This is a genomic window from Stenotrophomonas sp. C9D9, from assembly GCF_056491205.1.
In genome coordinates this window covers 2,000,682-2,114,713 of sequence record NZ_JBSZIF010000004.1, presented here as the reverse complement: position 1 = coordinate 2,114,713, position 114,032 = coordinate 2,000,682, and the positions used below count along the sequence as shown (strand labels likewise).

Genomic DNA, 114,032 nt, shown 5'->3' with positions numbered 1-114,032 from the left:
GGTTGCTGGTCAGCGCGCCCTGCGCGAACTCGATGCCGATCCCCATCAACACCAGGCCCACGCCCACCCACAGCAGCGGACGTGCGCGCCGGGACCAGCTGCACCGCGCTGCCGGCGAGGATGAAATAGGCGAGGAAGTGCTCGCCCTTGTCGCTGTTTTCCGGCAGCGGAATCGGCGGCGGCGGGATCAGGCAGACCACGATCACCAGCAGCACCACCATCACCCACAGTGCGGCCCACAACCGCGGCCGCCGCAGCGGCTTGATCACCGGCAACGCGTGGCTCACAGGCGCCAGCTCAGGTCACCCAGCTCGAAGGCCGGTTCGAAATCGACGCCACGCTGCAGGCCGATCGCCTGGAAGCGCTCGCCCATCTCGGTCGGCAGGGTCAGCTTCTTCACCTGGTCGCGCAGCTGGATGCGGCCGACCTCGTCGGTGCGTTCCTCGGCCAGCAGCAGCACCTGGTCCAGGCCGTTGCCGAGCAGGAAACTGGCCTGGCTGCAGTAGCCGGCCAGTTCAAAACCTCCGTGCGCGCCGGCCTCGGCCATCGCGGTGAAATCCACCGACGCGGTGATGTCCTGCAGGCCCGGCCAACGATGCACGTCGTTATGCACGTGATGGCGGTAGAACGCGCGCACGGTGCCATCGTCGCGGTCGTGCTGGTAGAACTCGCCGCGGTTGTAGCCGTAATCGACGAACAGCATCGCGCCGCGCTGCAGGCCGCCAGCCACCGCCTGCAGCCAGTACGGCAGCTGCGGCAGCACCTCGGAACGGTAGCCCTCGGCGAAGGGCTTTTCCAGGTAACGCTCGATATGGCGCACCGCACCGTTGAGCAGGATGTCGGCCGGCTGCGCACCCCGGATGAAGTTGCCCTCGGCGTCCAGCTCGACGGTTTCCTCGTAGACCTCGCCGTCCCGGATCAGGAAGCGCGGGGTCGGCAGCGCGTCGATCACCTCGTTGGCGAACACCACGCTTCCAGTCCTCTTCGAACGGGCGGTCGACCCAGTCCACCCGCGCGGCCAACTCCGCCGGCAGGTTCTGCTGCAGGCGCTGCTGCTGGCGCTCGCGCAGGTCGGCGCTGGGTTCCAGGATCGCGTAGCGCGACGGCAGCGCGTCCAGCTCGGCCAGGCGCAGCAGTACCGCCTCGGCGAAGGCGCCGGTACCGCCGCCCAGTTCCAGCATGCGCGCCTGCGCACCCAGCTGGGCGAACACGGCGCCAGCGCGTTGGCCACACTGCCGGCGAACAGGCTGCCGAGCTCGGGCGCGGTGGTGAAGTCACCACTGCCACCAAACTTGCTGGCGCCGGCGCTGTAATAGCCCCAGCCGGGGGTGTACAGGCACAGCTCCATGAAGCGCGAGAACGGCATTGCCCCGCCCTGCGCAAGGATTTCGGCGCGCAGGGCGGCCGCCAGCTGGTCGCTGTGGGCCAGGGCATCGGCTTCGGGCAGGGGGAAGGTGGGCTGCATGGCGTCTTCGAATGCGGTGACAATGGTGCACAGGATAGCCGAGCCTTGGAGGACCCTCGATGAGCGACACCCACCCCGTGGTCCTGATCACCGGCAGCGCGCGCCGGATCGGTGCGGCCATCGCCCGCCAGTTCCACGCTTGCGGCTGGTCGGTGGTGCTGCATGCCAACACCTCCAGCGCCGAGCTGCAGCAGGCCGCGTTCGATTTCGACAACGTACGCCCGGGCAGCGTGCTGGCCCTGCAGGCCGACCTGCGTGACGCCGATGCTCTGGCCGACCTGGTGGAACAGGCCGTCACCCACTTCGGCCGGCTGGATGCGCTGGTCAACAACGCCTCCAACTTCTTCCCCACCCCGCTCGGCCAGGTCACCGCCGAGGCGATGGACGAGCTGTATGCGGTCAATGCACGCGCGCCGCTGCTGCTGTCCCAGGCGGCGGCGCCCTACCTGCGCCGCCAGCAGGGCTGCATCGTCAACCTGACCGACCTGCACGGCACCGACCCGATGCGCGACCACATCGCCTACACCATGGCCAAGGCCGCGCTGGAGATGGCCACCCGCTCGCTGGCGCTGGAGCTGGCGCCGAAGGTGCGGGTCAATGCGGTGGCGCCCGGTGCGATCCTGTGGCCGGAACAGGGCAAGGACGATTTCGCCCGCGAGGCGCTGCTGGCGCGCACGCCTTTGGCGCGGATCGGTACTGTCGAGGAGATTGCCGAAGCGGTTTACTGGCTGGTGGCCGAAGCCAGCTTCGTCACTGGCCATACCCTGTGGTGGATGGCGGGCGTACAGTCAGTTGAAATGTTGCCGGGATCCACAATGGGGTCAGATCCCTTTTCCCGCCGGGAAAAGGGATCTGACCCCGTCACCCACCATCATTCCAGGTCCACCACCTCGAACGCCTCGCCAAACTGTCTGTGCGCACGCCACAGCGTGGCCAGGTCCTGCCCGCTGACCGGGTCGATGAAGCCCGGCGCGATGTCGGCCAGCGGCTTCAGCACGAAGGCATGCTTCAGCTCCGGGCGCGGAATGCGCAGGTGGCCGGGGCCTTCCACCACCAGGTCGCCGTAGAACACCACGTCGATGTCCAGGGTCCGGTCGGAGAAGCGCGGCCCGCTACGATCGCGGCCGTGTGCATCTTCCAGCGCATGCAGCCAGTCGTCCAGTTCCTGCAGCGGCAGGTCGGTTTCGATCGCCACCGCATTGTTGAGGAAGGCAGGGCCGTCGAAGCCGACCGCGGCGGTACGGTAGCCGGCGATACCTGCAGCGCGCCGAAGCGCTCGCGCAGGGCCGCCACCGCGGCGTGGAGGTAGCGGCGGGGCTGGACATTGCTGCCCAGGCTCAGGAGCACGGTCGTCATGCGGTTCAGGTGGCAGCGATGGGGGCGTGGACATGCCGTCGTCACGGCGGCCTGCCTACAATCCGGGACGCACATGATAGGGCACCGACATGACCTATTGCGTTGGAATCGAGGTGGACGAGGGCCTGGTCTTCGCTGCCGACACCCGGACCAATGCCTCGCTGGACGATGTGCGCGTGCACCGCAAGCTGCACGTGTTCGAGTATCCCGGCCAGGCAGCCTACGTGCTGATGGCGGCTGGCAACCTGGCCACCACCCAGCTGCTGGTGTCGCGCCTGGGGCGCGATGCCGACGAACGGCGCACGCCAAACCTGCGCGACATGACCCACCTGTTCGAAGCCGCCGAGTACGTCGGCCAGCTGCTGGTGGACAGCCAGGTACACAGCAACCACAGCGAACATGGCCACGATGGGGTCAATACCCAGGCCACGCTGATCTTCGGCGGCCAGATCGCCGGCGAGCGGCCCGGGCTGTACATGATCTACCCGCTCGGCAACGCCATCGCCGCCTCGCCGGAGACGCCGTACCTGCAGATCGGTGAGTCCAAGTACGGCAAGCCGATCCTCGACCGCATCCTCAGCCCGGCCACGCACCTGGAAGATGCGGCGCGCACCGCCATCGTCTCGTTGGACTCCACCATCCGTTCCAACCTGTCGGTGGGCCTGCCGATCGACCTCGCGCTGCTGCGCGACGGTGAACTGCGCATTGGCCAGCAGCTGCGGCTGGGCGCGGATTAGCGCCGTATGCGGACATCCACCAGAACTGGTCACGGCGGCTGGAACAGGCGGTGGACGCCCTGCCGCGCTTTCCGTGGGAAACCGCCGAACGGTAGTGCCGGCCGCTGGCCGGCAACCGCAGTGATCCCACCGCACGGGATGCCGGCCAGCGGCCGGCACTACCGCGGCATCAGCCCAGCGCTTCGGCCACTGCGCGAAACACCTGCTGCATCTGCAGCGGCTTGCGCAGCACATGCACCTCAACACCGGCAGGGAACGCGTCGGCGGGCCCGCTATCGCCGCATCCTCCAGCACCAGCGCCGGACCGCGATAGCCCAGCGTGGCCATCTCGCCCAGCAGCTGGCTGGCCGGCAGCAACTTCGAGCCGGCGTCGGCAATCACCAGCGCCGGCATCGCCTCCTGCTGCATCCAGCGCAGCGCCGCCGGGCCATCGGAGGCCAGCTGCAGCTGATATCCCTGGCTGGACAGTGCGTTGCCAAGCAGCGACAGGCGCGTGGCCTCGCCGTCGACCACCAGGATCGACTGGCCACTGCCCAGGGCCACCAGCTGCTCGACAGGCTCGCTGCCATCAATGGCCTCATGCATCGGCAGTCGCAGTTCGAAGCAGGTGCCCTGCCCCGGCTGGCTGCTGACATGGATGCTGCCGCCGGCACCTTCGACGATGCGCTTGCAGGAAATCAGGCCCAGGCCGGTGCCATCGGCCTTGGTGGTGAAGAACGGATCGAACAGGTGCGACAGCGTGTCCGCATCCATGCCGATGCCTTCATCGGCCACGCAGATCTGCATCCAGTCCACCGCCATCGCGCTCGCCGGCATGGCTGGCGGTCAGGCTCAGTCGGCCGCCGTTGGGCATCGCCTGGATCGCGTTGAGCGCCAGGTTCAACATCACTTGCTGCAACTCGGTGTAGTTGGCATCGACCACCAGGCCTTCGTCCTGCACCTGCAGTTCCAGGCGCACGGCATCGGGCACGTTGCTGCGCAACAGCAGTGCCACCGCATCGAACAGGCCATCGATCTCGATGCGCTCGCTCGGCTTGCGCGAACCGCACAGAGCAGCAACATCGATTCGGCGGATCGCGTGGCCACGGCGGCCACACTCGGCGATGACGTCGGCCAGGTGGTGCAGCTGCGGATCGTCGGTGCGCGCCTTCAGCAGGTCCGGCATGATCAGCAACGGCTGCAGGATGTTGCGCAGGTCGTGGCTGAGGCCGGCGGCAAGCAGCGACAGGCTTTCCAGGCGCTGCGCGCGCATCAGTTGACGTTTCCACCCGTGCACGCTCCACCGCGCTGCGTGCATCGCGGATCGCACGCGCCACCGCCGACGGCAGGCGCGCCGGCAGATGCTTGATGATGTAGTCGTTGGCGCCCTTCTGAGCACCGCCACCGCGTCTCCTCACCCATGGTGCCGGAGACGAAGATGAAGGGCACTTCCGGCGATGTCTCGCGCACGATGCGCAGCGCGTCATCACCGGAGAACCCCGGCATGCTCAGGTCGGACAGCACGATGTCCGGCTGGAACGCAGCCAGTGCCTGGCGCAGTTCCGCCCTCGCTCTCGACACGCTCGAAGCGGGCTTCCAGGCCCGCGTCGAGCATCTGTTCGGACATCAGTCGGCATCTTCCGGTGAGTCTTCCACCAGCAGGATGCGCAGCGCCCCCAGGGCGGAACCGGTCAGGGAGTATGGCTCCACTCCGAGTTCCGGTGCCTGGTTGATCAACGCCCAGAACTTGCCCAGGGTCTGCACCGCGCCGAAGAACTGGTCCACGTCCACCGGCTTGACCACGTAGGCGTTCACGCCCATGTCCCAGCTGCGGGCCAGATCGCTTTCCTCGCGCGAGGACGACAGGATCACCACCGGCAGGCGCTTGAGTTCTTCGTGCTCACGGATCTGCCGCAGCACTTCCAGGCCATCCATGCGCGGCATCTTGATGTCCAGCAGCAGCACTGCCGGCAGGCCTTCCTCGCGATTGGCGAAGGCACCGCGGCGCAGCAGGTAGTCCATCACTTCCACGCCGTCTTCGACGTGCACGATGGATCGGCCAGACGCGCCTCTTCCAGGGCGTCGATCGCCATTTCGGCATCAGCCGGGCTGTCTTCGGCGAGAAGAATGGTGCGCAGAGTGGTCATGCAGAAGGCCCTTGTTTGTCCGCGTCGATCGCGGGAGGACAGTAGAAGTGGAAGGTGGCGCCGACGTCCGGTTCAGCCTCGGCCCAGATACGGCCGCCATGACGGGTCAGCACGCGACGCACGCTGGCCAAGCCGATGCCGGTACCCGGGTAGTCACTGGCCTTGTGCAGGCGTTGGAACGCACCAAACAGCTTGCCGGCGTAGGCCATGTCAAAGCCTGCACCATTGTCGCTGACCGTGAACTGATGGCCGCCATCGGGCTGCGGCTGGTAATCCACGCGGATCTTCGCCGGCTCGCGGTTGCCCGAGTACTTCACCGCGTTGCCGAGCAGGTTCAGCCAGACTTGGCGGATCATGTTCTCATCGCCCACCACGATCGGCAGCGGCGCGATGCTCCACTCCACGTGGTGCGCATGGCCGCTGTTCTCTGCTTCGGCCTGCAGGTTGGAATCGAGCATGGCGCGGGTATCGGCCACCAGCGACTGCATGTCCACCGCCTGCTGGCGCATCGCCGCGCGGCCCAGCCGCGAGTAGACCAGCAGGTCGTCGATCAGCGCCGCCATGCGCCGGGCCGAACTGGAGATCACTTCCAGGTAATGGCGGCTCTTGTCATCGGCGGCCTCGCCGAGGTGGCGCGACAGCTTGTCGGAGAATCCGGCCACGTGGCGAAGCGGCGCACGCAGGTCATGCGAAACCGAGTAGCTGAAGGCCTCCAGCTCGCGGTTGACCTCGGATACCTGCGCAACCTTGCCTTCCAGCTGGCGGTTCAGCTCTTCCACGCGCAGCTGCACTGCGCGCTGCATGGTGACGTCGCTGATGGTCAGCAGCACCACTTCGTCGTCGGTGTCGGGCAACGGCATGCGCCGCGCGTTGAGCAGCATGTAGCGCACCATGCCGTCGGCGGTGCGCTGCTCGTGCTCGAAGTCCCAGAGTTCGCGACCGCGCGACAGCACGTCGGACAGGCGCTGCCGCACCACCGGATCCTGCCAGGCGTTGGCGCCGACCGTCTCCAGCAGCAGGCCATCGGCGCGCTCGTCCTGCAGGCCGTACAGTTCGGCGAATGCCGGGTTGTGCAGCTGCACGCGCAGGTCGCGGTCGAGCAGCACGATCGGTTCGCGCACGGTCTGCAGCACCGAGGCCGCGCGTGCGGCCGAGACGCAGCGATTGCCGCTCCGCATGCAGGCGGCGGCCGATCTGCCGCTGCAGCAGCCACAGCACCAGGCCGAGCAGCGCCAGCTGGATCACCAGCGAACTCCACGACACCAGTTCGGTCTGCTTGCGCTGGCGCGCGGCCTGCTCGGCACGCAGCGCCAGCAGCTTCTGCTCGCTGGCCTGCAGCTTTTCACCAGGCCCCGGATCGGATAGCGCGTGCTCAGGTCCTGCACCAGCTCACGCTGGTCGCTGTTCGGTTCGGACCTGGCCAACTCGCGGGCCACCGCCAGGCGGCCGTACCAGATCCATTCGATGCGGCCGATGCGGATCAGCTGATCCGGATCGTCGCGGGTCATCCGGCCCAGTTCGGCCAGGCGCCCGGGAATCTCGTGGCCCTGGCCATGCGCTCGCGCAGGCCGGGGGCATCCACACCCTTGGACAGGGTCAATGCCGCCGATCGACATCGCGCACGTCGGCCTGCAGCTGCTGCAGCGCCACGCCAACGGCCTGGGTATGGTTGACACCACGCCATCGCCTGTTCGCTGTCCTGCTGCAGTTTGCGCAGGGTCAACCACGGCACCACGATGATCGCGGCAGCGGCCAGCGCCAGGGCCGGCAACCGCCAGCGGTCCCAGATGTCGTCACTGAAAACCAGCGCCATAGTTCCTCGTCAGCACAGCCGCGAAGCGTGATCCGGGCAAGCCCGGCTGCGGCGGAACCGGCAATATAGCGCAGGCGGTCACAACTCTGGAGTTTCCAGCGGCGTTGCCTGAACGGGTTCGGAATCCGATGCTGTAGCGCCGAGCCCACGCTCGGCGCTACACAGCAGCAGGGGGCGCCCCATGCCGGGGCGCCCACCGGGGTCAGCGCTTGGCAGCGGCGCTGACCTTCAATGCGGCGGCATCGACGCGGGTCACGCCCTTGATGCCCTTGGCGGTGGTGACCGCCTTGTCCCTCGGCCTGGGTGGCCCGACGGCACCACTCAGGCTGACCACGCCATTCACGGTTTCCACCTTGATTCCAGTGCCCGGAACGTTGCTGCTGGCCAGCAGATCGGCCTTCACCTTGGTGGTGATCCAGGTATCGGTCACCGGCTCGTTGGGAGTCATGGCGATCGGCATGGGTCGTCGGATGGGTGCTGGCCGGCGGGCTCTTCGCGGCCGGATCCTTGGCGAATGCAGCCGAGGAGGACAGCGCCAGGCCCAGGGTCAGGGCGGAAGCAATCAGCGTGCGGGTGGTATTGCTCATCGTGTCGTATCCTCGGGATCCGTGCTCCAGTCTGGACAAGCCGCCGTAGAGCAGGCGTGGCGTTGCGGTAATGCCGCCGTGAATCGAAACGTTTCCAACGGCAACGGTTCAGTTTTGGACGGCCAGCACCCGTCGTTTACCCTGCCCTTCCACTGCCGGAGCCCTGCCATGCGCCCCGACCTGCAACTGGCCCTGATCGGCTACGGCCTCGCCGGCCGTGTCTTCCATGCGCCACTGATCCAGCACACGCCCGGGCTGGTGCTGCACAGCATCGTCAGTTCGCAACGCGACACCCTGCTGCGCGCGTTCAGCGACGTGCACGTGCGCGCACGCCGCAGGAGGTGTTCGACGACCCGGCAGTGGATGCGGTGGTGATCGCCACACCGAACGAACAGCACGCGCCGCTGGCGATCGCCGCGCTGGCGGCGGGCAAGCACGTGCTGGTCGACAAGCCGTTCGCGCTGGGATGTGGCCGAAGCGGAAACGGTGCTGGCTGCGGCGCGCGATGCCGGACGCATCGCGGTTACCGTGTTCCAGAACCGGCGCTTCGATGCCGACTTCCTCACGCTGCAGGCGCTGCTGGGCGAAGGCACACTCGGTGACGTGGCCGAGTGCCATGCACACTTCGACCGTTACCGCCCGCAGGTGCGCGACCGCTGGCGCGAGCAGGACGGGCCGGGTAGTGGCCTGTGGTACGACCTCGGCCCGCACCTGCTCGACCAGATGCTGGTGCTGTTCGGCTGGCCCGAGGCGATCGATGCCGATCTGGCCGTGCAGCGCGAAGGCGGCAGCGGCATCGATTACTTCCACGCGGTACTGCACTACCCGCGGCATCGCGCGATCGTGCATGCCGGTTCGCTGGTAGCGGCGCCCACGCCGCACTTCGCAGTGCATGGCCGCGATGGCAGCTGGATCAAGCACGGACTGGATGTGCAGGAAGCGCAGCTGCGCCGTGGCGTGGCACCGGGCGCGCCGGGCTGGGGCATTGATCCGCGGCATGGCGAGCTGCTGCGCTGCGACGCCGAGGACAACGTGCAGCGCACGACGGTCGACAACCTGCCGGGCGACTACCGGCGGTTGTACGCAGTTCGCGGCGGCGATGCACGGCGATGGCGAAGCCACGGTCAGCCCGGTGCAGGCGCTGCAGCTGATGCGGTTGCTGCAGGCCGGCATGGGCAGCGCGCGCGAAGGGCGGCGGGTGCAGTTGGGATGACCGGCAGGGCTGCGCCCTGCACCCGCAGAAGCGGTAGTGCCGGCCGCTGGCCGGCAACCTCAACAGCAACAGCAACAGCAAAAGCCGGCCATCCGTGAGATGGCGGGGTGGGTCCGGTTGCGGGGGACGCCGTAAATACGTCCCTGTAGGCTCGGTCGCGCCTTGCTCGTGTGCGCTGTCCTGCGCACACGGCAAGACCGGGGTTGGGCGTCCTGCCCAACCCGCCCGAGGCATGCCTCGGGCCCATGGCGCTCACGTCCCCGCAACCGGACCCACCCCGCCTTCGACAGATTCCCGCGCCCGACGGTAGGTGTCGACCTTGGTCGACACATCCACGCCATGCACGGATGACGTGGCAACGATCGGAGAAGGCTTTTGTAGAGTCGAGCCATGCTCGACTGGCTGCATGGGGTCAGAGCCCTTTCCTGCGGAAAGGGATCCGACCCCGGCTTAGTGCTTACGACTTCTTGATGGCGTGGCCGCCGAATTCATTGCGCATCGCCGACAGCAGGCGATCGGTGAACGAATTCGATTCACGCGAACGCAGGCGTTCGAGCAGCGACAGCGTGATCACCGGCGCCGGCACGTCCAGCGCGATGGCTTCGGCGACGGTCCAGCGGCCTTCACCGGAGTCTTCCACGTACGGTGCGATGCCATCCAGCGAGGGATTGCGCTTGAGGGCTTCGGTGCTCAGGTCCAGCAGCCAGGAACGCACCACGCTGCCGTGGCGCCACACCTCGGCCACCTGCGCCAGGTCCAGCTCCATTTCCTGCTTGCGCTCCATCAGCGCGAAACCTTCGGCATAGGCCTGCATCATTCCGTACTCGATGCCGTTGTGGACCATCTTGGTGAAATGGCCGGCGCCGGAGGGGCCGACGCGCGCCCAGCCGCGGTCTTCAGCCGGGGCCAGCGTGCGCAGCAGCGGTGCGATCTGCTCCACCACCGACGCTTCGCCACCGACCATCAGGCTGTAGCCTTCCTGCAGGCCCCACACACCACCGCTGGTGCCGCAGTCGACGTAGCCCAGGTCGTCCTCGGCCAGTGCCTTGGCGCGGCGGATCGAGCCCTGGTAGTTGGAGTTGCCGCCGTCGATGACGATGTCACCCTCGGCCAGGTGCGGAGTCAGCTCGCCCAGCGTCTGGTCGACGGTTTCGCCGGCCGGCACCGATCAGCCACACCACGCGCGGTACCGGCAGCGCGGCCACGGCGGCGGCCAGCGAATCGAGCCGTCCAGGCCGGCCTCGGCGGCGCGCTGGCGGGCGCCTTCGCCCGGGTCGTAGCCGACCACGCGGTGGCCGCCGCAATGCAGGCGCTGGGCCATGTTGGCGCCCATGCGGCCGAGGCCGATCATTGCAATGTCCATTGTTTCACCTTCAGTTGGGGTCTAGGGTCGGGCTGCCTGGCCTGCCGGTAGCCGCGCAGTGGCGCAGCTGCGCCTCGCGCCAACGCAGCGTGGCGTTATACGGTGCACCGCCAGGTCGATCGAAAACGGCGTGCGCGGATTACGATCGAGCAGGCGGGCGATGTGGTAGCCGATGGGACGTATACCGCGCGGATGCGCATAAGAATCACGAACTGCTGGTAGAACGGATCGTCCAGCAGCTGGTCCATGCGTGCCAGCGTGTCGTGGTAGCGCGGCGCCAGCCGTGCGCGCAGGTGTGGATCGCGGTCGAACAGCAGGCGCTCGAAGTAGCGCTGGCCGATGCGCGGATGGCTCCGCCAGTTTCCACAGCTCGGCATTGCGCTGGTCGTACAGAGCAAGGCCGCCGTGCCACTGCAACGCCTGCGCAGCACCCTCGCCCACCTCGACCACCACGAAAACTTATCGCCTGGTTCTCCGCGTCATGCAGCATGCCCTTGTCGTACACATGTTCGATGAAACCGGGCACGCCGACGAACGCCTGCCCGCCATCGCCGACGTGCGCACCGCCTTGCCATCGGCGAAGAAATCGCCAGCATGCGCGCCGAGCAGGATGCTGTCGGTATCGTGCAGCGCGAGGAAGGTGCCGATCGACAGTTCATCCGCTGCGAACTCCGTATCGAACGCGGTATCGCCATACAGCTCGCGCTGGGTGGCCAGCTGCGCGACCTGGCGGCCGACACCGCATTCGGCACGCACGCTACCGCTGTAGAACGCCTGCAGCGCATGGCTGTTGCCCGCACTGGGCACGAAGCCGCGACCAAAACTGCGCGTGCGCTTGCCAGCCTTGTGCCGGCGCGCCACCCAGACCAAAGCCGATCCAGCCCAGCTGCGGGCCGGAGAAACGGAACGTGGCATTGCCCTGCAATGCCGAGGTCGCGCGCCGCGTGGCCGCCCCCAGCTCGAAGGCATAGGCACAAGACCGTGGCAGGGTCTTCCAGCAGCTGCTGCAGCAGTGCCTGTCGTTCGCCCGCAGGCAATCCGTCGGCCAGCGTACGCGCAGATCACCCGCTGCCTGCGCCGCGGCGAGCGAGGCACGCGTACACACCGGCCCCTTGAGTACCTGCGGCGCACGGAGATCCGCGTCTTCGAAGCGCCACCCCAGCCGCTGCAGCAGGCCCTGCGCACAGTGCAGGGATGACGCCGTGGCGCCCCACGCTGGCACCAGCAGCAGGGCCATACCCAGCCACTTGCCGCGCACGCTCAGCCCTGGTCCGTGACCGCCGGTGCAGGCTACGGCGCGCTTGCCGGCGATGGCGATGGCGATGGCGCAGATTTGCCCGCCGCAGCCGGCAGGTACTGCTCCAGGCGCTGGAAGAAGCGACGATAGAACTCGGCGTCGGTGACCGTGCTGCTGGCCACCTTCACCAGCGGGCTGTCGTCGTTGCTGCCGAACGGCAGCGACACCGAGCCCAGGCGCCGCACACCGACACTGGCCGAAGTCGGGCTCTTTTCAGCGCGTAGCGATCCTGCACTGCGCTGACGAACACCAGCGTCTGGCTGCCACGCGGGGCGCAGGAGATCCGTAGCACCAGCTGCTCATGGTCATCCTCGCGCGGCTGGAAATTCTTGTTCCCTCCACCTGTGCCTCATCGGAACGTGCGATGGCATAGCCCTGGCTGAGCAGGGTGCAGCACGCCTGCCTCGCAGGCGTCGCCCGGGCGCCCATCGACCGTGCGCGAGAAGGTATCGCCGGAATCGAAGGATTCGCGCAGCACGGTGCTGTCGGCGGCACGGCCCCCACAGGCCGAGAGGATCAGGGCGCTGGTAAGCGCCACGGCAGCGCTGGAAAGACGGGAGGCCCGCATGGGTACTCCTGCGAGAACGGAAGCACCAAGGGTAGTCCCGCCCCCCCGTGTCCGGCAGGTCGACATTGCCCCCCCACACGTTGCTCCCGGTTCATGCACGAAAAAGGGGACGGAGGGGATTAAGTCGTTTGTGGCAGTTCGCTCGCCGGGCATGGCCCGGCGCTACCGTGAACGAGGTCCCCAAACAGAAAGGGGCCGGCAATGCCGGCCCCTCGGGTATCACATGCCGTCTCCGGCTCAGTCCGCCCAACGCCCCGCGCCGGTGGACTGCGGCAGCACCTGTGCGGACAGCGGGCGGTCGTTGGCCAGCAGGTTCACCGCGTCGGCGAGGATCGAGGCCGACTCGCGCAGCAGCGGGTCCGGGCGCTTTTCCGCCGCCTTCTCGCGCGCGGCATCCTTCACGATGTCACGCTCGTTGCCGGTCAGGCCATCGTCGCTGCTGTCGTCGGCCAGCGGGTCCGAGGGCGCAGGCCCAGTTCCTTGCGCTGCACCTGGCGCTCCTTGCGCTGGGCGTCCTGGCGCTCGCGCTCGGCGCGACGGGTCGCTTCGTTCAACGAGATGTACTTCTTCGCCGCTTCAGTGCGGAACTGCTGCACGTCCTCGTTCCACCACTGGAATTCCTTGTCAGTGGCGATACGCGCGTCGTGACGGGTCTCCAGCTTCGGCAGCAGCGGCGCGAAGTTGCCGTACTGGGTGTGCGGCACGGCGGCGATGCGGGTCCACGGCAGCGCGTTGTCGTAGGTGCTTTCGCCGAATTCGGTGGCATCGACGCTGGCCGGGAAGGCCAGGTCCGGCACTACCCCCTTGTGCTGGGTGCTGCTGCCGCTGATGCGGAAGAACTGGGCGATGGTCAGCTTGACCTGGCCGAAGCGCTGGGTCTCGCCGCTCGGCCAACGGTCGAGGTCGACGATGTTCTGCACCGTGCCCTTGCCGAAGCTGGTTTCACCGATCACCAGGCCACGACCGTAGTCCTGGATGGCACCGGCGAAGATCTCCGAGGCCGAGGCCGAACCACGGTTGATCAGCACCGCCAGCGGGCCGTCCCACGCCACACCCTGGTTGCGGTCGCTGTTGACGGTGACGCGGCCACCGGACTCGCGCACCTGCACCACCGGGCCCTGCTCGATGAACAGGCCGGTCAGTTCGATCGCTTCATCCAGCGAACCACCGCCGTTGTTGCGCAGGTCCAGCACCACGCCGTCCAGCTTGTCGTTCTTGAAACCGGCCAGCAGCTTGGCCACGTCGCGGGTGGCCGAGGCATAGTCGGCGGCATTGCGGCGGCGGCCTTCGAAGTCCTGGTAGAAGGTCGGCAGCTTGATCACGCCGATCTTCCGTGCCGGCTCGCCGTTGGCGGCCGGAATGGTCATGGTCTCGCCCTTGGCGGCCTGTTCGGCCAGGCGCACCTTCTGCCGGGTCAGCACCAGGGTGTGGTGCTTGCCGTCGGCACCTTCGGCAGCTGGAATGAATTCCAGCTTGACCTGGGTGTCCTTGGCGCCGCGGATCTTGGCCACGACATCGTCGATGCGCCAGCCGATCACATCCTCGACCAGGCCGGACTTGCCCTGGCCAACGCCGACGATGCGGTCACCCGGCTTCAGCGTGCCGTCCACTGCGGCCGGACCGCCGGCGATGATCTCGCGGATCACCACCACATCGTCCTGGCGCTGCAGCTGCGCACCGATACCTTCCAGCGACAGCGACATCGCCTGGTTGAAGTTCTCGGCGGTGCGCGGGGTGAAGTAATCGGTGTGCGGATCAACCGCGCTGGTGTACGAGTTCATGAAGAACTGGAAGACGTCTTCGCCCTTCAGTTCGTTGACCGACTTCTCCAGCGTCGCGTAGCGCTTGTCCAGCGTCTTGCGGATGTCGTCCGGCTTCTTGCCGGCCAGCTTCAGGCGCAGCCAGTCGTTCTTCACCGACTTGCGCCACAGCTCATCCAGCTCGGCGCTGCTGGCCGCCCACGGCACCTTCTTGCGGTCGTATTCGAAGCGCTCGTCGGTGGTGAAGTCCGGTTCCTGCTTGAGCAGCTTGCGCGCATAGGCCACGCGCTCGCCGACGCGCTGCTTGTAGACCGCGAATACCTGGAACGCCGGCTCCAGCTCGCCGCCACGGATGGCCGAGGAGATATTGGCTTCGAACGGCGCGAAGCGCGCCACGTCGGCCTGGGTGAAGTACTGCTTGCCGCCGTCCAGGGTCTCCAGATAGCGCTTGAACACGTCCTTGGAGGTGGCCTCGTCCAGCGCACGCGGGCGGTAGGCGTAACGGCTGTCGGACAACAGGCCGTACACCAGCTTGGAGGTGGTCACCTGATCGGCGGTGGCCGCCGCGGGCAATGCGGGCGAGTCGGCCTTGGCCGCCAGCGCCAGCGGCGCGACCAGCGCCAGGGCCATCAGGAATGCGGGGGCTTTGAATTTCATTGACGTGCTCGAAGGCGCCTTGCCAAGGGGGAGACTGCAGGGTGTTCAGACACCACGACAGTGCCGAAAGTTGCCGGGCTTGTCACCCGGCCGCGCTCGGTGGAAAACCAGCCTAGCGGGGCCGGTGTAGCAAATTGTGAATGCAGGCAAAGGCGTGCGGACCAACGGTCCGCACCCACCATGCTGGTGGTGGCACCCATTGGCAGCGCCGGGCCGTGGCCCGGCGGCAACCGCTTACCGGACGCCCGCGCCCTTGGCTTGCACGTCGGCGTGGTACGACGAGCGCACCATCGGGCCGGAGGCCACGTGGCTGAAGCCCAGCTCGTAGCCGTAGTCTTCCAGCGCCTTGTAGTCCTCGGGGGTCCAGTACTTCAGTACCGGGTGGTGGTGCGCGGTCGGCTGCAGGTACTGGCCGATGGTGATCATGTCCACGTCATGCGCGCGCAGGTCGCGCATGGTGGCCTTGATCTGTTCGAACTCTTCGCCCAGGCCCAGCATGATGCCGCTCTTGGTCGGCACGTCCGGGTGCTGCGCCTTGAAGTTCTTCAGCAGGTTCAGCGACCACTGGTAGTCCGCACCCGGGCGCACGTTGCGGTACAGGTCCGGCACGGTCTCGATGTTGTGGTTGAACACGTCCGGCGGGTTCTGCGCCAGGATCTCCAGCGCGCGCTCCATGCGGCCCTTGCCACGGAAGTCCGGGGTCAGCACTTCGATGCGGGTACCCGGCGACTTCGCGCGGATGGCGGTGATGCAGTCGACGAAGTGCTGGGCACCGCCATCGCGCAGGTCATCGCGGTCGACGCTGGTCACCACCACGTACTTCAGGCCCATGTCGGCCACGGTCTGGCCGAGGCTGGCCGGCTCGTTGGCATCCGGCGGCTTCGGGCGGCCGTGGGCCACGTCGCAGAACGAGCAGCGGCGGGTGCAGACCTCGCCGAGGATCATGAAGGTGGCGGTGCCATGGCCGAAGCACTCGTGGATGTTCGGGCAGCTGGCTTCCTCGCACACCGTCACGAGGCGGTTCTCGCGCAGCTTGGCCTTCAGGTTCTGCACGGCATTGCCCGAGGGAATGCGCACGCGGATCCAGGACGGCTTGCGCAGCACCGGCGCGTCGGCGAACTGCACCGGCGAACGGTTGATCTTGTCACCGCCCAGCTGCTTGACCCCGGCCTGCAACGGCGCGGCGGACGGAGAGTCGCCCTGCACGATCTGCAGGGGAATGGAACGGGCGGTGGTTTCAGTCATGGCAGTTCCGGGGGGCGGTCAGGCGGCCGCAGAAAGATCGGGCAGTTCCGGCGTGTGCTGCAGCAGCAGGCCGAACTGGCGGGCCAGGTGGTCCAGCAGCACCGGCTTGACGGCATCCATCCCGGAGGGGCCGCCCAAGTCTACCACCGAGGTCACCTGCAACCCTTGATAGCCACAGGGGTTGATGCGGTGGAAGGGTTCCAGGTCCATGGCCACGTTGAAGGCCAGGCCATGGAAGGTGCAGCCGCGGCGCACGCGGATGCCGAGCGCGGCGATCTTAGCGCCACCGACGTAGACGCCCGGGGCGCCCTCGCGGCGTTCGGCGCCGATGTTCCACTCGGCCAGGGTATCGATGAGCGCCTGCTCGATGCGGCACACGTAGTCGCGCACGCCGATGCCCAGCCGCGGCAGGCGCAGCAATGGATAGACCACGATCTGGCCGGGGCCGTGATAGGTCACCTGGCCGCCACGGTCCACGTGCAGCACGGGGATATCGCCCGGCGCCAGCACATGCTCATCCTTGCCGGCCTGGCCCAGGGTGAACACCGGATCGTGCTCGACTACCCACAGCTCGTCGGCGTCGGCGTCGCTGCGCTGGTCGGTGAAGCGCTGCATGGCGCGCCACACCGGTTCATAGGCCTGGCGGCCGAGGTCACGGACCACCGCCGGACGCGGCGCGCGGTCTTCCGGGGCGGCTTCGGCCGGGCAGCTGTCGGCTACAGCGTCCACTTCACTTCCGGGTGGTCGCGCAGTGCCTGGTGCGCCAGGTCGTACTGCTCGCGGCTCTCGGCCTTGAACACGATACGGACGGACACGTACTTGCCGTTGGACGAATGCTTCCAGCTGATGCGTTCGTTCACCACATCGATGCCGGCAGCCAGCAGCAGACGGGGAAGCTCATGCTCCAGGCCGCGGTTGGCCGGGCCCATGGCGCTGAGCTCGAACTGGCCGGGGAACTGGAAGCCGTGGTCGGGGTTGTCGGACTTGATTTCCATGGCCCCATTATCGGGCCGCAGGGCGACAAACCCAAGAGTATTCATCAACGTCAAAGACGGCACGGGCGGCCTGCTGCGTTGCAGACGGCCCCGGCGCCCGGGCCGAAGGCCCAACCGCAGCTGACTGCAATCCCCCGCTGCGGCCGGGCCACAGCACCCCCAGGGCGAGCTGCGGCGCCTGCGTGGAACGGTACCGGCGCCTGATCGGGTAACAAATTGTGTCCGTCGGACAATGTTGTTTTCGGAACAGACAAGTGATCCCAACGCGCTCGTTCCGACGCGCGGGCGCGAGTACCGTGGCGTTGCAGAAAACGACAGAAAACCGCCCCCTTCCCCATGAGCATTCCATCATCCATGCGTAGTGTCGCAGCCCTCGGGCTGGCCGGCCTGCTGGCCGCTACCCTTCCCCTTGCCGCCCAGGCGGCCGAACAGTGTGGCCCGGACGCCATGCGCGACCACCCGCCGCAGATCAATTTCCGCGTCGACAACGACCTGTTCGGTGGCCGCCACCAGGACCAGGGCTACACCAACGGCGCGCAGCTGACCCTGGTCTCGCCGAACCTGGTCGACTACACCGACGACCCCTGCCTGCCGCGCATGGCGCGCTGGGTGAACCAGTACCTGGAAGGGCTGCACCCCGGCAGGTTCGAACAGCAGAACATGATCTTCAGCATCGGCCAGGGCATCTTCACCCCGACCGACCCGGCCCGCCGCGATCTGATCAAGGATGACCGCCCGTATGCCGGCGTGCTGATCGCCAGCTTCGGCTTCAACGCGCGCAGCGGCGACCGCCTGCAGACCACCCAGCTGACGCTGGGCGTGGTCGGTCCGTGGGCTCAGGGCAAGCAGGTGCAGGACGCGGTGCACAACCTCCTGGGCGACAAGAAGTTCGAGGGCTGGGACAACCAGCTGCACAACGAACCGGTGTTCATGCTGACCCACGAGCGCATGCGCCGCTGGCCGGCCGATGCCAGCGTCAATGCCGGCGGCTGGGGCTGGGATGCGATCAGCCACTACGGTGGTGCGATCGGCAACCTGGAAACCAAGGCCAATGCCGGTGGCGAAGTGCGTTTCGGCTGGAAGCTGCCCGATGATTTCGGCAGCACACCGTTGCGTCCGGCCGGCGAGAACACGGCACCGACCCGTGGTGGTCGTCCCAACGGCTGGTCATGGCACCTGTTCGTGACCACCGACGCGGCGTGGATGATCCGCGACATCACCCTGGACGGCAACACGTTCCGCAGCAGCCACAGTGTGGACAAGCGCCACGTGGTGGCCCAGGGCGGCTACGGCATCGCGGTGATGCGTGGGCGCTGGAAATTCGCAGTCGCGCGTTACCACAGCACCCGCGAATTCGATGGCCAGCGCCAGTCGCCGGTGTTCGGCAGCTTCACCATCAGCCGCTCGCTGTAAGCGAGGGGCTGAGGTAGTGCCGGCCGCTGGCCGGCTGTTGGCACATCCGGATGGGTTCATGGGGTGCCGGCCAGCGGCCGGCACTACCCACATCCGGATGGGTTCATGAGGAGCCGGCCAGCGGCCGGCACTACCCACATCCGGCAGGATTCATGCGCAAGCGGCATCCCAGAACAGAAAAGGCCGGCTTTCGCCGGCCTTTTCGTTCACCACGCCGGGGCGTGGATCATTCCGATTCCCACCACATCCAGAAGCTGTCCCACAGGCGCTTGAAGAAGCCGGCCTGCTCGACGGCGGCCACGGCCACCAGCGGTGCCTCGGCGATGACCTTGCCATCCAGGGTGACCTTCACGGTGCCGATCTGCTGGCCGGCGGTGAATGGTGCTTCCAGGGTCTTGGGCACGTCGATGCTCGGCTTCAGGTCGTTGTAGCGGCCGCGCGGCACGCTCACCAGCATCGGCTGGGCCACGCCCAGCTGCACCTTGTCGGTGGTGCCCTTCCAGACCTTGTGCTCGGCCACGGCCTTGCCCGGCTCGTACAGGCGGTGGGTCTCGAAGAAGCGGAAGCCCCAGTTCAGCAGGGCCAGGCTGTCGTCGGCACGCTGCTTCTCCGACGAACCACCCAGCACCACGGCGATCAGGCGCTGGTCACCACGCTGGGCCGAGCTCATCAGGCAGTAGCCGGCTTCGGAAGTGTGGCCGGTCTTGATGCCGTCCACGCTGCCATCGCGCCACAACAGCAGGTTGCGGTTCGGCTGCTTGATGTTGCCGACCTGGAATTCCTTGATCTTGTTGTACGCGTAGGTTTCCGGGTAATCACGCACCATTGCGCGGCCCAGCAGCGCCAGGTCGTAGGCGGTGCTGTGGTGGCCCTGTGCGGTCAGGCCATGGGCGTTGACGAAGTGCGAGTCCTTCATGCCGATCTTGGCGGCGTAGCTGTTCATCAGCGACGCAAAGGCTTCTTCGCTGCCGGCCACGTGCTCGGCCAGGGCGATCGCGGCGTCATTGCCGGACTGGATCGCCATGCCCTTTTCCATGTCTTCCAGGCGTGCGGTCTGGTTGACCGGGAAGCCGCTGTAGCTGCCATCGGTGCCGGCGCCACCCTCGCGCCAGGCGCGCTCGCTCATCATCACCTGGTCATCCGCACGGACCTTGCCGTTCTTGACCTCGGCGGCGATCACGTAGGACGTCATCACCTTGGTGATGCTGGCCGGGGCCAGCTGCTCGTGGATGTTCTCGCCAGCCAGCACCTGGCCGGTGGCGTAATCCATCAGGACCCAGGCCTTGGACACGCTCGGCGCCGGGGCCGGCGGAGTGGCGACGGTGGCCGGGGCAGCAGCGGCGGCAGGCGCCGGCGTGGCCGGGGTCGGCAGCGGCGTCTGGGCGGAAGCCAGGCCCACCACCAGGGTGGCGGCCAGGGCGGTGGCGGCGGAACGGAAATTCATTGGACAGCAGGCTCCAGGGGACGGCCGGGAATGGAGGGTGGAACGTAACGGCCATTGTAAGGCCGGGGGAGCATGGGCCGGCAGCACCGGCCCGGGCGGATCAATCCTTGACGATCTGCGGCGAACCCAGGCCCAGACCGGCGATGCGGCCGACAAGTTCCGCCGCACTGGCATGGTCGTTGGCGGGAACGCGCAGGCGGAACAGCGTGCGGCCACCGGCGGCGATGTCGCTGATGGTCGCACCGACGATGCCGGCGGCATTGAGCTGGCCCATCGCGCGGTTGGCGTTGTCTCGGCTGGAGAAGCTGGCGACCTGCACCATCACCGCGCCCACCACCTGCTGCGACAGGCTGGGTGCCGCCGGCGTAGCGGCGACGGTGCGCACCGGTGCCGGCGCGACGGCGCGCGGCGCAGCGCTGGCGACTGCAACCGGTGCCGGTGCAGTGCTGCGCACCAGCGGCGCACTCGGCGGCAGGCTGCTGACCGCCACATCTGGCACAGTGCTGGCCACACCCTGGGTGGTGGCCGGCTGGCCACGCGCCGGCATGCCATCGGCCGGCAGACCCTTGACCAGGCGATCGATATCGCTGTCGGCGGTTGCGCGCGCGGTCGGTGCCGGGCGCGCACTTGCCACCGCGGCTGCCGCTTCGGCGGCACGACGCTCGCGGCGCGACGGCTTCTGCGCCAGCAGGTTGCTCTCGCCCGGCTGCAGCGCGCGCACTTCGACGTTGCCGGTGCCGCGCTGGGTGATGCCCAGGCGCACCGCGGCGGCATAACTGAGATCGACCACGCGGCCATCGTGGAACGGGCCGCGATCGTTGACGCGCACGATCACCGACTCGCCGTTGTCGAGGTTGGTCACGCGGGCGAAGCTGGGCAGCGGCAGCGTCTTGTGCGCGGCGGTGAACTGGTACATGTCGTAGACCTCGCGGTTGGAGGTCAGGCGACCATGGAACTTGGCGCCGTAGTACGACGCGGTGCCGCGCTCGACATAGTCATGGGTATCGTCGAGCACCTTGTACGACTTGCCCAGCACCACGTACGGCGACTTGTTGCCGATCGCCGAGCGCTCCTCGGCGGTCACTTCCGGCTCGGGAATGCAGGCCACGTTGGGAATGTAATCCGGCGTGCTGTCGCGCACGCCCGGCTTGTACAGGCCACCGGCGGTGTAGTTGCCGCGGGTACTCAGGTCTTCCTTGGCCGCCGCGTACGGCGACCCTTCCGGACAGTGTGCCGGGCGCGAGCCGCGCCCCTGCACCAGGGTGCCACCCGACTTGCCACCATGGCCGGCCGTGGCCGGCTTCTTCGGCGCGCTGCTGCAGGCAGCCAACGCGAGGACGATCAAGCCTGGGACCAGCCATCTGATGTTCATGCCGGGGGCAGCTCCTGTCCGGCGATGGCCTGGGACAACTGGAACACGGCCATCGCGTACATCTTCGAGAGGTTGTAGCGGGTGATCGCGTAGTAGTTCTGGAAGCCCAGCCAGTACTGCTTGCCGGTGCTGCCTTCAAGCGTGATCGGGGTGGCGGTGGCGCCCGGCTGCACCGACGCGCTCGGCTGGTAGCCGCGCTGCGCCAGGTCGGCCATCGACCAGGTCGGCATCCATTCGGTCGGATTGAACTCCTCGCGTCCCGGCGCCAGCGTGGCCGGCACGGCCACCTGTCCGCCACGCACCCAGCCGCCCTTCTTCACGAAGTAGTTGGCGATGGACGAGAACACGTCGTCGTAGCTGGTGAACAGGTCGCGGCGGCCATCACCGTTTCCGTCCACGGCGTAATCCAGATAGCTGGACGGCATGAACTGGCCCATGCCCATCGCGCCGGCATAGCTGCCCTTGAGCGTGGTGATGTCCAGGTTCTCTTCGCGGCCCAGCTCGAACAGCTTGGCCAGCTCATCGCGGAAGAACAGCTCGCGGCGCACTTCGCGTTCCAGCTTGGCCGGGTCGCCGCTGCGCGGGTAATAGAACGCCAGCGTGTACAGCGCATCGAGCACGCGATGGCTGCCAGCATTCTTGCCGTAGCTGGTTTCCACGCCGATGATCGCCACGATCACTTCGGCCGGCACGCCGGTGCGCTGCTGCACGCGATCCAGTTCGGCACGGTGCTGGGCCAGGAACGCGCGGCCGCCATCGATGCGCGCCTTGCTGATGAACATCGGCCGGTATTCGTTCCACGGCTTCACCCGCTCGGCCGGGCGCGACATCGCGGCGATGATCGGCTGGCGCACCTGCGCCTGGTCGAGCACGCTGCTGATCTGCTCCGGCTTCAGGCCATAGCGCTTGGCGGTATCGGCAATGAAGCGGGCCCGCGCGACCTCGAACGGCACCGGAGTCAGATCGACCGGCGGCGCGGTGGCAGCGGTGGCTTCGGGCGCAGCCTCGGCCGGGCCATGGGCCTTGGCGGCGGGTTGGCGCGGCGTACTGCTGGCCTGGGGCGAAGACGGTGGGGACTTCGGCTGGGTCGCACAGGCGACCAGGCCGAGGGTGAGCATGCAGGCCAGAGTGCGTCGAATCATCGTCGCAGGTTAGCAGGTCATGGATGAATTAAAACCCCTAACACCATGAATCACAACGATTTGCCCGTGTTCAGCGGGAAATGTGAAGACGTCGTGATCACCCTGCCCCATTCAGATAGAGGTTGCCGGTTGCGTCCCCATCCCCGCAGACGCAACCGGCGACCGGATCCGGTCGGTACCTGCGCGGCTGCCGCTCCCCAGTGGCAGTACCCCGCGCTCCCTGTACCCGTTGGATCAGTACTGCTTCCCGCCCGACGCCCCCTCGCGCTGCATCGATTGACGGCGCGCCGTGCCGAACGGGCCGCCATTGTGCAGGCCGATTACGACAAGTCCATTGATCAAGATCAACGCGCTGTAAAAGTGTGAACCAGCTAACATTTTTTCTGGAAATTGGTCAGAGCGCGTGCTGCTGTGCGTCGTTGTGAGAACGATTCCACAACGGGCATTGCGCAGAGCCAGGAAGTTTCCAGCCAACGGCGCAGCCCCTCGTGGGTGGAATTGGTCGCTGAAAGCCGGATTGCTGAGGGCTGGCCGGGTGGGTGGGCACTGCGGGGACGCCGTGAACCCATCCATGGGGGCTTGGCCGCGGCATCCATGCCGCGGACACCCCGCACTGCCCACCCACCCGGCCGCTGGCAGATTCCGTGTTCGTCCACCCACGGAAAAGAAAAAGAAGATCAAAAGCAAAACCAGCTTGGCCGCCCGCTTCATTGCTTCCTGTAGAGCCGAAGGCAGCGGCAGGAGCCGCTGCCAACGTCGCCCATGGCGACGGCCCGAAGGGTGCCGGTCAGGACGACCGGCATAGCCATGCTCGGCTCACGAGCAAGCGCAGCGCCGCGACCCGCTTTTGATCTTCTCTTTCTTCTCCGTGGGTAGACGCGCACGGAACCTGTCCGTGGCCGGGTAGATGGGCTGCGCAGGGGCGTGAGCCGCATGGATGCGGCGACCGAGCTTACATGGACGTACTTGCAGCGTCCCCTGCGCAGCCCATCTACCCGGCCCCACCCATGAACTGCTTTGCACGACCACCCACGAGGGGCTGCGCCGTTGGCTGGAAACCCTATGCCCCGTGCACGGGCCGGTGCCCGCGTACCGCCATCACCAACCCGATGCCGGCCAACAGCGAAACCGCCGAGGTCCCGCCGTAGCTGATCAGCGGCATCGGAATGCCCACCACCGGCAGCAGGCCGGAGATCATTCCACCGTTCACCAGCACGTAGACGAAGAACGCCAGCCCCAGACTGCCGGCCAGCAACCGCGCATGCGTATCGCGCGCGTGCACTGCAATCCACAGGCAACGCCCGACCACGAACAGGTACAGCGCAAACAGCGTCGCCACGCCGATCCAGCCGAACTCCTCGGCCAGCACCGAAAACGCGAAGTCGGTGGTGTACTCGGGCAGGAAATCCAGCGTGGCCTGGGTGCCCTGCCCCCAGCCACGCCCCTCCCAGCCACCGGAACCGATCGCGATGCGCGACTGCAGGATGTTCCAGCCGGTGCCGAGCGGGTCTGCCGCCGGGTCGAGGAAAGTCAGCACGCGATCCTTCTGGTACTGCCGCAACAGGCCGAACCAGGCCAGGGGTGCAGCCACCGCCAGCCCTGCCGCACCCGTCGCCACCCAGCCCCAGTGCAGTCCAGCCAGCAACAACGCAAACACGCCGCTGGCGGTGACCAAGGTGGCGGTGCCGAGATTGGGCTGCATCAGGATCAATACCGCCGGCACGCCGATCAGCACTGCGGCGGTCAGTACCGTGCGCGGCGACGGCGGCAGCGGTTGCCGGTGCAGGTACCACGCCATCATCAACGGCAGGCTCAGCTTGAGCAGCTCGGACGGCTGCAGGTAGAACACGCCCAGGTTGAGCCAGCGCTGCCCGTACTTGCCGGTGCCGATCACGTACACCGCCATCAGCGGCAACATCGACAGCGCATACAACGCCGGTGTCCATGCACGCAGGCGCAGCAGCGACACGCGCGACAGCAGCCACATGGCCAGCAGCCCACCGGCAAAGCGCGCTGCCTGGCCACCCACCGGCCCGGACACGCTGTGCAGCACCGCCAGGCCCGCGCCCATCAGGATCAACAAGGCAGCCAGCAACGGCAGATCGATGGTGCGCACCACCTCACGGCAGCCGCCAAGCAGTCGTTTCCATTCCACGCTGGCCACGGTAGCAACGGGCGCTTGCGTGAAGCTGTCAGGACGCCCCTGCTCTCCGTAGCCGAGCTCTGGGGTCAGATCCCTTTTCCTGTGGGAAAAGGGATCTGACCCCGACGCCGGACTCAACCGTAGCCGCCATGCACCGGATTGTGGCTGCGCACCGCCATCACCAGGCCGAAACCGGCCAGCAGCGAGACCGCCGAGGTACCACCGTAGCTGATCAGCGGCATCGGCACGCCGACCACCGGCAGCAGCCCGGAAATCATCCCGCCATTCACCAGCACATAGACGAAGAACGCCAGGCCGGTGGCGCCGGCCAGCAGGCGTGAATAGGAATCGCGCGACTGGCTGGCGATCCACAGGCAGCGCCCGATCACCACCAGGTACAGCGCCAGCACGGTGGCCACGCCGATCCAGCCGAACTCCTCGCTCAGCACCGAGAACGCGAAGTCGGTGGTCTGTTCGGGAATGAAGTTCAGGTGCGACTGCGAGCCCTCGCCCCAGCCCTTGCCATCGAAGCCGCCGGAACCGATCGCGATCTTCGACTGGATGATGTTCCAGCCGGCACCCAGTGCATCCATCTCCGGGTCGAGGAACATCATGATGCGGTCCTTCTGGTACGGCCGCAGCAACCAGAACCAGGCCACCGGCGCGACCGCGGCCACGCCACCCACGCCCAGGCCGACCCACCACCACGGCAGGCCCGCCAGCAGCAGTACGAACACGCCGCTGGCGGCAATCAGCACGCCGGTACCGAAGTCCGGCTGCAGCATCACCAGGCCGGTGGGCACGCCGATGATGACCAGCGCGGTCAGCACGGTGCTGAAGCGCGGCGGCAGCGGCATCTTGTGCAGGTACCACGCCACCATCATCGGCAGGCTGACCTTCAGCAGTTCGGCCGGCTGCAGGTAGAAGAACTTCAGGTCCAGCCACTGCCGGCCATATTTACCGGTGCCCAGCACGAACACCGCCAGCAACGGGATCATCGAGATCGCGTAGATCATCGGCGTGGCCGAGCGGATGCGCAGGATCGGCACCCGCGAGATGCCCCACAGTGCGGCCATGCCCACCGCGAAACGCGCGCCCTGCGCCATCACCAGGCTGTCGCCACCGGCACTCTTCAAGGTCGCCAGGCCGATCACCATCAGCGCACCCAGGGCCAGGCACAGCACCCAGTCCAGCGTGCTGAAGAAGCGGCGCAGCATGTCGCCGGCCCAGCGCAGGAACACTCTCATCGTGCTGGCTCCGCAGGGGTCGGGCGCGGCGTGGCAGGCAGCGCGGCGGCGGCCGGCGTACCCGGCTGCGGTGCGGGTGCAGGTTCCGGCGCAGGCACGCCGACCAGCACCGGATGTTCTCCCAGCTGCGCCGCGGCGAGGTCGCCAGCCTGGCGCGCGCCGGCGTCTTCGTTGTCGAACGCGGTGGCGCCGATGGCGGTGGTGCCGCGCTCGCTGTCCAGCGGCTGCATGCCTTCGGGCATCTTGCCCAGCAGGTAGGCGTCGAACACCTTGCGGGCGATCGGCGCGGCCGCCGAACCACCGTAGCCACCGCCTTCCACGGCCACCGCGATCGCGATGACCGGATTGTCCGCCGGCGCGAAGCCGACGAACAGCGCGCGGTGGCGCAGGTGCATCGGCAAGCTCTTCGGATTCACGGCGGCGGTGCCCTTGCGGCTGATGACCTGCGCGGTACCGGTCTTGCCGGCCATCACGTACGGCGCACCCACCGCCACGCGCCAGCCACTGCCGCCGGGCCGCATGGTCGCCATCATGCCCTCGCGCACGGCCTGCACGTTGTTGGGGTTGGGGCTGACCGGCTTGCTCTCGCCAGCCGGCATCGCCGACCAGTCGCTGTCGAAACCGTCGCGCTGCTGGATCACCAGGTGCGGGGTGCGCAGCTGGCCGTCAGCCAGTGCGCTGACGCCGCGCGCCAGCTGCAGCGGGGTGACCTTCCAGTCGCCCTGGCCGATGCTGATGTTGACCGTATCGCCGGGGTACCAGGCTTCCTTGCGGCTCTTCCGCTTGTAGGCCGGCGACGGCAGGATGCCGCCGATCTCGCCGGTGAGGTCGATGCCGGTCGGCTGGCCGAAGCCGTAGTACTCCATGTAATGGTCGAAGCGCTCGATGCCCAGATCCAGCGCCAGCTTGTAGTAATAGGTGTTGACCGATTCGGCGATGGACTTGCGCAGGTCTGTCCAGCCGTGGCCGCCACGGTGGGCGTCACCCCAGCCGCGCGAGGTGCCCGGCAGGTAGAACATGCCGGTGGACAGCACCTTGTCTTCCGGGCGGCGCACGCCCGAATCGAGGCCGGCCAGGCCGATCAGCGGCTTCAGCGTGGAACCGGGGGCGACGCCACCGAGCACCAGGCGGTTGAACTGCGGCCGCGACGGGTTTTCGTTCAGCGCCTTGAAGTCGGCATGCGAGATGCCGTTGACGAACAGGTTGGGGTCGTAGGACGGCAGGCTGACCATCGCCAGCACTTCGCCGGTGCGCGGGTCCATCGCCACCGCCGAGCCTTCCTGGTCACCGAAGGCTGCGACCATCGCACGCTGCAGGTCGGCGTCGATCGACAGCCGCAGGTCGGCGCCGGACTGCGCGGCGACGCGGCCGATGGTGCGGATCGCACGCCCCTGCACGTTGGTCTCGACCTGCTCGTAGCCGACCTTGCCGCGCAGCTGCTGCTCGTAATAGCGCTCCAGGCCGGACTTGCCGATGTGGGTCAGCGCAGCGTTGCCTTCGCCGAGGATCTCCAGGTCCTTGTCATCGACGCGGCCGACGTAGCCGATGATGTGCGCGAACAGATCGCCGTAGGGATAGCGGCGGGTCAGGTAGGGCTCCAGCTCGACGCCGGGGAAGCGCCAGCGGTCGACCGCGAAGCGCGCCATCTCCTCGTCGCTCATGCGCAGCTTCAGCGTGACCGGCAGGAACTTGCGGCGCGCCTTGCGCGACTTGTTGAACGCTTCCAGCTCTTCCGGGCTGATGTTGATGATCTTCGCCAACCCTTCCAGGGTGGCGTCCATGTCCTTGACCTTGTCCGGCGTCACGTCCAGGCGGAACGCCGGCACGTTCTCGGCCAGCAGGCGGCCGTTGCGGTCGTAGATCATGCCGCGCCCGGGCACCACTGGCCGCGGCTTGATGCGGTTGGCTTCCGAGCGCGTGGCGTAGACGTCGTGGTCCAGCACCTGCAGCTTGAAGTACCAGCCCCCCAGGCCCAGCAGGCAGACCAGCACGCCCAGGAAGCCCAGCGCCGCACGGCGGCGGAACTGTTCGGCTTCGGCGTGCGGGTTCTTGACCTGGCGGCGCGGGATCATGGCTCAGCGCCCGCGCTTGCCGAAGCGCACCGCGTCCAGCAGCACGAACACCAGCGGCCACAGGCCCATGCCCAGCAGCGGTGCCCACCAGTACGACCACGGCAGGGTCGGCTCATCCACCACGATGTGGACCAGCGCGCTGACGATGCGGTCGTTGAACAGCAGGCCGCCGATGGCCAGCATCTGCTGCGACATCGGGAAGAAGCGGATGCGGGCGCGGAAGCGCTGCAGGATGAAGGCCAGCATCACCAGCCGCAGCGCCTGTTCGCCCAGCACGCCGCCGTACAGCAGGTCGGCGACCACGCCGCTGGCGAAGGCGATGCCCAGGCCGACACGCTCGGGCGCCTCGATGACCCAGTACGCCAGCACCAGCGCCAGCCAGTACGGGCGTAGCGGCTGCAGCAGCGCCGGCAACGGCAGCAGGCCCAGCAGCAGCGCCACCACCAGGCTGGCCGGCAGCACCCACGGGTTGTCTCGCAGACGGCTCATCGCTGGGCCTCCGGCGTGGTCGGTTGCCGGCCAGCGGCCGGCACTACCGTGGAGCTGGCCGGGGGAGAGCCCCCCTCTTGTTGAGGGGGGCGCGCCGACGGCGCGGGGGTAAGGGAGGATGCGGGGACAACCGGCTTCGTCGAAGACGGAGCCGGTTGCCGGCCAGCGGCCGGCACTACCCGGGCCGACCCAGCATCGGGTGGAGAGCCCCCTTGTTGTTCAAGGGGGCGCGCCGAAGGCGGGGGGGCAAGGGAGGATGCGGGGGCAGCATTCCTCGTCACAGACGAGGATTGCTGCCGGCCAGCGGCCGGCACTACCGGAGCAGCAGGATCAAGCGAGGAGGCCGGGGCCACCGTCGGCGTCGCAGACGGAGCCGGTGACCGGCCCACGGCCGGTGCAGGCGTTGCCGGGACGGGTGCCGGCGCGGTGGCGGCCGGTGTGGTTGCCGCAGGCACGGCTCCCGCCGGCGCGGCAGCGGCGCTGGCCGGGCCGCCCGGCGCGGTGGCTTCCAGTTGCAGGCGCAGTTCCGGCGGAATCCGGATCGCCGCGCCCGGGCGCAGCAACAGCACGTCGCGGCCGCGGTCGAGCTGGGCCGCCGGCTTCAGTTCGCCGACCAGGAAGGCATGGGTATCGTCCGGGCGCAGGCCGGTGATGGTGCCGACCGGGAAGCCGGCCGGGAAGCGCCCGCCGAGGCCGGAGGTGACGATCTCATCGCCCACTTCCACGCCGGCGCTGAGCGGAATGTCGCGCAGCTCCAGCTTGTCGCCGCGGCCGTAGACGATCAGGCGCACGCCGTTGCGGGCCACGGTGACCGGCACCGCGTGGTCGGGGTCGGTCAGCAGCAGCACGGTGGAGGTGCCGCCGGTGACGCTGATCACCTGCCCCATCAAGCCGCCGGCGTCGATCACCGCCTGGCCGACATGCACGCCCTCGCGGGTGCCGGCATCAAGCACCAGCCGCTGCTTCACCGGGTCCAGGTCGATGTCCAGGATCGGCGCCAGCTGCACGTCCAGGCCACTGCGCTCGGCCACGTTCAGCAGTTCGCGCAGCTGGGCGTTGTCCAGCGCGGCGGTCTGCAGGCGGGTCAGGCGCGCGTTGGCCAGCAGCAGCTGGTTGCGCAGTTCGCGGTTCTCGGTCACCAGCTGGGTGTGGCTGGCGGCGGAATCCTTGACCTGGTTGCCGAGCTTGCCGGGCAGGCCAGCCAGCGCCCATACCGGTTGCACCAGGCTGTTGGCCTGCTCGCGCAGGCGCGCCAGCCAGCCGGCCTGGTCGTCGAGCACGATCAGGGTGATGGCCAATGCGAGGTAAGCCAGCAACCTCAGGGGGCTGGCGGCATCACCGGATCGGGAGGCAACGGGAGGACCGGCGTAGGGCGGCACGGCAACGATTCAACTGGCAGAAGGCGGAAGGGAAACACGCGGGCGCCCCGCCGGTGCCGGCCCGCCATCGCGGCGGGCCGCACCCCGGAAGGGCGCGGCGGGCAGGAACGGCCGGGACGGCTTATTCCGGCGCAAAGAACTCGTTGCCGTGCATGTCCACCAGCTCCAGCGCACGGCCGCCACCGCGGGCCACGCAGGTCAGCGGATCGTCGGCCACCTGCACGTGCAGGCCGGTTTCCTCGGAGATCAGGCGGTCCAGGTCGCGCAGCAGAGCGCCACCACCGGTCAGCACGATGCCGCGCTCGGCGACGTCGGCGCACAGTTCCGGCGGGGTCTGCTCCAGCGCCAGCTTGACCGCGCTGACGATGCCCGACAGCGGCTCGTGCAGGGCTTCAAGCACCTCGTTGGAGCTGATCTTGATCATCTTCGGCACGCCCTCGGCGAGGTTGCGGCCGGAGATTTCCATCTCGATCACTTCCGCCTGCGGGTAGGCGCAGCCCAGCTCGACCTTGATGCGCTCGGCGGTGGCTTCACCGATCAGCATGCCGTGGTTGCGGCGCACGTAGTTGGTGATCGACTCGTCGAAGCGGTCGCCGCCGATGCGGACCGAGGCCGAATAGACGATGCCGTTGAGCGAGATCACCGCCACTTCGGTGGTGCCGCCGCCGATGTCGATGACCATCGAGCCACGGGCTTCGGTGACCGGCATGCCGGCGCCGATCGCGGCGGCCATCGGCTCTTCGATCAGGAACACGTCACGGGCACCGGCTTCCTCGGCCGATTCCTTGATCGCGCGGCGCTCGACCTGGGTCGAGCCGGCCGGCACGCAGACCAGCACGCGCGGGCTCGGGCGCAGCACGCGCGACTTGTGCACCTTCTTGATGAAGTGCTTGAGCATCGCCTCGGTGTAGGTGAAGTCGGCGATGACGCCGTCCTTCATCGGGCGGATGGTGGTGATGTGGCCCGGGGTACGGCCCAGCATCTGCTTGGCTTCGGCGCCCACGGCTGCCACCGAGCGGGTGCCACCGATGGCACGGTCCTGGCGCACGGCCACGACCGACGGCTCGTTCAGCACGATCCCCTGCCCGCGCACGTAGATGAGGGTGTTGGCCGTGCCCAGGTCGATGGACAGGTCGTTGGAGAACATGCCACGGAGTTTCTTGAACATCTGAGGAAGGAGTCCTGAGGGGTGTCGTGCCCGCCGCGGGATGGCGAAAAAATGGGCAGAATTCGAGGCCGACAAGCCTAGCAACCCGCCTGCCGCCGAGCAAGGAAAAAACTAGCTGAACCCGCGTCTTCACAGGCTTTCGGCCTGATCGGGTCTCACCCGGTTCTGGCCCTGAGCGGCACCAGCGGGTAACCTTTGCGCCGTCGGGCGCCCAAGGGCGCCGTTTGCTTGCCCGCTGAACCGGGCCGGCCCACCCCAAAATTCACCGCATAGGCTTACATCGATGTCCGCTCTGATCTGTGGTTCTCTTGCCTTCGACACCATCATGGTGTTCCCGGACCAGTTCAAGAATCACATCCTGCCGGACAAGGTGCACATCCTGAACGTGTCCTTCCTGGTGCCGCGCATGCGCCGCGAGTTCGGCGGCTGCGCCGGCAACATCGCCTACAACCTGCACCTGCTGGGCGGCCAGCCGATCCCGATGGGCACCGTGGGTTCGGACTTCGGCCCGTACCGCGAATACTTCGAAGGCCTGGGCATCGACCTGACGCGCGTGCGCGTGATCGATGAGCTGTTCACCCCGCAGGCGTTCATCACCACCGACCACGACAACAACCAGATCACCGCCTTCCACCCGGGCGCGATGATGCGTTCCTACGAGAACCACGTGCGTGGCGTGCCGGGCGTGACCCTGGGCCTGGTCGGCCCGGATGGCCGCGAAGGCATGATCCAGAACGCGCAGGAATTCCACGAAGACGGCATTCCGTTCATCTTCGACCCGGGCCAGGCCATGCCGCTGTTCAACGGACCGGAGCTGCGCGCCTTCATCGAGCAGGCCGACTACGTGGTGGTCAACGACTACGAGTCGAACCTGCTGCAGGAACGCACCGGCTGGGACGAGAAGGAGATCGTCAGCCGGGTCAAGGCCTACATCACCACTCGCGGCCCGAAGGGCGCGGTCATCCACACCCCGGAAAAGAGCTACGACATCCCGCCGGCACACGAGCGCCGCGTGGTCGACCCGACCGGCTGTGGCGACGCCTTCCGCGCCGGCCTGATCTACGGCATCCAGAAGGGCTACGACTGGCTGACCATCGGCCGCATGGGCAACCTGATGGGCGCGCTGAAGGTCGAGCACCCGGGCACGCAGAACCAGCGCTTCACCTTTGATGAGTTCAACGAGCAGTTCAAACAGCAATTTGGCTACGCGCTTAGCGCGTAACCAGATTGCTCGCGCATTCCACCTTATCCCCGCGCCTTCGGCGCGCCCCCTTGAACAACAAGGGGGCTTTCCACCCGATGCGCTATCGGGAATGCTGTTGGTAGGTGTCGACCCTGGTCGACACTGTCGGCCAGCGGCCGGCACTACCCCTTCTGCTGCCAAGCGGCCAACAGGTCGCGGCAATCGGCGAAATGCCAGTCGGCACGGCCCGGCCACGGATTTTCCGGCAGGTTGACCAGCACGGTGTGCGTGCCCGCGGCGCGGCCACACTCGAGGTCGTAGGCGTGGTCACCGACCATCACCGCCTCCGACGCTGCGATGCCCCAATGCCGCAGGTGCTGCTGCAGCCCATCCGGTGAGGGCTTGGGCACGGCTTCATCGCGGCCGATGATGTCGGCATCGTCGAACAGTTCCCCAACCCCGATCGCGTCCAGCGTCAGCTTCGCCAGCGCATGATCGTTGCGGGTCAGGATGCCCAGCCGGCAACCGTCGGCTGCCAGCGCACGCAGCAGCTTCACCGCACCCGGCGCCGGCAGTGCGTCCTCGGCCAGCGCGCGTTCGTGATCCAGCAGCCACTCACGCTTGGCCTGGGCCGGTGCATCCGGCAGCGCTGCGATATGGTCGAGGATGTCTTCCTCCGCGGCAATCTGCAGCGCGCGGCGGATCGCGGCGAAATCATGCACGGCCACCGTCAGCGTGCCGTCCATGTCGAACACCCAGTGCCGGATCGCGGACAACGCGTGCACTGCGCTGCCCGTCGCGATCATCACTGCCACCACTGCGGCATGCGGCTGGCGTCGACACCGCCGGTTTCGAACACGGCCGTGCGCGTGCCGCCAGCCTTGACCGGGAACTCGATGCTGATCGACTTGCCCTTGCGCGCCAGCTTCCACAGCGCCTTCTGGTCGGTGATGAACAGGGCAATGGCTTCATCGGTCTTCGGCCGCCACGCCGCCATGGAAATCGGCTTGCCGTCGTCCACGGTCACCTTCACCGTGCACTGCGGGCAGCGGAAATCGCCGGCCTGCAGCACCAGGTAGGCATGCCGCTTCCACTCCGGATGATCGCGGAACACCAGCTGCACCGGCTTGGCGCCGCTGCCATCCACGTCCACTCGTTCCTTGCTGTAGATCTGCGCCGAAACCTGGTTGCCCTTGCTGCCTACCGGGATCTGGTTGTACTGCCACAGCGCCTGCATGCGGCGCAGGTCGCGCGCGGCATCGCCCTTGGCCTTGACCTCGTCGAAGCCTGCGGCGATGCGCTCGGCGGCGGCGGTGTCCTTGTACTGGTCCAGCAGCGAGGCGCCATGCAGGCGCGCGCGTTCCCAGTCCTGCGCGGCCACGGCCATGTCGTACTGCTTGGCCACGTCTTCGGCCTTGGCCTCCTTCTGCGCCTGCACGGCGGCCGCGGCGGCTTCCTGCGCCTTGCGCTCTTCCTCGGGGTTGCTGCAGGCGGCCAGGGCCAGGGCACAGGCGGTGAGCAGGATCAGTCGTTTCATGGCGGAGGTCCTTGGTGTTTTCGCATTCTTGTAGAGTCGAGCCATGCTCGACTGCTGTTGAAGAGCCAGTCGAGCATGGCTCGACTCTACAAAGAAAAGCGCCGGGGGATACCCGGCGCGTCTTCTTACTTGGCTTCGGCCTTGGCCAGCATGTCCTGGACCGAGGCGGTGGTGATCGGGTGGTAGCCCGGCTTGGCCTTTTCGAAGGCCTGCTTGGCCAGCTCCAGACCCTTCGGCGTCTTCACCAGTTCGGCGTAGATCGGCATGATCAGCTTGCGACGACCGACGCGCTCGATGAACGCGGCTGCACCTTCATTGGCCTGCTCGTAACCGCTGCGGATCGCCAGCGGGTACCAGCGCATGGCGATCTCGCCATTCGGGGTGCCGGTGAAGTGGAACGCCTTGTCCAGCGTGGCCAGCTTGTCCAGCGGCTGGGTCGCGCCCAGGCCGTCGATGAAGCGCACCCATTCCTGCGTGCTCCAGTCGGCGATGACCTGGCTGCTCGGCACGGTGCCGGCGCTGGCAAAGGCAATGCGCGCGGTATCGACACTGCTGAAGTTGCGCGACTGCGCCTTGGCCGCGAACGCCGGAATGCCCGGCTCGTCCAGCCATGCCTTCAGTTCGGCCTCGGTCACTGCCGACGGATTCTTCGGCAGCAGGTTCTTCTTCATGTACTCGACGAACTGGTCGGTGTTCGCGCTCTGGAATGCGTGGTCATCGAACCAACCGCGCAGGAACGGATCGAAGGTCTCGCGGCCGAAGCGCTGTTCCAGGAATTCCAGGAACCACGAGCCCTTGACATAGGCCACCTGGCTGAGGGCTTCGTCGGGGTCACGCTCGTTCAGCGGCGGCAGCGCCAGCGCCTGGTCGGCCGGGCTCATGTCCTTCACTTCGGCCAGCAGGTCGGTCTGGTCGATCTGCTTCTCCATCTCGGCCATCTCCTTGCCGTACAGGGCTTCGGTGATGCGGCCCTGGACGTAGGTGGTGAAGCCTTCATTGAGCCAGATGTCCTTCCAGCTGGCGTTGGTCACCAGGTTGCCCGACCAGCTGTGCGCCAGTTCGTGTGCGACCAGCGAGACCAGCGACTTGTCACCGACGATCACGGTCGGGGTGGCGAAGGTCAGGCGCGGGTTCTCCATGCCGCCGAACGGGAACGACGGCGGCAGCACCAGCATGTCGTAGCGGCCCCAGCGGTATTCGCCATACAGCTTCTCGGCGGCACCGATCATCTTCTCGGTGTCTTCGAATTCCTTGGCGGCCTTGTTGACCATGGTCGGCTCGGCCCAGACGCCGGAGCGGCCGGAGATCGGCTCGAACACCAGGTCACCGGCGGCGATGGCCAGCAGGTACGACGGAATCGGCTGCGGCATCTTGAAGGTGTAGTCACCGTCACGCGCGGCCTTCGGATCGTTGTCGGCGCTCATCAGCACCATCACGTCCGGGCGCGAGACCACGTGCGCGCTGTAGGTGAAGCGCACGCTCGGGGTGTCCTGCAGCGGCACCCAGGAACGGGCGTGGATCGCCTGCGACTGGCTGAACATGAAGGGCAGCTTCTTGCCCTCGGTCATCGACGGCGCCAGCCACTGCAGGCCCGAAGCGGTCGGTGCGGTGTGGTAGGTCACTTCCACCTTGGCCGGCTGTTCCGGGGCCTCGATGGTCAGCTTGCTGCCGAACACCTTGTCGACCGGGGCCAGCTCGAACTTCAGCGCGCTGCGCGCGCCATCGGCGGCGACGGCCTCGACCTTGGACACGGTCAGCTCGCGGGTGTCGAGCACCAGCTGCTTGGCATCCTTCTGCTTCCATTCCAGGGTGTAGGTGGCGGTGCCGCCGATCTGCTTCTGGTCGAAGTCCAGCTTCAGATCCAGCGCGATGTCCTTGATGACGACCTTGTCCGGCTCGGCGTACGAGCTTTCGTCGTGGCTGCGGTTCTCGGCGTTCACGGGGGCGGCGGGAGCCTTTGCGGCAGTCGGGGCGGCGGCGGGCGCGGCCGCCTCCTGGGAGCAGCCGGCGGCCAGGGCCACGGCCAGCGGAAGGAGCATCAGCGGATTACGCATGAATCGGGACCGTTACGGGGATCAGACCCCCAATGGTACCTCCCTGCGGCCCCGCAGGCGTTGCGCGGTGCGGGGTAATGGCGGGCGGGGCTGATCCTGCGCCTCCCGCACATGCCAACCAAGGTCGGCATCCACAGGTAGGTGCCAACCTTGGTTGGCACGGATGTGTCAGCGCCCGGTGCAAGCGTGTGCCAACCAAGGTTGGCACCTACCAGAACAGGTAGCGCCGGGCCATGCCCGGCGGCCCCACACGCTTTACAGCTTGTAGCCGGAGTGGATCGAAACGATGCCGCCGGTCAGGTTCTTGTAGTGGCAGCGCTCGAAACCGGCCTGCCCCATCATCGCCTTCAGTTCATCCTGCGGTGGGTGCTTGCGGATGCTCTCGGCCAGGTACTGGTAGCTGTCCGAATCGTTGGCGAACAGCTTGCCCAGCTTGGGCAGGATCCTGAACGAGTGGAAGTCGTAGATCGGCTTGAACCAGTCCGCGGTGACTTCGGAGAACTCCAGCACGCGGGCCTGGCCGCCCACCTTCAGCACGCGGTACATCTCGCGCAGGCCAGCGTCCTTGTCGGTCACGTTGCGCAGGCCAAAGGCAATCGTGACCAGGTCGAAGCTGTTGTCCGGGAACGGCAGGGCTTCGGCGTTGCACTGCACGTAGTCCAGGCCGAGCACCAGGCCGCGGTTGGTCAGGCGGTCACGGCCGACCGACAGCATGCCGGCGTTGATGTCGCCCAGCACCACCGAGCCCTCGGCGCCGACGCGCTCCTTCAGCAGGGCGGCGATGTCGCCGGTGCCGCCGGCCAGGTCGAGCACGCGGTCGCCCGGCTTCACCTGCGCGGTCGCCACGTAGTAGCGCTTCCACGCCCGGTGCACGCCCAGGCTCATCAGGTCGTTCATCAGGTCGTAGTTACGCGCGACCGAGGTGAACACCTGGCCGACCAGCTTCTGCTTGTCCTTGGCGGCGACGTCGCGGAACCCGAAATGGGTGGTACCGGCTTTGTAGGGGGATTCGCTCATGGCCCCGATTATCGCACCGCCGGGGGCCAGCGGCACCCCCTGCCCGTATCATGGCGGGCCACGACTTACCGGAGCCCCCGCATGATCACCACGCCCGACTACCAGGCCCTGCTGCAGACCGCCATCGCCGAAGCCCGCCAGGGCCTGGCCGAAGGCGGCGTACCGATCGGCGCGGCGCTGTACCACAACGATGGCCGCCTGCTCGGCTGTGGCCACAACCGCCGCGTGCAGGAAGGCGACCCCTCCGTGCATGGCGAGACCGACGCCTTCCGCAAGGCCGGCCGCCAGCGCCGCTATCAGGACACCATCATGGTCACCACCCTGGCCCCGTGCTGGTACTGCTCGGGCCTGGTCCGCCAGTTCAACATCGGCACCGTGGTGGTGGGCGAATCGCGCACCTTCCAGGGCGGCATCGACTGGCTGCGCGAGAACGGCGTCAACGTGATCGACCTCGACAACCAGGAATGCGTCGACCTGCTCGGCGACTTCATCAGCCGCCATCCGGACATCTGGAACGAAGACATCGGTGAATGAGCACCACGCAGCGTACTGTTGAACCCGCTTAATGAACGCTTCAGTGCCGGCACACCCTTGTCCCGGCAGCGTTTGCGGCCATTGCCGTGAACCCGTGCACAGTCAGCTGCCAGGCCTGCATACACAGCGGTAACACCCCACCCGGGCAACGCGCCTAGGGTGGGGTTACCGGGGCCTTCTCCCCCCGGCGGAGCCAGCCATGTGCGCGCACGCCGTTCGCCCTACGCCCGACCCGGTTCTCGATGCCATCCGCGAACGCCTGCAGCAGCAGTACGCGCTGCACCAGCGCGGCGCGCTGTTCTGGACCGCCTACCAGGGCCTGCAGCTGGAACTGGTGCGTGGCCATCCGCTCGACCATGAGCGCCTGTGCAACGCGATGGCCGACATCGCCGAAGACCTCGGTGCGGTCGAGCACGCGCAATTGATAGGCAATCGCAACGCCGGCTCCACGCCGCGCTGACACGGCTTGCACCGGCGCATACGCCACACTGCGATGAACCCCCACTCCCATCCACTTCAACCGATTGGATCGACATGCACGCCGAAGTCCCCACCATTCCCCCGGTCATCAACGTTGACGCCGAACTTGACCACTGGCGCCGCCAGCATGCCGACGGCGCACTGCCGCACAACTCGTTCGGCTCGTACGTGCCATGGATCAAGTTTGCCTGCGATTCGCTGATCACCCAGCCGCGCGCCAGCAATGCGCAGCGCGACGAGATGTTCCAGACCCAGTACGCACTGCAGATCATGCCGCGCCTGAGCGAAGCCCAGGCCCGCGAATTCGTCGACCGTTGCTGGCAGCACGTCTACCAGACCAGCCCGGTGCGCCTGCAGGACGCGCCGCGCCTGCGCGCCTGAGCTGCCTCGCGACGGCTGCACGGCCCCTGCACGAGCCACTGCCGATCATCCTCGTCACCTGAGTGGGACGACGACGATGAAAGCACGCAATCTGTTCAATACGATCGCCAAGAAGGCCGCGGCCGCCACCGGTTCGCCGTGGACCTTCCTGGCTGCGGCAGCGATCGTGGTGATCTGGGGCATCAGCGGTCCGGTGTTCGGTTTCAACGACACCTGGCAGCTGGTGATCAACACCGGTACCACCATCATCACCTTCCTGATGGTGTTCCTGATCCAGCACACGCAGAACGCGGATACCGCCGCGATGCAGATCAAGCTCGACGAGCTGATCCGTGCCACCGCAGAGGCCAACAACGAACTGTTGGATCTGGAAGAACTGGACGAAGAGCGGCTGGAAGAGATCCGCCGCGAGTACGAGCAGATGGCCCGCGAAGCCGGCGACGCGCTGGCGCGGGTGCGCGCCTGCCATGTGGCGCGGCGCGACGATGAGGCGGTGTAGCTGGCCCTGGAATGACACTGCCGGCCAGCGGCCGGCACTACCATCGATCATCCGGGTAGAGCCGGCCGCTGGCCGGCTTCTCTCAGCTGCGCTCGTGCCAGCCGCCACCCAGCACCTTGTACAGAGTGATGCGGTTGGCCTGCTGCGCCAGCTGCGCCTGCAGCTGGGTCTGCTGCGCGTTGTAGGCGGTACGCCGCGCATCAAGCAGGGTCACGAAGCTGTCCAGGCCAGCGTCGTAGCGTGCCTGCGACAGGCGGTTGGCCTGTTCGGCCGCTTCCACCAGGCGCTGCTGTGAACTCACCTGCTCATCCAGGCTGACATTCAATGCCAGCGCATCGGCCGTTTCGCGGAAGCCCACCTGGATCGACTTCTCGTACTGCGCCAGCGCGATGTCACGGTCCGCATTGGCGATGGCCAGGTTGGCGCGCAGCTTGCCACCCTGGAAGATCGGCAGGGTGATCTTCGGCAGGAAGCTCCACACGCGGGTGCCGCTGTCGAACAGGTTGGACAGTTCGCTCGAGCCGCTGCCGATGCTGCCGGTCAGCGAGATGCTCGGGAAGAACGCCGCACGTGCCGCGCCGATGTTGGCATTGGCGGCCAGCAGCTGGTGTTCGGCAGCCATGATGTCCGGGCGCTGCAGCAGCACGTCGCTGGGCAGGCCGGCCGGCGGCGGTGCCAGCGCCAGCAGCTGCGGTTCGATGCTGTCCGGCAGCAGCGTCGGATCCAGCTGGCCACCGGCCAGCAGCGCCAGTGCGTTGCGGTCCTGCGCCAGCTGCCCGCGCAGGCGCGCGGCATCGGTGCGCGCGGTCTCGACCAGGGTACGGGTCTGGGTCAGTTCCAGCGCCGAACTGCCACCACGCTCGTGGCGGGCTTCGGCCAGGCGCAGCGAGTCCTCGTAGGTCTTCAGCGTGGCGTCGGCGATCTTCAGCCGCTGCGCATCGGCGCCATAGGTCAGCCACGCCGTCGCGGTCTCGGCCACCAGGCTCAGCTGCGCGTTGCGGCGGTTGGCGGCCACGGCGAAGTACTGCTGCAGCGCCGCTTCACTGAGATTGCGCACGCGGCCGAACAGGTCCAGCTCGAACTCGGCCACGCCGACACCGGCGGTGAACTGCTCGGTGACACCGGCGTCGGTGCCCTGGCGCTGCATCTGGCCGGTGACGGCCACGCCGGGCACGCGGTCGGCGCGCTGCACGCGGTACTGGCCGCGCGCGCGTTCAACATTGAGCACGGCCACGCGCAGGTCGCGGTTGTTCTGCAGCGACTGGTCGATCACCTGCTGCAGGCGCGCATCGGTGAAGAAGTCGCGCCAGCCAACGGCGGCAACATCGGCCACCTGGCCCTGCGTGGCCTCGGCCGGCCACTGCGCCGGAATGGCCGGAGCGACGGCGGTGTCCTTCGGTGCCAGGGTGGAGCAGCCGCCCAGCGCGAGCGCGGCGGCAATGGAAAGGAACAGGGATGCACTTTTCATGGGAATGACTTCCATCGGTACTGCCGGATGGCAGGAGGTCGTGCCGGCCAGCGGCCGGCACGACCGTTTCGCTTACGTCGAGGATTTGCGCTTGAACAGGCGCTGCACCACCACGAAGAACAGCGGTACGAAGAACACGCCGAGCACGGTGCCGACGATCATGCCGCCGAGCACGCCGGTGCCGATCGCCTGCTTGGCGCCGGAGCCGGCACCGGTGGAGATCGCCAGCGGTACCACGCCCATGCCGAAGGCCAGCGAGGTCATCACGATCGGGCGCAGGCGGTCACGCACGGCGTGCATGATCGACTCGATCAGGCTGGCGCCCTTCTCCAGGTTTTCCTTGGCGAACTCGACGATCAGGATCGCGTTCTTGCTGGTCAGGCCCACCGTGGTCAGCATCGCCACCTGGAAGTAGATGTCGCGCTCCAGGCCCTTGAAGGTGTTGGCCAGCACCGCGCCGAGGATACCCAGCGGAGCCGCCAGCAGCACCGCGGTCGGCACGCTCCAGCTTTCGTACATCGCGGCCAGGCACAGGAACACGATCATCAGCGACAGCGTGTACAGCAGCGGCGTCTGCGAGCCGGCCTGACGTTCCTGGTAGGACATCGCCGTCCACTCGATGCCGAAGCCCTGCGGCAGCTGCTTGGCCAGCTGTTCGATCTCGGCCATGGCATCACCGGAGGCCACACCCGGGGCCGGTTCACCCTGGATTTCCATCGCCGACACGCCGTTGTAGCGCTCCAGGCGCGGCGAGCCGTAGTCCCAGTGCTTGGTGGCGAAGGCACTGAACGGCACCATCTCGCCCTTGTCGTTCTTCACGGACCAGAGATCGAAGTCCTCCGGCACCATGCGGAACGCCTGGTCGGCCTGCACGAACACACGCTTGACGCGGCCGCGATCGACGAAGTCATCGATGTACGAGCTGCCCCACGCCGCGGCCAGCGTGCCGTTGATCTGGTCGATCGACAGCCCCAGCGAGGTCGCCTTGGCCGCGTCGATGTCGATGCGGAACTGCGGCGTGTCTTCCTGGCCGTTCGGGCGCACGTTGGCCAGCTTCTTGCTGCCGGCGGCGAGGCCGAGCAGCTGGTTGCGCGCGGCCACCAGTGCCTCGTGGCCCTGGCCGCTGTTGTCCTTCAGGAAGAAGGTGTAGCCCGAAGCGGTACCCAGTTCCGGAATGGCCGGCGGCGGGAAGGCGAAGATGAAGGCATCCTTGATCTGGCCCAGTGCCGCCATGGCACGACCGGTGATCGGCATCACGCCATTGTTGGCGTCACGCTCGCTCCAGTCCTTCAGCTTGACGAATGCCATGCCGGCGTTCTGGCCCATGCCGGCGAAGCTGAAGCCCTGCACCGAGAACACCGAGTCCACCGCATCCTTCTCGTTCTGCAGGAAGTGGTTTTCCAGTGCCGCGATCGATTCCAGCGTACGTTCCTGGGTGGCGCCGACCGGGGCCTGCACCAGCGCCATCAGCACACCCTGGTCTTCGTTGGGCAGGAACGAGCTGGGCAGGCGCACGAACAGCACGCCCATCAGCACGAACAGCGCCGCCACGATGCCCATGAAGCGCCACGGACGGTGGATGATGCCGCGCACGCCGCGCTGGTAGCTTTCGCTGGTGCGGTCGAAGCCGCGGTTGAAGCCGTTGAAGAAACGACCGGCCAGGCCGCGGTGGGCGACGTGGTGCTCACCCTTCTTCAGCGGCTTGAGCATGGTCGCGCACAGCGCAGGCGTCAGCACGATCGCCACCAGCACCGACAACGCCATCGCAGAGACAATCGTGGCCGAGAACTGGCGATAGATCACACCGGTGGAGCCGCTCATGAAAGCCATCGGCACGAACACCGCCGACAGCACCAGGCCGATACCCACCAGTGCGCCGGTGATCTGGCCCATCGACTTGCGGGTCGCTTCGAGCGGCGACAGCCCTTCCTCGGACATGATGCGCTCGACGTTCTCCACCACCACGATGGCATCGTCCACCAGCAGGCCGATCGCCAGCACCATCGCGAACATGGTCAGCATGTTCACCGAGAAGCCCAGCATCGCCAGCACGCCGAAGGTACCCAGCAGCACCACCGGCACGGCGATGGTCGGGATCAGGGTGGCGCGGAAGTTCTGCAGGAACAGGTACATCACCACGAACACCAGCACGATCGCTTCGATCAGGGTCTGCACCACGCCCTTGATCGACACGCGCACGAACGGGGTGGTGTCGTACGGGATCTCGGCCTTCAGGCCGGCCGGGAAGAAGCTCTTCATGTCCTGCAGCGCGGCATCCACGCCGGCTGCGGTATCAAGCGCGTTGGCGCCGGTGGCCAGGGTGACCGCCAGGCCGCTGGCCGGCTGGCCGTTGTAGCGGGTGACGAAGTCGTAGGACTCGGCACCCAGCTCGACGCGGGCGACATCGCCCAGGCGCAGTTCGGCACCATCCTGCGCGCCGCGCACGATGATGTTGCGGAACTGTTCCGGGGTCTGCAGGCGCGACTGCGCGTTGATCGTGGCGTTGAGCTGCTGGCCCTTCACCGACGGCGCACCGCCGAGCTGGCCGATCGCCACCTGGGCGTTCTGCGCCTTGATCGCGGCGGTCACTTCCGGCACCGACAGGCCATAGGTGTGCAGCTTGTTCGGGTCCAGCCAGATGCGCATGGCGTACTTGCCACCGAACACCTGGATGTTGCCCACGCCCGGCACGCGGCTGAGACGGTCGACGACATTGGAACCGACGTAGTCGGCGATGTCGTTGGCGTCCATGCTGCCGTTCTCGGACACGAACGCGATGACGTTCAGGAAGCCCGAGCTGGACTTGGCCACGTTGATGCCCTGCCGCTGCACTTCCTGCGGCAGCAGCGGCATGGCCAGCTGCAGCTTGTTCTGCACCTGCACCTGGGCGATGTCCGGGTTGGTGCCGCTCTCGAAGGTCAGGGTGATGGTGGCCTGGCCGTTGGACGAGCTGTTGGAGGAGAAGTAGATCAGGCCATCAAGGCCCTTCATGTTCTGCTCGATGATCTGCGTCACCGAGTCCTCGACCACCTTGGCCGATGCACCCGGATAGGTGGCGCTGATTTCCACCGCCGGCGGTGCGACGTTGGGATACATCGAGACCGGCAGCTTGAACAGGGCCAGGCCGCCGGCGAGCATGATGATGATGGCGATCACCCACGCGAAGATGGGTCGATCGATGAAAAAGCGTGCCATGGGGTTCTCCGCTTACTTCGCGTCGCCGGCCGGGGCGGCAGGCTGGGCGGCCGCTGCCGGCTTGGCCGGAGCAGCGCCCTTCTCGGTGGCCTTGACCGGCATGCCGGGGCCGATCTTCTGCAGGCCTTCGACGATGACCTTGTCACCAGCCTTCAGACCGTCCTCGACCAGCCATTTGTCGCCGACCGTGCGGCTGACCTTGACCGGGCGCACTTCGACCTTGTTGTCCTTGTCGACCACCATCGCCGTGGTGTCGCCCTTCGGATCGCGGGCGATGCCCTGCATCGGCACCAGCACCGCGTCGCTGCGCACGCCGCCGCCGATCACCGCACGCACGTACATGCCCGGCATCAGCAGGCCGTCCGGGTTGTCCACCTTCACGCGCAGGCCGAAGCTGCCGGTGGTCGGATCGACGCTGACTTCGGAGAACTCCAGCGTGCCCTTGTGCTCGAAGGTGCTGCCGTCTTCCATCAGGATGCTGACCGGCAGGGTCTGGTTGTCCTGCAGGCGGCCGGCGGCCAGTTCGCGGCGCAGCTGCAGCAGCTCGGCCGAGGACTGGGTCAGGTCGACATAGATCGGGTCCAGCTGCTGCACGGTGGCCAGTGCGTTGGCCTGGCCGGCGCTGACCAGCGCACCCTGGGTGACGCTGGACTTGCCGATGCGGCCGCTGATCGGCGCGGTGATGCGGGCGTAGCCCAGGGTGACGTTGGCCGCATCCAGCGAAGCCTTGGCGGCCCCGACGTCAGCCTCGGCCTGCTTCTGCGCGGCCACGGCGTTTTCCAGGTCCTGCTGGCTGACCGCATCGACCTTGGCCAGCTCGGTGATGCGCTTGGCACTCAGGCGGGCGGCATTGGCGGTGGCTTCGGCGCGGGCCAGCTGGGCGCGGGCGTTGTTGGCCTGGGCCCGGTAGCTGGCGTCGTCGAGCTGGTACAGCGCCTCGCCGGCCTTGACCATGCCGCCCTCGGTGAACAGGCGCTTGGCGACGATGCCGTTGACCTGCGGGCGCACTTCGGCGACCAGGAAGGCATTGGTACGGCCCGGCAGCTCGCGGGTCAGGCCCACGGTCTCGGACTTCAGCGTGACCACGGTGACGTCACCCGGGCCCTGTTCGGGGGCCTGGGGTTGGCCGCCGCAGGCAGCCACGGTCGCGGCGATTGCCAGCGACAGTGCAAAGGGTCGGATTCGGCTCAGCAACATGACGGAAAGGCTCTTGGAGGAAGGAATCTCAGAGGAGGCTGATACCGCTGGACTTCCCCTTGTTCCGGTGAAAGCCCCGCAGATCGCGCCCACCCGGGTGGAGTGGGAGCCGGACCGGCCTGCCACGCACACGACGGGAATGATGGGTGCGAAATATACATACATGCTTGTTTGTTTGTAAACCGGTACAATTCAGCCACGTTTCACCCGCACTCGTACCCACACCCATGGCCCGCAAGACCAAAGAGGACACCCAGGCAACCCGGGAAGGCATCCTTGACGCCGCCGAAGCCTGCTTCCATGAACACGGCGTGGCCCGTACCACGCTGGAGATGATCGGTGCCCGCGCCGGCTACACCCGTGGCGCGGTCTACTGGCACTTCAAGAACAAGAGCGAGGTGCTGGCCGCGATCGTCGAGCGCGTGCACCTGCCCTTCATGCAGGAACTGGAGCGCACCTCCACCGACCAGCGCGACACCCCGGTGCACGACCTGCGCGCGGTAATGATCCACTCGTTCATCGAGCTGTCCGAGGACGAGCGCCTGCGCAAGACCATGGAAATCATGCTGCGCAGCGATGCGTCGGCTGACACCAAGGTGCTGACCGAGATGCAGCAGGCCGGATTCCGCGATGCGCTGGACCGGATGGAGCGCGCCCTGCGCCGCGCCCGCGATCTGGGCCAGCTGCGCGAAGGCGCCGACCCCAAGATCGCCGCACGCATGCTGCACGCCACCGTGCTGGGCGTGCTGCACGGGGCAATGGTCGAACCGGAACTGATGGACCTCAAGCGCGACGGCATGCTCGCACTGGACATGACCCTGGCCGCCTACGTGAAGGACGGTGTGTTCGTTCCCGGAACGGTGCCCGAGCCGTTGCCGGAAGCATGAGCGGCGTTGCTGCCGCCATCGCGGCACTGCACGATCTCTACCTGCCCGCAGGGCTGCAGTTGACCGGACCGATCGTGGCGGAAGCGGAAAGCGCAGAGTACGGTGCCTGCCGCTTTGCCCTTGAGGGTCACAGCATCGTGTTCCGCGTCGCGAAGATCACCCCCACCAAGACCGGCCAGTTCGTAACCCTGTGGAAGCGCCCCGCCCCCGGTTCTGATATCGCTCCATTGGATGCAGCCGATGCTGTGCACTTCGTGGTGATCGCGATCTTCGACGGAACACAGCGCGGGCAGTTCATCTTCAGTCGTGACCTGCTGATCGAGCGCGGCGTGATGTCGCGCGATGGCGAGGGCGGAAAGCGCGCCCTCCGTGTCTATCCGCCGTGGAGCACGCCGACCGCAAAGGACGCGATCCGGACCCGGCAGTGGCAGCTTCGTTGCTTCCTGCCCACCGGTGCTGATGTCTCCGCCTCCGCCGGTGATCGATTACGCTCACTGTTGGGTTGAACCCGGCGGACCTTCCCTTTTCTGGACGCATCGTGATGATCCTGGACAACGTGGTATGGGGCTTCATCGGCTGCGGCAGCGTCACCGAGAAGAAGAGCGGCCCCGCCCTGGCCAGCATACCCGGCTCGCGGGTGGCAGCGGTCATGCGCCGCAATGCCGCATTGGCCGAGGATTATGCGCGGCGCCATGCGATTCCCCGCTGGTACGCGGACGCCGATGCACTCATCGCCGATCCGGAGGTGAACGCGGTGTACGTCGCAACACCGCCCTCCACGCACATGCAGTACGCATTGCAGGCGATTGCCGCGAGCAAGCCGGTCTATATCGAAAAGCCGATGGCCATGGACCACGGCGAGTGCCAGCGCATCGTTGAAGCCAGCGCCCGCAGCGGCGTACCGGTATTCGTGGCCTACTACCGCCGCGCCCTGCCCCGCTTCGCACAGGTGAAGCAGTTGCTGGACAGCGGCGCGATCGGCACGCCGCGCAGCGTGCGCGCGACCCTGCATCGGCCGCATTCGGCGAATGCCGCATCGCCTGACTTCTGGCGGACCAATCCGGCGATCGCCGGCGGCGGCCTGTTCGTCGACCTGGGCTCGCACACCCTGGACCTGCTGGATCATCTGCTGGGGCCGCTGAGCGATGTGCGTGGCCTGGCCAGTTCGTTGACCGGCGCCTACGCCGCCGAGGACAGCGTCTCGATGTGCTTCCGCACCGGGACGGGTGCTCACGGCATCGCGCAATGGAGCTTCTGCGCGTTCCGCCGCCAGGATGAGATCGAGATCACCGGCGACCGTGGGCAGCTGCGCTTTGCCACCTTCGAGGACGTTCCGATGGAGCTGGAAACCGAAGCCGGCGTGCAGACGTTCGACATCCCCAACCCGCCGTCGATCCAGCAACCGTTGATTGCCTCCCTCGTGGACGAACTGCGCGGCAACGGGCGCTCGCCCTCGAACGGCATCAGCGCCGCCCGCACCAGTGCGGTGATCGACCAGGTGCTGCAGGCCTACCGCGCGCGGCAATCACGCTGACCGCACAGGAAAAAGGCCGCCTTGCGGCGGCCTTTTCTGTTGCAGCGAGCGGGTCAGAGCCCTCGCCACGGCGAGGGATCCGACCCCATCGGGCGTTACAGGATGTAGCGGCTCAGGTCCGGGTCCTGCACCAGCTCACCCAGGTGGGCATCGACGTAGGCGCTGTCGATGGCCAGGGTTTCGCCGTCGCGGTCCGGCGCTTCGTAGCTGAGTGAATCCAGCAGGCGCTCCAGCACCGTATGCAGGCGACGCGCACCGATGTTTTCCTGGCGCTCATTCACCTGGAAGGCGATCTCGGCCAGGCGATCGATGGCGTCGGCGGTGAAGCTGACCTTGACGCCTTCGGTGGCCAGCAGTGCTTCGTACTGCTTGGTCAGCGCGGCCTTCGGCTCGGTCAGGATGCGCACGAAATCACCCTTGCTCAGCGCTCCCAGTTCAACGCGGATCGGGAAGCGGCCCTGCAGCTCCGGAATCAGATCGCTGGGCTTGGCCAGGTGGAACGCGCCCGACGCAATGAACAGGATGTGGTCGGTCTTGATCGTGCCGTACTTGGTCGACACGTTGGAGCCTTCCACCAGCGGCAGCAGGTCGCGCTGCACGCCTTCGCGGGACACGTCGCCACCGCCCACGTTGTCACCACGCTTGGCGACCTTGTCGATCTCGTCGATGAAGACGATGCCGTGCTGCTCGCAGGCCTCGATCGCGGCAGTGCGGATGTCGTCCTCGTTGACCAGCTTGCCGGCTTCTTCCTCGATCAGCAGCGGACGTGCAGCCTTGATGGTCAGCGTGCGCTTGTGCGCCTTGGCGCCGCCGCCAAGGTTGGCGAACATCGACTTCAGCTGCTGGCCCATTTCCTCCATGCCCGGCGGGGTCATGATGTCCATGCTGACGTTGGCAGCCAGGTCGAGTTCGATCTCGCGTTCGTCCAGCTCACCATTGCGCAGCATCTTGCGGAACTTGATGCGGGTCTCGTTGTCCTGCGCCGACGGTTCGTTGCGGGCGACTTCCGGATCAAAACCGATGCCACCGCTGCGGCGCGGCAGCAGCGCATCGAGGATACGGTCTTCGGCACGCTCTTCGGCCTGGGTACGCACGCGCACCTTGGCCTGTTCGCGGTACAGCTTGACCGCGGTATCGGCCAGGTCGCGGATGATCTGCTCGACGTCCTTGCCGACGTAGCCGACTTCGGTGAAGCGGGTCGCTTCGACCTTCACGAACGGCGCGTTGGCCAGGGTGGCCAGGCGACGTGCGATCTCGGTCTTGCCGACGCCGGTCGGGCCGATCATCAGGATGTTCTTCGGCATCACTTCATTGCGCAGCTCAGGCACCAGCTGCATGCGGCGCCAGCGGTTGCGCAGGGCGATCGCCACGGCGCGCTTGGCGTCGTGCTGGCCGACGATGTGCCGGTCCAGTTCCTGCACGATCTCGCGCGGGGTCATGGTGGCGGAGGAAACTTCGATCTTCGACATGGATGTGCTCACGAATGCGTTGTCGGTCGTGCCGGCCGCTGGCCGGCAACCAGGCACGTGTGTCCGGGCTCATGAGGTTGCCGGCCATCGGCCGGCACAACCCTCACAGCTCCTCGACCACCACGTTGCGGTTGGTGTAGATGCAGATGTCGCCGGCGATGCCGATCGCTTCGCTGGCGATGGTGCGCGCATCCAGTTCGGTGTGCGCCATCAGTGCGCGCGCGGCCGAGAGTGCGTAGGAACCACCGGAACCGATGGCGATGATGCCGTCCTCCGGCTCGATCACATCACCGGTGCCGCTGATGATCAGCGAGGTTTCCTTGTCGGCCACCGCCAGCAGGGCCTCAAGCTTGCCGAGGCGGCGCTCGGTGCGCCAATCCTTGGCCAGCTCGACCGCAGCGCGCTGCAGCTGGCCATGCTTTTCCAGCTTGGCCTCGAACAGTTCGAACAGGGTGAAGGCATCGGCGGCGGCACCGGCGAAGCCGGCCAGCACCTGGCCGTCACGACCGAGGCGGCGCACCTTGCGCGCATTGCCCTTCATCACGGTGTGGCCCAGCGTGACCTGGCCGTCGCCGGCAATGGCCACGTGCTCGCCGCGACGGACGCAGACGATGGTGGTGGCGTGGAAAACGTTGGGGTTCTGACTGGGGTCCATGCGGCCTCCGATAGCTGTTCACGGGAGATGGGGACAGCGCCGGGTGCGATCAAGCCTGCGCGGATGGCTGCCGTTCAGCGCTTGGTGGCGCCCCATGGGAAGAGGGCGCCCTTTTAACGAGCGCATCGGAATGCGCGCGGACCCCGCCGCCCGAACGTGGAACGCCTGCCGTTCAGCGCTTGGCCTGCGAAGGCCGGTCCGGATTCGGCTCGATGCCCCAGGCGAGGTACCAGTCTTCACCCTGCGTCTCGATCGGATGCTGGGTGCGGCCGGAGCCATTGCCGCAGGCCAGCGCTTCAGCGGCGCAGTAACGGTCGCAGCCCCAGCAGATGCGCTCGGGGTGTCTGGGATGCAACGGTATGGGCTTCGCCATGGCGGCGGTGTCCTCGTGGCCTGCGGCCACGGTGCGCCGGTTGCATCCGACCTGCCCTGATCCAGATCAAGGGCAGGCTATTCAGCCTTGTCGTCCCTGCTGCGGCGCTTGGCGCGCGGATGCGCGGCGTCGTAGACCTTGGCCAGGTGCTGGAAATCGAGGTGGGTGTAGATCTGCGTCGTGGCGATGTCGGCGTGGCCGAGCAGCTCCTGCACACCGCGCAGGTCGCCGGACGATTCCAGGATGTGGCTGGCGAAACTGTGCCGCAGCATGTGCGGGTGCACGTGCTTGAACAGGCCCTGGCGCTGCGCCAGCTGGCGGATGCGGATCTGCACCGCGCGTTGGCTGATCGGCCCGTTGCGGCCGGGGAACACCGGCGAGGCCGGACCGCCGCCACTTTCCGCACGCCATGCCTGCAACGCCTCGCGTGCGGGCCAGCCGAACGGCACCCGGCGCTGGCGGTTGCCCTTGCCCAGCACGTTGACCAGGCCGCTGTCGAAATCCAGGTCACGCCAGGTCAGCGCGCAGACTTCGCTCAGGCGCAGGCCGGAGGAATAGAACAGTTCCAGCAGCGCGCGGTCACGGCGGCCGAGTTCACCTTCCGGCTCCAGCTCGACCAGCTGCACGGCTTCGTCGGCATCAAGCACCTGGGGCAAGCGGCGCGGCGCGCGCGGCGCCTTCAGCGTCGCTGCCGGACTGACCTCGATGCGCCCGTGCTTGAGCAGCCAGGCGTAGAAACTGCGGCAGGCCGACAAGCGGCGTTGCAGGCTCTTGGCCGACAGGCCACGCCGGTGCTCGTCGGCGACGAACTGGCGCACCGCGTCGGCATCCAGTGCCTCCACTGCCATGCCACGCGGCGCGGCCCAGGCCGACAGCGCGTCCAGGTCGCGGCGGTAGGCGTCGAGCGTATGGGCCGACATCCGCCGCTCCACCTGCAGGTGCTGCAGGAAGGCCTGTACCGCGCTCATCGTCGACGTGCCCTGCTCAGCCGGGGAAGCGCTTCAGGCCGGTGACCAGCGCGTCGCCCATCATGCGCAGGAACAACGTCCCCATGCCCGGGTAGAAGCGATTCGGATCGTGGCTGCCGACCGCGATCAGGCCGACGCCCGGCAGCGGCAGCAGCGCGGTGGTCTGCACTTCCTCGCTGCGCACGCCGTACAGCACGGCATTCTTTTCCGGCTGCAGGCGGCCACAGATCGGCTCGCCGTCGTTCAGGCAATCGCGGAACGGGCCCAGCTGCGGATCGTCAGCGGCAATCACCTGCAGCCAGTCGGCCTGTTCCAGCCCGGCCACCGGCGCATGCACCACCAGCCGCACCAGGTCACCGGCGAAGTCTTCCTGCAGCGATGCGGCCATCGCACGCAGGGTGTCGGCGGCGTTGTCCTGCTTCATCAGCGCCAGGGTCAGCTGGTGCGTGCGCACCGCCAGGCGTTCATTGACCTGGGCGGTCGCGCCCAGATCGGCCAACCGTCGTGCCAGCTCGCGGTTCTTCTCGCGCAGCACTTCCAGCTGGTAGCTGGCCAGCGACGCGGTCGGGCCGTCGTCGCGCGGCACCACCAGGGTCAGGGCCAGGTCCGGGAACTGCTTGAGGAAGCCGGGATGACGCCGCAACCAGGCAGCGACTTCATGGGCCCCGAGCTTGTCGACGGTTTCGGTCATGCGATCCACTCCCCTTCGAAGACGAATGCGGTCGGGCCGGCCATCACCACCGGCTGGCCATCGCCCGGCCACTGGATGCGCAGGTCGCCACCGGGCAGGCTGATGCGCGCATCGCGCTGCAGGCGGCCACGCTGCATCAGGGTCACCGCGGCGGCGCAGGCACCACTGCCGCAGGCCAGGGTTTCGCCAACGCCGCGCTCGAACACGCGCAGGCGGGCGTGCGCCGGGCTCATCACCTGGGCGAAGCCCACGTTCACCGAGCGCGGGAACGACGCATGCTGCTGCAGCAGCGCACCGACGCGCTCGACCGGTGCGGCATCGATCAGGCCCACTTCGATCACCGCATGCGGATTGCCCATCGACACCGCGGCGAAGCGTACGCTCTCGCCCTGCAGCGGCAGCAGGTATTCCTCGCGCGGGTGTGCAAAACCCATCAGCGGCACGTTGCCCGGCTCGAAGGCGGGCACCCCCATCGTCACCGCAAACTGCCCCTCGCCCAGCACCTTCACTTCATGGCTGGCCAGCGGGCTGTCGATGACGAATGCATCGCCCTGCGCACTGCCCTCGCGCACCAGCCAGGCGGCGATGCAGCGTGCGCCGTTGCCGCACTGTTCCGAGTTGGAACCGTCGGCATTCCAGATGCGGTACGAGGCCACCGAACCGTCCGCACGCGGCGCCTCGATGGTCAGGATCTGGTCGCAGCCAACGCCGGTGTGGCGGTCGGCCAGGCGCGCGGCCAGTTCAGGCGTGGGCGGCGCAGTGCCATCACGCAGGTCGATCACTACGAAATCATTGCCCGCGCCATGCATCTTGCTGAAGCGCAGGGCCTTGGAACCGGCCTTACTCATTCCCGCTGCCCGCCTTCTTCGCTGGCGCGGGTGCCGGCTGGGTGGCCGGTGCAGCCGGGTCCACGGTCGTGGCCGGGGTAGCGGTTCCCTGGGTCTCCGCCGGGGTCGCCTCGGTGGCGGGCTCGGCTGCGGGTTCGACGGTTTCTTCCACCGGCACCGGCTTCTGCGGCAGTACCAGCGGGCCCTTGTTGCCGCAGGCGGCGAGGAGCAGCAGCGAGGCCGCTGCCAGCGGAATCAGGATGGCGTTTCGATGGGGGATCTTCATGCCCCGAGTATAGCCATTGGCGGCTGAGCGGTTCGTGCAGGGGATCGGGTTGCCGGCCAGCGGCCGGCACTCCCGCAGGCGCTCAATCCGCGGGCGGTGGCAGCGGCCGCGTCCACAGCCAGATCGCCACCACGGTCATGCTGCCGATCGAGAACCACTTCACCCAGGCGATCGGCACGCACCACAGCATGATCGCGGCGCACACCGCCATGGTGATCGTGGCCATCCACTTGCCGTAGCGGCTGACCGCACCGTGCGCCTGCCAGTTGGCGATGGCCGGGCCGAAGCGCGGATGCTGCAGCAACCAGGTGTGCAGGCGTTCGGAGCCACGTGATGCAGCCCAGGCCGAGATCAGGATGAATACGGTGGTCGGCAGGCCCGGAACGAAGATGCCGACGATGCCGGTGCCGAGGCTGACGTAGGCCAGCAGCCACCACGCCCAACGGAAACGCACCACGCGCGGCGGCGTGGCGGTATCGCGGGGTGCAGATGGCTCGGGCAGGCTCATGGCCGCAAGGATACCGGTTCGGGGTGCCCGGCAGCGCCCGGCACCCCTTCGCCGTTACGGCTGGGCGATGCCCAGCTGCTGCAGCACGAACGCGTAAGACTCGGACAGCTCCCGATAGCGCTGGAAGCGCCCCGACTTGCCACCGTGGCCGGCTTCCATGTTGGTGCGGAACAGGATCGGGTAGTGGCCGGTGTTGTCGTCACGCAGCTTGGCCACCCACTTGGCCGGCTCCCAGTACTGCACCTGCGAATCCCACAGGCCGGTGCCCACGAACAGCGCCGGGTAGGCCTGCGGCTTCACGTTGTCGTAGGGCGAGTAGGACAGCATGTAGTCGTAGTACTGCTTCTGCTCCGGGTTGCCCCACTCGTCGTATTCGTTGGTGGTCAGCGGAATGGTCGGGTCGAGCATGGTGGTGACCACGTCGACGAACGGCACCTGCGCCACCATCACCCGGTAATTCTGCGGAGCCTGGTTGGCCACGGCACCCATCAGCAGGCCACCGGCGCTGCCGCCGGACGCGGCCACGCGATCCTTCGCCGCCCAGCCCTGCGCCACCAGGCCACGGGTGACGTCGACGAAGTCGTTGAAGGTGTTCTGCTTGTGCAGCAGCTTGCCGTTCTCGTACCAGTCGCGCCCCATCTCCTGGCCGCCGCGGATGTGGGCGATGGCATACACCACGCCACGATCGAGCAGGCTCACCGCGGTCTGGTTGAAGTACGGGTCCATCGACATGCCGTAGCTGCCGTAGGCGTACTGGAACAGCGCACCCTTGCCGTCCTTCTGGTAGCCCTTGCGGTAGACCAGCGACACCGGCACCTTCACGCCATCGCGAGCGGTGATCCAGACGCGGTCGGTCTCGTACTTCGAGGCGTCATAGCCAATCACCGGCTGCTGCTTCAGCTGGCGACGCTCGCCGGTGGCGGTATTCAGCTCGAACACGGTGGTCGGGGTGGTCATCGAGGTGTAGACGTAGCGCAGCCACGGCGTATCGGCCTCGGTGTTGTCGCCCAAGCCCATCGAATACGCCGGCTCATCGGCCTTCACGTAGTCGCTGCGGCCATCCTTGAACAGCAGGCGGATGCGCTCCAGGCCCTCGGACCGTTCGGCGATGGCGGTGTAGCTGTCGAACAGCTCGAAGCCTTCGATGAACACCGCATCGTCGTGCGCGATCCAGTCCTTCCACTGCGCGCGCGAGGTGGCATCGGTCGGTGCGGTGACCAGCTTGAAATTCTTCGCACCGTCGTTGGTGCGGATCACCCAGCGGCCGTCGTAGTGGTCGGCGTCGTACTCGACATCACGCTGGCGCGGCGCCAGCACGGTGAAGGTGGTCGGGTCGCTGGCCGGCGCGTAGCGCTCTTCCGAGGACACGGTGCTGTGCACGCCGATGGTGATGAAGCGATCGTCGCGGGTGCGGCCGATGCCCATGTAGAAGCTGTCGTCCTTCTCTTCGTAGACGACGGTGTCGGTGCTGGCCGGGGTGCCCAGCACGTGTTTCTTGACGCGCACGGTCAACAGCGTTTCCGGATCGTTCTCGACGTACAGCACGGTGCGGTTGTCGTCGGCCCAGACCAGGTCGCCGGAACTGCCGGTGATCACATCGGGCAGCACCTGGCCGGTGGCCAGGTCCTTGAAGCGGATCGTGTACTGGCGGCGGCCGACATCGTCATCGGCCCAGGCCAGCAGCTGGTTGTCCTGGCTCACTTCCATCGAGCCGACGCTGAAGTAGCCCTTGCCGGCGGCCATCGCGTTGACGTCCAGCAGGATTTCCTCGGCCGCCTCCATGCTGCCCTTGCGGCGCGCGTGGATGGGGTAGTCCTGGCCGGTCTCGAAGCGGCTGTAGTACCAGTAGCCGCGCTCGCGCGCCGGCACGCTGGAATCGTCCTGCTTGATGCGGCCGACGATCTCCTTGTACAGGGTGTCTTCCAGCGGCTTCAGTGGTGCCAGCAGCTGGTCGGCGTAGGCATTCTCGGCCTGCAGGTAGGCCAGCATCTCCTTGTTCTCGCGCTTGTCGTCGCGCAGCCAGTAATAGTCATCGTTGCGGGTCGCGCCGAACGGCGCCTTGACCACATGCGGATGCTTGGCGGCATCCGGCGGAACGGGCGGCGTGGCGGCGGTAGCAGTGGTGGTCATCAGGCTGGCGAGTAACAGGCAGAGGGTGGATTTCATGAGATAAGGCTCCTTGAGCGGCAATGCAATGGCGTCCTTGTGTCCGAGTCTGGGTCGCGGAAGGACTGCCGGCAACCCTGCCGGTAGTGCCGGCCGCTGGCCGGCAACCTCATGAACTCCGGAATGGGTCGGAATGCCGGCCAGCGGCCGGCACTACCCAAACGCATGCTCCCCGCGCGCGGCGTACCATGGGCATATGAGTACCCTGCCCCACACGCCGGGCTACAGCCGGCGCAGCCATGAAATCGCCCCGTTCCACGTGATGTCCCTGCTGGCCCGCGCACAGGCGCTGGAGCAGGCCGGCCACGATGTGATCCACCTGGAAATCGGCGAACCGGACTTCACCACCGCCGAACCCGTCGTGCGTGCCGGCCAGGCCGCACTGGCCGCCGGCCACACCCGCTACACCGCCGCGCGTGGCCTGCCGGCACTGCGGCAGGCGATCAGCGGCTTCTATCGCAGCCACTATGGGCTGGACATCGATCCCGAACGCATCCTGGTCACCCCGGGCGGGTCCGGTGCGCTGCTGCTGGCCAGCAGCCTGCTGGTCGATCCCGGCCGCCACTGGCTGCTGGCCGACCCCGGCTACCCCTGCAACCGCCACTTCCTGCGCCTCGTCGAAGGCGGCGCACAGCTGGTGCCGGTCGGCCCGGACACCGCTTACCAGCTGACCCCGTCCCTGGTGGAACAGCACTGGAATGCCGACAGCGTCGGCGCGCTGGTCGCCTCACCGGCCAATCCGACCGGCACCGTGCTGTCCGCCGACGAACTGGCCGCCCTGTCGCAGACCCTGCACGCGCGGGGCGGCCACCTGGTGGTGGACGAGATCTATCACGGCCTGACCTACGGCCTGGATGCACCCAGCGTGCTGCAGGTGGACGACAGCGCGTTCGTGCTGAACAGTTTCTCCAAGTACTTCGGCATGACCGGCTGGCGGCTGGGCTGGCTGGTGGCACCGCCGTCAGCGGTACCCGATCTGGAGAAGCTGGCGCAGAACCTGTACATCAGCGCATCGAGCATTGCCCAGCATGCCGCGCTGGCCTGCTTCAGCGAGGAATCGATGGCGATCTTCGAACAGCGCCGCGAGGCGTTCCGGCAGCGCCGTGACTTCCTGCTGCCCGCGCTGCGTGAGCTGGGCTTCCGCATCGAGGTCGAGCCGCAGGGCGCGTTCTACCTGTACGCCGATGTCAGCGCCTTCACCGACGACGCGCAGGCGTTCTGCGCGCACTTCCTGGAAACCGAGCACGTGGCGTTCACCCCGGGCCTGGACTTCGGCTTCCACCGCGCCAACCAGCATGTGCGGCTGGCATACACCCAGGAAGTGCCGCGGTTGCAGGAGGCGGTGGCGCGCATCGCGCGTGGGTTGAAGCGCTGGAGCGGCTGATCGTCCGCGCGAACGGCATCCACGCATGGCGTGGATCTACTGTTCCAGCGCACGGTACATAGGTAGATCCACGCCATGCGTGACGTTCATGGGTAGATCCACGCCATGCGTGGATATGTGGCCCCAAAGAAAAACGCCGCCCGAGGGCGGCGTTTTCCGTTCTGCTTACTTGCCGCCCAACCGCTCCCACAGGAAGCTGTAGGCCAGCGCCGACATGTGCGCGGCCTGCGCGTTGTTGGCTGCGCCGCCGTGGCCACCTTCGATGTTCTCGTAGTAGGTCACGTCCTTGCCGGCGTCGATCATCTTCGCCGCCATCTTGCGGGCGTGGCCCGGGTGCACGCGGTCATCGCGGGTGGAGGTGGTGAACAGCACCGGCGGGTAGTTCTTCTTCGCGTTGAACAAGTGGTACGGCGAGAAGGTCTTGATGAACTCCCAGTCGCTGGTGTCCGGGTTGCCGTACTCGGCCATCCACGAGGCGCCGGCCAACAGGTGGCTGTAGCGCTTCATGTCCAGCAGCGGCACCTGCACCACCACCGCACCGAACAGTTCCGGGTACTGGGTCAGCATGTTGCCGGTCAGCAGGCCACCGTTGCTGCCGCCCTGCACGCCCAGGTGCTTGGCGGAGGTGATCTTGCGCTTGACCAGGTCCCGTGCCACGGCGGCCATGTCTTCATAGGCCTTGTGGCGGTTCTGCTTCAGCGCCGCCTGGTGCCAGCGCGGGCCGTACTCGCCGCCGCCACGGATGTTGGCGACCACGTACACGCCGCCCTTCTCCAGCCAGGCGCGACCCATGCCACCGGAATAGCTCGGGGTCAGCGAGATCTCGAAACCACCGTAGCCGTACAGCAGGGTCGGATTGGAGCCATCGAGCTTCATCGCCCTGTCGTGCACCACGAAGTACGGCACGCGGGTGCCGTCCTTGCTGGTGGCGAAGTGCTGCTCGATCACCTTGCCCTTGGCATCGAAGAAGGCCGGCATGGTCTTCAGCGTTTCCGGTGCCTGGCCGATCTCGGCCAGCGCCAGCGTGGTTGGGGTCAGGTAGTCGGTGGCGGTCAGCCACACCGCGTCGCTGTCATTGCTGTCCACCGCGCCCACGGCCAGCGTGCCGAAGGCCGGCGCGCCGACGAAGCGGCTGGTCTTCCAGCCATCTGCGCCCGGGGTCAGCACTGACAGGCGGTTCTTGACGTCATCCAGCACGTTCAGCACCAGGTGGCTTTTGGTCCAGGTGGCGCTGGCCAGCGAGGTGGTCGCGGTCGGGGTGAACAGCACCTCGAAGTCGCGCTTGCCGGCCAGGAAGTCGTCCAGCTTCGTCGCCAGCAGCGAACCGGACGCGTAGGTTTTGCCGCCCACGGTCCACGGATCGCGCAGTTCCAGGGTCAGCCACTGCTTGTGCAGGCCCTTCTCGGCAGAGTTCGGCGCGTCGATCTTGGTCAGCGTGCCGTCGTCGCCACGCAGGTAGAGCTCGTTGTTGTAGAACGCCAGCGTGCGGCTGACCAGGTTGCGCTCGAAGCCCGGGGTGTCATCGTGCATCGCCGCGATGTACATGTCTTCCGGCTTGCCTTCGTACACCACGGTGGCCGAGGCCATCGGCGTGCCGCGCTTCCACAGCTTGGCCACGCGCGGATAGCCGGACGTGGTCATCGTGCCGGCACCGAAGTCGGTGTAGACGAACACGGTGTCGCGGTCGACCCAGTTGAGGCCACCCTTCGACTCCGGACGGAAGAAGCCGTCCTTGATCCAGGTCTTGTTGGCCAGGTCGAACTCACGGGTGACGTCGGCGTCGGCGCCGCCGCGCGACAGCGCGATCAGGCAGCGGCTGTAATCCGGGCGCAGGCAATCGGCGCCGTGCCAGACCCAGTTCTCACCCTCGGCCTTGTTCAGCGCATCCAGGTCGAGCACGGTTTCCCACTGCGGCGAGGCCTTGCGGTACTCGGCCAGGGTGGTGCGGCGCCACAGGCCGCGCTCGTGCTGCTGGTCCTTCCAGAAGTTGTAGTAGTAGTCGCCGATCTTCTGCACGCCGGGGATCTTGGCATCGGAGTCGAGCACCTCGCGGATGCTGGTCTCCATCTGCTTGAAGGCCGGAGTCTGCGCCAGGCGCGCCTCGGACTTGGCATTCTGTTCCTTGACCCAGGACAGTGGCTTGTCGCCGGTGACGTCCTCCAGCCAGGCGTAGCGATCGGTGTCTTCAGCGGCCACGGCGGTCCCCACCGAGGCAGCGGTCATCATGCCGGCCAACAGGCAGGCGGAAGCGAGTCGTGACATTGCAGCTCCAGGCAGTCATAAGCCGTGGAACGCTAGCACGGAATGTCGCAGCCTCCCCCGTGTCGAAGGTCAGGCCGTGGCCGCCGGACTGCGCCGGCCGCGTGCGGCGGGAGCCGGCCGACGGCGCGCCTGTCCACCGGTACGCCGCGCCAGCCGCCGCCATGACAGGCGCGGCAGCGGAAAGCGCAGCAGCGCCCACCAGGCCGTGAGCGGCATGCCCACCAGCCACATCGGCAGCCAGCCCAGCCATGCGCTGCTGCCACGTGCCGCCGGCCAGACCAGTACCAGCGCCAGTCCGGCCAGGGCCAGCTGTTGCACGCCGCGCAGCAGGCGCGGGTCGGCGCGTTCGATGACGCGTTCAGTTGCAGGGCGACGGACGGAACGAGCATTCATGGGGCTTCTCCGGTAGACAATGCAACACAGCTTGGGCAAGCCCCTTCTCACAGGATGCGACACCATTGACGGATCGCGTGCACACAGTCGACCATGCGCGTGCAAGCCCACTGGAGCCCGCTCCCGCATGACTTCGATCCGCCCGTTCTGCGCCGTGCTGCTGGCTCTGTCCCTGGCAGGTCCTGCCATGGCCGCCAGTGAGCCGCCGTCGCCCCGCGCCAGCGCCACCGACGCGGCCGCCCCGGGGGCGCCGATCGACCTGAAGCGCTTCATGGGCACCTGGTATGTGATCGGCCGCGTGCCGAACTTCATCGAACGCGGGCATGTCGCCAGCGTCAACGAGTACGAGCTGCGCGACGAGCACAAGGTCGGCATCACCTACCGCTACCGTGATGGCTTCGGCGAACCGCTGCAGGAAATACGCGCACGTGCCAGCGTCGATCCGGACAGCGGCAACCACGGCTGGCGAACCTGGTTCTATCGCGTGGTGCCGACCCATTCGCGGGTGCTGGAAGTCGCCCCCGACTACTCGTGGGCACTGATCGGTTATCCGGGCCGCGAGATGGCCTGGATCTTCGCGCGCAAGCCGGACATGGACAAGGCCCTGTACAAGGAGCTGGCCGAGCGCCTGCGCGACGAGTACGGCGTGAACACCGACAAGCTCAAGCGCGTGCCGCAGCATCCGGAACAGGTCGGCAAGCTGGGCTACGAAGTACCGAACGCGCGTTGATCGGATCGCGGGTGCGGAACCGGGTCCGTGCGCCCGGACTTCACGCCGCGCGTGGCTGCACCCGGCGTTCGATTTCGCTGCGCGTTGGCAATGTCTTGAGATCGTAGGCCGCCTGCATCGCGAGCCAGGACGCGGCATCCCCACCAAAATGCCGCGCCAGCCGCGCTGCAGTGTCCGCCGAAATGCTGCGTTGGCCGTGCACGATGGCGTGCAGTCGCGTTGCGGGCACATCCAGGGCCTTCGCCAGCGCATTCACGCTCAGCGCCAGGGGCAGCAGGAACTCTTCGCGCAGGATCTCGCCAGGATGGATGGCGCGCATGCCGTTGTGGGGACGCTTCATGGCGGGCACCTCAGTGATAGTCAACAATTTCCACGGCATCGGCGCCGCCGTCGGTCCAGGTAAAGCAGAGCCGCCATTGATTGCTGATGCGAAGGCTGTACTGCCCTCTTCGATCGCCTGACAGCGCCTCAAGACGATTCCCGGGCGGGCTGCGCAGGAAGGCCAACGTCTGTGCCGAGTCGAGCAGCTGCAGTTTGCGTTCCGCCACTCGCCGGATCTGGCGCCAGGCGCGTGGGCAGGTTCCTTCAAACAGGGCGCGGGTCTGCTTGCAGCGGAATGAACGGATCATTCCGCAAAACGTATTACGTTTAACGGAACATACCAAGGAACGCGATGTGCTGCCAGTCCCAGTCTGGCGATATCGATTCCTGATGGGCGTGGCGGCTTCCAGAGCCTGGCGCTATGACAGGCACAATATCGACACTCTGCAGGCTACAGGCTGCCGGCCAACGGCCGGCACTACCCGAACGATGCCCGGCGCCCGTTACTTGCGGCTGTAATGCGCGACCAGGCGGTCGCCGAGCATCTGCAGCAGCTGCACCAGCACCAGCAGCAGGACCACGGTAACCAGGGCCACGTCGGTGTGCGAACGCTGGTAGCCATCGCGGAACGCCAGGTCACCAAGGCCGCCGGAACCGATCGCACCGCCCATCGCGGTGAAGCCGATCAGGGCCACGGTGGTGACCGTCGCACCGGCGATCAGGCCCGGCCGCGCTTCCGGCAGCAGCACCCGGGTGACCAGCTGCCAGGTGGTGGCGCCCATCGCCTGGGTCGCCTCGATCACGCCACGGTCCACTTCGCGCAACGCGGTCTCGACCAGGCGCGCATAGAAGGGCGCCGCGCCGATCACCAGCGGCACGATCGCGCCGCGCACGCCCAGCGACGTTCCCATCAGGAACAGCGTGACCGGAATCAGCACGATCATCAGGATGATGAAAGGCACCGAGCGCAGCAGGTTCACCACCAGCGCCAGCACGCCATAGGCGAACGGACGGCGCTTCATCTGCGGCGCACCGAACAGGTACAGCAGCACGCCCAGCGGCAGGCCGATGGCCAGGGTCAGCGGCAGCGAACCGAGCAGCATCAGCAGGGTGTCGATGGTGGCCTGGCCGATGTCGGCCCACTTGCCCGCATCCAGGTGGCGGAAGAAACCGCCGGCAGTGGCGATGATCATCGACGCAGCTCCTCGACATGCACGCCGGCAGCCACGAAGGCGGCCTGCGCGGCGGACTGGTCACCGCCCACCAGGGCGACCACCAGCTGGCCATAGGGGGTGTCCTTGATCCGGTCGATGCGGCCGGACAGGATGTTGTAGTCGACCCCGGTCTGGCGCGCGACGCTGCCGAGCAGGGGTTCGTAGGTATCGCCGCCGAGGAAGGTCAGGCGCACGATGCGCCCGCCCACCACGTCGAAATCGCGGTGCAACGCCCCTTCGTCCACGTGCTCCGATTCGCTGACGAACCGGCGCGTGGTCGGGTGCTGCGGATGCAGGAACACCCGGGTAACCGGTCCGGTCTCGACCATCTGGCCGGCGTCGAGGACGGCAACGCGGTCGCAGACACGGCGGATCACGTCCATCTCGTGGGTGATCAGCACGATGGTCAGGCCCAGCTCGCGGTTGATCTTCGACAGCAGCGACAGCACCGAGGCCGTGGTCTGCGGATCCAGCGCGCTGGTGGCCTCGTCGCACAGCAGGATCTGCGGGCGGGTCGCCAGCGCACGGGCGATGCCGACGCGCTGCTTCTGGCCACCGGACAGCTGTGCGGGGTACTTCTGCGCATGCGCTTCCAGGCCCACGGTCTGCAGCAGCTCGGCCACGCGCGCGTCGATCTCCGCCTTCGGCGTGCCGGCCAGCTCCAGCGGGAAGGCGACATTGCCGGCCACCGTGCGCGACGACAGCAGGTTGAAGTGCTGGAAGATCATGCCGATGCGCCGGCGCAGCGTGCGCAGGCCATCCGCGTCCAGTGCGGTGACATCCTCGCCACCGATCAGCAGCCGTCCGCCGCTGGGTTCTTCCAGGCGGTTGATCATGCGGATCAGGGTCGACTTGCCAGCGCCGGAATGGCCGATGATGCCGAATACCTCACCGGCCTCGATGGTCAGGTCCAGCGGTTGCAGCGCGCTGACTTCGCGGCCGGCAACGGCATAGGATTTGTGCAGGCGCTGGAACTCGATCACGGGCGTGGCTCACCGGCTGGGTGACGGAAGGGGGCGTGCAGCCTACCAGCGCAGGCGGTCGCGCGCCCGCGCCATGGGCCAGAATGTTATTCCTTTTGGTTCTAAGGCACCCGCACCGGCGCGTTGGCTGGGGTCAGAGCCCCTGCGGGGATCCGACCCCGGGGTCGGATCCCCGCAGGGGCTCTGACCCCATTCCCTGGCCCAGCCGACTCAGGGATGATCCAGCGGCTTCGGCGGTTCCTGCCGGTTCACCCGCTCGCGGTGCAGCAGGTACAGGCCGGAAGCGACGATGATCGCCGCACCCACCCAGGTATAGCCATCGGGCAGCTGGCCCCAGAAGGCCAGGTCCCAGCCGATCACCCAGACCAGCCCGCTGTATTCCAGGGGCGCGATCATCGAAGCCTCGCCCAGCTGGAACGCCTTGGTCAGGGCGATCTGGCCCAGCGCCCCGGCCAGGCCCATGCCGGCGATCAGCGGCGCATGCGCCAGCTGCAGCGGCACCCAGCCGGGAAGGGACAGCAGGCCGGCGCCGATGGCCATGATCACCAGGAACCAGACCACCATCGACTGCGAGGTATCGGTGCGGGTCAGCAGGCTGACCGTGATCGCCGCCACGGCATAGGCGGTGGCGGCGGCCAGCACCATCAGGCCGGGCACCGAGATGAAACCGTCGACGCCCGGTCGCAGCACCACCAGCACGCCGACCAGGCCAATGCCGATGGCGACCCAACGCCGCGGCCCGACCCGTTCGCCCAGCAGCGGCACCGACAGTGCGGCGATCAGCAGCGGGGCGACGAAATAGATGGTGTAGGCGGTGGACAGCGGCAGGTCGCGCAGGGCGAACACGAAGCAGCCGATCATCGCCATGCCCAGCGCGCCACGCAGCAGGTGCAGGCCCCAGCGACGCGGCACCAGCGAGCGCGGCCCGGCGCTGGCCAGCACCCAGACCAGCACGAACGGCAACGAGGCCGCGCCGCGCAGGAAGGTCACTTCCAGGGTCGGATAGCTGGCCGACAGCTGCTTCATGCCAGCGTCCATCAGCGAGAAACAGGCGACCGCAGCGACCATCCAGGCCACCGCACGCGAGGGGGAGCGTTGCACGTTCATGGCCCATTATCGCCGACCACACCGGCTTGTAGAGTCGAGCCATGCTCAACTGCCGCCCTTCTGTAGAGTCGAGCCATGCTCGACTGTTCTTCACACAGCGGTCGAGCATGGCTCGACTCTACAGAAGGCAGTCATGCGGGCCCTCGCGATAGAATGGCCACCACTGAATCCTGCGGAGCATCGCCCATGCCTTCCTTCGACGTCGTGTCCGAAGTCGACACCCACGAGCTGACCAACGCCATCGACCAGGCCAACCGCGAACTGAGCACCCGCTTCGACTTCAAGGGCGTGGACGCCAAGTTCGAGCGCGATGGCGATGTGATCAACCAGACCGCGCCGACCGAGTTCCAGCTCAAGCAGATGAACGACATCCTGCGCGCACGCCTGGCCGCACGCGGCATCGACGTGCTCAGCCTGGAGTTCGGCGACATCGAGACCAACCTGGCCCAGGCCCGGCAAAAGATCACCGTCAAGCAGGGCATCGAGCAGAAGATCGCCAAGAAGATCGCGGCGGCGCTGAAGGATGCCAAGCTGAAGGTGGAAAGCCAGATCAACGGCGACAAGCTGCGCGTGCAGGGCAAGAAGCGCGACGACCTGCAGGACGCCATCGCCGTGCTCAAGGCCGGCAAGTTCGAGCTGCCGCTGCAGTTCAACAACTTCCGCGACTGAGGCATCCGCCGGGCACGCCCCGGCGCTGCCAGCGGCAGGTACGACGGCGCGTTGCCAGCGACGCGCCTACAATGGCGGCCCCGCCAGCCGACGTGCCCGCCATGACCGATTCCCACCTGCCCACCGATGACCCGATCGCCGCCACCCGCCTGTGGCTGGAGCGCATCGTCATCGGCCTGAACCTGTGTCCGTTCGCCAAGGCGGTGTATGTGAAGGACCAGGTCCGCATCGTGCTCAGCGATGCGACCACGCCAGAAGCCCTGGTTGAGCAGCTGGCCGAGGAACTGGTGCTGCTGCGCGATACGCCGGCCGAACAGATCGACACCACGTTGATCGTGCATCCGCAGGTGCTGACCGATTTCCTCGACTACAACGATTTCCTCGACAACGCCGACGCCGCGATCGAGGCACTGGACCTGCAGGGCATCCTGCAGGTGGCCAGCTTCCACCCGGACTACCAGTTCGACGGCGTGGCCGCGGACGACGCCAGCAACTATACCAATCGCGCGCCCTTCCCCACCCTGCACCTGCTGCGCGAAGACAGCGTGGCGCGCGCGGTGGATGTCTATCCGGACCCGGACGTGATCGTCGAGCGCAACATCCAGACCCTGGACCGCATCGGCGTGGACGGCTGGCATCGCCGCCTGCGTGGCGAAGACCTGACGTGAGCACGGTGCCGCCGATTACCGCATGGCCGGCCGCGCCGCTGTCGGGCAAGGTGGTGCTGGTCACCGGCGGCGCCAACGGCATCGGCCGTGGCATCGCCCAGGCGGTGCTCGGTGCCGGCGGACGCGTGCTGATCGGCGACCTGGACGTGGAGGCCGGCGATGCGTGTCTGGCGGAATGGCAGCGCGGTGACGACACCGCATTCCAGCGCCTGGACATCACCGACGAAGCCAGCGTGCGCGACTTCATCGCCGTCGCCTTGCAGCGTTTCGGCCGCATCGACGGGCTGGTCAACAACGCGGGCATCGCCGGACCGCATGGCACGCTGCTGCAGGACATGGACTGGAACGAGTGGCAGCGCCGGCTGTCCTCGCTGCACGGTGCCTTCCTGTGCAGCAAGCACGCACTACCGGCGCTGACGGCCAGTGCTGCCGGCGCGATCATCAACATCGCCTCGACCCGCGCCTGGCAATCCGAAGCGCACAGCGAGGCCTACGCTGCGGCCAAAGGTGGGCTGGTGGCGTTCACCCATGCGCTGGCGATCAGTGCCGGCCCAACGGTGCGGGTCAACAGCATCAGTCCGGGCTGGGTCGGAACCACCGCCTGGCAGGCCCCCTCGCGACGACACGCGCCGGAGTACTCGGCCATCGACCAGGCACAGCACCCGGTCGGCCGGGTTGGCCGCCCCGAAGACATCGGCGCGCTGGCGGTGTACCTGCTGTCATCACTGTCCGGTTTCAGCACCGGCCAGGATTTCATCGTCGACGGCGGCATGACCCGGAAGATGATCTACGCCGAATGATCACAAGCCGGGACGCCAGGTAGAGGCCAACCTTGGTTGGCCTGGGCTTTTCGCCAACCAAGGTTGGCGCCTACCAAAGCGTTACGCCATGTCCGAACATTCCGGTAGATCCACGCCATGCGTGGATAGCGGTAACGTGCCAACCCAGGTTGGCACCCACCACAACGGCTTACGCCATGCCCGAGTGGCGCAGCAGCGCGTCGATCTGCGGTGCGCGGCCGCGGAAGGCCTTGAAGTTCTCCGCCGCCGGGCGGCTGCCACCACGCGACAGGATCTCATCGCGGAAGCGTGCACCGGTTTCAGCCAGTGCCTGCGGCGCTTCCTCGAACGCGGCGTAGGCATCGGCGCTGAGCACTTCGGCCCACTTGTAGCTGTAGTAACCCGCGGCGTAACCACCGGCGAAGATATGGCTGAACTGGTGCGGGAAGCGATTCCAGACCGGCGGGTGGTTCACGGCCACTTCCGCGCGCACGCGGTCCAGCAGTGCCAGCACGCTGTCCTGCGCCGGTTCGAACTGGCTGTGCAGCAGCATGTCGAACAGGCCGAATTCCAGCTGGCGCACCGTGGCCATGCCGCTGTGGAAATTGCGCGCGGCCAGCATGCGCTCGTACAGCGCGCGCGGCAGTGGCTCACCCGTTTCAACATGCGCGGTCATGCCCTGCAGGTGGTCCCATTCCCAGCAGAAGTTCTCCATGAACTGGCTGGGCAGCTCCACCGCGTCCCATTCCACGCCGTTGATGCCGGCCACACCCAGTTCGCCGATGCGGGTCAGCAGCTGGTGCAGGCCGTGGCCCATCTCATGGAACAACGTGGTTACTTCGTTGTGGCTGAAGGTCGCCGGCTTGCCGTTGGCACCACGGCCAAAGTTGCACACCAGGTAGACCAGCGGGGTCTGCACGCTGCCGTCGGCACGCTCGCGGCGGTTGCGGCAATCGTCCATCCACGCACCGCCGCGCTTGCCTTCGCGTGCGTACAGGTCCAGGTAGAACTGGCCCACCAGCGCGCCCTGCGCATCGACCAGGCGGAAGAAGCGCACGTCTTCATGCCAGACCGGCGCACTGTCCTCCTGCACGCGCAGGCCATACAGCTGCTCGATCACCGAGAACAGGCCGCCCAGCACCTTTGGTTCGGTGAAGTACTGCTTCACCTCCTGCTCGGAATAGCTGTAGCGCGCCTGCTTCAGGCGGTCGGCGGCGAATGCCAGGTCCCAGGCCTGCAGTGTCTCGATGCCCAACTGTTCGCGCGCGAACTGCTCTAGTTCGGCGCGGTCCTTGGCGGCGAACGGCTTGGCGCGCGTGGCCAGGTCGCGCAGGAAACCCAGCACTTCGGCCGGATCCTGCGCCATCTTGGTCGCCACCGAATAATCGCCGTACGAAGCGAAGCCGAGCAGCGCGGCCAGCTCCGCGCGCAGGGCGAGAATGCGGTCGATGTTGCTGCTGTTGTCCAGCGCGTCATCGCCGAATTCGGATGCACGCTGCGCGCTGGCGCGGTACAGGATCTCGCGCAGGTCGCGGTCTTTCGGCCCAGGTCTGCACCGGCAGGTAGCACGGCATCTGCAGGGTCAGCTTCCAGCCGGACTTGCCCTCCTTTTCCGCCGCAGCGTGCGCGGCAGCCTTCACGTCCTCCGGCAGCCCCTTCAGTCGTGCTTCGTCCTCGATGATCAGCGACCACGCATCGGTGGCATCGAGCACGTTCTGCGAGAACTTCGCCGACAGCGCCGACAGCTCTTCCTTGATCGCAGCAAAGCGCTGCTGCGCCTCGGGCGCCAGCTCGGCCCCCCCCAGGCGGAAATCACGCAGCGTGTTGTCCAGCACCTTGCGCTGGGCCTCGTCGAAGTGCGCGGCCTCCGGGCTGGCGGCCAGTGCCTGGTACTGGCGGTACAGCGCCAGGTTCTGGCCCAGCGCGCTGGCGAAGCGGGTCACCCGCGGCAGGTTGCTGTTGTAGGCCTCACGCAGTTCCGGGGTGTTGACCACGCCCTGCAGGTGGCCGACCAGGCCCCAGGCGCGCCACAGGCGCTCGGTGGCATCGTCCAGCGGGGCGACGAAGGTCTCCCAGCGCACCGGCTGCACCTGCTCGGCCTTGCTGACGGCGGCTTCGGCCTCAGCCAGCAGCACATCCAGCGCCGGTGCGACGTGCTCGGGGCGGATCGCCTCGAAGCGCGGCAGGCCGGAAACATCAAGCAGGGGGTTGGCAACGGTCACGGCAGATCTCCAGGAAACGGGCCCGGCGGGCGGGCAGCCCGGTAGATATGGCGCTGGCAGGCGTGGCTGACAAGGGGGCGCGGCATTCACATCGGCCTTACGGTCACGCACCGAAGCTCTGGCTGCGGGGGAGTCCGCAGCGGTAGGTACCGAACGAGGCCCCACATGGAAGGTCTGGCTGCAGTTGCATCCACCTCACCGGCGCGGTCGCTGGCGCTGTCCGCCAGCCCGGCCGAACTGACCTGGATCGCCGCGCTGTGCGATGCCGGCGATGACGCCCCGCGCCACCTGCAGCAGCTGCAGGCGGTGCTGCAGCAGGGCGGCACCTTCAACGACGCCCAGGAGTGGTACCCGTTCGAAGTGGTCGAGCGCGGCGCCAGCCAGCTGCAGCTGGGCCACGAGCGCGAGTTCGTGATCTGCGTGCTGCTGTGGCTGCAGGCATTGGCCCAGGGCCGTGCCAGCATCCTGGACCCCAGCCTGCACCTGGATGACCGCGCAATGGACATCGAGGCCTTGCCAGATGCGCTGCGCGACGCGGTGCTGGATGCGTTCACCGCAGCGGGGTATTGAATCTCTAGCGTCGAGCCATGCTCGACGGCTCTTTCCCGGAGTCGAGCATGGCTCGACGTTACAAGGGCGCTACAACGCTTCCAGGCTGCACCACGGCAGTTCCGGCAACCCCTGCCCGGCCACCGCTGCGGCCAACTGTGCATCGGCGCCGTCGACATCGATGCCCTGCCGCGCGTACCACGACGGATCGTAATAGCTTTGCGCGTAGCGCTCGCCGCTGTCGCACAGGATGCTGACGATGCTGCCCTGGTGGCCCGCCTCGCGCATCCATTGCGCCGCCTGCAGCACGCCGATGAAATTGGTGCCAGTGGAGCCACCGACACGGCGTCCGAGCTGGCGGCTGACATGGCGCATCGCGGCCAGGCTCAGCGCGTCGGGCACCTTCACCATCGCATCGACGCTGGTCGGGATGAAACTCGGCTCCACCCGTGGCCGGCCGATGCCTTCCACGCGCGAGCCACCGCTGCAGGTCAGTCCGCGCCAGTCCTGTTCACCGGCCACGGCAGCCTTGTAGCCGTCGAAGAACACCGACACTTCCGGGTCCGCGCACAGGATGCGGGTGTCATGCCGGCGATAGCTGACATAACGCCCCAGCGTGGCGGCGGTACCGCCGGTGCCGGGGCTGCACACGATCCACTCCGGAACCGGGCTGGGCTCCTCGGCCATCTGCTTGAAGATGGATTCGGCAATGTTGTTGTTGGCGCGCCAGTCGGTAGCGCGCTCGGCATAGGTGAACTGGTCCATGAAGTGGCCGCCGGTTTCGCGGGCCAGCTTTTCCGAATCACAGTTGAGGTCGCAGGCACGCTCGACCAGGTGGCAGCGGCCCCCGTGGAACTCGATCGCGGCGATCTTTTCCGGCGAGGTGGTCGCCGGGATCACCGCAATGAACGGCAGGCCCAGCAGGCGCGCGAAATAGGCTTCAGAGACGGCGGTCGATCCACTGGAGGCCTCGATCACCGGCCGCCCCTCGCGCAACCAGCCGTTGGTCAACGCATACAGGAACAGCGAGCGCGCCAGCCGGTGCTTGAGGCTGCCGGTGGGATGGCTCGACTCGTCCTTCAGGTACAGATCGATGCCCTCGAACCCGGGCAGCGCCAGCGGGATCAGGTGGGTATCGGCGGAACGGTTGAAATCGGCTTCGATCTTGCGGATGGCGGCGGCCACCCATTCACGCTGCGACATGGCGGGCAATCGTTATCAGGACGGAACGGTGCGATCCGCCCATTGTACGTCGCGGTGCCGTCAGGTGCGGGCCGGTAGAATGAAGCCATCCGGCCGGCAACGGCCCCGTCTGAAGGACCTCCCCCATGACCATTCCCGCCCTGCGCGATATCCCCGGCGTCGCCGCCCAGGCCCCGGCCGAAACCAGCGGCTTCGTGTTCAACCACACCATGCTGCGGGTGAAGGACATCACCGCCTCGCTGGACTTCTACACCCGCGTGCTCGGCTACCAGCTGATCGACAAGCGCGACTTCCCGGACGCCCAGTTCAGCCTGTACTTCCTGGCCTACGTGCCGGCCGGCGCGGTGGTACCGGAAGACGATGCCCAGCGCCGCGCGTGGATGGCCGGCCTGCCGGGCGTGCTGGAACTGACCCACAACCACGGTACCGAGAGCCAGGACGGCGCGGTCTACCACGACGGCAACAGCGACCCGCGCGGCTTCGGCCACATCTGCGTGTCGGTGCCGGACATCGAAGCCGCCTGCCAGCGCTTCGAAGACCTCGGCGTGACCTTCCAGAAGCGCCTGACCGACGGCCGCATGAAGAACCTGGCCTTCATCAAGGACCCGGACGGCTACTGGGTCGAGATCATCGCCAACTGACAAAAAGGGGACGGAGGGGATTAAGTCGTTTCTGGCACTATTGGGCCGGAAGCGACTTAATCCCCTCCGTCCCCTTTTTTGCGAGGTTCGTATGGAAACGATGGAACTGCACCGCGGGCGACTGATCGACCACATCCAGCTGGTCGTACGCGACCTCGCCGCCAGCCGCCGCTTCTACCAGGCGGTGTTCGATACGATCGGCGTCCCGCTGGGTGGCAAAGGGCCGGACTTCTTCTGGGCCGACGAGCTGTTCATTTCCAGCGCCAGCAGCGAGGCCGCCGCCGGCCACCTGACCGGCCGCCACCATCTGGCCTTCCAGGCGCGCGACAGCGCCACCGTCGATGCCTTCCATGCCGCCGCAATCGCTGCCGGCGGCACCGACAATGGCGCGCCAGGCGAACGCCCCTACCATCCGGGCTACTACGGTGCCTTCGTGCTCGATCCGGATGGCAACAACATCGAAGTGGTCTACCACGGCCCGGCGAACTACAGCGCCGACTCGGTGAAGGTCACTTTCTGATTTCACCGATGCCGTGAACGAAGAAGCCGGGCAATGCCCGGCTTCTCTGCTTCCAGTGCCGCAGCCTCAGTGGGCGGCCATGTAGATGTCCTGAAGCACGGCCTTTTCCAGTTCCAGCTCGCCCAGCAGGTTCTTCACGATATCGCCCAGGCTGAGGATGCCGACCAGGCGGGCGCCTTCAGTGACCATCAGATGACGGCGCCGCGAGTACGTCATCAACGACATGGCCTGCTTCAGGGTCGCTTCCGGCGCAATGCCCTCCAGGCCGGTGGACGGCAGGCTGGAAATCACCCGGCGGCCGGCCTGCGGGCCGTCGTCGGCCAGGGTGCGCACGATGTCCTTTTCGGAAATGATGCCGACCGGGGCATCGTCCTTCATCACCACCAGCGCAGCGATCTTGTTCGCGCTCATCTTGTGGGCGGCGGCACCGATGGTGTCTTCGGCGTCGATGGTGATGACAGCTTCTTTCTTGGATTGCAGGAGTTCGCGGACGTTCATTCTTGTTTCCTGGTGCAGGTCACTGAAGTCAAAAAAGTGTGCTCTTCCGATACGCCCCCTCCCCGGGAACAGACCTTTCAGCGCACGTCTGGCGCACCCCTCTGCCGCTTGGAATGGATCGGCAGACGACGTGCTGCAACGCGAACGAGGTGGGCTCAACCGCTCAACCCGGACCTCGGTCAAATCGATTCTACGACTGCGACCATCGGTCACTACCGGCATCGATAGGACAGTTCGTCGTGGGAACCTACTGACGATCCAGAGAATGGCACCGTGGTTGAAACCGACGCTGAATGCGTCGAGATCTGCGCACTCAAGATCCCGTGCTCCGCGCCGACAGGCCGGACAAAATCATCCGACCGCGTACCACTTCCGCCGTGAGCGCCCCGCCTGATGGGCGTGAAAGGGAGGCACGGCAACCGATCCGGGCAGATCGGCTCTCGCGCCGCAGCGCTCCTCGCGCATCCACAAGGAAAAGAATTGCGCACCCTGCCTTGACAGCCTTACATGGCACAGGTACTTAACGCTCATAACAGGATGTTCATGAGCCATACATATGGAATTGGACAAGAACCGGCATAACGCCGATGTAGCCCCCCGCGCTTCGCAAAGCGCGCTGTCGGTTTTGCTCAGGCGCTTCTGGCGGGATTTCATCGGGCACCGGAAGGCATCCGTAACGCTGGCGGCCAGCCTGATGGTCCTGTCGGTGCTGCTCCAGTTGCCCGTTCCGCTGCTGACGATGCACATCATCGATGTTGTTGTCGAAAAGCGCGCTTTCAGCATCGTCAACCAGCTGGGAATGGCACTGGTTGCGCTCATCCTGCTTCGCCACGCGTTCTCCTACATCAATGAAAGCGTAACGCTGACGCTGAAGGAGTCGATCATCGTCGACGCGCAATCGACGCTGTTCCGGCACCTGCAGTCACTCCCGCTCAAGTTCTTCACCAACAAGCACTCGACCTACCTGCAGTCCCGCCTCATGAACGATGCGCGCGCCGTCGAAGGCGCGCTGGTCAGGAACTTCGTGACCATCGCGGTCAATGCCCTGACCTTCGTCGTCGGCGCCGCGATCATCCTTTACCTGCAGCCCCGAATGGGCGCGGTGCTGCTGCTCACCATCATCCCATTCGGCTGCATTCGTCTTTTCACCAACCAGCGCATGCGCTCGCTCAGCGCGGACATGCAGGAACAACAGGCGGCCACATCCGCAGCGATCAGCGAGCGCCTGGCCGGTGTGGCCACCATCAAATCGCTCGGCCAGGAGAACAGCCAGGCCGAACTGATGACGCAGCGACTGGAAACACTCAAAGGCGTCTACGTGCGGACCAACTGGTTCGGCGTCGTCAGCGGCATCGGCACCAGCCTGGTCACCTCGCTCAGCACAGCTTTCGTGCTGTGGTACGGACTGCACCTGGTAACACAGGGTGAGATGTCGCTCGGCCAGGTCGTCGGCATTCTTTCGCTGATGAACTTCCTGTATGCCCCGGTCAACGCGTTGGTTGCCGCCAACATCGGCATCCAGCAGGCGGCCTCTGCGGTGAGCGGATCTATGAATTCCTCGACGAAGAACCCGAGCACGCTCATGGAGAGACCTTCAGGCTCTCCCAGGGACGGGTCGAATTCCGCGCCATCGACTTCGCCTACAAACCCGAATCCAAGGTATTCCAGGATTTCAGCCTGACCATCGCTGGGCGCGAAACGGTCGCCCTGGTCGGCCATTCGGGCGCGGGGAAAAGCTCGCTGGTCCGCCTGCTGCCAAGACTCAATGAGATCCAGGCAGGACAGATACTGATCGATGGATCCGACATCCGCAGTGTCGCGCTTCCAGATCTCCGGGCGGCCATCGGTATTGTCGAGCAGCAAGCGTTCCTGTTCACCGGAAGCATCCTGGACAACATCCGCCTCGGACGGCCGATGGCAACGCAGGAAGAAGTGGTCGCCGCTGCCCGCAATGCCAATGCCCACCACTTCATCAGCAGCCTCCCTCAAGGTTACGAGACATGCGTAGGTGAGCGTGGGCTCACTCTGTCGGGCGGCGAGTGCCAGCGGATCGCACTCGCCCGCATGTTCCTGCGTGACCCCCGGATCCTCATCCTCGATGAGGCGGTATCGGCGCTGGATTCGCAGTCGGAGGAAGCCATCCAGCGAAGCCTGCAGTCGCTATGCCGGGGCAGGACAACCATCATCATCGCCCATCGCCTGTCGACCCTGATGCTGGCCGACAGGATCGTCCTCATCGAGAAGGGCGTGCTGGTCGAGAGGGGACCCACGAAGAACTCATCGCCTCGCAGGGGGCATACGCTCGCTTGTTCCTGCAACAGTTCCAGTCGCAGCACGTCCACGGGAAAGACCCCATCGGAATGGAAACGACCTGAGAGGATCGACAATGAACATGGTGATGCTCCCCCCCGCGTCCGCATGTGGAATCGGGATGGCTGGTACCTCTACTTCGACCCGCACAACTTCAAATGGGTGCGGGTGAACGATTCCGGCCACTTCATCCTGACCCGGTTGCAGCTGTACCGGACCACCGAGGACATCGTCAGCGAAATCGTCGAGCGCTTCGGCATGACCGAGGACATTGCGCGCACGGCAGTGCATCAGTTCGTTGACGATCTTTCCAGCGTCGGCTTCCTGCACCACGACGAGTACGACGAAGGCGAACGCCCGACCTTTGGTCCTCGTGCCTTCGCACACACGGTGTACATGCACCTCACCAACAACTGCAACCTCAAGTGCCCGTACTGCTACAACAAGAGTGATCGGGAGTACAAGATCAAGATGGAGAAGCAGGGCAGGATCGCTTCGATCCTGACCACCGACGAGAGCAAGGCGCTGATAACCCGACTGGTCGAGAACGGCGTCAAGCACCTGGTCTTCACCGGTGGCGAGCCACTGATGAGACCAGACGCGCTGGAACTGTTCGAGCACGCCCGATCCCTGAGCAGCACGCTCAAGATCGAGGTGCTGACCAATGGCATCCTGATCAAGGATGCGGTCGCCGAGAAGCTCTGCGAGTTCGTCAACATGGTGACCATCAGCCTGGATGGGCATGAACGGCACATGCATGAGCGCTACCGGGGACGCAACACGTTCGCACCAACGATCCGCGGCATCCGCAAGCTGGTTGAGGTTCGCAAGCGGCGCGGCAAGCCCGGCCCACGCATCTCGCTGGTGCCCGCGCTGACTGACAAGAACATCGGGTTCATGAAGGAGATCTACGAGTTCGCGCTCGATGATCTCGGTGTTGACGGCCTCGCTCCGATCCTGTTCCAGGCCGGCGATCACCAGGAGCTGAGCATCCAGCAGATCCCCACCCTGGCCGAATGGGGACTCGCCCAGAACCGTACCCGGGACTATCTGCGAGGCCGTACGCCGCAACCGGTGAAGACCGCGCCCCCATCCCCCGTCGTGCCGCGCAACCACTGTGGCGTGGGCGAAGGTGAGTTCAGTGTTGATCCGGCGGGATTCGTATACCCGTGCCAGACGATGCATTTCGACCAGTTCATCTGCGGAAACGTCAGGGAACTGGATATCAAGGAGATCTATGACACATCGCCCGTCATGCGTCGCGTCAGGACGGCGGTTGTCGACAATCTGGATGTCTGCAGGCATTGCGACGTCAAGTACTTCTGCAACGGCGGATGCAGGTCTACCGCCTTCAATGTCTATGGTGAGTTCGAAAAGCACAACGAACTCTACTGCAGGCATCTCGAGAAGCTTGCCGTCGACCGCATGTGGGCAAACTGCGAGTTGCCGCTTCACGCCACGGAAGGTGTCTGTGCGTAGTGCCGTGAGCCCGTGTTGCGGTTAAAGGCGGGCCGTGCATGTGCACGGCTCATGGTTGTACACAACGAAGGAGAAAACAGCATGTTCAATCCTCAGGTGTTTACCGGTACGCAGGACCTGCAGGCAGCTGCAGGCGCATGTGGTTGCGGCTGTGCATGCAGCGGCGGCGGTGCGGGTGGTGGCAGCGGCAGCGGCGATGACTCGATGCAGCAGCTGTAAAGCCGGCTGAAAATCCCCCCTTGAGCCAATGCTCAAGGGGGGGATCCTGACAACGCACCAGAAAATTCCACTAGGGACATCGCATGAAACGCCATGTTCACCTGATGGGAATCGTCTTTGCCGTGGCAGCCATGAGTGCCTCGGCAGCGCCCCATTCAACATTCACGCCCTCGGCCGGATTCTCGATCACCGATGGCACGCTCTATCGTGGCAACGCCGCGATCGCCAGCCATTTTTCCATCTCCAGAACCGAGATCGGGTACCTCTTTGTCTATGTCCCGCAGTTCGGCCTGATCACGCTTTCGACCAGTACGTTCCCCGGGGCCCAGGCGCACGGGCGTATTGAGAACCAGACGCTTCGATTCAATGCCGACGGTGAGGCTTTTGTCCTGACCAGCCAGTCCCCCCTGCTGGCTTCCGGGGAAAGCGTGGCGTGGGTCAGCGTGGAAAGGACGTTCGCCCTGCGTGGAAAGCGTGCCGTAGTCGCCTATGGCGACAACCCCGGCATGCCGTACGACTGGCCCATGCGAGAGGTTGCACGCAAGTAGCGGAGGCAGCCGTTGACGCAGCGGAACATGAGGAACTCTCTCCGCCGCACATCTGCTCATGCCTGCATCAGAGAAGTTCATCATCAGACAGGACGGATTCCATGGGATCGAATGCACTTGAAAGCATGAGCAGTCACTCGACGCAGGACATCATCGTCGAAGGACCGCTGCTGGGCGAACTGCGTGGAAGCGGCCGCGGGGGCCTCGCCGGCTACCTCAGCGTCGGCGGCTACGATACCCTGGCCCAGGCAATGCGAGGGGGCGCTGCAGATGCATTGGCACGCCTGGCTGCGTCCGGCCTGCGCGGACGGGCGGGCGGTGGCTTTCCCACCGCAGTGAAGTGGAAGCAGGTCCGTGACAACAGCGCAGCAGCGCGCTTCTTCGTCTGCAATGCCAATACCGGCCAACTGGGCGGCGGCAAGGAATCCGCACTGATCAGGCTGAATCCGCACGCCGTCATCGAGGCTGTTGCACTTGCAGCAAGTATCGTGGGCGCGCAGGTCGCCTTCATCCACCTCGGGCAGTCGCTTGAGCATGAGCAGCAACTACTGGAGGCTGCTGTGCAGGAGGCGCGCATGCAGAAGCTCCTGGACCCTGCAGCCTGTGACATCCGAATCGAGCGGTCTGAAAGTGGCTATCTGGCGGGGGAAGAAACCGCACTGCTGGAACTGCTTGAGGGCCGACCAGGCCGTCCACGTGGCAAGCCAGCGATGCCGACCCGCAGCGGTTTCCAGAAGCAACCCACGGTAGTGAACAATCTCGAGACCGTTCTGCAGGCCCTGCTGGCCATCCGGCTCGGTCCCGAGCAGTTCCGTGCAGTCGGTAGCCGGTACGCCAGTGGAACCACCATCTTCAGTGTTGTCGGGGATGTGGCCCGCCCGGGACTATATGAGCTTCCGCTGGGCACTGCGCTCGGCTCCCTCATCCATGAACACGCCGGTGGCATCTCCGGGAACGGGTCCCTGAAGGCAGCACTTGTTGGCGGCACGAGTGGAACCGCCGTCGGAGCGGAACACGCGGACCTGCAACTGGACTATGACAGCCTGGCCGGCATCGGCGGCAGCCTAGGCAGCGGGGTCATCATCGTACTGTCCGATAGAACCTCGATGGTGGGTGTCGCACGCGACCTCGCCAGGTTCTATCACCAGAACTCCTGCGGCAAGTGTGCTCCCTGCAAGGATGGAACGCGGCGCGCCTATCACATGCTGGACAACCTTGATCGGGTTGATGAGAGCGCGACCGACTGGCAACTTTCGGTGGAACCCACCAGCTCCCGGAAGATCCCGATGCTACTGGTCAACGCCGCACCGCCCAAACGTGCAAGCATCAGCTATACCGATTCAGGGATCGGGCTGGAGAAGATCCGACTGATCTGCACCTGGTACTCCACCCGGGGTGATTGCCATCACCCAACGGAGTCCTCGCGCATGCTGCAGAGCCTGCTGGATGGATTCACCGACGAGTTTGAAAGGGAACGCGCAGCACCGGCAATGGACCAAGATGCGATGCTCTCGACGATGCCGGCAAGCTGACTCTTGGAAGCGACCCAACGGACGGGCCTGGCTGCATGGTCAGGCCCAGGTGCGACACTTGGAGACGATGTGTGCTTGCCTACTATGTGAATCTGGCCCTACGCAGCTTCAAGCGTAACAAGGGCCTGACGATGTTGATGATTGCGGCCATCGGAGTGGGTATCGGCGGCTCGATGACGGCGCTGACGGTCTTCTCCGCCCTGTCGGGAAACCCCATTCCCGCCAAAAGCGAGCGCCTGTTCTATCCACAGCTCGATCCTCGCCCAAAGAGCGATCAGGCCGCTGATGGGGAGCCGGCCGAACAATTGACCCGGTTCGATGCAGAAGCCCTACTCCGCGATCGCAAGGCTGACCGCCAGGCGGTGATGGTTGGCGGCAGTGTGGCCGTTGAACCGGAGGCATCCCATATCCGGCCATTCATTGTCGACGCACGGTACACCTCGGCAGACTTCTTCCCCATGTTCGAGGCACCCTTCCGATATGGCGGGGGCTGGAGCGCCACCGAAGACCAGGGCCGGGCGCAGGTTGCGGTCATCTCGAAGGCGCTGAACGAAAAACTGTTCAGCGGTTCCGACAGCACCGGCAAGAGCCTTCTGGTTGCCGGTCGCCGGTTCCAGATCATCGGCGTTCTTGACCAATGGCGGCCGATGCCGAAGTTCTACGACATGACCAACGATCGCTTCAGCGACGTGGAACAGGTCTTCGTGCCGTTCTGGACCGCGCTTTCGCTGAAACTGGGCATCCAGGGCAGCATGAACTGCTGGGGCGACGTCAGCGCGGATCCAGAAGGCGCGCAGGCCCTCAATGCGCCATGTTCCTGGCTCCAGTACTGGGTCGAGCTTCCGACCGTTGAGCGCGCACAGGCCTATCAAAGGTACCTGCAGAGCTACTCCGAGCAACAACGGGCGGCCGGGCGATTCCAGCGCCCCAGCAACGTCAGGTTGCACAACGTCATGGACTGGCTGGACCAGCGCGGTGCGGTGCCTGCCGATGTGCGGCTGCAGCTCTGGGTGGCCCTGGGCTTCCTGCTCGTATGCCTGCTCAACACGGTGGGCCTGCTGATGGCGATGTTCATGCGACGCGCGCCTGAAATCGGCGTCCGCCGTGCACTGGGCGCTTCTCGTCGGGACATATTCCGGCAATTCCTGGTCGAGGCCGGGACCATCGGTCTGGTTGGCGGTGGCGTCGGGCTGCTGCTCGCCAACATCGGCCTGTGGGCGGTTCGCCATCAGTCCCACAGCTATGCATCGGAAGTGCACATGGGCATGTCGATGCTGCTTGCAACGTTCGTACTTTCGGTTTCTGCCAGTCTGGCCGCAGGCATTTTTCCCGCATGGCGAGCAATGCAGGTAAGTCCTTCGGTGCAGGCAAAGCTGCAATAGGAGAACCGCGGCGGTGCGTGCCCGCGCCTGCACCATGAACCGCCTGCTGCATCCAGCCGTAACGTCGCACCCTTCTGTTCCGGAGATTCCATGAGTATCGGCCCCATCCTCTCCAGTCTCAAACGCAACAAGATCCAAGCGGTTCTGATCATTCTCGAGATCGCGCTCAGCTGTGCGATCGTCTCCAATGCGACCTTCATGATCAGCCAGCGGTTGGAGCGCATGGAGCGGGCGACCGGCTTGGCCGACGACCAGGTCGTGAGGATCAACGTCGCGGGTATTGGCGAGAGTGAGAACCCCGGAGCGCAGGTGCGGCAGGATCTGGCGGAGTTGCGCTCGATCGCCGGCGTCAAGGCCGCCACCAGCCTGAATCATGTTCCGTTCGACAATTCCGCCTGGAATGGATCGGTTCGGCTGGATCGAAACCAGCGCGGCCCCAGCCTCAACGTCGCCATGTACCTGGGCAAGGATCTGCTCGATACCCTTGGACTCACGCTGGTGGAAGGACGGGATTTCTCTCCCTCCGAATACGTCGACTGGGAACAGTTCAATAGCGGTGGCCCGGCGCTGCGGGTGCCATCGGCCATCATCACCCGGGACGTGGCGGAGAGGCTGTTTCCGGGGCAGAGTGCCATTGGCAAGGAAATCTACGCGTGGAACCCTGACAATTCTCCACACCGCATTGTCGGCGTGGTCGAACGCCTGATCCGGCCAAACGACAATGGCGGCATCGAGAACGCCGGCTTCTCGCTGTTGCTACCGATGAAGGATCTGACGATGGGCCGGTTCGCGCTCCGGACCGATCCGTCACAGCGTGAGGCGGTCGAGAAGGCCGCGATCGCAGCGCTCGAACGCAGCAGCAACCGTCGCGTCATCATGGAGCACGCCGCCTTCACCGACGTGATGCGGCAGTACTACCAGAAGGATCGTGACATGGCGTGGCTGCTGGCCATACTCATGATGGGGCTGTTGGCGATCACCGCGCTGGGGCTGTTTGGAATCGCCAGTTTCTGGGTCTCGCAACGGACCCGCAGCATCGGCATCCGGCGCGCGCTCGGTGCAACCCGCAGACAGATCCTGCGCTACTTCCAGCTGGAAAATTTCCTGTTGGTGAGCATCGGCATCGCGCTGGGCATGATTGGCGCCTACGGAATCAACCAGGTGCTGATGAGCCACTACGAGCTGGATCGCCTGCCCGCGCTCTATCTTCCCGTCGGCGCGGCGCTGCTGCTGCTTATCGGCCAGCTGGCGGTATGGTCGCCCGCGCGACGCGCATCCTCGGTAGCACCCGCCGTTGCCACTGGCGGCTTCTGAGGCGCAACAAGCAGTGAAGACGCTGTCGCCCGCACCGTGCCTTCATTGATCACCGTAGCCGGCTTCCACCCTGTACCTGCGCAGGCTCCTGGAAGCCTGCGCAGTTGCCGATGCCCGCGTGGCGTCTTACTCCACCGTCACGCTCTTGGCCAGGTTACGCGGCTTGTCCACGTCGGTGCCGCGCGCCAGCGCGGTGTGGTAGGCCAGCAGCTGCACCGGAATGGTGTGCACGATCGGGCTGAGCACGCCGGCATGGCGCGGCGTGCGGATCACGTGCACGCCTTCGGACTCGTTGAAGTTGCTGTCCTGGTCGGCAAACACGAACAGCTCGCCACCACGGGCGCGCACTTCCTGCATGTTCGACTTCACCTTCTCCAGCAGGCTGTCGTTGGGGGCGATCACCACCACCGGCATGTCCTCGTCCACCAGCGCCAGCGGGCCGTGCTTCAGCTCACCCGCCGGGTAGGCCTCGGCGTGGATGTAGGAGATCTCCTTGAGCTTGAGCGAGCCTTCCAGCGCGATCGGGTAATGCAGGCCACGACCGAGGAACAGCGCGCTGCTCTTGCGCGCGAAACGCTCGGCCCAGGCGGCGATCTGCGGTTCCATGTTCAGTGCGTGCTGCACGCTGCCCGGCAGGAAGCGCAGCTGCTCCAGGTAGTCCGCTTCCTGCGCCGCGTCGATGCGGCCATGCAGCTTGCCCAGCACCACGGTCAGCTGGAACAGTGCGGCCAGCTGGGTGGTGAAGGCCTTGGTCGACGCCACGCCGATCTCGGCGCCGGCACGGGTGTAGCAGACCAGCTCGCTGGCGCGCGGAATCGCGCTTTCCGGCACGTTGCAGATCGACAGCGTGTGCTTGTGGCCAAGCGACTTGGCGTACTTCAACGCTTCCATCGTATCCAGCGTTTCGCCGGACTGGGAAATGGTGACGATCAGGTGCTTCGGGTTGGCATACGCGGCGCGGTAGCGGTACTCACTGGCGATTTCCACACTGCACGGCAGGCCGGCGATGGCTTCGATCCAGTAGCGCGCGGTCAGACCGGAGTAATAGCTGGTACCACAGGCAATGATCTGCACGCCCTCGATGCCCGACAGCACCGCTTCGGCGTTCTTGCCGAACAGTTCGGCCGGGAAGCCACCGGCGTCGATCGCCGCCTCGATGGTATCGCCCAGCGCGCGCGGCTGCTCGTGGATTTCCTTCTGCATGAAGTGGCGGTACGGACCCAGCTCCAGCGAAGCCAGCGACACATCGGACAGATGCACGTCGCGCTCGATCGGCTGGTCATGCTCGTCGAAGATGCGCACGCCATCGCGACGGATCTCGGCGGTGTCGCCCTCTTCCAGGAAGATCACCTTGCGGGTGGCCGAGATCACCGCCGAGACGTCGGAAGCGACGAAGTTCTCGCCCTCGCCCAGGCCGATCAGCAGCGGGCAGCCCATGCGCGCGCAGACGAAGCGCTCCGGCTCGGCGCGGCTGACCACGGCCAGCGCGTAGGCGCCGGTCAGCTCCTTCACCGTGTGCTGCAGCGCCACCAGCAGGTCGTCGCCGCCCTTCAGGTGATGGTGGATCAGGTGCGCGATGACTTCGGTATCGGTCTGCGACTCGAAGGTGTAGCCCATCGCACGCAGCTTCTCGCGCTGCTCTTCGTGGTTCTCGATGATGCCGTTGTGCACCAGCGCAACGCCCTGGCTGATGTGCGGATGCGCGTTGGCCTCGGTGACGCCCCCATGGGTGGCCCAGCGGGTATGGCCAATGCCCAGCACCGCATTGAAGCCTTCGGCTTCGGCTGCCATCGCCATTTCCGATACGCGGCCGGTACGACGGACGCGACGTACTTCGGGGCGCTCGGCATGGTCGATCACCGCGATGCCCGAGGAGTCGTAACCACGGTACTCAAGCCGCTTCAGGCCCTCGATCAGCACCGGCACTACGTCGCGATCGGCGATTGCACCCACGATTCCACACATGTCACGCGTTTCCTTGAAGACGATCGGCGCATTCTAGCCCGCGTGTCCGGCTTCCCCCTCCTGTCCGCTTAATGAAAGTGTCCGGAAAGGTGTCCGCGGACACCCGGACACTTGAGCGCCCCACCCAACCCATTGACCTGAAAGGAAATAAAGTTGGCACGCTACATGCTTGGTAATAACTACCACCGTCAGGCACGCACCCGATGATCCGCGACACTTCCGCACAGGACCAGATCGTTTCCTCCGCCCCGGCCGGCGCCACCCGCGCCAACTGGCAGCGTTACCGCTGGCCGGCAGTGGGCGCCATCGTGCTGCTGGCCGGCATCGGCTGGGCCGTGCACGCGTGGTCCAACGCCAGCCGCTCCTTCGACAGCAGCCGCGTGCGCATCGCCGAAGTGAAGCGTGGCGACCTGGTCCGTGACATCGCCGCCGACGGCCGGGTGATCGCCGCCAACAGCCCGATCCTGTACGCCATCTCGGCCGGTACCGTGGACCTGAAGGTGGTCGCCGGTGACGTGGTCAAGAAGGGCCAGGAACTGGCGATCATCGACAGCCCGGAACTGCGCAGCAAGCTGGCCCAGGAACAGGCCACCCTGGCCGGCCTGGAAGCCGAGGCCAGCCGTGCCGCGCTGGATGCCACCCTGGCCCGGGCCAAGTCGCGCAAGGAAACCGACCAGGCCACGATCGAACGGCAGGCCGCCGACCGCGACCTGCAGCGCTACCAGCGCGGCTACGACGGCGGTGCGGTGCCGCAGATCGACCTGGCCAAGGCCAAGGACTCCCTGAAGAAGGCCGACATCACTCTGGTCAACGCCACCACCGATGCGCGACTGCAGAGCCAGGGCGCGGACCTGGATGCCCGCAACAAGCGCCTGCTGGCCGACCGCCAGAAGGCCGTGGTGGCTGAAGTACAGCGCCAGGTCGATGCACTGACCCTGCGCGCACCCTTCGACGGCCAGGTCGGCCAGGTGCAGGCCATCCAGTCCACCAACCTGGCCGCCAATGCGCCGGTGCTGGGCGTGGTCGACCTGTCCAAGTTCGAGGTCGAGATCAAGGTGCCGGAAAGCTTCGCCCGTGACCTGGCGATCGGCATGCCGGCGCAGCTGACCGGCGGCAACGGCAAGCCGTTCCCGGGCGAGATCAGCGCGGTGTCGCCGGAAGTGGTCAACGGCGAGGTCAATGCCCGCGTGCGCTTCGCCAGTGAGCAGCCGGAGGGCCTGCGCCAGAGCCAGCGGATGTCGGTGCGCGTGCTGCTCGATACCCGCAAGGACGTGCTGAAGGTCGAGCGCGGCCCGTTCGTCGAACAGGGCAATGGCGTGGCCTACGTGATGGATGGCCGCACCGCAGTGCGGCGTCCGGTGGAACTGGGCGTCAGCAGCCTGGGCGAAGTGGAAATCAAGTCGGGTGTGCAGCCGGGCGACCGCATCGTGGTCTCCGGCAGCGACCTGTTCAAGGACGCCGAACGCGTCTCCGTCAACTGATACCTGAATCCTGGAGAGAGGACACCCCATGTACATGCTCGAAATGCGTTCGGTCGCCAAGGTCTTCCGCACCGAACAGGTGGAAACCCACGCGTTGCGCTCACTGGAACTGCAGGTCAAGGAAGGCGAGTTCGTCGCCGTCACCGGTCGTCCGGCTCCGGCAAGACCACCTTCCTCAACATCGCCGGCCTGCTGGAAACCTTCACCAGCGGCACCTACATGCTTGACGGCCAGGACGTGAGCACGCTGGGCGATGACGCCCGCAGCCGCCTGCGCAACCAGAAGATCGGCTTCATCTTCCAGGGCTTCAACCTGATCCCCGACCTGAACCTGTTCGACAACGTCGACGTGCCGCTGCGCTATCGGAAGATGAGCGCCAACGAGCGCCGCGAACGCATCGAGAAGGCGCTGACCCAGGTCGGCCTGGGCTCGCGCATGAAGCACTATCCGAATGAACTGTCGGGCGGCCAGCAGCAGCGTGCGGCGATCGCGCGTGCGCTGGCCGGCAGCCCGCGCCTGCTGCTGGCCGACGAACCGACCGGCAACCTGGATACGCAGATGGCGCGCGGCGTGATGGAACTGCTGGAGGAGATCAATGCCGCTGGCACCACCATCGTGATGGTCACCCACGACCCGGAACTGGCCGCGCGCGCGCAGCGCAACGTACACATCGTCGACGGCCAGGTTACCGACCTGGTGCGCGAGCCGGTGCTGGCCACGCCGCGCCACATCGTCGCCGTCAACGAGTGAGGTCACTCCCATGTTCGCCTACTACGCCCGATTGGCGGTACGCAGCTTCCGCCGCAACAAGATCCTGACCGCGCTGATGGTGGTCGCCATCGCGCTGGGCATCGGCGCCTCGATGACCACGCTGACGGTGTTCCACGTCCTGTCCGGCGACCCGATTCCCGGCAAGAGCGACCAGCTGTTCTATGTGCAGGTCGAGCCGCGCCCGCGTGGCGGCTACACCCCGGGTGAGGAGCCTGAGGAACAGATGACCCGGCGCGATGCCGAGACCCTGCTGCGCGAGAAGCGCGGCGTCCGCCAGGCGATGATGAGTGCGGGCGGCGGCACGGTGGAACCGGAGCTCAGCACGCTCAAGCCGTTCTCGGTGGATACGCGCTGGACGTCGGCTGATTTCTTCCCGATGTTCGACGTGCCGATGCAGTACGGGCGCGCCTGGAGCAGCAGCGACGATGACAGCCGCAGCCGCGTGGTGGTGCTGTCGAAAGCGATCAACGACAAGCTGTTCCAGGGTGCGGACAGCACGGGTCGCGAGATCCGCCTGAGTGGCCACTCACTCCGGGTGATCGGCGTGATGAAGAAGTGGAACCCCGAACCCCACTTCTTCGATCTGACCACCGGCAACTACGGCAAGGATGAAGACCTGCTGGTGCCGTTCTCCACTGCGATGGACCTGGAGTTCGGCAGCAACGGCAACATGAACTGCTTCGGCGAGAATCCGGATGGCAGCAGCAACTCGATCAGCGCACCCTGCAGCTGGATCCAGTATTGGGTGGAACTTGACCCGGCCAAGGTCGAGGACTATCGCAGCTACCTGGTCAACTACTCGGACCAGCAGCGCGCGGCGGGCCGTTTCGAGCGTCCCACCAACGTGCGGCTGCGCCCGGTGATGGAGTGGTTGACGTTCAAGAACGCCGTGCCCAGCGACGTGCGCCTGCAGATGTGGCTGGCATTGGGCTTCCTCGGCGTCTGCCTGGTCAACACGGTGGGCCTGCTGCTGGCGAAGTTCCTGCGTCGCAGTGGCGAGATCGGCGTGCGCCGTGCCCTCGGTGCCAGCCGTGGGCAGATCTTCCTGCAATGCCTGGTTGAAGCCGGTGCGGTCGGCGCTGCCGGCGGCGTGCTCGGCATCGGCCTGGCCCTGCTCGGCCTGTATGCGGTACGCCAGCAACCCGTGGACTACGCGAACCTGGCCCACCTGGACGGCAGCATGCTTCTGCTGGCCATCGGCCTGACCCTGTGCGCCAGCCTCGCCGCCGGTTTCCTGCCCGCCTGGCGCGCGATGCAGGTTACCCCGGCCATCCAGCTCAAGTCGCAGTAAGCACGAGTACGAGGACCTCCCATGGATATCCGCCCCATCCTCAGCACCCTGCGCCGTCACAAGACGGCCGCCGCCCTGATCGTGCTGGAAGTCGCCCTGACCTGCGCCATCGTCTGCAATGCCCTGTTCCTGGTCACCCAGCGCGTTGAACGGATCAGCCAGACCAGCGGCCTGGCCGAAAGCGAGCTGGTGTTCGTCCGCGTCAGCGGCATCGGCAAGCAGACCAATGGCCAGGCCCGCACCCAGGAAGACCTGTCCGCCCTGCGCGCAGTTTCCGGGGTGACCGCTGCGGCCAAGGTCAACCAGCTTCCGTTCCGCCCAAACTCCTCCAATACCAGTGTTTCGCTGAAGCAGGAGCAGGAACGCCCGACCGCCTTCGTCACCATGTACATGTTTGGCGAAGGCGGACTGCCCACGCTCGGGCTGCAGCTGACCGCCGGCCGTGACTTCCAGTCCAGTGAATACAGCAACTTCGAGGACGCACAGAAAAACGCTTCAACCAACACCGCCTCCTCGGTGATCATCAGTCGCACGCTCGCCGACAAGCTGTACCCCGGTGAGAATGCGCTGGGGAAAACGTTCTACATGGGCAAGCAGCCACTGCACGTGGTGGGCATCGTCGCTTCATTGGCCACCCCCACCGATTACAACAACAACACCACGCTGTCGATCGTGCTGCCTGTGCGGACTGACTTCACCCAGGGTCCGTACGTCCTGCGCACCGCTCCGGAACGGCGCGAGGAAGTGCTCAAGGGTGCGATCGCCGCGCTTGAACGCAACGACCCCAACCGGCTGGTGCGTGAAAAGCTGACCTATGAGGCGCAGCGCAATGACTACTTCAAGAACGACAGGGCCATGGTCGGGCTGCTGATCACCGTGTGCATCTCGCTGCTGGTGGTCACGGCACTGGGCATCATCGGCCTGGCCAGCTTCTGGGTACAGCAGCGCAGCAAGCAGATCGGCATCCGCCGCGCACTCGGTGCCACCCGCGGGCAGATCCTGCGCTACTTCCAGACCGAGAACTTCCTGCTGGCCACGCTGGGTATCGTGCTGGGCATGCTCGCCGCCTATGCGATCAACCTGGCGTTGATGAACATGTACGAGCTACCGCGCATGCCGCTGCTGTACCTGCCGCTGGGCGCGCTGCTGCTGTGGGCACTGGGCCAGATTGCGGTGTTCGGCCCAGCCCGCCGCGCCGCCGCGGTGCCGCCAGCTGTCGCCACGCGGGGCAGCTGAGGCCACGCCCGTCCCGGCCGGGCCGCGCTGCCGGCCCGGCTTACAAGACTCCCCCCCGAGGGCGGCCCCTGCGCCGCCACGGGTTTGGCTATGCTTGGTGGGTGGCGCCGGGCTCTCCCGGCGTATGGACACGAACACGGCTCCATCGGCGCCGCCCATCCCTTTCTGCAGAACCGCTTGATGCCTTCGATCCTGATCATCGACGACAACGCCAGTGTGGGTACCGCGCTGGACGTGCTGTTCTCCCTGCACGATATCGACACCCTGCAGGCGCAGAGCCCGGCCGAGGGGCTGGCCCTGCTCGAGTCGCAGCCGGTCGACCTGGTGATCCAGGACATGAACTTCAGCGAGGACACCACCTCCGGCGAGGAAGGCGAAGTCCTCTTCGCACAGATCCGTGCGCGCCACCCGGACCTGCCGGTGATCCTGCTGACCGCCTGGACGCACCTGAGCAGCGCGGTGGACCTGGTCAAGGCCGGTGCCGCCGACTACCTGGCCAAGCCCTGGGACGACCGCAAGCTGCTGACCACGGTCAACAACCTGCTGGAGTTGTCCGAGGCACGGCGCGAACTGGACCGCCGACGCAGCCGCGAGCTGCGCCAGCGCAATGCGCTGGAAGAGAAGTACGAGCTGTGCGGTGCGGTGTTCGCCGATCCGGCCAGCGAGCGCGTCATCGCACTCGCCTGCCAGGTCGCGCGCTCCGAACTGCCGGTGCTGATCACCGGCCCCAACGGTGCTGGCAAGGAGAAGATCGCGCAGATCATCCAGGCCAACTCGCTGGTGGCCAAGGGTTCGTTCATCACAGTCAATTGTGGCGCCCTGCCCTCGGAACTGATCGAGGCCGAACTGTTCGGTGCCGAAGCAGGCGCGTATACCGGCGCCAGCAAGGCGCGCGAGGGCAAATTCGAAGCTGCCGACGGAGGCACGCTGTTCCTGGATGAGATCGGCAACCTGTCGCTGGGCGGTCAGATGAAGCTGTTGCGCGTGCTGGAAACCGGTCGTTTCGAGCGCCTGGGCTCCAATCGCGAACGCCAGGTCAAAGTCCGCGTGGTCAGCGCGACCAATGCCGACCTGCCGGCGATGATCCGCGACGGCACCTTCCGCGAAGACCTGTATTACCGCCTCAATACGGTGGAACTGGTACTGCCACCGTTGGCCGAGCGCCCGGGCGACATCGTGCCGCTGGCCGAGCGCTTCCTGACGGCCGGCAAGCCACTTTCCAATGCTGCAACCGCGGCCCTGCAACGGCACCCGTGGCCGGGCAACGTGCGCGAACTGCGCAACGTGATCCAGCGTGCCGAGCTGCTGGCGACCGGCAACCACATCGAAGTGGCCGATCTGAACCTGCCGCGTGCTTCACCTGCACCGCGCCCGGCACCGAGCGCCGGCAATGATCCAGACCGTGCGCGCATCGAGGATGTGCTGGCGCGCAACCACGGCGTCATCGCCCAGGCCGCCGCCGAACTCGGCCTGAGCCGCCAGGCGCTGTACCGGCGCATGGACCGGCACGGCATCCCACGCGAATGAAGCGGCGCTCGTTCACCTTCCGCCTGTTCCTGCGCCTGCTGCCGGTGCTGGCGCTGGCCGCCGCCTTGCCGTGGCTGCTGGCGTACTGGATGGACCATGGCTGGGTGGTGACCACGGTGTCGGCGGTGATCCTGCTGGCACTGATGTGGTGGACCCTGCTCCGCGCCACCGCACCGGTGCGCTCGCTGATGCGTGCACTGTCCGGCACCACCAGCAGCTACCGCGACGGCGAGTACAACTTCGGCGTGTACTGGCCGGGCAACGACGAACTGGGCGACCTGGTGCAGGCGCACCGCGAACTGGGCGATGTACTGCGCGAGCAGCGGCAGGGCCTGGTGCAGCGCGAACTGCTGCTGGACACCATGGTGCAGAACACACCGGTGGCGATGCTGCTGATTGCTTCCGGCGGCGATGGCATCGCCCGCGTGGTGTTCTCCAACCTGGCCGCACGCAAGCTGCTGCATGGTGGCTGGAAGCTGGAGGGCCAGCGCCTGGAAGAGGTGCTGGAACAGGTGCCGGTGGAGCTGCGCGATGCCATCGCCCGTGGCGGCGACAGCCTGTTCGCGGTGCATGCCGAGGGCGAGGACGGCGACGAGGATGACGAGCAGGTCTATCACCTGTCGCGCCGCGCCTTCCAGCTCAACGGCCGTCCGCACGACCTGCTGCTGGTACGCCTGCTCACCGCCGAACTGCGCCGCCAGGAAGTGCAGACGTGGAAGAAGGTGATCCGGGTGATCAGCCACGAGCTCAACAACTCACTGGCGCCGATCGCCTCGCTGGCCCACTCCGGTGGCGTGCTGGTGCAGCGCGAGCGCTTCGATCGGCTGCCCGAGATCTTCACCACCATCGAAGACCGCGCACGCCACCTGGAAGGCTTCATCCGTGGCTATGCGCGCTTTGCCAAGCTGCCGCAGCCGCAACTGCAGACCGTGCACTGGGCACCCTTCCTGTCCAGCCTGCGCCAGCAGATCCCGTTCACCATGGATCGCGAACCGGACGAGGAACTGAGCAGCCGCATCGACATCGCGCAGTTCGGGCAGGCACTGCTGAATCTTCTGAAGAACGCGCATGAAGCCTGCGCCGAGGCCGATCCGCCCAACGATGACGTGCAGGTGCAACTGACGCGGCTGCCGCAGTGGCTGCGCCTGGATGTACTGGACCGCGGCAAGGGCATGAACGAGCAGGTGCTGCAGAACGCACTGATGCCGTTCTATTCGACCAAGCGCAATGGCACCGGCCTGGGACTGGCACTGACCCGCGAGATCGTGGAAGCGCACGGTGGCCGCGTGTCGCTGCAGAACCGCGGTGATGGCGGGTTGTGCGTGTCGATCCTGTTGCCGGTGGGCTGAGCGGGCCGATCGGGTAGAGCCACGCCATGCGTGGCTGTGCCGACCAAGGTCGGCACCTACCAGACGCGCCGCATCACTACCCGCAGGTGCATCGGAAAGCCGAGCGCGGCCTCTTCGGCCATGACTGCGCGCAGACCGTCGTTCCACTCCGCCTCAGGCACTACGTCGAACCCTTCGCTGGCATAGAAGGCTGCATTCCACGGCACATCGCTCAAGGTGGTCAGCACCGCTGCAGCAAAGCCGGCAGCCCTGGCCTGCGCCAAGGCATGGCGCAGCAATGCACGGCCGTGGCCACGACGCGCATGCGCCGGGTCCACGTCCATCTGCAGCACATGGAACTCACCGCACAGTTCGCCAGCCAGCAGGTAACCCGCAACGCCACCATCAGCGGCATCGACTACCCACAGCTGGCCACGCTGAAGGCCGTCCTGCAGGGTCAGCAGGTCCAGGCCGTGGCCGGCGAACACCGGATAGGCTTCGTGGCCCTTCAGCAGCTCACCGGCACGCTGTTCGATCGCCGGCAGCACGCCAAGCTCGTCGGCGTGCGGAAGGCGTGGTTCAGGGCTTCTTGACCGGGCGCTTCCAGCCATCGATGGTTTCCTGTCGTGCACGTGCCAGTGTCAACTTGCCGTCCGGAGCGGTGCGGGTGATGACCGAGCCGGCGGCGATGGTCGCGCCCTCGCCGATCGTCAGCGGTGCCACCAGCGAGCTGTTGGAGCCGATGAACGCGTTGTCGCCGATGGTGGTGGTCGACTTGTTCACGCCGTCGTAGTTGCAGGTGATGGTGCCGGCACCGATGTTCACCCTGCTGCCGATCACCGCATCACCCAGATAGGTGAGGTGATTGGCCTTGCTGCCGACACCGAGGGTGACCTTCTTGGTCTCGACGAAGTTGCCGACGTGCACGCCATCGGCCAGCACGGTACCTGGGCGCAGGCGCGCGAACGGACCGACCAGTGCCGCGCCTTCGGTGACCACGCCTTCCAGATCACAATGCGCGCGTACTTCGGTGCCCGGGCCGAGAGTGACGTCCTTCAGCCGGTTGAACGGACCAATGGTGACGCCGTCACCGAGCACGATGTTGCCTTCAAGGACGACATCGACATCGATCAGCACGTCGCTGCCCACGGTAACGGTGCCACGGATATCCAGTCGTGCCGGGTCGCGCACGCGTGCGCCCTGTGCGCACAGCGCACGCACCGCACGGCGCTGCCAGGCGCGCTCCAGCTGCGACAGCTGCCAGGGATCGTTTGCCCCCTCGGCTTCCTGCGCGTCGGCCACCAGCGCCATCTCGGCCGGGGTGTACTCGTGCGCGGCGAACGCGAACACATCGGTGAGGTAGTACTCGCCCTGCGCGTTGCTGTTGGAGAGCTGCGACAGCCAGCGGCGCAGCGCGGTCGATTCTGCGGCGATGATGCCGGTGTTGATCGTGCGCACGCGCAGCTGGTCATCGGTGGCGTCCTTCTGCTCGACGATCGAGCCCACCTTGCCCTCCGCATCACGCAGCACGCGGCCGTAACCGGTCGGGTCATCGACGTCGGCCACCAGCACCGCCAATCGCCCCGGCTGCGCCAGCAGGTCGCGCAGGGTCTGCGCGCGGATCAGCGGCACATCGCCGTACAGCACCAGTACCTGCGCAGCATCGGGAACCTGCGGCATCGCCTGTGCGACGGCGTGCCCGGTACCGAGCTGCTGTGCCTGCTCGGCCCATTGCAGATCGGGCTGGTCGGCGAAGTACTGACGCACCGCCTCGCCACCATGGCCGTAAACCACGTGGATGGCCGCCGGCTGCAGCTCGCGGGCCGCATCGATCACGTGCGCCAGCATCGGTTGGCCGGCGATCGGCTGCAGCACCTTCGGCAGCACCGACTTCATGCGCTTGCCGGCGCCGGCGGCGAGGATGATGACGTGCAGGGCTTGGGTCATGGGAGCGGCAGTCCGTGGTTCGTTGCCGATGATTCTAGAGCGTGGGCCGTTAACATGGGCATCCCTCCTCCTTCACCATGCCGATGAGCCTCGTCCGCCAGGGAAGCGCCTATCTCGCGATCGGGCTCGTGCAGCTGCTGGTCGATTGGCTGGTGTTCGTGGTCACCACCGCGCTGGGCATGCCGGTGGCGCCAGCCAACATCGCCGGTCGCCTGGCCGGCATGCTGCTGGGCTTCTGGCTCAACGGCCGCTACACCTTTGCCGAGGCCGGCACCCGCAAGCTTGGATGGAAGCGCTTTGCACGCTTCTTCGGGCTGTGGCTGCTGCTGACGGCGGCTAGCACGCTGCTGGTCAGCCTGGTCGACCAGGCGCTGGGCCTGCAGTACACGTGGCTGGCCAAGCCGCTGGTGGAAGGCGGGCTGGCGTGCGTGTCGTTCCTGTTGATGCGCTACGTGGTGTACCGCTGATACGACGTCGGGATCGGGACCGGTAGCGTCGGCTGAAGGTCGACGCTACCCGATCGGCCCAGCCACACTCTCCAAACAAAAACGCCGGCACAGGGCCGGCGTTCTCGTGGGTGCAGCGCGAACCTCAGTGCTTGAGATTCTTGCGCAGGCGCTCCAGCGCCTGCAGCTGGACGACGGCTTCAGCCAGCTTCTGCTGGGCTTCGGCCACTTCCATCGCTTCGCCGCGGTTGGCCAGGATGCGCTCGGCTTCTTCCTTGGCCTTGCGGACCGAGGCTTCGTCGATGTCCTGCGCGCGGATCGCGGTGTCGGCCAGCACGGTCACTACCTGCGGCTGCACTTCCAGGATACCGCCGGAAATGGCGAAATCCAGCTGCTCGCCGTTCGGCGTGGTCACCACCACCTTGCCCGGCTTCAGGCGGGTGATCAGCGGCGCGTGCTTGGGCGCGATGCCCAGTTCGCCCAGCTCACCGGTGGCCACGACCAGGGTCGCTTCGCCACGGAAGATTTCCTGCTCGGCGCTGACGATGTCGCAACGGATCGTGCTCATGCAAATCTCTTCGCTGTTCGCGGCGGCGCAATGCCACCGTGGGGGTCCACCGGCGCGGGCGGTTGCCCGGCGCCGGCGTCAGGTCGGGCAGGATCGCTCCCGCCCGTCCCGGATCAGGCCTTCTCGGCCATCTTCTTGGCCTTCTCGACCGCTTCTTCGATGCCGCCGACCATGTAGAACGCCTGCTCCGGCAGGTGGTCGTACTCGCCATCGACGATGGCCTTGAAGCCACGGATGGTGTCCTTCAGCGGCACGTACTTGCCCGGCGAACCGGTGAACACTTCGGCCACGTGGAACGGCTGGCTGAAGAAGCGCTCGATCTTACGGGCGCGCGACACGGCCTGCTTGTCCTCTTCGGACAGCTCGTCCATGCCCAGGATCGCGATGATGTCCTTCAGTTCCTTGTACTTCTGCAGGGTCTGCTGGACGCGCTGGGCGGTGTCGTAGTGCTCGTGGCCGATGACCAGCGGGTCCATCTGGCGGCTGGTGGAGTCCAGCGGATCGACGGCCGGGTAGATACCCAGCGAGGCGATCGAACGCGACAGGGTCACGGTCGAGTCCAGGTGGGCGAAGGTGGTCGCCGGCGACGGGTCGGTCAGGTCGTCCGCGGGAACGTAGACGGCCTGGATCGAGGTGATCGAACCGTTCTTGGTCGAGGTGATGCGCTCCTGCAGAACGCCCATTTCCTCGGCCAGGGTCGGCTGGTAACCCACGGCGGACGGCATGCGGCCCAGCAGTGCCGACACTTCGGTACCGGCCAGGGTGTAGCGGTAGATGTTGTCGACGAACAGCAGGACGTCCTTACCCTTGCCGTTTTCGTCCTTCTCGTCGCGGAAGTACTCGGCCATGGTCAGGCCGGTCAGGGCGACGCGCAGACGGTTGCCCGGCGGCTCGTTCATCTGGCCGTACACCATCGCCACCTTGTCCAGGACGTTGGAGTCCTTCATTTCGTGGTAGAAGTCGTTGCCCTCACGGGTACGCTCACCCACGCCGGCGAACACGGACAGACCGCTGTGCGCCTTGGCGATGTTGTTGATCAGTTCCATCATGTTGACGGTCTTGCCGACGCCGGCGCCGCCGAACAGGCCGACCTTGCCGCCCTTGGCGAACGGGCACATCAGGTCGATGACCTTGATGCCGGTTTCCAGCAGCTCGGTGGCCGGGGACTGGTCTTCGTACGACGGGGCCGCACGGTGGATTTCCCAGCTGTCGCTGGCCGCCACCGGGCCGGCTTCGTCGATCGGACGGCCGAGCACGTCCATGATGCGGCCCAGGGTGCCAGCACCGACCGGCACGGAGATGCCGCGGTTGGTGTTGGTGGCAACCAGGTTGCGCTTCAGGCCGTCGGTGGAACCGAGGGCGATGGTACGCACCACGCCGTCGCCCAGCTGCTGCTGGACTTCGAGGGTGATTTCGGTGTTGTCGACCTTCAGTGCGTCGTACACCTTCGGCACCGACTCACGCGGGAATTCGACGTCGACGACCGCGCCGATGATCTGAACGATCTTGCCCTGACTCATTGCTGCATCCTCTAATGTGTGCTTTGAACGAACGCGGTCAGACTGCTGCCGCGCCGCCGACGATTTCGGAGATTTCCTGGGTGATCGCTGCCTGGCGCGCCTTGTTGTAGACGAGCTGCAGGGTGCCGATCAGCTTGTTGGCGTTGTCGCTCGCCGCCTTCATCGCAACCATGCGTGCCGCATGCTCGGAGGCGACGTTTTCCAGCAGTGCCTGGTACACCAGCGACTCGATGTAACGCGTCATCACGTGCTCGAGCACGGTCGCGGCATCGGGTTCGTACAGGTAGTCCCAGTCGTGGTGAGCGACCTGCTTCTCAGCCGGCGGCAGCGGCAGCAGCTGATCGAAGCTGGCCTTCTGCACCATGGTGTTCACGAAGCGGTTGTAGACCAGGTACACGCGGTCGATCTTGCCTTCGGTGAAGGCGTCGAGCATGACCTTGATCACACCGATCAGCGATTCCAGCTTCGGCACGTCGCCGATGTGGGTCACGCTGCCGACCATGTTGACCTTCACGCGGCGGAAGAAGGTCGAAGCCTTCTGGCCGATGGTCACCAGGTCCACTTCGGCACCCTTGTCCTGCCATGCCTTGGCTTCGCCCAGCATCTTGCGGAACAGGTTGTTGTTCAGGCCGCCGGCCAGGCCGCGATCGGAGGAGATCACGATGAAACCGACCCGCTTGACCTGTTCGCGCTCGACCAGGAACGGATGCTGGTAATCGGTACTGGCCTGGGCCAGGTGGCCGATCACCTGCTTCATCGCCTGCGCGTACGGACGCGAGGTCTTCATCCGATCCTGCGCCTTGCGGATCTTGGAGGCCGAGACCATTTCCAGGGCGCGCGTCACCTTGCGGGTGTTCTGCACGCTCTTGATCTTGGTTTTGATTTCGCGTCCGCTTGCCATCTCTTGTTTCCCGTGGCGCGGGGCTGATGCCCCGCGTTGTTCAACCGTTTGAGCGGGGCGAGCCCCGCTCTACGAGCGCTGGATTACCAGCTGCCGGTGGTCTTGAACTCGGCGATGCCCTTCTTGAAGGCACCTTCGATGTCGTTGTCCCAACCGCCGGTGGCGTTGACCTTGCTGATCAGCTCGCCCTGGGTGTTGGCGAAGTGGGCGTGCAGGCCTTCTTCGAACGCCAGCAGCTTGTTGACCGGCACGTCGTCGAGGTAACCCTCGTTGACGGCGTAGATCGACAGCGCCTGGTTGGCGATCGACATCGGCGCGTACTGCTTCTGCTTCATCAGCTCGGTGACGCGCTGGCCACGCTCCAGCTGCTTGCGGGTCGCTTCGTCCAGGTCCGAGGCGAACTGCGCGAACGCAGCCAGCTCGCGGTACTGGGCCAGCGAGATACGGATGCCGCCCGACAGCTTCTTGATGATCTTGGTCTGGGCCGAGCCACCGACGCGCGACACCGAGATACCGGCGTTCACGGCCGGGCGGATGCCGGCGTTGAACAGGTCGGTTTCCAGGAAGATCTGGCCGTCGGTGATCGAGATCACGTTGGTCGGAACGAAGGCGGACACGTCGCCGGCCTGGGTTTCGATGATCGGCAGCGCGGTCAGCGAACCGGTCTTGCCGGTGACCTTGCCTTCGGTGAACTTCTCGACGTATTCCTCGGACACGCGGGCAGCGCGTTCCAGCAGACGCGAGTGCAGGTAGAACACGTCACCCGGGTAGGCTTCACGGCCCGGCGGACGCTTCAGCAGCAGCGAGATCTGGCGGTAGGCGACGGCCTGCTTGGACAGATCGTCGTACACGATCAGCGCGTCTTCGCCGCGGTCCATGAAGTACTCACCCATGGTGCAGCCCGAGTAGGCGCTGATGTACTGCATGGCAGCCGATTCGGAAGCGGTCGCGGCCACCACGATGGTGTGGGCCAGCGCGCCGTTCTCTTCCAGCTTGCGCACGATGTTGGCGATGGTCGAGGCCTTCTGGCCAATCGCAACGTACACGCACTTGATGCCGGTGCCCTTCTGGTTGATCACCGCATCGATCGCCATGGCGGTCTTGCCGGTCTGGCGGTCACCGATGATCAGCTCGCGCTGGCCACGGCCGATCGGGATCATCGAGTCGACCGACTTGTAACCGGTCTGCACCGGCTGGTCGACCGACTTGCGCCAGATCACGCCCGGAGCAACGCGCTCCACCGGAGCGGTCAGGTCGGTGCCCAGCGGGCCCTTGCCGTCGATCGGCTCGCCCAGCGCGTTCACGACGCGGCCCAGCAGTTCCGGACCGACCGGCACTTCCAGGATGCGGCCGGTGGTCTTGGCGACGTCGCCTTCGCGCAGGTTCTCGTAGTCACCCAGGACCACGGCGCCGACCGAGTCGCGCTCCAGGTTCAGGGCAAGTGCGAAGGTGTTGTTCGGCAGTTCGATCATTTCGCCCTGCATCACGTCGGCCAGACCGAAGATGCGCACGATGCCGTCGGACACGCTGGTCACGGTGCCTTCGTTGCGCGATTCCGCGGCCAGCTTGACCTTCTCGATGCGGTTCTTGATCAGTTCGCTGATTTCGGAGGGGTTGAGCGTGGTTGCCATCGTCAAGTCCTAGTGCCGGCAGCGGGGCCGGACGTTAAATGAATTCAGTTAGCGAGCGCGGTCTGCAGACGGGCCAGCTTGCCCTTCAGCGAACCATCGATGACCACGTCGCCGGCGTCGATCACGGCGCCGCCGATCAGCGAAGCATCGACCGCGGTGGTCACGTCGACCTCGCGGTTGAAGCGCTTGCGCAGCGCAACCTTGATCGCGTCCAGCTCGCCGGCCGACAGCTCGGAAGCCGAGGTCACCGTGGCCTTGACCACGTGCTCGGCTTCGGCGCGCAGGGCGTCGAACATGCCGGAGATTTCCGGCAGCAGCGGCAGACGATGCGATTCGGCCAGGATGGCCAGGAAGCGCGAGTAGGTCTCGCCGTGGGACACCGGCGCCAGCAGGGCGACGGCGTCGTCACGACCCAGCTCCGGGTTGGCGAGCAGGGCCGCCACGCGCGGGTCGGCGGCGACGTGGGCGGAGAACGCCAGGGCGTCCGACCACGGCGCGAACGCGCCTTCGTCGCGCGCGGTCGCGAACGCGGCGCGGGCGTACGGGCGGGCAAGCGTGAGGGCCTGGCTCATCCTTAGATCTCCGAGGCCAGCTCGTCGAGCAGCGCCTTGTGGGCGTTGGCGTCGATTTCGCGCTTGAGCAGCTTTTCGGCACCGGTCACGGCCAGCGCGGACACCTGCTTGCGCAGATCTTCACGGGCACGGTTGGCGGCGGCGTCGATTTCAGCCTGGGCCAGTTCCTTCTGACGGGTGGCTTCGGTGATCGCTTCGTTACGGGCAGCATCAACGATCTGGTTGGCACGCGCGTGGGCCTGATCGATGATCTCGTTAGCCTTGGTGCGGGCTTCCTTCAGCGCTTCGTTGACCTTCTCCTGCGCCTGGGCCAGATCTTTCTGGCTGCGGTCAGCAGCAGCGAGGCCTTCAGCAATCTTCTGCTGGCGCTCTTCGATCGCGTTCATCAGCGGCGGCCAGATCTTGGTCGCGATGATCCAGATCAGACCAGCGAAGGCCAGCGCCTGCGCAAGAAGGGTGAAATTGATATTCATGGTTAGCTCGATCGCTGGTTTCGGGGTGGACGCGCCGCCGTAGCGGCGCATCCGGCCTTCATCCGAAACCGGGTGCATCAGCACCCGGTCGTCTCAAACCGCTGTATCAGCCGGCCAGAGCCTTGGTGACGGCGCCAGCAAAGGCAGCCGACAGCGGGTTGGCGAAGGCCAGCAGCAGGCCAACGGCGACCGAGATGATGAACGCGGCGTCGATCAGGCCGGCGGTGATGAACATGCGGACCTGCAGGACCGGGATCAGTTCCGGCTGGCGGGCGGCCGACTCCAGGAACTTACCAGCCATGATGGCCAGACCCAGACCGGCGCCCAGCGCGGCCAGGCCGATCATGATGCCGACGGCAAGGGCGGTGGAGCTCTGAATCTGCGCGAAGTTGGTCAGGACGGCGAAGTACATGGTTATCTCCAGGAACTTAAGTTGCTAAGGGTGATGAAACGGATGAAGGTTGAAACGCGTTGAAGCTTGAAACTCAGTGAGCGTCTTCCGACAGGCTCAGGTACACGATCGACAGCATCATGAAGATGAAGGCCTGCAGCGGGATCACCAGCAGGTGGAACAGCATCCAGCCAAGGCCGAACACACCACCTGCGATGGCACCGAAGAAACCGGCACCACCCAGCACCCAGATCAGCAGGAACACGATTTCGCCGCCGAACATGTTGCCGAACAGTCGCATCGCCAGCGAGATCGGCTTGCTCAGCCACTCGACGATGTTGAGGATCAGGTTGAACGGCATCATCCACTTGCCGAACGGGGCCGTCAGGAATTCCTTGACGAAGCCGACCAGGCCCTTGGACTTGAGCGCGAAGAACAGCATCAGGAAGAACACGCTGATGGCCATGCCGAGGGTGGCGTTGACGTCAGCGGTCGGGACCGGCTTCCAGTAGTGAACGCCCACCCATTCCAGCGGCTTGGCGATGAAATCAGCCGGGATCATCTTCAGCAGATTCATCAACAGGATCCAGAAGAAGATCGTGATGGCGATCGGCGTGACCAGCTTGCTCTTGCCGTGGTAGGTGTCCTTGGCCTGGCGGTCGACGAACTCCAGGCAGATCTCGACGAAGGCCTGCCACTTGCCCGGCACGCCAGCAGTGGCCTTGCGGGTCCCCAGCCAGAACGCGACAACGATCACCAGGCCCATCAGGACAGCGGTGAGGAAGGTATCGACGTGGATATGCCAGAACATACCCTCACCCTTGCCGACCGGTGCGGTCAGGTTGTGCAGGTGATGCTGGATGTAGCTGGTAGGGGTTAGAGCCTCGCCCGCCATGTGTCCGGAACCTTCAGTTAATTGAATTCTGTCAACGCCTGGCCATGGCCAGGACCTGGAACATCAAGCCGACGGCGATACCGGCCAACAGCGCCAATGCAGGCAGCTTGAAGACCAGGAACCCCACCAGCAGGACGCCGAAAACCACGACCCACTTGGCTACGATCGCAATGATCAGGCGAGCCATCGCCGATCCTGCGGCCACCGCACCACCACCCAGTGCCATCCGTGCCGCAACCCAGCCACCGGCCGAAATGGCCACACCGGACGCCAGCGCGCCGAGGGCATATTTCGGACCCACCAGCAGGAAGGCCAGGGCCAGGACAGCGACCGCGGCCAGCGGGTAGACCGCGGCGCGCAGCATCAGTCGCCGACCCGCATCAACGGAGTTCAGCACAGGACGTCCCGCGTGGTTGCAAGTGGAGGGCTGAGGCGGCTACAGCAGGGGGGCCTCATCGAGCCGCCAAATTATAGCAATGGGACAATTTGCGAGACAACCGCTGCCTGTTCATCCCGGGAAGCCGCAAGTTGCGGTAACGGTTACATTTTTGCGTGCCACCCAGGGGACAATGACGTCCGCGTGATGCTGCACCGCAGTATTGAACTTTGGTCGCAGGCGCGGAACTTTCGCCGGATGCGCCGGTCCGATCTTGCGACCTGCCTGCAGCAACCTCGTCGACGCTCCGCCCCGCAGGTCCCACGATGGCCCCGAAGCCCGGCTCCGGGGCCATCTTTTTGCATCGTCGCGACAGCGCTGAACCGTGCACACCTCGTGGACCATACGTTCACGGATGGTGGACGTGCCTGTCCGGCACAGTGGTTTTCATTCTGATGAACCACTGCAAGGACTCTTCGATGCGCTCCGTACCCACCCTGCTCGCCCTCTCCCTGCTCGCCGCCGGTGCTTCGTTCGCCACTGCCGCCCATGCCGCCGAAGGCGATGACCGCTTCGCCATCCGCCTGGGTGCGATGAACATCGATTCGGACAACACGATCCGCGGCAAGACCAATGTGGCTGGCCAGGATGTCTCCCTGAACCAGGACTTCAAGCTGGGGGGCAAGGAATGGGAGCCGCGCATCGATGGCATGTTCCGCATCAGCAATCGCCAGCGCCTGCTGTTCAACTACTTCAAGTACGACAAGGACCGCCGCGAGACCCTCGACCAGGGCATTTCCTTCGGCGGTGAGAACGTGCCGGCCGGCAGCTTCGTGAAGGGTGAACTGAAGTACCAGGTGGCCAGCCTGGTCTACGATTACTCGGTCGTCGATACCGACACCTTCGACCTCGGCCTGCAGATCGGTGGCGAGTACGCCAAGGTCAGCACCAAGGGCTACGCCGACCTGGGCACCGTCTACGAAGGCCAGTTCCTCAACGAGAAGGCTGACGGCATCGCGCCGGTGGTGGGTGCGCGCATGACCTTCACCCCGGGCGAGCGCTGGATGATCACGCTGCAGGGCCAGTACCTGAACACGCGTTGGGGCAGCTTCGATGACTACAAGGGCGACCTGAGCCGCGCCAATGCCATCGTCGATTACCGCTTCACCAAGAACTTCGGTGTGTTCGCCGGCTACGACTGGTTCAAGCTGGACGTGGACAAGAAGGGCAGCGACGGCACTGTCGGCCTGAAGCAGGAATTCAAGGGCCCGGTGGCCGGTATCAGCTTCGTGTTCTGATCCCCCGCCCCTTCCACGGCATCCTCTCTCCTGGCGCGGCCTCCGGAACATCGGGGCCGCGTTTTTTGTGGGTTCCTGACAGGAGAGCAGAAGCGGGTTGGTCGAGCGCTGGAGAGAGCGGGGGCTGCGTGCGAATGTCCCCCGGCGCTGGCCTGCGGCCGACACCTCCTCCTTTACTTCGCACACAGCCCCCGCTCCCTCCGCGTGTCAGGCGTCCACGCGGCCCAGGCAATGGCTCTCGACTATCCGCAAGCCGAGTCGCTGCGTGGGTGGCGGGCATTTCGACAAAGTAAAGGAGGAGGCGACCGCCACAGGCGGGCGACGGGGGACATTTGTCGAAATGCCCGCCACCCGCGCAGCGGCCCCACCCTTTGCTGCAGCACTGATCGAAGAAAAAAAGCCCCGGCAGAGGCCAGGGCTTTTCGTTCGGAACGGCGCGGGCGCCTTACTTCTTCTTCGGCATGTACAGATCGGTGATCGTGCCGTCGTAGATTTCCGAGGCCATCGCCACCGATTCGCTCAGCGTCGGGTGGGCGTGGATGGTGTGGCCGATGTCCTCGGCTTCCGCACCCATCTCGATCGCCAGGCCGATCTCGGCCAGCAGGTCACCGGCATGCACGCCGACGATCGCACCACCGATGATGCGGTGGGTCTCTTCGTCGAAGATCAGCTTGGTGAAGCCCTCGGTGCGGCCGATGCCGATCGCGCGTCCACTGGCGGCCCACGGGAACTTGGCCACGCCGACCTTCAGGCCCTTGGCCTTGGCTTCGGTCTCGGTCACACCGACCCAGGCGATTTCCGGGTTGGTGTAGGCCACCGACGGAATCACACGGGCAACCCATTCCTTCTTGTGGCCAGCGGCCACTTCAGCAGCCAGCTTGCCTTCGTGCGTGGCCTTGTGCGCCAGCATCGGGTTGCCGACGATGTCGCCGATGGCAAAGATGTGCGGCACGTTGGTGCGCATCTGGCGATCGACCGGGATGAAGCCACGCTCGGTGACCTGCACGCCGGCCTTTTCTGCATCAATCTTCTTGCCGTTCGGCGAGCGGCCCACGGCCACCAGCACGCGGTCGAAGGTGCCCTGCGCCAGCGCAGGCGCCTGGCCTTCCTCGGCGGCTTCGAAGGTCACGGTGATGCCCTTGGCATCGGCGGTGACGCCCGAGGCCTTGGTCTTCAGGTGCACGTCGATGCCCTGCTTCTTCAGGCGGTCGGCCAGCGGCTTGACCAGGTCCTTGTCGGCGCCCGGCATCAGCTGGTCCATGAACTCGACCACGGTGACCTTGCTGCCCAGCGCACCGTACACGGTGGCCATTTCCAGGCCGATGATGCCGCCGCCGACAACCAGCAGCGAGCCCGGCACTTCGGCCAGCTCCAGCGCGTCGGTGGAATCCATCACGCGCTTGTCGTCCCACGGGAAGTTCGGCAGCTTCACCGCCTGCGAACCGGCGGCGATGATGCACTTCTGGAAGCGCAGCAGCTGGGTGCTGCCGTCAGCAGCAGTGATTTCCAGCTCGTTGGCCGAAACAAACCTGCCGACGCCCTGCACGTTGCGGACCTTGCGCTGCTTTGCCATGCCGGCCAGGCCCTTGGTCAGCTGGTTGACGACTTTTTCCTTGTACTCGCGCAGCTTGTCCAGGGTGATGGTCGGCTTGCCGAACTCGACGCCGAAATCACCGGCATGGGCCACTTCGTCGATCACCGCTGCGGCGTGCAGCAGGGCCTTGGACGGAATGCAGCCCACGTTGAGGCAGACGCCGCCGAGGCTGGCGTAGCGCTCGACCAGCACCGTATCCAGGCCGACGTCGGCGGCGCGGAAGGCGGCGGTGTAGCCGCCCGGGCCGGAGCCCAGCACGACCATCTCGCATTCGATGTCGGCCGGCTTGCCACTGGACAGCGCCGGCTTCGGCGCAGCCGGTTCGGCCGGGGCGCGGTGCGACGGAGTCACTGGCGGCTTGCTGGCCGGCGCGGCGGCCTTGGCCGGGGCTTCGGCGGCGCCTTCAGCGTCCAGCACCACGACCACGGCGCCTTCGGACAGGGTGTCGCCCAGCTTGACCTTGATTTCCTTGACCACACCGGCGGCCGAAGACGGCACTTCCAGGGTGGCCTTGTCCGACTCCAGGGTCACCAGACCCTGATCCTTCTTCACCGTATCGCCGACGGCGACCAACACTTCGATCACCGGCACATCGCTGTAATCGCCGATGTCGGGAACCTTGACTTCAATCGTGGCCATGGTGGGTTTTCCTCGTGCCCGCCCGGCGGTGCCGGTGGGCTGTCACTGCATCTGTTCACGCGGCCGCGCCAGGGGCTGCGGCCGCACGGTGGGGGCGAAGCGGTGCCTTACAGCAGCACGCGGCGCATGTCGGCCAGTACCTGCGACAGGTACGTGGTGAAGCGTGCGGCCAGGGCGCCGTCGATGACGCGGTGGTCGTAGCTCAGCGACAGCGGCAGCATCAGCTTCGGTGCGAATTCCTTGCCGTTCCAGACCGGCTGGATGGACGACTTGGAGACGCCGAGGATGGCCACTTCCGGTGCGTTGACGATCGGGGTGAACGCGGTGCCGCCGATGCCGCCCAGCGAGCTGATCGAGAAGCAGCCGCCGCTCATGTCGGCCGGGCCCAGCTTGCCGTCGCGTGCCTTCTTGGCCAGTTCGCCGGTTTCCTGCGCGATCTGCACCACGCCCTTCTTGTCCACGTCGCGGATGACCGGCACGACCAGACCGTTCGGCGTGTCGGCGGCAAAGCCGATGTGGAAGTACTTCTTCAGGGTCAGGTTTTCACCGCTGGCATCGAGCGAGGCGTTGAATTCCGGGAACTTCTTCAGCGCCGCGGCGCTGGCCTTGATCAGGAAGGCAAGCATGGTCAGCTTGATGCCGGCCTTCTCGTTCTCCTTGTTCAGCGCCACGCGCAGGCCTTCCAGGTCGGTGATGTCGGCCTGCTCGAACTGGGTGACGTGCGGGATCATGGCCCAGTTGCGGGCCAGGTTCGCACCCGAGATCTTCTTGATGCGCGACAGCGGCTGGACTTCGGTCTCGCCGAACTTGCTGAAGTCGACCTTCGGCCACGGCAGCAGGTTCAGGCCACCACCGGCGGCGACGGCGCCACCGGCAGCTGCCGGCACGCCACCGCTGAGCGCGGCCTTGACGAACTTCTGCACGTCACCCTTGGTGATGCGGCCACCCTTCTCGGTGCCGTTGATCTGCAGCAGGTCCACGCCCAGCTCGCGGGCGAACACGCGCACCGCCGGGGTGGCGTACGGCACCTTGGCCGGCAGCACGCCATCGGCGTTGAACTGCACCGGCGGGCTGCTCGGCGTACCGGCCGACGGCGCGGCAGCAACCGGAGCGGCGGCGGCAACCGGAGCAGCGGCCTGCGGGGCCTGCGTTGCAACCGCCGGAGCGGGCGCAGCGGCCTTGGCCGGTGCCGGCGCGGCAGCGCCCTCGGCTTCGATGATGGCAACCACGTTGCCCTGCGACAGGTTGTCGCCGACCTTGACCTTGATCTCCTTGACCACGCCGGCCACCGAGGACGGCACTTCCATGGTGGCCTTGTCGCTTTCCAGCGTGACCAGGCCCTGGTCCTTCTTGACCGTGTCGCCCACGGCGACCAGCACTTCGATGACCGGAATGCCGGCGTAGTCGCCGATGTCCGGCACCAGCGCTTCAACCGCGCCACCGCTGGCAGCCGGGGCGGCCGGTGCAGCTGCGGCCGGGGCCGGCGCGCTCTGGGTGGCGGCAGCCGGTGCAGCGGCCTTGGCCGGTGCCGGTGCGGCAGCGGCCGGCTTGGCAGCTTCGGCTTCGCCTTCGGCCACTTCGATCAGTGCCACGACCTTGCCTTCGGACAGGCTGTCGCCCACCTTGACCTTGAGCTCCTTGACCACGCCGGCCACCGAGGACGGCACTTCCATGGTCGCCTTGTCGCTTTCCAGCGTCACCAGGCCCTGGTCCTTCTTGACCGTGTCGCCGACGGCGACAAGCACCTCGATTACCGGGATATCGCTGTAGTCACCGATATCGGGGACAAGTGCTTCCTTGATTTCGGCCATGGGGATAACTCCGGCAATCTGGTGTAGGGAAACGTCTATTGTGCGGCCAGCGGGGTCCAGCGCCAACCGTTACAGGTGTTTTCAGTACGCACGCAGCCGGGACAGGCTGTTGCCCATGGGTCGTGGCTGCGACCAGTCGGTAGCGTATTGTCCGGACGATGTCCGCTTCATGTCGCCCGCGCGTCGGCCACCGGCTGCCACGCCTGGCGCATGCGCGGCAACGACCACGCCGCATTGGCCGGGCTGGTCGACGGCAACGCGAGCACCTTCGGCGGGGCCTCCAGCCGCGGCAGCACCCAGCGCTGGAATGCCTGCAGTGACGCACCGCCATTGCAGCCGATCAGCGTCAGCTCAGGCAGCGTGGCGATCAGTTCTGGCAGTGCATTGGCCACTTCCGTACCACGCACGATGTCGGCATCCAGGCTGCCGCGTCGCTCGCAGCGCCCGATCACATCCCACAGGCCGATGCCCGCGGCGTTCAACGCCTGCAGCCGTTGCGCATAGGGCAGACCCGCGTCGAAACCGCAGATATCGGCCATCAGCGGCCAGAAGCGGTTGCGCGGATGCGCGTAGTAGCGCTGCTCCTGCAGGGATGCCACGCCTGGCATCGAGCCCAGCAGCAGTACCCGGCATGCCACGTTCACCTGCGCTTGCAGGCCAATGCACAACGTTGCTGTGCTCACATCTTCTCCAACTGCATGAATGTCAGCGACGGCCAAAAACCCCATGAATACAGGCATTCCGCACCCGTCGCTGAACAAGGAAAACTATTTTTTAACGTGCGTCGGATTCGATTCATGTTGGGGCGACTACGGTGTGCTCGCCCCGCAACCGGGGGCCCAAAACAAGAAACATTAGGAGATACCCCCATGCGCTCCATCCGTATCCTGAGTCTCGCCCTGCTGACCTCCGCCGCCTTCGCGCCGGCCGCTTTCGCCCAGGACAGCAGCACCACCGATACCGCTTCGGGCAAGCATTTTGCCGTTGTTGGCGGCATCTCGCTGCTGCAGCCGAAGAACGACCCGATCACCGGCGTGAAGAAGACCGACGGTGGCCCGGCGCCGACCGTCAGCTTCAGCTACTACATCAACGACAACTGGGCCGTTGAGCTGTGGGGCGCTGCCGACAAGTTCGACAACAAGTTCAAGGGCCCGAACAACGCCCGCCTGGGTTCGGTCGAGCAGCAGCCGGTCGCGCTGAGCGGCCAGTACCACTTCGGCCAGGCTGACAACGTGTTCCGCCCGTTCGTGGGCGTCGGCTACTACCAGTCGAGCTTCAGCAACGAGAAGCTGGGCAACGGCGCTGACACCGACATCCGCTTCAAGGATGCCAAGGGCGTGATCGGCACCGTCGGCGTCGACATGAACATCAACTCCACCTGGTTCGCCCGTGCTGACGCCCGCTACATGCGCGCCCGCCCGGACATCAAGGTTGGCGGCGAGAAGATCGGCGAAGCCAAGATGGATCCGTGGACCGTCGGCTTCGGCATCGGCGCCCGCTTCTGATCCAGGCAGCACCGCTTCACTGATGCAACGCGACGGGCCCTTCGGGGCCCGTCGTCGTTTCCGTCACCTGCGTTCTGTAGAGTCGAGCTTGCTCGACTGCCCTTTGTAGGGTCGAGCCATGCTCGACTGTACAGACACGGGGCGCGGAGACACGATGGACGATGTCGACCTGCTGGTGATCGGTGGCGGCATCAATGGCGCCGGCATCGCCCGTGACGCCAGTGGCCGTGGCCTGCGCGTGCTGCTGTGCGAACAGCACGACCTGGCCGCGCACACCTCCAGTGCCAGCAGCAAACTGATCCACGGCGGCCTGCGCTACCTGGAACAGGGCGAGTTCGGCCTGGTGCGCAAGGCGCTGGGCGAACGTGAGGTGGTCCGCCGGCAGGCCCCCCATCTGGTCCATCCGCTGCGCTTCGTGCTGCCGTGGGAACCGCACCTGCGCCCGCGCTGGATGCTGCGCGTGGGGCTGTGGCTGTACGACCATCTGGGCCGGCGCGGCCCCGCCTTCCCCGCGTCACGCGCACTGGAACTGCAACGCGATCCGCTCGGCCAGTGGCTCTCCCCAACGCTGCGGCAGGCCTTCAGCTACGCCGATGCGCAGGTCGATGACGCGCGACTGGTACTGCTCAACGCCCTGGATGCCGCGCAGCGGGGCGCACAGGTGCGGGTGCGCAGCCGCTGCACCGACCTGCACCCCGTGCAGGGCCGGTGGCGGGCCGTTGTGGAATCCGCCGATGGCCAGCCGCACCCCGTGAATGCACGCGCCGTGGTCAACGCGGCGGGCCCGTGGGCCGGGGGCCTGCTGGAACGGATGCAGGCGCGCAGCGGCGGCCCCGCGCTGCGCCTGGTGCAGGGCAGCCACATCGTGCTGCGCCGGCCCTGGCCCGATGACAGCGCCTGCCTGCTGCAGCAGCCCGACGGACGCGTGGTGTTCCTGCTGCCCTTCGCCCACGACCACCTGCTGGTGGGCACCACCGATACCGACTATCGCGGTGACCCGGCGCGCTGCAGCGTGCTGCCCTCCGAGGTGACCTACCTGTGCGAAGCGGCCAATCGCTACCTGCGTGACCCCATCGCCCCGGAGGAGGTGGTCTGGGCGTTCGCCGGTGTCCGTCCATTGCTGGCTGACCCGGATCCACGCGCAGCGAAGCTGAGCCGCGACTACCGCCTTCAGGTGCAGGTGGACCCGGCACCAGCGCTGCACGTACTGGGCGGCAAGCTGACCACCTACCGGGTGCTGGCCGAGGAGGCACTGGACCTGCTGCGCCCTGCCCTGCCACAGATGGGACCGGCCTGGACGGCGCGCGGAGACCCGCTGCCGGGCAGCGACTGGGGCGACGCCGCACAGGCAGGCTCGCACCTGCTGGCGCTGGCACCCTGGTTGCCCGCCGGTATCGCGCGACGCTGGGCCGGGGCCTATGGCAGTCGCAGCGCGGAACTGCTGCAGGGTGTACAGGGCCTGCACGATCTGGGCGAGGACTTTGGCGGCGGCCTGCATGCGCGCGAAGTGGACTTCCTGCGCGAACGCGAGTGGGCGTGCGACAGCGACGATATCCTGTGGCACCGGAGCAAGCTGGGGTTGCGGCTGGATGCTGCACAGGTGGCACGGCTACAGGCGTGGATGCGAGGTCGGATCCCTTTCCCACGGAATGGGCTCTGACCCCAGTGTTTCAACGTGTGCCAACCAAGGTTGGCAGCTACCTGGGCGGCCGCGAGCGACGCGACCGATGCATTAGGATTTCCCCATCGCTACCGGAGACGCTGCATGACGCCCCGCTACGTGCTGGCCATCGACCAGGGCACCACCAGTTCCCGCGCGATCCTGTTCGATCGTGCCGGCGACATCGTCGGCAGCGCGCAGCGCGAGTTCGCGCAGATCTTCCCGCACCCCGGCTGGGTCGAGCATGACCCGCGCGAGATCCTTACCAGCGTCTATGCCACGTTGACCGAACTGCTCAGCCGCGGGCAGATCGACCCGCGTCATATCGCCGCACTGGGCATCACCAACCAGCGCGAAACCACCGTGGTCTGGGACCGTGCCACCGGCCAGCCGATCCACAATGCCATCGTCTGGCAATCGCGGCAGAGCCACGCCATCTGCGAGCGGCTGAAGTCCGACGGGCATGAAGCGCTGATCCGCGAACGGACCGGCCTGCTGATCGATGCCTATTTCTCCGCCACCAAGGTGCGCTGGATCCTCGACCACGTGGAAGGTGCGCAGCAGCGCGCCGAACGTGGCGAGCTCCTGTTCGGCACCATCGACAGCTGGCTGGTGTGGAACCTGAGCGGTGGCCAGGCGCATGTGACCGACTACAGCAATGCTGCGCGAACGCTGTTGTTCAACATCCACACGCTGGACTGGGATGACGAGCTGCTGGCCCTGCTCGACATCCCACGCGCGATGCTGCCGCAGGTACGCGACTCCAGCGCGGTATACGCGCATACCCGGCCGCAGTTCTTCTTCGACCACCCGATCCCGATCGCCGGCATCGCCGGTGACCAGCAGGCGGCGCTGTTCGGCCAGGCCTGCTTCCAGCCGGGCATGGTCAAGAACACCTATGGCACCGGCTGTTTCATGCTGATGCATACCGGTGCGCAGGCGGTGCGGTCGCGCAACGGCCTGCTGACCACCATTGCCTGGGGCCTGGACGGACGCGTGGAGTACGCGCTGGAAGGCTCGATCTTCATCGCCGGCTCGGTGGTGCAATGGCTGCGCGATGGGCTGCGCATGATCGAACGTGCAAGTGACAGCCAGGCACTGGCTGCGCAGGTGCCCGACAGTGGCGGCGCTTACCTGGTACCGGCGTTCGTCGGCCTCGGCGCGCCCTATTGGCGCAGTGACGTACGCGGTGCGATGTTCGGGTTGACCCGCGGCACCCGCAAGGCGCACTTCGTGCGCGCCGCGCTGGAAGCAATGGCCTACCAGACCCGGGACGTGCTTGATGCGATGCAGTCCGATGCCGGTATCGCGCTGACCGAGCTGCGCGCCGATGGCGGTGCGATCGGCAATGACTTCCTGGCCGGTTTCCAGGCCGACATCCTCGGTGTGCCGCTGCTGCGGCCGCGACTGACCGAGACCACCGCGCTGGGTGCGGCCTACCTGGCCGGTCTGGCGGTGGGGTTCTGGACCAGCCGCGAACAGATCGCCGCGCAGTGGGGCCTGGACCGGCGTTTCGAGCCACAGATGGAGGTGGCCCGGCGCGAGAAGCTGTATGCGGGATGGCAGCAGGCGGTGGCCGCCACCCTCGCCTTCCACGTCGATTGAGGGTAGTGCCGGCCGCTGGCCGGCAACCCCATGATGTCTGGGGGAGCGCCTGGAGATTGCCGGCCAGCGGCCGGCTCTACCACATGGCCAGATGCAGTCAGAACGCCGGCAGCACCGCGCCCTTGTACTTGGTCTCGATGAAGGCCTTCACCTGTGGGCTGGTCAGGGCCTTGGCCAGCTTCTGCACGCGGGCATCGTCCTTGTTGTCCGGGCGCGCGACCAGGAAGTTCACGTACGGCGAGTCCTTGCTCTCGATCGCCAGCGCATCCTTGGTCGGGTTGAGGCCGGCATCCAGCGCGTAGTTGGTATTGATCAGGGCCAGATCGACCTGGTCCAGCACGCGCGGCAGCATCGCCGAGTCCAGCTCGCGGAACTTCAGGTTCTTCGGGTTGGCGATGATGTCGCGCTGGGTCGACAGTGCGTTGGTCGGGTCCTTCAGCTCGATCACGCCGGCCTTGTGCAGCAGGATCAGCGCGCGGCTGTTGTTGCTGGGGTCGTTCGGGATCACCACGTCGGCGCCTTCGCGCAGCTCGGCCAGCGACTTGACCTTGCGCGAGTACGCACCGAACGGCTCGATGTGCACGCCGATCACCTTCACCAGGTCGGTCTTGCGGTCACGGTTGTAGGCATCCAGGTACGGCTCGGTCTGGAAGTAGTTGGCATCCACCTGCTTCTGCACCAGCTGGTCGTTGGGCTGCACGTAGTCATTGAACACGCGCACGTCCAGGTCCACGCCTTCCTGCTTGAGGATCGGCTTGACCACCTCGAGGATCTCGGCATGCGGCACGGCCGTGGCGGCCACCACCAGCTTCTGCGAGGGCTCGCCGGACTTGCCGCAGGCGGTCAGGGCCAGCGCAGCGGCGAGCAGGGGCAGCAACAGGGTCTTCTTCATGGGGGATTGGATTCTCGGGGGGAATGTCAGGATTTTTCGTAGTTGCTCAGGGCCAGCTCAAGCAACGCCTTGGCCTGCTCGCGCAGCATCATCGGCTCGACGATCTCGGCATCCGAGCCGTAATGCAGCACATCCATCAGCAGCTCGCGCGAGACGCTGTACGGCACCTTCAGCTCATAGCGGCCGTCGGCCAGGAAGCGGCCCTGCTGCTTGGAATGCCAGTGCTCGTCGGCCACCCAGCGCGCGGCCTTGGCGCTGAACAGGATGGTCGCCCACCCCTTCGGCGCGCCAGAGAAGATGCCGTAGCTGGCGCCGAGCTGCTCGTCCAGCTCGCTGTCGGCGACATCGCGCGCGGTGCTGTCGACCACCCGCGCCTTGTGGATGCGGTCCACCGCGAAACTGCGCAGGGCGTCGCGGTCATGGTCCCAGGCATCCAGGTACCAGTTGTCGCGATAGTGGGTCAGGCGCTGCGGTGAGACGGTGCGCTTGGTCGGCTCGTCGGTGGAACGGGCGCGGTACTCGAACGCCAGCTGGCGGCGCTCCAGCACGGCCGACGCGACGCTGCGGAAGCTGCCTTCGTCGAACTTGCGGCCTCGGTGCGGAATCACCCGCACGCGGTCGACCGGCCAGCTGGACACGCCGGCCTGGGCCGCCAGCAGGCTCTCGATGCGTTGCTGCAGCGGTGCCAGCACCGACGACAGCACACCACCGCCGGTCCGCGCCAGCAGGTGCTGCGAGGCCAGCAGGGCATGCAGCTCCTCCGAGCTGAGCCACAGGCCGGGCAGCTCGAAACGGTCGCTCTCGTCAGCCTGGTAGCGGAAGCCCGCCTCGCCGTCGCCCTCGATCGGTGCCATCAGCGCATCGCGCAGGAAGGCCAGGTCGCGGTAGACGGTGGCGCGGGAACAACCGAGCTTGTCCTGCAGGGTCGCCACCGTCACCGGATAGCGCGCGGACTTGAGCAGACGATGCAGGGCGGTGATGCGTTCGTATCGGTCCATACCCCCGATTATGTCCGAGTCGCGGGTCTTGTGTGGGACGTTTGGGCTATCGTGGTCGCCCCCACCCCCATGGAATACCCGATGCGCCGGTTGCCTGCCCTGTCCCTGCTGGCCTGCCTGCTGCTGGCCGCCTGTGATCGCGCGCCGGCGCCGGCCAGCACCGGGACCCCGGTACCCGTCGCCGATCCGGCGCAGGCGGTGCTGGGCGCCAGCCAGCGTTTCGCGGCCCTGCGCAGCTTCCACGCCGAACTGGAGGTGCTGGGCGCACCGCAGCCGGTGCGCAGCGCCATGGACTTCGTCGCGCCCGATCGTTTCCGGGTGGAGACGCCGGCGGGGCCGCAGACCATCATCGGCGACACCATGTTCCTGCAGGCCGACGGCGCGATCCGCCAGGTGCCGACCCCGCCCGGCCTGCTCGAGCAGTGGCGCAACCCGCTGCCGGCCGATGCCCTGCCCGCCGACCTGAAGGCCGAAGACCTCGGCAGCCAGGCGCTGGACGGGGTCGAGACCCGGCACTACCGGCTGCGTGATGCGCAGCCCGGCGAACGCCTGGAGTACTGGGTGGATACCCAGGGCCTGCCACGCCAGATCGTGCGCAGCGGCAGCAGCAATGGCCGCAGCTTCCAGCTGCGCCTGCGCTATTCGCGCTTCAACGACCCCGCACTGCGTGTCGATCTGCCCTGAATAGGCGATCGCGGCAACGTTCGCTGAAGCGCGCATTGGATCGATTCGGACCGCCATCACGCTTCCAGTATCATCACCGGCTGTTAACCGTTTCGGAGAAGCCTCGATGTCCCTGCGCGTGTCCCTGCTGATCCCCCTGCTGCTGTGTGCGCCGCTCGCATACGCACAGGATGCCTCCGAGCTGGCGGCGATGTCCTCGCCGTGGAGCGGCAGTGGTGGCGAGCTCGGCTTTGCCTCGGCACGCGGCAACAGCAGCACCGAGAGCTTCAACGGCCGCCTTCGCCTGCGCTACACCGACGGCGACTGGGTGCACAGCATGGACCTGTTCGGCCTGCGCTCCAGCTCCAAGGTGACCGAGACCAACGACGACGGCACCACCACCCGCCGCAACAACACCACCGCCAACCGCTACACGGGCAGTGCCGGCAGCGCGCTGCAGCTGGGCGAGCACCGCCAGCTGACCGCCACGGTGCGTACCGAGCGCGACGACTTCGCCACCTACGACCGCCAGAGCTCGTTCGGTCTGGGTTACGGCACCCGCCTGTGGAACACCGAGCGCTTCTCGTTCGACGCGCAGATCGGCCCCGGTGTGCGCCGTACCCACAGCACCGAGGACGACCGCACCCGCACCGGCCTGATCGGCCGTGGCCTGTTCGACATGAAGTACTCGCTGACCGACAACACCGACCTGGTCAACACGCTGCTGGTCGAATCCGGTTCGTACAACACCTTCGGCCAGAACGACTTCGGTGTCTCTGTCAGCATGAACGAGCACCTGGCACTGAAGGCCGGCTGGCAGGCGCGTTACAACAGTGACGTTGCTGTGGACAAGCGCAAGACCGATACGCTGACCACGATGAACGTGGTCTACAAGTTCAAATAAGCAGAACGGGCGCCGAGGGCGCCCGTTCTGCTTCCGGTAGTGCCGGCCGCTGGCCGGCAACTGCATTCAACTGGGGCACGAGGTTGCCGGCCGATGGCCGGCACTACCTGCGATGGATCAGACGTTCAGCAGTTCGCCGGCACCGGCGTCCAGCAGCATCTTCGCCACGCGCTGGCCCAGCGCCTCCGGATCCCGGGCCGGGCCCACCGCCTCGGCGCGCACCGCACGACCATCGCTGGCACTGCCGACCAGGCCCTGCAGGTGCAGGTCGTCGCCCTGCCACTGCGCGATCGCCGCCACCGGCACGTGGCAGCTGCCGTGCAGCGCACGGTTCATCGCCCGCTCGGCTTCCACGCAGGCGCGCGTAGCTGCGTCATCAAGCGTGGCGAACAGCGCCATCAGGCGCGTATTGCCACCGTCGCACTCCACCGCCACCGCGCCCTGCGCCGGTGCCGGCAGCCACTGCGGCGGTTGCAGGCGCGCGACGATGCGCTCGCCCAGGCCCAGACGCTCCAGGCCGGCCACGGCCAGCACGATGGCGTCGTAGCCACCATTGTCGAGCTTGGCCAGGCGGGTGTTGACGTTGCCGCGCAGGTCCAGCAATTCCAGATCCGGGCGCAGCGCGCGCAGCTGGGCCTGGCGGCGCAGCGACGAGGTGCCGACCCGCGCACCGATCGGCAGCGCGTCCAGCGAGGCGTACAGGTTGGAGACGAAACCATCGGCCGGATCGTGGCGGGTCAGCATCGCCGGCAGCGCGAAGGGTTCATCCAGTTCCATCGGCACATCCTTCAGCGAGTGCACGGCGCAGTCGGCCTCACCGCGCAGCATGGCCAGCTCCAGCTCCTTCAGGAACAGGCCCTTGCCACCGATGGCGGCCAGCGAGCGGTCCAGCACCTCGTCACCGCGGGTGCTCATCGGCACCAGTTCCACATGCAGGCCGGGATGGGCCTGGCGCAGGCGGTCGGCGACGTGTTCGCTCTGCCAGAGGGCGAGCGGGCTCTTGCGGGTGGCGATGCGGACGGTTTCCATCCGGTCATTATCGCGCCTTCGGCGCGGATACGGCCAACGGCGGAGCCCCTCGTGGCTGCTGCATCGGCTGGATCTATGGCGCTTGGCCGGGGCGGTGGGGTCACGCGGGGACGCCGTAAACCCGTCCTTGGGGGCTTGGCCGCGGCATCCATGCCGCGGACACCCCGCCTGCCCCCACCGCCCCGGCCTCTGACAGTTTCCGTGCGCGTCAGCCACGGAAGATCAAAA

General features: G+C 66.4%; 91 protein-coding genes and 16 pseudogenes (1 of these 107 only partly in view). 40 read left to right on the top strand and 67 right to left on the bottom strand.

The window, feature by feature from the left end; genetic code table 11:
• Positions 1-287 (bottom strand): annotated as a pseudogene (locus ACXI0D_RS15125) (VanZ family protein); it reaches 107 nt to the left of the window's first position.
• A pseudogene (locus ACXI0D_RS15120) lies at positions 284-1,181 on the bottom strand (class I SAM-dependent methyltransferase). The pseudogenes ACXI0D_RS15125 and ACXI0D_RS15120 overlap by 4 nt, the downstream one beginning before the upstream one ends.
• Positions 1,182-1,524: 343 nt before the next feature.
• On the opposite strand from ACXI0D_RS15120, the pseudogene ACXI0D_RS15115 reads away from it, so the two are divergent.
• Positions 1,525-2,261, top strand: a pseudogene (locus ACXI0D_RS15115) (pteridine reductase).
• A 75-nt stretch (positions 2,262-2,336) separates the two neighbouring features.
• On the opposite strand, the pseudogene folK reads toward ACXI0D_RS15115, so the two are convergent.
• Positions 2,337-2,821, bottom strand: a pseudogene (folK, locus tag ACXI0D_RS15110) (2-amino-4-hydroxy-6-hydroxymethyldihydropteridine diphosphokinase).
• Positions 2,822-2,910: 89 nt separating this feature from the next.
• Here folK and ACXI0D_RS15105 point away from each other — a divergent pair.
• A pseudogene (locus ACXI0D_RS15105) lies at positions 2,911-3,653 on the top strand (proteasome-type protease).
• A gap of 74 nt (positions 3,654-3,727) precedes the next feature.
• On the opposite strand, the pseudogene ACXI0D_RS15100 reads toward ACXI0D_RS15105, so the two are convergent.
• The 4 pseudogenes from ACXI0D_RS15100 to ACXI0D_RS15085 all read right to left on the bottom strand — a co-directional run bounded on the left by ACXI0D_RS15100 (position 3,728) and on the right by ACXI0D_RS15085 (position 8,084).
• Positions 3,728-5,232, bottom strand: a pseudogene (locus ACXI0D_RS15100) (ATP-binding protein).
• A gap of 18 nt (positions 5,233-5,250) precedes the next feature.
• A pseudogene (locus ACXI0D_RS15095) lies at positions 5,251-5,684 on the bottom strand (response regulator); the annotation flags it as partial.
• Positions 5,681-7,497 (bottom strand): annotated as a pseudogene (locus ACXI0D_RS15090) (sensor histidine kinase). The pseudogenes ACXI0D_RS15090 and ACXI0D_RS15095, both read right to left, overlap by 4 nt.
• A gap of 202 nt (positions 7,498-7,699) precedes the next feature.
• Positions 7,700-8,084, bottom strand: a pseudogene (locus ACXI0D_RS15085) (BON domain-containing protein).
• A gap of 168 nt (positions 8,085-8,252) precedes the next feature.
• Here ACXI0D_RS15085 and ACXI0D_RS15080 point away from each other — a divergent pair.
• Positions 8,253-9,297 (top strand): annotated as a pseudogene (locus tag ACXI0D_RS15080) (oxidoreductase).
• Positions 9,298-9,754: 457 nt separating this feature from the next.
• Here the strand turns inward: ACXI0D_RS15080 and gnd are convergent.
• From gnd to ACXI0D_RS15045, 7 genes and pseudogenes are all read right to left on the bottom strand, one after another.
• Positions 9,755-10,648: pseudogene (gnd, locus tag ACXI0D_RS15075) on the bottom strand (phosphogluconate dehydrogenase (NAD(+)-dependent, decarboxylating)).
• A gap of 22 nt (positions 10,649-10,670) precedes the next feature.
• Positions 10,671-11,897, bottom strand: a pseudogene (locus ACXI0D_RS15070) (hypothetical protein).
• Positions 11,898-11,950: 53 nt separating this feature from the next.
• Positions 11,951-12,525, bottom strand: a pseudogene (locus ACXI0D_RS15065) (DUF2242 domain-containing protein).
• 237 nt (positions 12,526-12,762) lie between these two features.
• Positions 12,763-14,942 (bottom strand): annotated as a pseudogene (locus ACXI0D_RS15060) (carboxy terminal-processing peptidase).
• Positions 14,943-15,176: 234 nt separating this feature from the next.
• Positions 15,177-16,187: a lipoyl synthase gene (lipA, locus tag ACXI0D_RS15055; protein WP_049442836.1), complete on the bottom strand. Its 1,011-nt coding sequence runs from the start codon at positions 16,185-16,187 to the stop codon at positions 15,177-15,179.
• Positions 16,188-16,205: 18 nt separating this feature from the next.
• Positions 16,206-16,916 (bottom strand): lipoyl(octanoyl) transferase LipB, encoded by a 711-nt coding sequence (gene lipB / locus ACXI0D_RS15050; RefSeq protein WP_014038512.1) that lies wholly within the window; start codon positions 16,914-16,916, stop codon positions 16,206-16,208.
• On the bottom strand, positions 16,904-17,182 hold the full coding sequence (locus ACXI0D_RS15045; protein ID WP_005411067.1) for a YbeD family protein: 279 nt from the start codon (positions 17,180-17,182) through the stop codon (positions 16,904-16,906). The genes lipB and ACXI0D_RS15045 overlap by 13 nt, the downstream gene beginning before the upstream one ends.
• A 336-nt stretch (positions 17,183-17,518) precedes the next feature.
• Here ACXI0D_RS15045 and ACXI0D_RS15040 point away from each other — a divergent pair, with 336 nt between their 5' ends.
• Positions 17,519-18,595, top strand: a complete 1,077-nt coding sequence (locus ACXI0D_RS15040; RefSeq protein WP_479642733.1) for a lipid A deacylase LpxR family protein — start codon at positions 17,519-17,521, stop codon at positions 18,593-18,595.
• Between the two features lie 226 nt (positions 18,596-18,821).
• Here ACXI0D_RS15040 and ACXI0D_RS15035 read toward each other — a convergent pair whose 3' ends face one another.
• From ACXI0D_RS15035 to ACXI0D_RS14995, 9 genes are all read right to left on the bottom strand, one after another.
• Positions 18,822-20,039, bottom strand: a complete 1,218-nt coding sequence (locus ACXI0D_RS15035) for a D-alanyl-D-alanine carboxypeptidase family protein (protein WP_479642732.1) — start codon at positions 20,037-20,039, stop codon at positions 18,822-18,824.
• Positions 20,040-20,139: 100 nt separating this feature from the next.
• A complete protein-coding gene (locus tag ACXI0D_RS15030; RefSeq protein ID WP_049443676.1) occupies positions 20,140-21,411 on the bottom strand; it encodes a septal ring lytic transglycosylase RlpA family protein in 1,272 nt (423 codons plus the stop codon).
• Positions 21,408-22,553: a lytic murein transglycosylase B gene (gene mltB / locus ACXI0D_RS15025; protein ID WP_101766094.1), complete on the bottom strand. Its 1,146-nt coding sequence runs from the start codon at positions 22,551-22,553 to the stop codon at positions 21,408-21,410. The genes ACXI0D_RS15030 and mltB overlap by 4 nt, the downstream gene beginning before the upstream one ends.
• Positions 22,554-23,613: 1,060 nt before the next feature.
• Complete coding sequence (gene rodA / locus ACXI0D_RS15020; protein ID WP_479642731.1) at positions 23,614-24,708, bottom strand: rod shape-determining protein RodA; 1,095 nt, start codon at positions 24,706-24,708, stop codon at positions 23,614-23,616.
• A gap of 122 nt (positions 24,709-24,830) precedes the next feature.
• Positions 24,831-25,943, bottom strand: a complete 1,113-nt coding sequence (gene rodA, locus ACXI0D_RS15015) for a rod shape-determining protein RodA (RefSeq protein WP_049443682.1) — start codon at positions 25,941-25,943, stop codon at positions 24,831-24,833.
• The gene (mrdA, locus tag ACXI0D_RS15010) at positions 25,940-28,015 is read right to left on the bottom strand and encodes a penicillin-binding protein 2 (RefSeq protein ID WP_049443684.1); all 2,076 of its coding nucleotides are present in this window, start codon (positions 28,013-28,015) and stop codon (positions 25,940-25,942) included. The genes rodA (ACXI0D_RS15015) and mrdA overlap by 4 nt, the downstream gene beginning before the upstream one ends.
• Before the next feature lie 3 nt (positions 28,016-28,018).
• Entirely contained in the window at positions 28,019-28,504 is a 486-nt protein-coding gene (mreD, locus tag ACXI0D_RS15005; RefSeq protein WP_005419400.1) for a rod shape-determining protein MreD, read from the bottom strand.
• Positions 28,501-29,883, bottom strand: a complete 1,383-nt coding sequence (mreC, locus tag ACXI0D_RS15000; protein ID WP_119006791.1) for a rod shape-determining protein MreC — start codon at positions 29,881-29,883, stop codon at positions 28,501-28,503. The genes mreD and mreC overlap by 4 nt, the downstream gene beginning before the upstream one ends.
• Positions 29,884-30,004: 121 nt before the next feature.
• The gene (locus tag ACXI0D_RS14995) at positions 30,005-31,051 is read right to left on the bottom strand and encodes a rod shape-determining protein (protein WP_005419402.1); all 1,047 of its coding nucleotides are present in this window, start codon (positions 31,049-31,051) and stop codon (positions 30,005-30,007) included.
• 283 nt (positions 31,052-31,334) lie between these two features.
• Between ACXI0D_RS14995 and ACXI0D_RS14990 the strand changes: the two genes are divergently transcribed.
• Positions 31,335-32,273, top strand: coding sequence for a carbohydrate kinase family protein (locus tag ACXI0D_RS14990; RefSeq protein WP_479642730.1), 939 nt, complete (start codon positions 31,335-31,337; stop codon positions 32,271-32,273).
• Positions 32,274-32,416: 143 nt separating this feature from the next.
• Here ACXI0D_RS14990 and ACXI0D_RS14985 read toward each other — a convergent pair whose 3' ends face one another.
• The 4 genes from ACXI0D_RS14985 to ubiE form a co-directional block, all read right to left on the bottom strand.
• Positions 32,417-33,040 (bottom strand): HAD family hydrolase, encoded by a 624-nt coding sequence (locus ACXI0D_RS14985; RefSeq protein ID WP_049443688.1) that lies wholly within the window; start codon positions 33,038-33,040, stop codon positions 32,417-32,419.
• Positions 33,040-33,771, bottom strand: a complete 732-nt coding sequence (locus ACXI0D_RS14980; RefSeq protein ID WP_049443690.1) for a hypothetical protein — start codon at positions 33,769-33,771, stop codon at positions 33,040-33,042. Before ACXI0D_RS14980 ends, ACXI0D_RS14985 begins: the two co-directional genes overlap by 1 nt.
• Positions 33,772-33,896: 125 nt before the next feature.
• Positions 33,897-35,825: a M1 family metallopeptidase gene (locus tag ACXI0D_RS14975; protein WP_014038524.1), complete on the bottom strand. Its 1,929-nt coding sequence runs from the start codon at positions 35,823-35,825 to the stop codon at positions 33,897-33,899.
• Positions 35,826-36,080: 255 nt separating this feature from the next.
• Positions 36,081-36,842 carry a bifunctional demethylmenaquinone methyltransferase/2-methoxy-6-polyprenyl-1,4-benzoquinol methylase UbiE gene (gene ubiE, locus ACXI0D_RS14970; protein ID WP_006471026.1) on the bottom strand — a complete coding sequence of 254 codons (762 nt, stop codon included), beginning with the start codon at positions 36,840-36,842 and terminating at the stop codon, positions 36,081-36,083.
• An 81-nt stretch (positions 36,843-36,923) separates the two neighbouring features.
• Between ubiE and ACXI0D_RS14965 the strand changes: the two genes are divergently transcribed.
• The 4 genes from ACXI0D_RS14965 (at position 36,924) to ACXI0D_RS14950 (ending at position 38,736) form a co-directional block, all read left to right on the top strand.
• Positions 36,924-37,376, top strand: a complete 453-nt coding sequence (locus ACXI0D_RS14965; RefSeq protein WP_005419409.1) for a nucleoside deaminase — start codon at positions 36,924-36,926, stop codon at positions 37,374-37,376.
• Positions 37,377-37,575: 199 nt separating this feature from the next.
• Positions 37,576-37,836: a hypothetical protein gene (locus ACXI0D_RS14960; RefSeq protein WP_014038525.1), complete on the top strand. Its 261-nt coding sequence runs from the start codon at positions 37,576-37,578 to the stop codon at positions 37,834-37,836.
• A gap of 74 nt (positions 37,837-37,910) precedes the next feature.
• Positions 37,911-38,237, top strand: coding sequence for a hypothetical protein (locus tag ACXI0D_RS14955; protein ID WP_014038526.1), 327 nt, complete (start codon positions 37,911-37,913; stop codon positions 38,235-38,237).
• A gap of 76 nt (positions 38,238-38,313) precedes the next feature.
• Positions 38,314-38,736 carry a low affinity iron permease family protein gene (locus ACXI0D_RS14950; protein ID WP_479642729.1) on the top strand — a complete coding sequence of 141 codons (423 nt, stop codon included), beginning with the start codon at positions 38,314-38,316 and terminating at the stop codon, positions 38,734-38,736.
• Positions 38,737-38,818: 82 nt separating this feature from the next.
• On the opposite strand, the gene smeF is transcribed toward ACXI0D_RS14950, so the two are convergent.
• Genes smeF through smeD form a run of 3 tightly spaced genes read right to left on the bottom strand, consistent with a single transcriptional unit; the run spans position 38,819 to position 44,596 of the window.
• Positions 38,819-40,219: a multidrug efflux RND transporter outer membrane subunit SmeF gene (gene smeF / locus ACXI0D_RS14945; RefSeq protein ID WP_119006793.1), complete on the bottom strand. Its 1,401-nt coding sequence runs from the start codon at positions 40,217-40,219 to the stop codon at positions 38,819-38,821.
• Positions 40,220-40,276: 57 nt separating this feature from the next.
• Positions 40,277-43,399, bottom strand: a complete 3,123-nt coding sequence (gene smeE, locus ACXI0D_RS14940; RefSeq protein WP_101766098.1) for a multidrug efflux RND transporter permease subunit SmeE — start codon at positions 43,397-43,399, stop codon at positions 40,277-40,279.
• 12 nt (positions 43,400-43,411) lie between these two features.
• Positions 43,412-44,596 carry a multidrug efflux RND transporter periplasmic adaptor subunit SmeD gene (gene smeD, locus ACXI0D_RS14935; protein ID WP_049443698.1) on the bottom strand — a complete coding sequence of 395 codons (1,185 nt, stop codon included), beginning with the start codon at positions 44,594-44,596 and terminating at the stop codon, positions 43,412-43,414.
• A 227-nt stretch (positions 44,597-44,823) separates the two neighbouring features.
• Between smeD and smeT the strand changes: the two genes are divergently transcribed.
• From smeT to ACXI0D_RS14920, 3 genes are read left to right on the top strand one after another with little or no spacing between them, the layout of a single operon-like run.
• Positions 44,824-45,483: an efflux transporter SmeDEF transcriptional repressor SmeT gene (gene smeT / locus ACXI0D_RS14930; protein WP_005419430.1), complete on the top strand. Its 660-nt coding sequence runs from the start codon at positions 44,824-44,826 to the stop codon at positions 45,481-45,483.
• Complete coding sequence (locus ACXI0D_RS14925; RefSeq protein ID WP_049443701.1) at positions 45,480-45,989, top strand: MepB family protein; 510 nt, start codon at positions 45,480-45,482, stop codon at positions 45,987-45,989. Before smeT ends, ACXI0D_RS14925 begins: the two co-directional genes overlap by 4 nt.
• A gap of 35 nt (positions 45,990-46,024) precedes the next feature.
• A complete protein-coding gene (locus ACXI0D_RS14920; protein WP_049443703.1) occupies positions 46,025-47,017 on the top strand; it encodes a Gfo/Idh/MocA family protein in 993 nt (330 codons plus the stop codon).
• Between the two features lie 95 nt (positions 47,018-47,112).
• Here the strand turns inward: ACXI0D_RS14920 and hslU are convergent, their stop codons facing one another.
• The 9 genes from hslU to ACXI0D_RS14875 form a co-directional block, all read right to left on the bottom strand.
• Entirely contained in the window at positions 47,113-48,486 is a 1,374-nt protein-coding gene (hslU, locus tag ACXI0D_RS14915; protein ID WP_014038532.1) for an ATP-dependent protease ATPase subunit HslU, read from the bottom strand.
• A 103-nt stretch (positions 48,487-48,589) separates the two neighbouring features.
• Entirely contained in the window at positions 48,590-49,141 is a 552-nt protein-coding gene (gene hslV / locus ACXI0D_RS14910; RefSeq protein ID WP_005411093.1) for an ATP-dependent protease subunit HslV, read from the bottom strand.
• A gap of 172 nt (positions 49,142-49,313) precedes the next feature.
• Positions 49,314-49,514: a DUF3079 domain-containing protein gene (locus tag ACXI0D_RS14905; protein WP_049443881.1), complete on the bottom strand. Its 201-nt coding sequence runs from the start codon at positions 49,512-49,514 to the stop codon at positions 49,314-49,316.
• 77 nt (positions 49,515-49,591) lie between these two features.
• Positions 49,592-50,482, bottom strand: a complete 891-nt coding sequence (gene xerC, locus ACXI0D_RS14900) for a tyrosine recombinase XerC (protein WP_049443707.1) — start codon at positions 50,480-50,482, stop codon at positions 49,592-49,594.
• A gap of 16 nt (positions 50,483-50,498) precedes the next feature.
• Positions 50,499-51,173 carry a DUF484 family protein gene (locus ACXI0D_RS14895; RefSeq protein ID WP_049443709.1) on the bottom strand — a complete coding sequence of 225 codons (675 nt, stop codon included), beginning with the start codon at positions 51,171-51,173 and terminating at the stop codon, positions 50,499-50,501.
• Positions 51,170-52,021: a diaminopimelate epimerase gene (dapF, locus tag ACXI0D_RS14890; protein ID WP_049443711.1), complete on the bottom strand. Its 852-nt coding sequence runs from the start codon at positions 52,019-52,021 to the stop codon at positions 51,170-51,172. Before dapF ends, ACXI0D_RS14895 begins: the two co-directional genes overlap by 4 nt.
• Positions 52,014-52,286 carry an LPS translocon maturation chaperone LptM gene (gene lptM / locus ACXI0D_RS14885; protein WP_049443713.1) on the bottom strand — a complete coding sequence of 91 codons (273 nt, stop codon included), beginning with the start codon at positions 52,284-52,286 and terminating at the stop codon, positions 52,014-52,016. The genes dapF and lptM overlap by 8 nt, the downstream gene beginning before the upstream one ends.
• A gap of 82 nt (positions 52,287-52,368) precedes the next feature.
• A complete protein-coding gene (locus ACXI0D_RS14880) occupies positions 52,369-52,794 on the bottom strand; it encodes a YbaN family protein (protein ID WP_014038537.1) in 426 nt (141 codons plus the stop codon).
• 54 nt (positions 52,795-52,848) lie between these two features.
• The gene (locus ACXI0D_RS14875; RefSeq protein ID WP_049443715.1) at positions 52,849-54,960 is read right to left on the bottom strand and encodes a S9 family peptidase; all 2,112 of its coding nucleotides are present in this window, start codon (positions 54,958-54,960) and stop codon (positions 52,849-52,851) included.
• A 196-nt stretch (positions 54,961-55,156) separates the two neighbouring features.
• On the opposite strand from ACXI0D_RS14875, the gene ACXI0D_RS14870 reads away from it, so the two are divergent.
• Positions 55,157-56,344 carry a pyridoxal phosphate-dependent aminotransferase gene (locus ACXI0D_RS14870; protein ID WP_049445499.1) on the top strand — a complete coding sequence of 396 codons (1,188 nt, stop codon included), beginning with the start codon at positions 55,157-55,159 and terminating at the stop codon, positions 56,342-56,344.
• 165 nt (positions 56,345-56,509) lie between these two features.
• Here the strand turns inward: ACXI0D_RS14870 and ACXI0D_RS14865 are convergent, their stop codons facing one another.
• Positions 56,510-58,606 (bottom strand): prolyl oligopeptidase family serine peptidase, encoded by a 2,097-nt coding sequence (locus tag ACXI0D_RS14865; RefSeq protein WP_049444948.1) that lies wholly within the window; start codon positions 58,604-58,606, stop codon positions 56,510-56,512.
• 69 nt (positions 58,607-58,675) lie between these two features.
• Positions 58,676-58,999, bottom strand: coding sequence for a hypothetical protein (locus ACXI0D_RS14860; RefSeq protein ID WP_049444946.1), 324 nt, complete (start codon positions 58,997-58,999; stop codon positions 58,676-58,678).
• A gap of 127 nt (positions 59,000-59,126) precedes the next feature.
• Between ACXI0D_RS14860 and ACXI0D_RS14855 the strand changes: the two genes are divergently transcribed.
• Positions 59,127-59,729 (top strand): lipocalin family protein, encoded by a 603-nt coding sequence (locus ACXI0D_RS14855; protein WP_049444944.1) that lies wholly within the window; start codon positions 59,127-59,129, stop codon positions 59,727-59,729.
• A 40-nt stretch (positions 59,730-59,769) separates the two neighbouring features.
• On the opposite strand, the gene ACXI0D_RS14850 is transcribed toward ACXI0D_RS14855, so the two are convergent.
• The 5 genes from ACXI0D_RS14850 to ACXI0D_RS14830 all read right to left on the bottom strand — a co-directional run bounded on the left by ACXI0D_RS14850 (position 59,770) and on the right by ACXI0D_RS14830 (position 63,354).
• On the bottom strand, positions 59,770-60,069 hold the full coding sequence (locus ACXI0D_RS14850; RefSeq protein ID WP_006471116.1) for a HigA family addiction module antitoxin: 300 nt from the start codon (positions 60,067-60,069) through the stop codon (positions 59,770-59,772).
• 10 nt (positions 60,070-60,079) lie between these two features.
• On the bottom strand, positions 60,080-60,358 hold the full coding sequence (locus ACXI0D_RS14845) for a type II toxin-antitoxin system RelE/ParE family toxin (RefSeq protein ID WP_049444941.1): 279 nt from the start codon (positions 60,356-60,358) through the stop codon (positions 60,080-60,082).
• Positions 60,359-60,553: 195 nt separating this feature from the next.
• A complete protein-coding gene (locus ACXI0D_RS14840) occupies positions 60,554-61,243 on the bottom strand; it encodes a methionine ABC transporter permease (protein WP_014038544.1) in 690 nt (229 codons plus the stop codon).
• On the bottom strand, positions 61,240-62,247 hold the full coding sequence (locus ACXI0D_RS14835) for a methionine ABC transporter ATP-binding protein (RefSeq protein WP_014038545.1): 1,008 nt from the start codon (positions 62,245-62,247) through the stop codon (positions 61,240-61,242). Before ACXI0D_RS14835 ends, ACXI0D_RS14840 begins: the two co-directional genes overlap by 4 nt.
• 210 nt (positions 62,248-62,457) lie before the next feature.
• Positions 62,458-63,354, bottom strand: a complete 897-nt coding sequence (locus tag ACXI0D_RS14830) for a DMT family transporter (RefSeq protein WP_049444938.1) — start codon at positions 63,352-63,354, stop codon at positions 62,458-62,460.
• A gap of 186 nt (positions 63,355-63,540) precedes the next feature.
• Here ACXI0D_RS14830 and ACXI0D_RS14825 point away from each other — a divergent pair, with 186 nt between their 5' ends.
• From ACXI0D_RS14825 to ACXI0D_RS14815, 3 genes are all read left to right on the top strand, one after another.
• Entirely contained in the window at positions 63,541-64,023 is a 483-nt protein-coding gene (locus ACXI0D_RS14825) for a YajQ family cyclic di-GMP-binding protein (RefSeq protein WP_014038547.1), read from the top strand.
• Between the two features lie 101 nt (positions 64,024-64,124).
• Positions 64,125-64,691 carry a DUF1415 domain-containing protein gene (locus ACXI0D_RS14820; protein ID WP_032129027.1) on the top strand — a complete coding sequence of 189 codons (567 nt, stop codon included), beginning with the start codon at positions 64,125-64,127 and terminating at the stop codon, positions 64,689-64,691.
• Positions 64,688-65,491, top strand: a complete 804-nt coding sequence (locus ACXI0D_RS14815; RefSeq protein ID WP_479642728.1) for an SDR family oxidoreductase — start codon at positions 64,688-64,690, stop codon at positions 65,489-65,491. The genes ACXI0D_RS14820 and ACXI0D_RS14815 overlap by 4 nt, the downstream gene beginning before the upstream one ends.
• 169 nt (positions 65,492-65,660) lie before the next feature.
• Here the strand turns inward: ACXI0D_RS14815 and ACXI0D_RS14810 are convergent.
• Positions 65,661-67,692 (bottom strand): annotated as a pseudogene (locus tag ACXI0D_RS14810) (M3 family metallopeptidase).
• A 165-nt stretch (positions 67,693-67,857) separates the two neighbouring features.
• Between ACXI0D_RS14810 and ACXI0D_RS14805 the strand changes: the two are divergent.
• Entirely contained in the window at positions 67,858-68,262 is a 405-nt protein-coding gene (locus ACXI0D_RS14805) for a hypothetical protein (RefSeq protein ID WP_014038551.1), read from the top strand.
• A 69-nt stretch (positions 68,263-68,331) separates the two neighbouring features.
• On the opposite strand, the gene ACXI0D_RS14800 is transcribed toward ACXI0D_RS14805, so the two are convergent.
• Positions 68,332-69,444 carry a PLP-dependent cysteine synthase family protein gene (locus ACXI0D_RS14800; protein ID WP_049444934.1) on the bottom strand — a complete coding sequence of 371 codons (1,113 nt, stop codon included), beginning with the start codon at positions 69,442-69,444 and terminating at the stop codon, positions 68,332-68,334.
• Positions 69,445-69,569: 125 nt separating this feature from the next.
• Here ACXI0D_RS14800 and gloA point away from each other — a divergent pair, with 125 nt between their 5' ends.
• Together gloA and ACXI0D_RS14790 are read left to right on the top strand one after the other, a co-directional pair.
• Positions 69,570-70,085, top strand: coding sequence for a lactoylglutathione lyase (gene gloA / locus ACXI0D_RS14795; protein WP_101766108.1), 516 nt, complete (start codon positions 69,570-69,572; stop codon positions 70,083-70,085).
• A 91-nt stretch (positions 70,086-70,176) separates the two neighbouring features.
• The gene (locus tag ACXI0D_RS14790) at positions 70,177-70,605 is read left to right on the top strand and encodes a VOC family protein (protein ID WP_049444930.1); all 429 of its coding nucleotides are present in this window, start codon (positions 70,177-70,179) and stop codon (positions 70,603-70,605) included.
• A gap of 66 nt (positions 70,606-70,671) precedes the next feature.
• Here the strand turns inward: ACXI0D_RS14790 and ACXI0D_RS14785 are convergent, their stop codons facing one another.
• On the bottom strand, positions 70,672-71,103 hold the full coding sequence (locus ACXI0D_RS14785; RefSeq protein WP_049421412.1) for a CBS domain-containing protein: 432 nt from the start codon (positions 71,101-71,103) through the stop codon (positions 70,672-70,674).
• 556 nt (positions 71,104-71,659) lie between these two features.
• Here ACXI0D_RS14785 and ACXI0D_RS14780 point away from each other — a divergent pair.
• From ACXI0D_RS14780 to ACXI0D_RS14750, 7 genes are all read left to right on the top strand, one after another.
• Positions 71,660-72,784, top strand: a complete 1,125-nt coding sequence (locus ACXI0D_RS14780; protein WP_479642727.1) for an ABC transporter transmembrane domain-containing protein — start codon at positions 71,660-71,662, stop codon at positions 72,782-72,784.
• Positions 72,733-74,892 carry a PqqD family peptide modification chaperone gene (locus ACXI0D_RS14775; RefSeq protein WP_479642747.1) on the top strand — a complete coding sequence of 720 codons (2,160 nt, stop codon included), beginning with the start codon at positions 72,733-72,735 and terminating at the stop codon, positions 74,890-74,892. The genes ACXI0D_RS14780 and ACXI0D_RS14775 overlap by 52 nt, the downstream gene beginning before the upstream one ends.
• A gap of 81 nt (positions 74,893-74,973) precedes the next feature.
• Positions 74,974-75,111: a hypothetical protein gene (locus ACXI0D_RS14770; RefSeq protein WP_157804500.1), complete on the top strand. Its 138-nt coding sequence runs from the start codon at positions 74,974-74,976 to the stop codon at positions 75,109-75,111.
• Between the two features lie 83 nt (positions 75,112-75,194).
• The gene (locus ACXI0D_RS14765; RefSeq protein ID WP_479642726.1) at positions 75,195-75,659 is read left to right on the top strand and encodes a hypothetical protein; all 465 of its coding nucleotides are present in this window, start codon (positions 75,195-75,197) and stop codon (positions 75,657-75,659) included.
• A 125-nt stretch (positions 75,660-75,784) separates the two neighbouring features.
• On the top strand, positions 75,785-77,191 hold the full coding sequence (locus ACXI0D_RS14760) for an NADH-ubiquinone oxidoreductase-F iron-sulfur binding region domain-containing protein (RefSeq protein ID WP_049445943.1): 1,407 nt from the start codon (positions 75,785-75,787) through the stop codon (positions 77,189-77,191).
• Positions 77,192-77,262: 71 nt separating this feature from the next.
• Positions 77,263-78,573 carry an ABC transporter permease gene (locus ACXI0D_RS14755; protein WP_101766113.1) on the top strand — a complete coding sequence of 437 codons (1,311 nt, stop codon included), beginning with the start codon at positions 77,263-77,265 and terminating at the stop codon, positions 78,571-78,573.
• A 90-nt stretch (positions 78,574-78,663) separates the two neighbouring features.
• Complete coding sequence (locus tag ACXI0D_RS14750; protein WP_049445938.1) at positions 78,664-79,887, top strand: ABC transporter permease; 1,224 nt, start codon at positions 78,664-78,666, stop codon at positions 79,885-79,887.
• A gap of 126 nt (positions 79,888-80,013) precedes the next feature.
• Here ACXI0D_RS14750 and glmS read toward each other — a convergent pair whose 3' ends face one another.
• Entirely contained in the window at positions 80,014-81,852 is a 1,839-nt protein-coding gene (glmS, locus tag ACXI0D_RS14745) for a glutamine--fructose-6-phosphate transaminase (isomerizing) (RefSeq protein WP_049445935.1), read from the bottom strand.
• A gap of 203 nt (positions 81,853-82,055) precedes the next feature.
• On the opposite strand from glmS, the gene ACXI0D_RS14740 reads away from it, so the two are divergent.
• The 6 genes and pseudogenes from ACXI0D_RS14740 to ACXI0D_RS14715 all read left to right on the top strand — a co-directional run bounded on the left by ACXI0D_RS14740 (position 82,056) and on the right by ACXI0D_RS14715 (position 89,507).
• Positions 82,056-83,333 (top strand): efflux RND transporter periplasmic adaptor subunit, encoded by a 1,278-nt coding sequence (locus ACXI0D_RS14740; RefSeq protein ID WP_049445934.1) that lies wholly within the window; start codon positions 82,056-82,058, stop codon positions 83,331-83,333.
• Positions 83,334-83,361: 28 nt separating this feature from the next.
• Positions 83,362-84,083: pseudogene (locus ACXI0D_RS14735) on the top strand (ABC transporter ATP-binding protein).
• A 10-nt stretch (positions 84,084-84,093) separates the two neighbouring features.
• Entirely contained in the window at positions 84,094-85,395 is a 1,302-nt protein-coding gene (locus ACXI0D_RS14730) for an ABC transporter permease (RefSeq protein WP_049445932.1), read from the top strand.
• 21 nt (positions 85,396-85,416) lie between these two features.
• Positions 85,417-86,631 (top strand): ABC transporter permease, encoded by a 1,215-nt coding sequence (locus ACXI0D_RS14725; RefSeq protein ID WP_101766116.1) that lies wholly within the window; start codon positions 85,417-85,419, stop codon positions 86,629-86,631.
• Between the two features lie 180 nt (positions 86,632-86,811).
• Positions 86,812-88,158 carry a sigma-54-dependent transcriptional regulator gene (locus ACXI0D_RS14720; RefSeq protein ID WP_101766117.1) on the top strand — a complete coding sequence of 449 codons (1,347 nt, stop codon included), beginning with the start codon at positions 86,812-86,814 and terminating at the stop codon, positions 88,156-88,158.
• On the top strand, positions 88,155-89,507 hold the full coding sequence (locus tag ACXI0D_RS14715) for a sensor histidine kinase (protein ID WP_119006798.1): 1,353 nt from the start codon (positions 88,155-88,157) through the stop codon (positions 89,505-89,507). Before ACXI0D_RS14720 ends, ACXI0D_RS14715 begins: the two co-directional genes overlap by 4 nt.
• Before the next feature lie 56 nt (positions 89,508-89,563).
• On the opposite strand, the gene ACXI0D_RS14710 is transcribed toward ACXI0D_RS14715, so the two are convergent.
• Together ACXI0D_RS14710 and glmU are read right to left on the bottom strand one after the other, a co-directional pair.
• A complete protein-coding gene (locus tag ACXI0D_RS14710; RefSeq protein ID WP_049445926.1) occupies positions 89,564-90,097 on the bottom strand; it encodes a GNAT family N-acetyltransferase in 534 nt (177 codons plus the stop codon).
• Entirely contained in the window at positions 90,066-91,433 is a 1,368-nt protein-coding gene (glmU, locus tag ACXI0D_RS14705) for a bifunctional UDP-N-acetylglucosamine diphosphorylase/glucosamine-1-phosphate N-acetyltransferase GlmU (RefSeq protein WP_049445924.1), read from the bottom strand. Before glmU ends, ACXI0D_RS14710 begins: the two co-directional genes overlap by 32 nt.
• Positions 91,434-91,516: 83 nt before the next feature.
• On the opposite strand from glmU, the gene ACXI0D_RS14700 reads away from it, so the two are divergent.
• The gene (locus ACXI0D_RS14700; protein WP_119006799.1) at positions 91,517-91,900 is read left to right on the top strand and encodes a GtrA family protein; all 384 of its coding nucleotides are present in this window, start codon (positions 91,517-91,519) and stop codon (positions 91,898-91,900) included.
• A gap of 124 nt (positions 91,901-92,024) precedes the next feature.
• Here the strand turns inward: ACXI0D_RS14700 and ACXI0D_RS14695 are convergent, their stop codons facing one another.
• The 9 genes from ACXI0D_RS14695 to ACXI0D_RS14655 all read right to left on the bottom strand — a co-directional run bounded on the left by ACXI0D_RS14695 (position 92,025) and on the right by ACXI0D_RS14655 (position 99,227).
• A complete protein-coding gene (locus ACXI0D_RS14695; protein WP_005419509.1) occupies positions 92,025-92,447 on the bottom strand; it encodes a F0F1 ATP synthase subunit epsilon in 423 nt (140 codons plus the stop codon).
• Between the two features lie 113 nt (positions 92,448-92,560).
• On the bottom strand, positions 92,561-93,967 hold the full coding sequence (atpD, locus tag ACXI0D_RS14690; protein ID WP_010481327.1) for a F0F1 ATP synthase subunit beta: 1,407 nt from the start codon (positions 93,965-93,967) through the stop codon (positions 92,561-92,563).
• A gap of 37 nt (positions 93,968-94,004) precedes the next feature.
• Positions 94,005-94,868: a F0F1 ATP synthase subunit gamma gene (atpG, locus tag ACXI0D_RS14685; protein WP_005411129.1), complete on the bottom strand. Its 864-nt coding sequence runs from the start codon at positions 94,866-94,868 to the stop codon at positions 94,005-94,007.
• Positions 94,869-94,951: 83 nt separating this feature from the next.
• A complete protein-coding gene (atpA, locus tag ACXI0D_RS14680; RefSeq protein WP_014038567.1) occupies positions 94,952-96,499 on the bottom strand; it encodes a F0F1 ATP synthase subunit alpha in 1,548 nt (515 codons plus the stop codon).
• A 44-nt stretch (positions 96,500-96,543) separates the two neighbouring features.
• Entirely contained in the window at positions 96,544-97,071 is a 528-nt protein-coding gene (locus tag ACXI0D_RS14675; RefSeq protein WP_032129048.1) for a F0F1 ATP synthase subunit delta, read from the bottom strand.
• A gap of 2 nt (positions 97,072-97,073) precedes the next feature.
• Positions 97,074-97,544 carry a F0F1 ATP synthase subunit B gene (locus ACXI0D_RS14670; RefSeq protein WP_005419512.1) on the bottom strand — a complete coding sequence of 157 codons (471 nt, stop codon included), beginning with the start codon at positions 97,542-97,544 and terminating at the stop codon, positions 97,074-97,076.
• A gap of 106 nt (positions 97,545-97,650) precedes the next feature.
• Complete coding sequence (gene atpE, locus ACXI0D_RS14665) at positions 97,651-97,956, bottom strand: F0F1 ATP synthase subunit C (protein ID WP_005411133.1); 306 nt, start codon at positions 97,954-97,956, stop codon at positions 97,651-97,653.
• Positions 97,957-98,029: 73 nt separating this feature from the next.
• Complete coding sequence (gene atpB, locus ACXI0D_RS14660; protein WP_014038569.1) at positions 98,030-98,830, bottom strand: F0F1 ATP synthase subunit A; 801 nt, start codon at positions 98,828-98,830, stop codon at positions 98,030-98,032.
• A 31-nt stretch (positions 98,831-98,861) separates the two neighbouring features.
• Entirely contained in the window at positions 98,862-99,227 is a 366-nt protein-coding gene (locus ACXI0D_RS14655; protein WP_014648497.1) for a hypothetical protein, read from the bottom strand.
• Between the two features lie 458 nt (positions 99,228-99,685).
• Between ACXI0D_RS14655 and ACXI0D_RS14650 the strand changes: the two genes are divergently transcribed.
• Positions 99,686-100,504 (top strand): hypothetical protein, encoded by an 819-nt coding sequence (locus ACXI0D_RS14650; RefSeq protein ID WP_049445989.1) that lies wholly within the window; start codon positions 99,686-99,688, stop codon positions 100,502-100,504.
• 445 nt (positions 100,505-100,949) lie between these two features.
• On the opposite strand, the gene lpdA is transcribed toward ACXI0D_RS14650, so the two are convergent.
• The 3 genes from lpdA to ACXI0D_RS14635 form a co-directional block, all read right to left on the bottom strand.
• Positions 100,950-102,737 (bottom strand): dihydrolipoyl dehydrogenase, encoded by a 1,788-nt coding sequence (gene lpdA, locus ACXI0D_RS14645; protein ID WP_119006801.1) that lies wholly within the window; start codon positions 102,735-102,737, stop codon positions 100,950-100,952.
• A gap of 107 nt (positions 102,738-102,844) precedes the next feature.
• Positions 102,845-104,548: a dihydrolipoyllysine-residue acetyltransferase gene (gene aceF / locus ACXI0D_RS14640; RefSeq protein WP_101766121.1), complete on the bottom strand. Its 1,704-nt coding sequence runs from the start codon at positions 104,546-104,548 to the stop codon at positions 102,845-102,847.
• A gap of 167 nt (positions 104,549-104,715) precedes the next feature.
• The gene (locus tag ACXI0D_RS14635) at positions 104,716-105,231 is read right to left on the bottom strand and encodes a DNA-deoxyinosine glycosylase (RefSeq protein WP_479642725.1); all 516 of its coding nucleotides are present in this window, start codon (positions 105,229-105,231) and stop codon (positions 104,716-104,718) included.
• A gap of 186 nt (positions 105,232-105,417) precedes the next feature.
• Between ACXI0D_RS14635 and ACXI0D_RS14630 the strand changes: the two genes are divergently transcribed.
• The 3 genes from ACXI0D_RS14630 (at position 105,418) to glpK (ending at position 109,318) form a co-directional block, all read left to right on the top strand.
• Positions 105,418-106,053, top strand: a complete 636-nt coding sequence (locus ACXI0D_RS14630; protein ID WP_014038574.1) for an OmpW/AlkL family protein — start codon at positions 105,418-105,420, stop codon at positions 106,051-106,053.
• A gap of 154 nt (positions 106,054-106,207) precedes the next feature.
• The gene (gene glpD / locus ACXI0D_RS14625; RefSeq protein WP_101766123.1) at positions 106,208-107,713 is read left to right on the top strand and encodes a glycerol-3-phosphate dehydrogenase; all 1,506 of its coding nucleotides are present in this window, start codon (positions 106,208-106,210) and stop codon (positions 107,711-107,713) included.
• A gap of 105 nt (positions 107,714-107,818) precedes the next feature.
• The gene (gene glpK / locus ACXI0D_RS14620; protein ID WP_101766124.1) at positions 107,819-109,318 is read left to right on the top strand and encodes a glycerol kinase GlpK; all 1,500 of its coding nucleotides are present in this window, start codon (positions 107,819-107,821) and stop codon (positions 109,316-109,318) included.
• A gap of 97 nt (positions 109,319-109,415) precedes the next feature.
• Here the strand turns inward: glpK and ACXI0D_RS14615 are convergent, their stop codons facing one another.
• On the bottom strand, positions 109,416-110,210 hold the full coding sequence (locus ACXI0D_RS14615) for a MetQ/NlpA family ABC transporter substrate-binding protein (RefSeq protein ID WP_014038577.1): 795 nt from the start codon (positions 110,208-110,210) through the stop codon (positions 109,416-109,418).
• 26 nt (positions 110,211-110,236) lie between these two features.
• Positions 110,237-111,208 carry a helix-turn-helix transcriptional regulator gene (locus tag ACXI0D_RS14610; protein WP_014038578.1) on the bottom strand — a complete coding sequence of 324 codons (972 nt, stop codon included), beginning with the start codon at positions 111,206-111,208 and terminating at the stop codon, positions 110,237-110,239.
• A gap of 81 nt (positions 111,209-111,289) precedes the next feature.
• Here ACXI0D_RS14610 and ACXI0D_RS14605 point away from each other — a divergent pair, with 81 nt between their 5' ends.
• Positions 111,290-111,892 carry a LolA family protein gene (locus ACXI0D_RS14605; protein ID WP_049445987.1) on the top strand — a complete coding sequence of 201 codons (603 nt, stop codon included), beginning with the start codon at positions 111,290-111,292 and terminating at the stop codon, positions 111,890-111,892.
• Positions 111,893-111,998: 106 nt separating this feature from the next.
• Positions 111,999-112,775: a DUF481 domain-containing protein gene (locus ACXI0D_RS14600; protein WP_049445907.1), complete on the top strand. Its 777-nt coding sequence runs from the start codon at positions 111,999-112,001 to the stop codon at positions 112,773-112,775.
• Between the two features lie 117 nt (positions 112,776-112,892).
• On the opposite strand, the gene hemC is transcribed toward ACXI0D_RS14600, so the two are convergent.
• Positions 112,893-113,804: a hydroxymethylbilane synthase gene (gene hemC / locus ACXI0D_RS14595; protein WP_101766125.1), complete on the bottom strand. Its 912-nt coding sequence runs from the start codon at positions 113,802-113,804 to the stop codon at positions 112,893-112,895.
• Between the last annotated feature and the right edge of the window lie 228 nt (positions 113,805-114,032).

What these genes read in the sequence shown, in the direction of transcription:
- lipA (WP_049442836.1), bottom strand. Translation starts at nt 16,187, where the DNA reads ATGACTGAAACCACCGCCCGTTCCATTCCCCTGCAGATCGTGCAGGGC.
- ACXI0D_RS15045 (WP_005411067.1), bottom strand. Translation starts at nt 17,182, where the DNA reads ATGGAAATCAAGTCCGACAACCCCGACCACGGCTTCCAGTTCCCCGGC.
- ACXI0D_RS15040 (WP_479642733.1), top strand. Translation starts at nt 17,519, where the DNA reads ATGAGCATTCCATCATCCATGCGTAGTGTCGCAGCCCTCGGGCTGGCC.
- ACXI0D_RS15035 (WP_479642732.1), bottom strand. Translation starts at nt 20,039, where the DNA reads ATGAATTTCCGTTCCGCCGCCACCGCCCTGGCCGCCACCCTGGTGGTG.
- ACXI0D_RS15030 (WP_049443676.1), bottom strand. Translation starts at nt 21,411, where the DNA reads ATGAACATCAGATGGCTGGTCCCAGGCTTGATCGTCCTCGCGTTGGCT.
- mltB (WP_101766094.1), bottom strand. Translation starts at nt 22,553, where the DNA reads ATGATTCGACGCACTCTGGCCTGCATGCTCACCCTCGGCCTGGTCGCC.
- rodA (WP_049443682.1), bottom strand. Translation starts at nt 25,943, where the DNA reads ATGAGAGTGTTCCTGCGCTGGGCCGGCGACATGCTGCGCCGCTTCTTC.
- mrdA (WP_049443684.1), bottom strand. Translation starts at nt 28,015, where the DNA reads ATGATCCCGCGCCGCCAGGTCAAGAACCCGCACGCCGAAGCCGAACAG.
- mreD (WP_005419400.1), bottom strand. Translation starts at nt 28,504, where the DNA reads ATGAGCCGTCTGCGAGACAACCCGTGGGTGCTGCCGGCCAGCCTGGTG.
- ACXI0D_RS14995 (WP_005419402.1), bottom strand. Translation starts at nt 31,051, where the DNA reads ATGTTCAAGAAACTCCGTGGCATGTTCTCCAACGACCTGTCCATCGAC.
- ACXI0D_RS14990 (WP_479642730.1), top strand. Translation starts at nt 31,335, where the DNA reads ATGTCCGCTCTGATCTGTGGTTCTCTTGCCTTCGACACCATCATGGTG.
- ACXI0D_RS14985 (WP_049443688.1), bottom strand. Translation starts at nt 33,040, where the DNA reads ATGATCGCGACGGGCAGCGCAGTGCACGCGTTGTCCGCGATCCGGCAC.
- ACXI0D_RS14980 (WP_049443690.1), bottom strand. Translation starts at nt 33,771, where the DNA reads ATGAAACGACTGATCCTGCTCACCGCCTGTGCCCTGGCCCTGGCCGCC.
- ACXI0D_RS14975 (WP_014038524.1), bottom strand. Translation starts at nt 35,825, where the DNA reads ATGCGTAATCCGCTGATGCTCCTTCCGCTGGCCGTGGCCCTGGCCGCC.
- ubiE (WP_006471026.1), bottom strand. Translation starts at nt 36,842, where the DNA reads ATGAGCGAATCCCCCTACAAAGCCGGTACCACCCATTTCGGGTTCCGC.
- ACXI0D_RS14965 (WP_005419409.1), top strand. Translation starts at nt 36,924, where the DNA reads ATGATCACCACGCCCGACTACCAGGCCCTGCTGCAGACCGCCATCGCC.
- ACXI0D_RS14960 (WP_014038525.1), top strand. Translation starts at nt 37,576, where the DNA reads ATGTGCGCGCACGCCGTTCGCCCTACGCCCGACCCGGTTCTCGATGCC.
- ACXI0D_RS14955 (WP_014038526.1), top strand. Translation starts at nt 37,911, where the DNA reads ATGCACGCCGAAGTCCCCACCATTCCCCCGGTCATCAACGTTGACGCC.
- ACXI0D_RS14950 (WP_479642729.1), top strand. Translation starts at nt 38,314, where the DNA reads ATGAAAGCACGCAATCTGTTCAATACGATCGCCAAGAAGGCCGCGGCC.
- smeF (WP_119006793.1), bottom strand. Translation starts at nt 40,219, where the DNA reads ATGGAAGTCATTCCCATGAAAAGTGCATCCCTGTTCCTTTCCATTGCC.
- smeE (WP_101766098.1), bottom strand. Translation starts at nt 43,399, where the DNA reads ATGGCACGCTTTTTCATCGATCGACCCATCTTCGCGTGGGTGATCGCC.
- smeD (WP_049443698.1), bottom strand. Translation starts at nt 44,596, where the DNA reads ATGTTGCTGAGCCGAATCCGACCCTTTGCACTGTCGCTGGCAATCGCC.
- smeT (WP_005419430.1), top strand. Translation starts at nt 44,824, where the DNA reads ATGGCCCGCAAGACCAAAGAGGACACCCAGGCAACCCGGGAAGGCATC.
- ACXI0D_RS14925 (WP_049443701.1), top strand. Translation starts at nt 45,480, where the DNA reads ATGAGCGGCGTTGCTGCCGCCATCGCGGCACTGCACGATCTCTACCTG.
- ACXI0D_RS14920 (WP_049443703.1), top strand. Translation starts at nt 46,025, where the DNA reads ATGATCCTGGACAACGTGGTATGGGGCTTCATCGGCTGCGGCAGCGTC.
- hslU (WP_014038532.1), bottom strand. Translation starts at nt 48,486, where the DNA reads ATGTCGAAGATCGAAGTTTCCTCCGCCACCATGACCCCGCGCGAGATC.
- hslV (WP_005411093.1), bottom strand. Translation starts at nt 49,141, where the DNA reads ATGGACCCCAGTCAGAACCCCAACGTTTTCCACGCCACCACCATCGTC.
- ACXI0D_RS14905 (WP_049443881.1), bottom strand. Translation starts at nt 49,514, where the DNA reads ATGGCGAAGCCCATACCGTTGCATCCCAGACACCCCGAGCGCATCTGC.
- xerC (WP_049443707.1), bottom strand. Translation starts at nt 50,482, where the DNA reads ATGAGCGCGGTACAGGCCTTCCTGCAGCACCTGCAGGTGGAGCGGCGG.
- ACXI0D_RS14895 (WP_049443709.1), bottom strand. Translation starts at nt 51,173, where the DNA reads ATGACCGAAACCGTCGACAAGCTCGGGGCCCATGAAGTCGCTGCCTGG.
- dapF (WP_049443711.1), bottom strand. Translation starts at nt 52,021, where the DNA reads ATGAGTAAGGCCGGTTCCAAGGCCCTGCGCTTCAGCAAGATGCATGGC.
- lptM (WP_049443713.1), bottom strand. Translation starts at nt 52,286, where the DNA reads ATGAAGATCCCCCATCGAAACGCCATCCTGATTCCGCTGGCAGCGGCC.
- ACXI0D_RS14880 (WP_014038537.1), bottom strand. Translation starts at nt 52,794, where the DNA reads ATGAGCCTGCCCGAGCCATCTGCACCCCGCGATACCGCCACGCCGCCG.
- ACXI0D_RS14875 (WP_049443715.1), bottom strand. Translation starts at nt 54,960, where the DNA reads ATGAAATCCACCCTCTGCCTGTTACTCGCCAGCCTGATGACCACCACT.
- ACXI0D_RS14870 (WP_049445499.1), top strand. Translation starts at nt 55,157, where the DNA reads ATGAGTACCCTGCCCCACACGCCGGGCTACAGCCGGCGCAGCCATGAA.
- ACXI0D_RS14865 (WP_049444948.1), bottom strand. Translation starts at nt 58,606, where the DNA reads ATGTCACGACTCGCTTCCGCCTGCCTGTTGGCCGGCATGATGACCGCT.
- ACXI0D_RS14860 (WP_049444946.1), bottom strand. Translation starts at nt 58,999, where the DNA reads ATGAATGCTCGTTCCGTCCGTCGCCCTGCAACTGAACGCGTCATCGAA.
- ACXI0D_RS14855 (WP_049444944.1), top strand. Translation starts at nt 59,127, where the DNA reads ATGACTTCGATCCGCCCGTTCTGCGCCGTGCTGCTGGCTCTGTCCCTG.
- ACXI0D_RS14850 (WP_006471116.1), bottom strand. Translation starts at nt 60,069, where the DNA reads ATGAAGCGTCCCCACAACGGCATGCGCGCCATCCATCCTGGCGAGATC.
- ACXI0D_RS14845 (WP_049444941.1), bottom strand. Translation starts at nt 60,358, where the DNA reads ATGATCCGTTCATTCCGCTGCAAGCAGACCCGCGCCCTGTTTGAAGGA.
- ACXI0D_RS14840 (WP_014038544.1), bottom strand. Translation starts at nt 61,243, where the DNA reads ATGATCATCGCCACTGCCGGCGGTTTCTTCCGCCACCTGGATGCGGGC.
- ACXI0D_RS14830 (WP_049444938.1), bottom strand. Translation starts at nt 63,354, where the DNA reads ATGAACGTGCAACGCTCCCCCTCGCGTGCGGTGGCCTGGATGGTCGCT.
- ACXI0D_RS14825 (WP_014038547.1), top strand. Translation starts at nt 63,541, where the DNA reads ATGCCTTCCTTCGACGTCGTGTCCGAAGTCGACACCCACGAGCTGACC.
- ACXI0D_RS14820 (WP_032129027.1), top strand. Translation starts at nt 64,125, where the DNA reads ATGACCGATTCCCACCTGCCCACCGATGACCCGATCGCCGCCACCCGC.
- ACXI0D_RS14805 (WP_014038551.1), top strand. Translation starts at nt 67,858, where the DNA reads ATGGAAGGTCTGGCTGCAGTTGCATCCACCTCACCGGCGCGGTCGCTG.
- ACXI0D_RS14800 (WP_049444934.1), bottom strand. Translation starts at nt 69,444, where the DNA reads ATGTCGCAGCGTGAATGGGTGGCCGCCGCCATCCGCAAGATCGAAGCC.
- gloA (WP_101766108.1), top strand. Translation starts at nt 69,570, where the DNA reads ATGACCATTCCCGCCCTGCGCGATATCCCCGGCGTCGCCGCCCAGGCC.
- ACXI0D_RS14790 (WP_049444930.1), top strand. Translation starts at nt 70,177, where the DNA reads ATGGAAACGATGGAACTGCACCGCGGGCGACTGATCGACCACATCCAG.
- ACXI0D_RS14785 (WP_049421412.1), bottom strand. Translation starts at nt 71,103, where the DNA reads ATGAACGTCCGCGAACTCCTGCAATCCAAGAAAGAAGCTGTCATCACC.
- ACXI0D_RS14780 (WP_479642727.1), top strand. Translation starts at nt 71,660, where the DNA reads ATGGAATTGGACAAGAACCGGCATAACGCCGATGTAGCCCCCCGCGCT.
- ACXI0D_RS14770 (WP_157804500.1), top strand. Translation starts at nt 74,974, where the DNA reads ATGTTCAATCCTCAGGTGTTTACCGGTACGCAGGACCTGCAGGCAGCT.
- ACXI0D_RS14765 (WP_479642726.1), top strand. Translation starts at nt 75,195, where the DNA reads ATGAAACGCCATGTTCACCTGATGGGAATCGTCTTTGCCGTGGCAGCC.
- ACXI0D_RS14760 (WP_049445943.1), top strand. Translation starts at nt 75,785, where the DNA reads ATGAGCAGTCACTCGACGCAGGACATCATCGTCGAAGGACCGCTGCTG.
- ACXI0D_RS14750 (WP_049445938.1), top strand. Translation starts at nt 78,664, where the DNA reads ATGAGTATCGGCCCCATCCTCTCCAGTCTCAAACGCAACAAGATCCAA.
- glmS (WP_049445935.1), bottom strand. Translation starts at nt 81,852, where the DNA reads ATGTGTGGAATCGTGGGTGCAATCGCCGATCGCGACGTAGTGCCGGTG.
- ACXI0D_RS14740 (WP_049445934.1), top strand. Translation starts at nt 82,056, where the DNA reads ATGATCCGCGACACTTCCGCACAGGACCAGATCGTTTCCTCCGCCCCG.
- ACXI0D_RS14730 (WP_049445932.1), top strand. Translation starts at nt 84,094, where the DNA reads ATGTTCGCCTACTACGCCCGATTGGCGGTACGCAGCTTCCGCCGCAAC.
- ACXI0D_RS14725 (WP_101766116.1), top strand. Translation starts at nt 85,417, where the DNA reads ATGGATATCCGCCCCATCCTCAGCACCCTGCGCCGTCACAAGACGGCC.
- ACXI0D_RS14720 (WP_101766117.1), top strand. Translation starts at nt 86,812, where the DNA reads ATGCCTTCGATCCTGATCATCGACGACAACGCCAGTGTGGGTACCGCG.
- ACXI0D_RS14715 (WP_119006798.1), top strand. Translation starts at nt 88,155, where the DNA reads ATGAAGCGGCGCTCGTTCACCTTCCGCCTGTTCCTGCGCCTGCTGCCG.
- ACXI0D_RS14710 (WP_049445926.1), bottom strand. Translation starts at nt 90,097, where the DNA reads ATGGCTGGAAGCGCCCGGTCAAGAAGCCCTGAACCACGCCTTCCGCAC.
- glmU (WP_049445924.1), bottom strand. Translation starts at nt 91,433, where the DNA reads ATGACCCAAGCCCTGCACGTCATCATCCTCGCCGCCGGCGCCGGCAAG.
- ACXI0D_RS14700 (WP_119006799.1), top strand. Translation starts at nt 91,517, where the DNA reads ATGAGCCTCGTCCGCCAGGGAAGCGCCTATCTCGCGATCGGGCTCGTG.
- ACXI0D_RS14695 (WP_005419509.1), bottom strand. Translation starts at nt 92,447, where the DNA reads ATGAGCACGATCCGTTGCGACATCGTCAGCGCCGAGCAGGAAATCTTC.
- atpD (WP_010481327.1), bottom strand. Translation starts at nt 93,967, where the DNA reads ATGAGTCAGGGCAAGATCGTTCAGATCATCGGCGCGGTCGTCGACGTC.
- atpG (WP_005411129.1), bottom strand. Translation starts at nt 94,868, where the DNA reads ATGGCAAGCGGACGCGAAATCAAAACCAAGATCAAGAGCGTGCAGAAC.
- atpA (WP_014038567.1), bottom strand. Translation starts at nt 96,499, where the DNA reads ATGGCAACCACGCTCAACCCCTCCGAAATCAGCGAACTGATCAAGAAC.
- ACXI0D_RS14675 (WP_032129048.1), bottom strand. Translation starts at nt 97,071, where the DNA reads ATGAGCCAGGCCCTCACGCTTGCCCGCCCGTACGCCCGCGCCGCGTTC.
- ACXI0D_RS14670 (WP_005419512.1), bottom strand. Translation starts at nt 97,544, where the DNA reads ATGAATATCAATTTCACCCTTCTTGCGCAGGCGCTGGCCTTCGCTGGT.
- atpE (WP_005411133.1), bottom strand. Translation starts at nt 97,956, where the DNA reads ATGTACTTCGCCGTCCTGACCAACTTCGCGCAGATTCAGAGCTCCACC.
- atpB (WP_014038569.1), bottom strand. Translation starts at nt 98,830, where the DNA reads ATGGCGGGCGAGGCTCTAACCCCTACCAGCTACATCCAGCATCACCTG.
- ACXI0D_RS14650 (WP_049445989.1), top strand. Translation starts at nt 99,686, where the DNA reads ATGCGCTCCGTACCCACCCTGCTCGCCCTCTCCCTGCTCGCCGCCGGT.
- lpdA (WP_119006801.1), bottom strand. Translation starts at nt 102,737, where the DNA reads ATGGCCACGATTGAAGTCAAGGTTCCCGACATCGGCGATTACAGCGAT.
- aceF (WP_101766121.1), bottom strand. Translation starts at nt 104,548, where the DNA reads ATGGCCGAAATCAAGGAAGCACTTGTCCCCGATATCGGTGACTACAGC.
- ACXI0D_RS14630 (WP_014038574.1), top strand. Translation starts at nt 105,418, where the DNA reads ATGCGCTCCATCCGTATCCTGAGTCTCGCCCTGCTGACCTCCGCCGCC.
- glpD (WP_101766123.1), top strand. Translation starts at nt 106,208, where the DNA reads ATGGACGATGTCGACCTGCTGGTGATCGGTGGCGGCATCAATGGCGCC.
- glpK (WP_101766124.1), top strand. Translation starts at nt 107,819, where the DNA reads ATGACGCCCCGCTACGTGCTGGCCATCGACCAGGGCACCACCAGTTCC.
- ACXI0D_RS14615 (WP_014038577.1), bottom strand. Translation starts at nt 110,210, where the DNA reads ATGAAGAAGACCCTGTTGCTGCCCCTGCTCGCCGCTGCGCTGGCCCTG.
- ACXI0D_RS14610 (WP_014038578.1), bottom strand. Translation starts at nt 111,208, where the DNA reads ATGGACCGATACGAACGCATCACCGCCCTGCATCGTCTGCTCAAGTCC.
- ACXI0D_RS14605 (WP_049445987.1), top strand. Translation starts at nt 111,290, where the DNA reads ATGCGCCGGTTGCCTGCCCTGTCCCTGCTGGCCTGCCTGCTGCTGGCC.
- ACXI0D_RS14600 (WP_049445907.1), top strand. Translation starts at nt 111,999, where the DNA reads ATGTCCCTGCGCGTGTCCCTGCTGATCCCCCTGCTGCTGTGTGCGCCG.
- hemC (WP_101766125.1), bottom strand. Translation starts at nt 113,804, where the DNA reads ATGGAAACCGTCCGCATCGCCACCCGCAAGAGCCCGCTCGCCCTCTGG.